General features: G+C 72.1%; 110 protein-coding genes (2 of these 110 cut by a window edge). 53 read left to right on the top strand and 57 right to left on the bottom strand.

What is annotated here, in order from left to right; genetic code table 11:
* Positions 1-42, top strand: partial view of a response regulator gene (locus tag B5D66_RS01310; protein ID WP_235000620.1) — the 3' portion only. 639 nt of this gene lie to the left of the window's left edge; 42 of the gene's 681 nt are visible here — the last part of the coding sequence; the start codon falls outside the window, past its left edge; the stop codon is at positions 40-42.
* Positions 43-48: 6 nt separating this feature from the next.
* Here B5D66_RS01310 and B5D66_RS01305 read toward each other — a convergent pair whose 3' ends face one another.
* On the bottom strand, positions 49-720 hold the full coding sequence (locus B5D66_RS01305) for a TetR/AcrR family transcriptional regulator (RefSeq protein ID WP_078759698.1): 672 nt from the start codon (positions 718-720) through the stop codon (positions 49-51).
* A gap of 139 nt (positions 721-859) precedes the next feature.
* On the opposite strand from B5D66_RS01305, the gene B5D66_RS01300 reads away from it, so the two are divergent.
* Together B5D66_RS01300 and B5D66_RS01295 are read left to right on the top strand one after the other, a co-directional pair.
* Positions 860-1,252 carry a hypothetical protein gene (locus B5D66_RS01300; protein WP_078759697.1) on the top strand — a complete coding sequence of 131 codons (393 nt, stop codon included), beginning with the start codon at positions 860-862 and terminating at the stop codon, positions 1,250-1,252.
* Between the two features lie 121 nt (positions 1,253-1,373).
* Complete coding sequence (locus tag B5D66_RS01295) at positions 1,374-1,745, top strand: GntR family transcriptional regulator (RefSeq protein WP_078759696.1); 372 nt, start codon at positions 1,374-1,376, stop codon at positions 1,743-1,745.
* Between the two features lie 174 nt (positions 1,746-1,919).
* On the opposite strand, the gene B5D66_RS01290 is transcribed toward B5D66_RS01295, so the two are convergent.
* Together B5D66_RS01290 and B5D66_RS01285 are read right to left on the bottom strand one after the other, a co-directional pair.
* Positions 1,920-3,233 carry an RNA polymerase sigma factor gene (locus B5D66_RS01290; RefSeq protein ID WP_078759695.1) on the bottom strand — a complete coding sequence of 438 codons (1,314 nt, stop codon included), beginning with the start codon at positions 3,231-3,233 and terminating at the stop codon, positions 1,920-1,922.
* 359 nt (positions 3,234-3,592) lie between these two features.
* Positions 3,593-4,786, bottom strand: coding sequence for an AMP-binding protein (locus B5D66_RS01285; protein ID WP_078760015.1), 1,194 nt, complete (start codon positions 4,784-4,786; stop codon positions 3,593-3,595).
* Between the two features lie 199 nt (positions 4,787-4,985).
* Here B5D66_RS01285 and menB point away from each other — a divergent pair, with 199 nt between their 5' ends.
* From menB to B5D66_RS01260, 5 genes are all read left to right on the top strand, one after another.
* Positions 4,986-5,825 carry a 1,4-dihydroxy-2-naphthoyl-CoA synthase gene (menB, locus tag B5D66_RS01280; protein ID WP_078759694.1) on the top strand — a complete coding sequence of 280 codons (840 nt, stop codon included), beginning with the start codon at positions 4,986-4,988 and terminating at the stop codon, positions 5,823-5,825.
* Between the two features lie 67 nt (positions 5,826-5,892).
* A complete protein-coding gene (locus B5D66_RS01275; RefSeq protein WP_078760014.1) occupies positions 5,893-6,834 on the top strand; it encodes an o-succinylbenzoate synthase in 942 nt (313 codons plus the stop codon).
* 277 nt (positions 6,835-7,111) lie between these two features.
* Entirely contained in the window at positions 7,112-8,782 is a 1,671-nt protein-coding gene (menD, locus tag B5D66_RS01270) for a 2-succinyl-5-enolpyruvyl-6-hydroxy-3-cyclohexene-1-carboxylic-acid synthase (protein ID WP_200813471.1), read from the top strand.
* 152 nt (positions 8,783-8,934) lie between these two features.
* On the top strand, positions 8,935-9,117 hold the full coding sequence (locus tag B5D66_RS24885) for a hypothetical protein (protein ID WP_144290647.1): 183 nt from the start codon (positions 8,935-8,937) through the stop codon (positions 9,115-9,117).
* Positions 9,118-9,138: 21 nt separating this feature from the next.
* Entirely contained in the window at positions 9,139-9,969 is an 831-nt protein-coding gene (locus B5D66_RS01260) for a cupin domain-containing protein (RefSeq protein WP_078759692.1), read from the top strand.
* Here the strand turns inward: B5D66_RS01260 and B5D66_RS01255 are convergent.
* The 3 genes from B5D66_RS01255 to B5D66_RS01245 form a co-directional block, all read right to left on the bottom strand.
* Positions 9,933-11,519 carry a serine hydrolase domain-containing protein gene (locus B5D66_RS01255; RefSeq protein ID WP_078759691.1) on the bottom strand — a complete coding sequence of 529 codons (1,587 nt, stop codon included), beginning with the start codon at positions 11,517-11,519 and terminating at the stop codon, positions 9,933-9,935. The genes B5D66_RS01260 and B5D66_RS01255 overlap by 37 nt on opposite strands.
* A 15-nt stretch (positions 11,520-11,534) precedes the next feature.
* Positions 11,535-12,053, bottom strand: coding sequence for an ArsR family transcriptional regulator (locus tag B5D66_RS01250; protein ID WP_078759690.1), 519 nt, complete (start codon positions 12,051-12,053; stop codon positions 11,535-11,537).
* A gap of 133 nt (positions 12,054-12,186) precedes the next feature.
* Positions 12,187-13,455, bottom strand: coding sequence for an isochorismate synthase (locus tag B5D66_RS01245; protein WP_078759689.1), 1,269 nt, complete (start codon positions 13,453-13,455; stop codon positions 12,187-12,189).
* 181 nt (positions 13,456-13,636) lie between these two features.
* Here B5D66_RS01245 and B5D66_RS01240 point away from each other — a divergent pair, with 181 nt between their 5' ends.
* Positions 13,637-15,262, top strand: coding sequence for a glycoside hydrolase family 10-like protein (locus B5D66_RS01240; RefSeq protein ID WP_078759688.1), 1,626 nt, complete (start codon positions 13,637-13,639; stop codon positions 15,260-15,262).
* A 142-nt stretch (positions 15,263-15,404) separates the two neighbouring features.
* The gene (locus B5D66_RS01235; RefSeq protein WP_078759687.1) at positions 15,405-15,698 is read left to right on the top strand and encodes a DUF3040 domain-containing protein; all 294 of its coding nucleotides are present in this window, start codon (positions 15,405-15,407) and stop codon (positions 15,696-15,698) included.
* 90 nt (positions 15,699-15,788) lie between these two features.
* On the opposite strand, the gene B5D66_RS01230 is transcribed toward B5D66_RS01235, so the two are convergent.
* The 5 genes from B5D66_RS01230 to B5D66_RS01210 form a co-directional block, all read right to left on the bottom strand.
* The gene (locus tag B5D66_RS01230; RefSeq protein WP_235000617.1) at positions 15,789-16,829 is read right to left on the bottom strand and encodes a pirin family protein; all 1,041 of its coding nucleotides are present in this window, start codon (positions 16,827-16,829) and stop codon (positions 15,789-15,791) included.
* A gap of 72 nt (positions 16,830-16,901) precedes the next feature.
* Positions 16,902-18,524 carry a penicillin-binding transpeptidase domain-containing protein gene (locus tag B5D66_RS01225; RefSeq protein ID WP_394330021.1) on the bottom strand — a complete coding sequence of 541 codons (1,623 nt, stop codon included), beginning with the start codon at positions 18,522-18,524 and terminating at the stop codon, positions 16,902-16,904.
* 498 nt (positions 18,525-19,022) lie between these two features.
* On the bottom strand, positions 19,023-20,375 hold the full coding sequence (locus B5D66_RS01220; RefSeq protein WP_078759685.1) for an FAD-dependent oxidoreductase: 1,353 nt from the start codon (positions 20,373-20,375) through the stop codon (positions 19,023-19,025).
* A 282-nt stretch (positions 20,376-20,657) separates the two neighbouring features.
* Positions 20,658-21,221 (bottom strand): hypothetical protein, encoded by a 564-nt coding sequence (locus tag B5D66_RS01215; protein WP_078759684.1) that lies wholly within the window; start codon positions 21,219-21,221, stop codon positions 20,658-20,660.
* A gap of 192 nt (positions 21,222-21,413) precedes the next feature.
* Positions 21,414-22,112: a lysophospholipid acyltransferase family protein gene (locus B5D66_RS01210; RefSeq protein WP_078759683.1), complete on the bottom strand. Its 699-nt coding sequence runs from the start codon at positions 22,110-22,112 to the stop codon at positions 21,414-21,416.
* A 249-nt stretch (positions 22,113-22,361) separates the two neighbouring features.
* On the opposite strand from B5D66_RS01210, the gene B5D66_RS01205 reads away from it, so the two are divergent.
* A complete protein-coding gene (locus B5D66_RS01205; protein WP_078759682.1) occupies positions 22,362-23,027 on the top strand; it encodes a cyclase family protein in 666 nt (221 codons plus the stop codon).
* A 17-nt stretch (positions 23,028-23,044) separates the two neighbouring features.
* On the opposite strand, the gene B5D66_RS01200 is transcribed toward B5D66_RS01205, so the two are convergent.
* From B5D66_RS01200 to B5D66_RS01185, 4 genes are all read right to left on the bottom strand, one after another.
* Positions 23,045-25,162, bottom strand: a complete 2,118-nt coding sequence (locus B5D66_RS01200) for an FUSC family protein (RefSeq protein WP_394330026.1) — start codon at positions 25,160-25,162, stop codon at positions 23,045-23,047.
* 64 nt (positions 25,163-25,226) lie between these two features.
* A complete protein-coding gene (locus tag B5D66_RS01195; RefSeq protein WP_078759681.1) occupies positions 25,227-26,450 on the bottom strand; it encodes a coiled-coil domain-containing protein in 1,224 nt (407 codons plus the stop codon).
* 45 nt (positions 26,451-26,495) lie between these two features.
* On the bottom strand, positions 26,496-27,176 hold the full coding sequence (locus B5D66_RS01190; protein WP_144290646.1) for a pyridoxamine 5'-phosphate oxidase family protein: 681 nt from the start codon (positions 27,174-27,176) through the stop codon (positions 26,496-26,498).
* A 212-nt stretch (positions 27,177-27,388) separates the two neighbouring features.
* Complete coding sequence (locus B5D66_RS01185; protein WP_078759679.1) at positions 27,389-27,943, bottom strand: GNAT family N-acetyltransferase; 555 nt, start codon at positions 27,941-27,943, stop codon at positions 27,389-27,391.
* Between the two features lie 138 nt (positions 27,944-28,081).
* Between B5D66_RS01185 and B5D66_RS01180 the strand changes: the two genes are divergently transcribed.
* Entirely contained in the window at positions 28,082-28,993 is a 912-nt protein-coding gene (locus tag B5D66_RS01180; RefSeq protein WP_235000615.1) for a ketopantoate reductase family protein, read from the top strand.
* Positions 28,994-28,997: 4 nt separating this feature from the next.
* Here B5D66_RS01180 and B5D66_RS01175 read toward each other — a convergent pair whose 3' ends face one another.
* A complete protein-coding gene (locus B5D66_RS01175; RefSeq protein WP_078759677.1) occupies positions 28,998-29,963 on the bottom strand; it encodes a magnesium transporter CorA family protein in 966 nt (321 codons plus the stop codon).
* Between the two features lie 197 nt (positions 29,964-30,160).
* Between B5D66_RS01175 and B5D66_RS01170 the strand changes: the two genes are divergently transcribed.
* Positions 30,161-31,102: a LysR family transcriptional regulator gene (locus tag B5D66_RS01170; RefSeq protein WP_078759676.1), complete on the top strand. Its 942-nt coding sequence runs from the start codon at positions 30,161-30,163 to the stop codon at positions 31,100-31,102.
* Between the two features lie 9 nt (positions 31,103-31,111).
* Here B5D66_RS01170 and B5D66_RS01165 read toward each other — a convergent pair whose 3' ends face one another.
* The gene (locus tag B5D66_RS01165) at positions 31,112-32,056 is read right to left on the bottom strand and encodes a LysR family transcriptional regulator (protein ID WP_078759675.1); all 945 of its coding nucleotides are present in this window, start codon (positions 32,054-32,056) and stop codon (positions 31,112-31,114) included.
* Between the two features lie 71 nt (positions 32,057-32,127).
* Here B5D66_RS01165 and B5D66_RS01160 point away from each other — a divergent pair, with 71 nt between their 5' ends.
* On the top strand, positions 32,128-33,090 hold the full coding sequence (locus tag B5D66_RS01160) for an EamA family transporter (protein ID WP_394330020.1): 963 nt from the start codon (positions 32,128-32,130) through the stop codon (positions 33,088-33,090).
* 55 nt (positions 33,091-33,145) lie between these two features.
* Here B5D66_RS01160 and B5D66_RS01155 read toward each other — a convergent pair whose 3' ends face one another.
* Both B5D66_RS01155 and B5D66_RS01150 read right to left on the bottom strand, forming a co-directional pair.
* Positions 33,146-33,901: an ABC transporter permease gene (locus tag B5D66_RS01155; protein ID WP_078759674.1), complete on the bottom strand. Its 756-nt coding sequence runs from the start codon at positions 33,899-33,901 to the stop codon at positions 33,146-33,148.
* A 131-nt stretch (positions 33,902-34,032) separates the two neighbouring features.
* Complete coding sequence (locus tag B5D66_RS01150) at positions 34,033-34,260, bottom strand: helix-turn-helix domain-containing protein (protein WP_078759673.1); 228 nt, start codon at positions 34,258-34,260, stop codon at positions 34,033-34,035.
* A gap of 102 nt (positions 34,261-34,362) precedes the next feature.
* Between B5D66_RS01150 and B5D66_RS01145 the strand changes: the two genes are divergently transcribed.
* Together B5D66_RS01145 and B5D66_RS01140 are read left to right on the top strand one after the other, a co-directional pair.
* A complete protein-coding gene (locus B5D66_RS01145; protein WP_078759672.1) occupies positions 34,363-36,165 on the top strand; it encodes a hypothetical protein in 1,803 nt (600 codons plus the stop codon).
* Between the two features lie 121 nt (positions 36,166-36,286).
* The gene (locus B5D66_RS01140; RefSeq protein WP_078759671.1) at positions 36,287-37,528 is read left to right on the top strand and encodes a carboxylate-amine ligase; all 1,242 of its coding nucleotides are present in this window, start codon (positions 36,287-36,289) and stop codon (positions 37,526-37,528) included.
* An 8-nt stretch (positions 37,529-37,536) separates the two neighbouring features.
* Here B5D66_RS01140 and B5D66_RS01135 read toward each other — a convergent pair whose 3' ends face one another.
* The 8 genes from B5D66_RS01135 to B5D66_RS01100 all read right to left on the bottom strand — a co-directional run bounded on the left by B5D66_RS01135 (position 37,537) and on the right by B5D66_RS01100 (position 43,096).
* Positions 37,537-38,757: an alpha-hydroxy acid oxidase gene (locus B5D66_RS01135; RefSeq protein ID WP_078759670.1), complete on the bottom strand. Its 1,221-nt coding sequence runs from the start codon at positions 38,755-38,757 to the stop codon at positions 37,537-37,539.
* An 85-nt stretch (positions 38,758-38,842) separates the two neighbouring features.
* Complete coding sequence (locus tag B5D66_RS01130) at positions 38,843-39,496, bottom strand: alpha-ketoglutarate-dependent dioxygenase AlkB family protein (protein WP_078759669.1); 654 nt, start codon at positions 39,494-39,496, stop codon at positions 38,843-38,845.
* A 55-nt stretch (positions 39,497-39,551) separates the two neighbouring features.
* Positions 39,552-39,977 (bottom strand): OsmC family peroxiredoxin, encoded by a 426-nt coding sequence (locus B5D66_RS01125; protein WP_078759668.1) that lies wholly within the window; start codon positions 39,975-39,977, stop codon positions 39,552-39,554.
* A 133-nt stretch (positions 39,978-40,110) separates the two neighbouring features.
* Positions 40,111-40,641, bottom strand: coding sequence for a DUF1360 domain-containing protein (locus B5D66_RS01120; RefSeq protein WP_078759667.1), 531 nt, complete (start codon positions 40,639-40,641; stop codon positions 40,111-40,113).
* A 59-nt stretch (positions 40,642-40,700) separates the two neighbouring features.
* Complete coding sequence (locus B5D66_RS01115) at positions 40,701-41,036, bottom strand: PRC-barrel domain-containing protein (protein WP_078759666.1); 336 nt, start codon at positions 41,034-41,036, stop codon at positions 40,701-40,703.
* Entirely contained in the window at positions 41,014-41,454 is a 441-nt protein-coding gene (locus B5D66_RS01110) for a hypothetical protein (RefSeq protein WP_235000613.1), read from the bottom strand. Before B5D66_RS01110 ends, B5D66_RS01115 begins: the two co-directional genes overlap by 23 nt.
* A complete protein-coding gene (locus B5D66_RS01105; protein ID WP_078759665.1) occupies positions 41,451-42,680 on the bottom strand; it encodes an NRAMP family divalent metal transporter in 1,230 nt (409 codons plus the stop codon). Before B5D66_RS01105 ends, B5D66_RS01110 begins: the two co-directional genes overlap by 4 nt.
* A complete protein-coding gene (locus tag B5D66_RS01100) occupies positions 42,677-43,096 on the bottom strand; it encodes a hypothetical protein (RefSeq protein ID WP_144290645.1) in 420 nt (139 codons plus the stop codon). Before B5D66_RS01100 ends, B5D66_RS01105 begins: the two co-directional genes overlap by 4 nt.
* Positions 43,097-43,357: 261 nt before the next feature.
* Between B5D66_RS01100 and B5D66_RS01095 the strand changes: the two genes are divergently transcribed.
* The 3 genes from B5D66_RS01095 to B5D66_RS01085 are packed head-to-tail and all read left to right on the top strand — an operon-like array spanning position 43,358 to position 44,905.
* Positions 43,358-43,972 carry a nucleotidyltransferase family protein gene (locus B5D66_RS01095; RefSeq protein ID WP_078759663.1) on the top strand — a complete coding sequence of 205 codons (615 nt, stop codon included), beginning with the start codon at positions 43,358-43,360 and terminating at the stop codon, positions 43,970-43,972.
* Positions 43,929-44,183, top strand: coding sequence for a BON domain-containing protein (locus tag B5D66_RS25850; RefSeq protein WP_078759662.1), 255 nt, complete (start codon positions 43,929-43,931; stop codon positions 44,181-44,183). The genes B5D66_RS01095 and B5D66_RS25850 overlap by 44 nt, the downstream gene beginning before the upstream one ends.
* Entirely contained in the window at positions 44,180-44,905 is a 726-nt protein-coding gene (locus B5D66_RS01085) for a metallophosphoesterase family protein (protein WP_078759661.1), read from the top strand. Before B5D66_RS25850 ends, B5D66_RS01085 begins: the two co-directional genes overlap by 4 nt.
* Before the next feature lie 55 nt (positions 44,906-44,960).
* On the opposite strand, the gene B5D66_RS01080 is transcribed toward B5D66_RS01085, so the two are convergent.
* Positions 44,961-45,347 (bottom strand): DUF3140 domain-containing protein, encoded by a 387-nt coding sequence (locus B5D66_RS01080; protein WP_235000611.1) that lies wholly within the window; start codon positions 45,345-45,347, stop codon positions 44,961-44,963.
* 166 nt (positions 45,348-45,513) lie between these two features.
* Between B5D66_RS01080 and B5D66_RS01075 the strand changes: the two genes are divergently transcribed.
* Positions 45,514-46,011, top strand: a complete 498-nt coding sequence (locus B5D66_RS01075; protein WP_078759659.1) for a hypothetical protein — start codon at positions 45,514-45,516, stop codon at positions 46,009-46,011.
* Here B5D66_RS01075 and B5D66_RS01070 read toward each other — a convergent pair.
* The gene (locus tag B5D66_RS01070; protein ID WP_078759658.1) at positions 46,008-47,015 is read right to left on the bottom strand and encodes an SDR family oxidoreductase; all 1,008 of its coding nucleotides are present in this window, start codon (positions 47,013-47,015) and stop codon (positions 46,008-46,010) included. The two genes, B5D66_RS01075 and B5D66_RS01070, sit on opposite strands and share 4 nt — an antisense overlap.
* Before the next feature lie 183 nt (positions 47,016-47,198).
* On the opposite strand from B5D66_RS01070, the gene B5D66_RS01065 reads away from it, so the two are divergent.
* Entirely contained in the window at positions 47,199-47,606 is a 408-nt protein-coding gene (locus tag B5D66_RS01065) for a four-helix bundle copper-binding protein (RefSeq protein WP_078759657.1), read from the top strand.
* Positions 47,607-47,661: 55 nt separating this feature from the next.
* Positions 47,662-48,078: a ChaB family protein gene (locus tag B5D66_RS01060; RefSeq protein WP_078759656.1), complete on the top strand. Its 417-nt coding sequence runs from the start codon at positions 47,662-47,664 to the stop codon at positions 48,076-48,078.
* Between the two features lie 54 nt (positions 48,079-48,132).
* On the opposite strand, the gene B5D66_RS01055 is transcribed toward B5D66_RS01060, so the two are convergent.
* The 3 genes from B5D66_RS01055 to B5D66_RS01045 form a co-directional block, all read right to left on the bottom strand.
* The gene (locus tag B5D66_RS01055; RefSeq protein WP_078759655.1) at positions 48,133-49,227 is read right to left on the bottom strand and encodes a glycosyltransferase family 9 protein; all 1,095 of its coding nucleotides are present in this window, start codon (positions 49,225-49,227) and stop codon (positions 48,133-48,135) included.
* Positions 49,228-49,334: 107 nt separating this feature from the next.
* Complete coding sequence (locus tag B5D66_RS01050; protein ID WP_078759654.1) at positions 49,335-49,541, bottom strand: DUF2795 domain-containing protein; 207 nt, start codon at positions 49,539-49,541, stop codon at positions 49,335-49,337.
* 50 nt (positions 49,542-49,591) lie between these two features.
* Positions 49,592-49,987 carry a CBS domain-containing protein gene (locus tag B5D66_RS01045; RefSeq protein WP_327307582.1) on the bottom strand — a complete coding sequence of 132 codons (396 nt, stop codon included), beginning with the start codon at positions 49,985-49,987 and terminating at the stop codon, positions 49,592-49,594.
* Positions 49,988-50,207: 220 nt separating this feature from the next.
* On the opposite strand from B5D66_RS01045, the gene B5D66_RS01040 reads away from it, so the two are divergent.
* A complete protein-coding gene (locus B5D66_RS01040; RefSeq protein ID WP_078759652.1) occupies positions 50,208-50,570 on the top strand; it encodes a DUF3040 domain-containing protein in 363 nt (120 codons plus the stop codon).
* 17 nt (positions 50,571-50,587) lie between these two features.
* On the top strand, positions 50,588-52,240 hold the full coding sequence (ctaD, locus tag B5D66_RS01035) for an aa3-type cytochrome oxidase subunit I (protein ID WP_394330025.1): 1,653 nt from the start codon (positions 50,588-50,590) through the stop codon (positions 52,238-52,240).
* A 39-nt stretch (positions 52,241-52,279) separates the two neighbouring features.
* Here ctaD and B5D66_RS01030 read toward each other — a convergent pair whose 3' ends face one another.
* Positions 52,280-53,215, bottom strand: coding sequence for a polysaccharide pyruvyl transferase family protein (locus B5D66_RS01030; RefSeq protein WP_078759650.1), 936 nt, complete (start codon positions 53,213-53,215; stop codon positions 52,280-52,282).
* A gap of 143 nt (positions 53,216-53,358) precedes the next feature.
* Between B5D66_RS01030 and B5D66_RS01025 the strand changes: the two genes are divergently transcribed.
* The 3 genes from B5D66_RS01025 (at position 53,359) to B5D66_RS01015 (ending at position 56,976) form a co-directional block, all read left to right on the top strand.
* Positions 53,359-54,201: a TIGR03084 family metal-binding protein gene (locus B5D66_RS01025; RefSeq protein ID WP_078759649.1), complete on the top strand. Its 843-nt coding sequence runs from the start codon at positions 53,359-53,361 to the stop codon at positions 54,199-54,201.
* Positions 54,191-55,342 (top strand): acyl-CoA dehydrogenase family protein, encoded by a 1,152-nt coding sequence (locus B5D66_RS01020; protein ID WP_078760008.1) that lies wholly within the window; start codon positions 54,191-54,193, stop codon positions 55,340-55,342. Before B5D66_RS01025 ends, B5D66_RS01020 begins: the two co-directional genes overlap by 11 nt.
* Before the next feature lie 146 nt (positions 55,343-55,488).
* On the top strand, positions 55,489-56,976 hold the full coding sequence (locus B5D66_RS01015) for an MFS transporter (protein WP_200813469.1): 1,488 nt from the start codon (positions 55,489-55,491) through the stop codon (positions 56,974-56,976).
* A gap of 122 nt (positions 56,977-57,098) precedes the next feature.
* Here the strand turns inward: B5D66_RS01015 and B5D66_RS01010 are convergent, their stop codons facing one another.
* From B5D66_RS01010 to B5D66_RS00965, 10 genes are all read right to left on the bottom strand, one after another.
* Positions 57,099-57,503: a RidA family protein gene (locus B5D66_RS01010; protein ID WP_144290644.1), complete on the bottom strand. Its 405-nt coding sequence runs from the start codon at positions 57,501-57,503 to the stop codon at positions 57,099-57,101.
* Between the two features lie 110 nt (positions 57,504-57,613).
* Positions 57,614-59,341, bottom strand: a complete 1,728-nt coding sequence (locus tag B5D66_RS01005; RefSeq protein WP_078759648.1) for a dihydroxyacetone kinase family protein — start codon at positions 59,339-59,341, stop codon at positions 57,614-57,616.
* A gap of 69 nt (positions 59,342-59,410) precedes the next feature.
* Complete coding sequence (locus B5D66_RS01000) at positions 59,411-60,280, bottom strand: dihydrodipicolinate synthase family protein (protein ID WP_078759647.1); 870 nt, start codon at positions 60,278-60,280, stop codon at positions 59,411-59,413.
* 47 nt (positions 60,281-60,327) lie between these two features.
* Positions 60,328-61,836 (bottom strand): tripartite tricarboxylate transporter permease, encoded by a 1,509-nt coding sequence (locus B5D66_RS00995; protein ID WP_078759646.1) that lies wholly within the window; start codon positions 61,834-61,836, stop codon positions 60,328-60,330.
* Positions 61,833-62,333 (bottom strand): tripartite tricarboxylate transporter TctB family protein, encoded by a 501-nt coding sequence (locus B5D66_RS00990; RefSeq protein WP_078759645.1) that lies wholly within the window; start codon positions 62,331-62,333, stop codon positions 61,833-61,835. The genes B5D66_RS00995 and B5D66_RS00990 overlap by 4 nt, the downstream gene beginning before the upstream one ends.
* Before the next feature lie 5 nt (positions 62,334-62,338).
* The gene (locus B5D66_RS00985) at positions 62,339-63,316 is read right to left on the bottom strand and encodes a tripartite tricarboxylate transporter substrate binding protein (RefSeq protein WP_078759644.1); all 978 of its coding nucleotides are present in this window, start codon (positions 63,314-63,316) and stop codon (positions 62,339-62,341) included.
* A 101-nt stretch (positions 63,317-63,417) separates the two neighbouring features.
* Positions 63,418-64,083, bottom strand: coding sequence for a GntR family transcriptional regulator (locus B5D66_RS00980; protein ID WP_078759643.1), 666 nt, complete (start codon positions 64,081-64,083; stop codon positions 63,418-63,420).
* A 318-nt stretch (positions 64,084-64,401) separates the two neighbouring features.
* Positions 64,402-65,235 carry a metal-dependent hydrolase gene (locus B5D66_RS00975; protein ID WP_235000598.1) on the bottom strand — a complete coding sequence of 278 codons (834 nt, stop codon included), beginning with the start codon at positions 65,233-65,235 and terminating at the stop codon, positions 64,402-64,404.
* Between the two features lie 646 nt (positions 65,236-65,881).
* The gene (locus B5D66_RS00970) at positions 65,882-66,388 is read right to left on the bottom strand and encodes a hypothetical protein (RefSeq protein ID WP_078759642.1); all 507 of its coding nucleotides are present in this window, start codon (positions 66,386-66,388) and stop codon (positions 65,882-65,884) included.
* A 43-nt stretch (positions 66,389-66,431) separates the two neighbouring features.
* A complete protein-coding gene (locus B5D66_RS00965) occupies positions 66,432-66,998 on the bottom strand; it encodes a hypothetical protein (RefSeq protein WP_078759641.1) in 567 nt (188 codons plus the stop codon).
* A 230-nt stretch (positions 66,999-67,228) separates the two neighbouring features.
* Here B5D66_RS00965 and recD2 point away from each other — a divergent pair, with 230 nt between their 5' ends.
* Positions 67,229-69,457 (top strand): SF1B family DNA helicase RecD2, encoded by a 2,229-nt coding sequence (recD2, locus tag B5D66_RS00960; protein ID WP_078759640.1) that lies wholly within the window; start codon positions 67,229-67,231, stop codon positions 69,455-69,457.
* 147 nt (positions 69,458-69,604) lie between these two features.
* Here the strand turns inward: recD2 and B5D66_RS00955 are convergent, their stop codons facing one another.
* Complete coding sequence (locus tag B5D66_RS00955; protein WP_078759639.1) at positions 69,605-70,465, bottom strand: SAM-dependent methyltransferase; 861 nt, start codon at positions 70,463-70,465, stop codon at positions 69,605-69,607.
* Between the two features lie 279 nt (positions 70,466-70,744).
* Here B5D66_RS00955 and B5D66_RS00950 point away from each other — a divergent pair, with 279 nt between their 5' ends.
* The gene (locus B5D66_RS00950; RefSeq protein WP_159457186.1) at positions 70,745-72,361 is read left to right on the top strand and encodes an FAD-dependent monooxygenase; all 1,617 of its coding nucleotides are present in this window, start codon (positions 70,745-70,747) and stop codon (positions 72,359-72,361) included.
* 50 nt (positions 72,362-72,411) lie between these two features.
* Here B5D66_RS00950 and B5D66_RS00945 read toward each other — a convergent pair whose 3' ends face one another.
* From B5D66_RS00945 to lepB, 3 genes are all read right to left on the bottom strand, one after another.
* Positions 72,412-74,775 (bottom strand): Tex family protein, encoded by a 2,364-nt coding sequence (locus tag B5D66_RS00945; protein WP_078759637.1) that lies wholly within the window; start codon positions 74,773-74,775, stop codon positions 72,412-72,414.
* A gap of 144 nt (positions 74,776-74,919) precedes the next feature.
* Positions 74,920-75,327, bottom strand: a complete 408-nt coding sequence (locus tag B5D66_RS00940; protein ID WP_144290643.1) for a winged helix-turn-helix domain-containing protein — start codon at positions 75,325-75,327, stop codon at positions 74,920-74,922.
* A 179-nt stretch (positions 75,328-75,506) separates the two neighbouring features.
* Positions 75,507-76,241 (bottom strand): signal peptidase I, encoded by a 735-nt coding sequence (lepB, locus tag B5D66_RS00935; protein WP_078759636.1) that lies wholly within the window; start codon positions 76,239-76,241, stop codon positions 75,507-75,509.
* Between the two features lie 114 nt (positions 76,242-76,355).
* Between lepB and B5D66_RS00930 the strand changes: the two genes are divergently transcribed.
* Both B5D66_RS00930 and B5D66_RS00925 read left to right on the top strand, forming a co-directional pair.
* Complete coding sequence (locus tag B5D66_RS00930) at positions 76,356-77,885, top strand: helix-turn-helix domain-containing protein (RefSeq protein ID WP_078759635.1); 1,530 nt, start codon at positions 76,356-76,358, stop codon at positions 77,883-77,885.
* A gap of 121 nt (positions 77,886-78,006) precedes the next feature.
* Positions 78,007-78,219, top strand: a complete 213-nt coding sequence (locus tag B5D66_RS00925; protein WP_159457185.1) for a DUF2795 domain-containing protein — start codon at positions 78,007-78,009, stop codon at positions 78,217-78,219.
* Between the two features lie 141 nt (positions 78,220-78,360).
* Here the strand turns inward: B5D66_RS00925 and B5D66_RS25350 are convergent, their stop codons facing one another.
* The 3 genes from B5D66_RS25350 to B5D66_RS00915 all read right to left on the bottom strand — a co-directional run bounded on the left by B5D66_RS25350 (position 78,361) and on the right by B5D66_RS00915 (position 80,940).
* Entirely contained in the window at positions 78,361-78,519 is a 159-nt protein-coding gene (locus B5D66_RS25350; protein WP_159457184.1) for a hypothetical protein, read from the bottom strand.
* A 50-nt stretch (positions 78,520-78,569) separates the two neighbouring features.
* Complete coding sequence (locus B5D66_RS00920) at positions 78,570-80,288, bottom strand: alpha/beta hydrolase (RefSeq protein ID WP_078759633.1); 1,719 nt, start codon at positions 80,286-80,288, stop codon at positions 78,570-78,572.
* 205 nt (positions 80,289-80,493) lie between these two features.
* Positions 80,494-80,940 (bottom strand): Hsp20/alpha crystallin family protein, encoded by a 447-nt coding sequence (locus tag B5D66_RS00915; RefSeq protein ID WP_327307571.1) that lies wholly within the window; start codon positions 80,938-80,940, stop codon positions 80,494-80,496.
* A gap of 109 nt (positions 80,941-81,049) precedes the next feature.
* Here B5D66_RS00915 and B5D66_RS00910 point away from each other — a divergent pair, with 109 nt between their 5' ends.
* Positions 81,050-81,415 (top strand): MerR family transcriptional regulator, encoded by a 366-nt coding sequence (locus B5D66_RS00910; protein ID WP_235000597.1) that lies wholly within the window; start codon positions 81,050-81,052, stop codon positions 81,413-81,415.
* A 36-nt stretch (positions 81,416-81,451) separates the two neighbouring features.
* Here the strand turns inward: B5D66_RS00910 and B5D66_RS00905 are convergent, their stop codons facing one another.
* Both B5D66_RS00905 and B5D66_RS00900 read right to left on the bottom strand, forming a co-directional pair.
* Positions 81,452-82,375: an ADP-ribosylglycohydrolase family protein gene (locus tag B5D66_RS00905; RefSeq protein WP_078759630.1), complete on the bottom strand. Its 924-nt coding sequence runs from the start codon at positions 82,373-82,375 to the stop codon at positions 81,452-81,454.
* A gap of 129 nt (positions 82,376-82,504) precedes the next feature.
* Complete coding sequence (locus B5D66_RS00900) at positions 82,505-83,797, bottom strand: multidrug effflux MFS transporter (protein ID WP_078759629.1); 1,293 nt, start codon at positions 83,795-83,797, stop codon at positions 82,505-82,507.
* 498 nt (positions 83,798-84,295) lie between these two features.
* Between B5D66_RS00900 and B5D66_RS00895 the strand changes: the two genes are divergently transcribed.
* Complete coding sequence (locus tag B5D66_RS00895) at positions 84,296-85,639, top strand: cytochrome P450 (protein WP_200813468.1); 1,344 nt, start codon at positions 84,296-84,298, stop codon at positions 85,637-85,639.
* Between the two features lie 23 nt (positions 85,640-85,662).
* On the opposite strand, the gene B5D66_RS25610 is transcribed toward B5D66_RS00895, so the two are convergent.
* Positions 85,663-86,034 carry a hypothetical protein gene (locus B5D66_RS25610; RefSeq protein ID WP_200813467.1) on the bottom strand — a complete coding sequence of 124 codons (372 nt, stop codon included), beginning with the start codon at positions 86,032-86,034 and terminating at the stop codon, positions 85,663-85,665.
* A 122-nt stretch (positions 86,035-86,156) separates the two neighbouring features.
* Between B5D66_RS25610 and B5D66_RS00885 the strand changes: the two genes are divergently transcribed.
* From B5D66_RS00885 to B5D66_RS00865, 6 genes are all read left to right on the top strand, one after another.
* Positions 86,157-86,900 (top strand): ZIP family metal transporter, encoded by a 744-nt coding sequence (locus B5D66_RS00885; RefSeq protein WP_235000595.1) that lies wholly within the window; start codon positions 86,157-86,159, stop codon positions 86,898-86,900.
* A gap of 177 nt (positions 86,901-87,077) precedes the next feature.
* A complete protein-coding gene (locus B5D66_RS00880) occupies positions 87,078-88,082 on the top strand; it encodes a sporulation protein (RefSeq protein WP_078759626.1) in 1,005 nt (334 codons plus the stop codon).
* A gap of 133 nt (positions 88,083-88,215) precedes the next feature.
* The gene (locus B5D66_RS00875; RefSeq protein WP_078759625.1) at positions 88,216-90,057 is read left to right on the top strand and encodes a bifunctional metallophosphatase/5'-nucleotidase; all 1,842 of its coding nucleotides are present in this window, start codon (positions 88,216-88,218) and stop codon (positions 90,055-90,057) included.
* 28 nt (positions 90,058-90,085) lie between these two features.
* Entirely contained in the window at positions 90,086-90,274 is a 189-nt protein-coding gene (locus B5D66_RS00870; protein WP_078759619.1) for a hypothetical protein, read from the top strand.
* Between the two features lie 633 nt (positions 90,275-90,907).
* Positions 90,908-91,078 (top strand): hypothetical protein, encoded by a 171-nt coding sequence (locus B5D66_RS25345; RefSeq protein ID WP_159457183.1) that lies wholly within the window; start codon positions 90,908-90,910, stop codon positions 91,076-91,078.
* 122 nt (positions 91,079-91,200) lie between these two features.
* Positions 91,201-91,686, top strand: a complete 486-nt coding sequence (locus B5D66_RS00865) for a YflT domain-containing protein (protein WP_078759616.1) — start codon at positions 91,201-91,203, stop codon at positions 91,684-91,686.
* A gap of 104 nt (positions 91,687-91,790) precedes the next feature.
* Here B5D66_RS00865 and B5D66_RS00860 read toward each other — a convergent pair whose 3' ends face one another.
* Entirely contained in the window at positions 91,791-92,015 is a 225-nt protein-coding gene (locus B5D66_RS00860; RefSeq protein ID WP_078759615.1) for a hypothetical protein, read from the bottom strand.
* A gap of 281 nt (positions 92,016-92,296) precedes the next feature.
* Here B5D66_RS00860 and B5D66_RS00855 point away from each other — a divergent pair, with 281 nt between their 5' ends.
* The 9 genes from B5D66_RS00855 to B5D66_RS00815 are packed head-to-tail and all read left to right on the top strand — an operon-like array spanning position 92,297 to position 102,528.
* The gene (locus B5D66_RS00855) at positions 92,297-93,943 is read left to right on the top strand and encodes a carbamoyltransferase family protein (RefSeq protein WP_078759614.1); all 1,647 of its coding nucleotides are present in this window, start codon (positions 92,297-92,299) and stop codon (positions 93,941-93,943) included.
* A 2-nt stretch (positions 93,944-93,945) separates the two neighbouring features.
* Positions 93,946-95,442, top strand: a complete 1,497-nt coding sequence (locus B5D66_RS00850; RefSeq protein ID WP_078759613.1) for an HAD-IIIA family hydrolase — start codon at positions 93,946-93,948, stop codon at positions 95,440-95,442.
* The gene (locus tag B5D66_RS00845) at positions 95,439-96,500 is read left to right on the top strand and encodes a glycosyltransferase family 9 protein (protein ID WP_078759612.1); all 1,062 of its coding nucleotides are present in this window, start codon (positions 95,439-95,441) and stop codon (positions 96,498-96,500) included. Before B5D66_RS00850 ends, B5D66_RS00845 begins: the two co-directional genes overlap by 4 nt.
* Positions 96,497-97,546, top strand: coding sequence for a glycosyltransferase (locus tag B5D66_RS00840; RefSeq protein WP_078759611.1), 1,050 nt, complete (start codon positions 96,497-96,499; stop codon positions 97,544-97,546). Before B5D66_RS00845 ends, B5D66_RS00840 begins: the two co-directional genes overlap by 4 nt.
* Positions 97,543-98,823 carry a glycosyltransferase gene (locus tag B5D66_RS00835; RefSeq protein ID WP_078759610.1) on the top strand — a complete coding sequence of 427 codons (1,281 nt, stop codon included), beginning with the start codon at positions 97,543-97,545 and terminating at the stop codon, positions 98,821-98,823. The genes B5D66_RS00840 and B5D66_RS00835 overlap by 4 nt, the downstream gene beginning before the upstream one ends.
* Positions 98,824-99,414 (top strand): D-sedoheptulose-7-phosphate isomerase, encoded by a 591-nt coding sequence (locus B5D66_RS00830; RefSeq protein ID WP_078759609.1) that lies wholly within the window; start codon positions 98,824-98,826, stop codon positions 99,412-99,414.
* On the top strand, positions 99,411-100,784 hold the full coding sequence (locus B5D66_RS00825; protein WP_078759608.1) for a PfkB family carbohydrate kinase: 1,374 nt from the start codon (positions 99,411-99,413) through the stop codon (positions 100,782-100,784). Before B5D66_RS00830 ends, B5D66_RS00825 begins: the two co-directional genes overlap by 4 nt.
* A gap of 32 nt (positions 100,785-100,816) precedes the next feature.
* Positions 100,817-101,503 carry an SDR family oxidoreductase gene (locus B5D66_RS00820; RefSeq protein ID WP_078759607.1) on the top strand — a complete coding sequence of 229 codons (687 nt, stop codon included), beginning with the start codon at positions 100,817-100,819 and terminating at the stop codon, positions 101,501-101,503.
* Positions 101,504-101,535: 32 nt separating this feature from the next.
* Positions 101,536-102,528, top strand: coding sequence for a UDP-glucuronic acid decarboxylase family protein (locus tag B5D66_RS00815; protein ID WP_078759606.1), 993 nt, complete (start codon positions 101,536-101,538; stop codon positions 102,526-102,528).
* A gap of 92 nt (positions 102,529-102,620) precedes the next feature.
* On the opposite strand, the gene B5D66_RS00810 is transcribed toward B5D66_RS00815, so the two are convergent.
* Complete coding sequence (locus tag B5D66_RS00810) at positions 102,621-103,460, bottom strand: SigB/SigF/SigG family RNA polymerase sigma factor (RefSeq protein ID WP_078759605.1); 840 nt, start codon at positions 103,458-103,460, stop codon at positions 102,621-102,623.
* Between the two features lie 372 nt (positions 103,461-103,832).
* Between B5D66_RS00810 and B5D66_RS00805 the strand changes: the two genes are divergently transcribed.
* Together B5D66_RS00805 and B5D66_RS00800 are read left to right on the top strand one after the other, a co-directional pair.
* Complete coding sequence (locus B5D66_RS00805; RefSeq protein WP_078759604.1) at positions 103,833-104,723, top strand: glycosyltransferase family 2 protein; 891 nt, start codon at positions 103,833-103,835, stop codon at positions 104,721-104,723.
* Entirely contained in the window at positions 104,720-105,631 is a 912-nt protein-coding gene (locus B5D66_RS00800; protein WP_078759603.1) for a glycosyltransferase family 2 protein, read from the top strand. Before B5D66_RS00805 ends, B5D66_RS00800 begins: the two co-directional genes overlap by 4 nt.
* Before the next feature lie 94 nt (positions 105,632-105,725).
* Here B5D66_RS00800 and B5D66_RS00795 read toward each other — a convergent pair whose 3' ends face one another.
* Positions 105,726-106,631, bottom strand: coding sequence for a manganese catalase (locus tag B5D66_RS00795; RefSeq protein WP_078759602.1), 906 nt, complete (start codon positions 106,629-106,631; stop codon positions 105,726-105,728).
* Between the two features lie 249 nt (positions 106,632-106,880).
* Here B5D66_RS00795 and B5D66_RS00790 point away from each other — a divergent pair, with 249 nt between their 5' ends.
* Positions 106,881-108,068, top strand: a complete 1,188-nt coding sequence (locus tag B5D66_RS00790; protein WP_078759601.1) for a zinc-dependent alcohol dehydrogenase — start codon at positions 106,881-106,883, stop codon at positions 108,066-108,068.
* 37 nt (positions 108,069-108,105) lie between these two features.
* Positions 108,106-109,143, top strand: coding sequence for an SDR family NAD(P)-dependent oxidoreductase (locus tag B5D66_RS00785; protein ID WP_078759600.1), 1,038 nt, complete (start codon positions 108,106-108,108; stop codon positions 109,141-109,143).
* 10 nt (positions 109,144-109,153) lie between these two features.
* Here the strand turns inward: B5D66_RS00785 and B5D66_RS00780 are convergent, their stop codons facing one another.
* Positions 109,154-109,402, bottom strand: coding sequence for a hypothetical protein (locus tag B5D66_RS00780; protein ID WP_078759599.1), 249 nt, complete (start codon positions 109,400-109,402; stop codon positions 109,154-109,156).
* Between the two features lie 368 nt (positions 109,403-109,770).
* Here B5D66_RS00780 and B5D66_RS00775 point away from each other — a divergent pair, with 368 nt between their 5' ends.
* A protein-coding gene (locus tag B5D66_RS00775) for a magnesium and cobalt transport protein CorA (RefSeq protein ID WP_078759598.1) crosses the window boundary here: on the top strand, positions 109,771-110,770 show its 5' portion. Its footprint extends 167 nt past the window's final position; the window shows 1,000 of its 1,167 coding nt (coding positions 1-1,000); it begins with the start codon at positions 109,771-109,773; the stop codon falls past the right edge of the window.

The raw sequence follows: 110,770 nt of genomic DNA, 5'->3' as shown, positions 1-110,770 counted from the left end.
GTCCAGGCGGCGATCCTCGCCCAGGAGCTGGGCGTGGTGTGAGCGGGGTCAGCCGAACCTGAGGCGCAACCCGGCCAGGAGCGCCTCCAGGCCGTCGAGGAACCAGGCGTCGTAGTCGGGGGCGGGGTCGCCCAGTTCGGCCAGGTGCGGGTGGCGGGCGTCCAGCGAGGCGGGAGCGGGGCCGGGACGGCCCTCGGCGCGCACCTGGTGGATGACGGCTCCGGTCACGTAGGCGTCCAGCGCCGCCGCGGCGCGGGCGATCGCGTCCCGGTCCAGCCCCGCCTCCTCGAAGGCCGCGTAGTGGGCCTCCAGGGAGCGCAGTGCCGAGGCGCTGTCGGGCTTGCGGTGGACGATGAGCGGTAGCGCCCCCGAGTGGCGCAGCAGCCGGGCGCGGTACTCCTCGGCCCAGGAGCGCAACCGCTCCTGCCAGGGGCGGTCGTCGCCGGGCTCCTCGTCCCGTGGCGCGGCCTCCTCCTCGGCCGCGCCCGCGGCGGGGGCGTCCCCGTCGACGGGCCGGGTGGTGTCGGTGATGTGCTCGACGATCGCGGCGTAGAGCTGGTCCTTGCCGAGGGGGAAGTGGTGGTAGATGGCCATGGCCTCGACCTGGAGCGCGTCGCCGAGGCGTCGCATGGTCAGGCCGCTCAGTCCCCGGCCGTCGATGATCTTGAGTGCTTCGGTGATGATGCGCCCGGCGCTGAGTCCGGCGTTGTTGCGGCTCACCAGCCCATCTTAAACTTACTTTGTAAAGGCGATGGCGCGGGGACGACCCGCCCCTCCACAGTGATCCGGCTCACCCATAGAGTAGTGCCGGCGGCGCAGCCGCGACCGCCGTAACCACACGGACCTCCCGGGAGGGGACATGAGACTGGGTGGGCGCAAGGTCGGCCCGCAGGCGCGTGAGCGTCACGACGAGGACCGCGCCCTCGCCGGGCGACTGCCCGAACTGCTGGACGCCGCCGCCGAAGCCGAACGCGCGCTACACGACGCGCAGCGGCGCGGTGCCGACGTCGGCGAGCTGCACCGGCTCGGCAGGGCCCTGGACGGGGCGTTGACCGAGGCCATGCGCGCCGCCTACGCGCGGCGCCGCACCCTTATGGGGCCGCGCGCCCTTGACGACCGGATCTACCGACGCCGCGCCATGGCCAGGCCGGCCGTCAAGGAGGCCACCGCGCTCGCCGAGCGTCTGCTGACCTTGCGCGAACGCCACCGCCTGCACGGGATCGAGCGCCTGCCCCGCAGCCCCGTCTCCTGAGCGACCCCGCCCGGGAGGCGGCACGGATGCGCGCACCCGCCTGTTGATGGCAGTATTCCGACAGTAGGCCCACCACGCCCAGGGTGGATGGCGTGATGTCAGGTGAGGAGTACGGGGAGCGATGACGTCGGAGTTCGTCCACATCGACGCCGCGTCGAAGGTCCCTCCCTACGAACAGATCAGAAGCGCCATCGCGCAGGCCGCGGCCAACGGCGAACTGCCCGTCGGGTTCAAGCTGCCGACCGTACGCGCGCTCGCCGAGGAACTGTCGGTCGCGGTCAACACCGCGGCACGCGCCTACCGCGAGCTGGAACAGGCCGGCATCGTCGAGACACGCGGCAGGTCGGGGACCTTCGTCGCGGCCGGCGGAGACCGGCAGCGCACCGAGGCGCTGGCCGCCGCCCGCGCCTACGCCGACGTCATCTCCCGGCTGGGGCTGGACGCCGACGAGGCGCTGCGCATCGTCTCGGCCGCCCTGCGCGGACGCGACTGAGGGACGTCCCGCCGCTGTGGGGCCGTTCGGAGAGGCGTCGCCGCGCCACAGCGCGCCGGCCCCGCCGCCTGCGCCTCGGGGCCCGCGAAAGACGAACGGCCCCGCACCGGCCACCGGTGGGTGGCGGGTACGGGGCCTGGTGCGGCGCGCCGGTGCGGGGGTGCCCCGCGCGGATCAGCTGGCGAAGTCCAGCAGCTGCTGGGCGCGGCTGGGGTGGCGCAGCTTGGACAGCGACTGCTTCTCCAACTGGCGGATGCGCTCACGGGTGAGACCGAGGTGCTTGCCGATCTCGTCCAGGGTGCGCGGACGTCCGTCCATCAGGCCGAAGCGCAGGGACATGATCGTCGCCTCGCGCGGCTCCAGGTCGTCCAGCGCCCGCCGGAGCTGGTCGGCCATCAACTGGCGGTCGACGACCTCGGAGGCCTCGGAGGCGTCGATGTCCTCGATGAGGTCGCCGATGCGGGTCTCGCCGTCCTCGCCGATCGTGGAGTCGAGGCTGATGGGCTGACGGGTGACCCGCAGCAACTCCTCGATCTGGGCGGGTGTCTTGTCCAGCTCGTGTGCCAGCTCCTCGGGGGTGGGCTCACGCCCGAGGGTCTGGTGCATGTCGCGCTCGAGCCGGCTGACCTTGCTGAGCAGCTCCAGCACGTGGACGGGCAGCCGGATGGTGCGCGCGGAGTCGGCGAAGCCACGCTGGATGGCCTGGCGGATCCACCACATGGCGTAGGTGGAGAACTTGTAGCCCTTGGCGTAGTCGAACTTCTCGACCGCGCGGATCAGGCCGAGGTTGCCCTCCTGCACGACGTCGAGCAGCGACATGCCACGGTCGCTGTACTTCTTGGCGACCGAGACGACCAGGCGGAGATTGGCCTCCAACATGTGCGCCTTGGCCCTACGGCCATCCTCGGCGATCCACTCCAGATCCTCGCGCTCGGTGTCGTCGAGGTCGGTGGGCTCGGGGGCGCCGTCGAGCAGGCCGAGCCGGTACTCGGCGTACAGGCCCGCCTCGATCCGCTTGGCGAGGTCGACCTCCTGCTCGGCGGTGAGCAGCTGGCGCCGGCCGATGGCCTTGAGGTAGGTGTGGACGGAGTCGCCCATGGCGGGGGACTGGTCGTCCAGGTCGGCCTCGGGGGCCTCCGAATCGGCGGAGGCGGTCTTGGACCTACGGGTCCTGGAGACGGCCGGTGCGGGCCCGTTGGTGTCGAGGGCCTCCTCGAGCGCCTCGTCGTCGGCGTCGGGGTCCACCGCGTCGGTGGAACGGTCGTCCCCGTTGGCGAGGCGCACGCCGGAGTCGGTGAGTTCGCGCAGGATGGAGCGGCCGTCGGCCGGGCTGATGCCGGCCGAGGAGAACGCGTCACGGAGCTCCGCAAGGGACAGATGCCCCTGGGAGCGCCCCCGCGTGATCAGCTCGTTGAGAGCGGCCGACGCGGCGTTGTCGGCTGCGGTGTCCGCCACCGTGGGAGAAGTGGCCAGGGCAGTGCGCGACATGAGGGCACCTCCCTCCCTTCCAAGACGTCAGGCACGCGGCGGCTTGGGAAGTCCGCCGTCTTGGCGCGCCAATATGTCCAACGTGTCAGAGAGTCAAATGTTCCCGATCTCGATTGGATATCGGATGTAGTGGTGTACATCACGTCGTGAGCGGTTTGGATCAGGGGTGAGGAGCGGGTAAGGGCGGCGGGGTCGCGGGACGGACAACGGGCGGTACACGGACGAGAGGAGACCCGAGGCGGCCGGGCGGCCGCGCTTTCGGGGAACGCGACTGAACAACAGGACGCACGGGGAGGGAGTGGAGTTCCCCGCGGCCGTGAACGGCCACGTCCTCCCTCCCCTGCCCCGTCAGGTCCGGGTCATGCACCCCGAGCCGGGGCGCGCAGCGTCCGCAGATCGGGTTTCCCCGACGCCAGCAGGGGCAACTCCGCGCGCACGTCGAGTTCGCGGGGCGCGGCGTAGGCCGGCAGGAACGAGCGGACCCGGGAACGCACCTCGTCGAGGGTCGGCGGGGCACTGGGATCGGCGGGAACCACGACGACGGTCACCCGTTGCCCCCATTCGGGATCGTCGCGGCCCACGACGACGGCCTCGGAGACCGAGTCGAGACCGCACACGATCTCGGCGACCTCGGAGGGGACGACCTTGTGGCCGCCGGTGTTGATGACGTCGTCCGCGCGGCCGCGCACCCGGAGCCGCCCCTCGTCGTCGAGGACGCCCAGGTCCCCCGTCGTGAAGCGCGGCCGCCCGTCGGGGCCGGGGCGCAGGTGGGCGGCCGACAGGTCCGGACGCAGCCGGTAGCCGCTGAACAGCATCGGCCCGCCCAGCAGGATCCGTCCGTCCTCGGCGACGCGGACGTCCACCCCCTCCAGGGGAACGCCGTCGTAGACGCATCCGCCGCAGGTCTCGCTCATGCCGTAGGTCGTGACCACCCGCCCTCCGGCGGCGCGGGCGGCCTCCAGCAGGGCGGTGTCGGCCGCGGCGCCGCCGAGCAGGATCGTGCCGAACGCCGACAGGTCGGCCCCCGCGGCCAGCAGCCGACGCAGCTGGGTGGGGACCAGGGAGACGTGCGGACGGTGTTCGGCTGCGGCGGCCAGTACGGCGTCGACGTCGAAACGGAGGTGGATCGGCTCGCTCCCGCAGGCCAGCGCCCGCAGGATCACCTGGAGGCCGGAGATGTGCGCGGTGGGCAGCGTGCACAGCCAGACGTCACCGGGGCCCGCGCCGATACGGGCGAGGGAGGACCGCGAGGAGTGGGTCAGCGCGGGAGCGCTCAGCTCCACGCCCTTGGGAGTCCCGGTGGAGCCGGAGGTCGCGATGACCAGGGCGACGTCGTCGCCGATGCCCACGCCCCCGTCCACGGGGGTGACCCCCTCGGGGGTGCGTACCGACGAGGGGCGCATGGCCTCGACCAGGGCGCGTACCCGGGGCGCGGGCGTGTCGGCGGCGATGGGCAGCACGGCGGGACCGTCGCCGGCCAGGGCGCGGGCGAGGAGTTCGGTGAGGTGGCGGCCGTCCAGGCCGACCACCGCCTGCAAGGGTCGTTTCGGCACGTCCACGACGTTATCGCCGCGTCACCTCCGCCGCGACGACGCCCCATCGCCCCTCAGGGCGGGTGCGGGGCCGGGACGTGAGGAGACTAAGGTTGTCCTCTGGAAAGTGAGGCGTTCGGGCAGGCCGACGGGGTGCGTAGCGCCGCCGGGCCCCCGTGCCGCCTCGTGACGCATCGTCGCGTGAGGAGAGTGCGGAGTCGTGAGCAGCGTGATCGACTGGAAGCGGTCGGGGGACTACACCGACATCATCTACGAGACCGCCGAGGGAATCGCCAAGATCACGATCAACCGCCCCGAGCGCCACAACGCCTTCCGCCCGCAGACCCTGTTCGAGCTCCAGGACGCGTTCAACATCGCGCGCGACGACTCCCGGGTCGGTGTCATCATCTTCACCGGGGCCGGGGACCAGGCGTTCTGCTCCGGCGGTGACCAGAAGATCCGCGGTGACGACGGGTACATGGGCGATGACGCGGTGGCCCGGCAGGGCATCGGCCGTCTCAACGTGCTCGACCTGCAGGTCCAGATCCGGCGCCTGCCCAAGCCGGTGATCTGCATGGTCGCCGGCTGGTCGATCGGCGGGGGCAACGTGCTCCAGGTCTGCTGCGACCTGACGATCGCCGCCGACAACGCCAAGTTCGGCCAGACCGGGCCGAAGGTGGGGTCCTTCGACGGCGGGTACGGTTCGTGGCTGCTGGCCCAGACGGTCGGTCTGAAGAAGGCCCGTGAGATCTGGTACCTGTGCCGCCAGTACAGCGCGCAGGAGGCCCTGGAGATGGGCATGGTCAACGCGGTGGTCCCGCTGGAGCGGTTGGAGGAGGAGACCGTCGCCTGGGCCCGTGAGCTGCTGGAGAAGTCCCCGCTGGCGCTGCGCATGCTCAAGGGCGCGATCAACGCGGTCAGCGACGGCGCCGCGGGCATGCAGCAGTTCGCCGGCGACGCGACGATGCTCTACTACATGAGCGAGGAGGCCCAGGAGGGCCGCGACGCGTTCAAGGAGAAGCGGCGTCCCGAGTTCGAGAAGTTCCCGCGCCGCCCCTAGGAGCGCGGAACGGCGGAAGCGACGTGGCGGAAGGAGCGGCGTGGAACGGGAGACGGCGGACGGCGTGGTGACCGGCCGGGTCTTCTCGATCGCGATGCGGACGCGGTTTCGCGGGGTGACCGCCCGCGAGGGTGTTCTGGTGCGCGGAGCGGCCGGATGGGGGGAGTTCTCCCCGTTCGCCGAGTACGGGCCGCGCGAATGCGCCCGTTGGTGGGCGGCCTGCCATGAGGCGGCCGAGGTCGGCTGGCCCGAACCGGTGCGTGACCGGGTCCCGGTCAACGTCACGGTGCCGGCGGTCGGTCCCGAGCAGGCCGCCCGCATCGTCGCCGAGGCGGGCTGCTCCACCGCCAAGGTGAAGATCGCCGAGAAGGGCCAGGGGGACGCCGACGACATCGCCCGCGTCGAGGCGGTCCGCGACGCGCTCGGGCCACGGGGCAAGGTCCGCGTCGACGTCAACGGGGCCTGGCGGGTCGACCACGCCGTCCGGATGATCCGCGAGCTGGACCGTTTCGACCTGGAATACGTCGAACAGCCGTGCGCGACGCTGGAGGAGCTGGCGCTGGTGCGTCGGCGGGTGGACGTGCCGATCGCGGCCGACGAGTCGATCCGCCGGGCCGAGGACCCGTTGAAGGTGCGGGCGGCCGGGGCCGCCGACATCGTGGTGCTCAAGGTGCAGCCGCTGGGCGGGGTGCGCCCGGCGTTGCGCGTCGCCGAGGAGTGCGGTCTGCCCGTGGTGGTCTCCAGCGCGGTGGAGACGTCGGTGGGCCTGGCGGCGGGGGTGGCCTTGGCCGCGGCGTTGCCGGAGCTGCCCTACGCCTGTGGGCTGGCCACGATGCACCTGCTCGCCACGGACGTGTGCGCCGATCCGCTGCTGCCCGTGGACGGCCACCTGCCGGTGCGCCGTCCCGAGGTGGACGAGGCCCGGCTCGCCGCGGTCGAGGTCCCGGCGCGGGCCTGGCTGGAACGGATGGCGGCGGCCCGACGCGAGTGGCGGGCCCGGGCGCTCTGAACTCCCGCGTCGGCCGGCCCGGCGTCACGACGTGAGCGATCGCGCAGCCCCCGCGGGGACGAGGCGGGGACCTGGAAGCGTTGTCCGGTCAAGGGAGTTCACCTCCTCCCGTTCCCCTCGCACGCTCCGAGCGCGGTTACGAACCGGGAGACTGGGAAGGCGGAGCCCTACCCCGAGTGGCCGAAGTCGGCGGGCGGGACCGTCGTGGGGACCGTCCCCGCCCGTGTTTGCCGGACCCGCGATCGCGATCGCGAGCGGACTAGTGAAAGAAGTTGCCGTGAATCCCTCCACCGCCCTGGCGCGTGTCCTCGTCGACGAACTGGCCCGGTGCGGGCTGGCGGAGGCCGTCGTCGCGCCGGGATCGCGCTCCACCCCACTGGCGCTGGCCCTCGTCGCCCATCCGGACATCCGGGTCCACGTGCGCATCGACGAGCGTTCCGCGGCCTTCCTCGCCCTGGGGCTGGCCCGCGTGTCAAGGCGCGCGGTGGCGCTCGTGTGCACCTCGGGCACTGCCGCGGCCAACTTCCACCCGGCCGTGCTGGAGGCCGACCAGAGCGGTGTCCCGCTGCTGGTGCTGACCGCGGACCGGCCGCCGGAACTGCGGGGGACCGGGGCCAACCAGACCGTCGATCAGGTGGCGTTGTACGGCACGGCGGTCCGCTCCTTCACCGAGGTGGGGGTCGCCGACCCGGTGCCGGGGATGAGGGCCTACTGGCGGTCACTGGCCTGCCGGGCCTGGGAGTCGGCGGCCGGGCGCCGGCCGGGACCGGTGCACCTGAACCTCGCCTTCCGTGACCCGTTGGTGCCCGACGCCGAGGAGGGCGGGACGCGGTGGCCGGAGCCGTTGGAGGGCAGGCCCGACGGACGCCCCTGGATCGCGTCGGCGTCGTCGGTCCCGTGTGAGGCCGTCCCGGTGGAACTGCCCCAGGTGGAGCGGGGCGTCATCGTGTGCGGTGACGGCGACTACGACCCGATCCCCTTCCTCGCCCTGGCGGCGGCCACGGGGTGGCCGCTGTTCGCCGAGCCGACCTCCAACGCCCGGCGGACCGGGGCGGTCTCGACCTACCGGCAACTGCTCGCGGCGCCGGGGTTCGTCGCCGGGCACGAGCCGGAGCTCGTGGTCAGCGTGGGACGGCCGGGACTGTCGCGACAGGTCCTGGGGTATCTCAGGCGAGCGCCGCGACACGTGGTGGTGGCCGGCCCCAACGGGTTCGCCGATCCGGTGCGCACCGCCACCGACGTCGTCGAGGCGGTCGCGCCTCCTCCCGGCGCGGACCCCGACACCTCCTGGGCGCGTTCCTGGCGGCGCGCGGAGGAGGCGGCGCGCTCGGCGGTGGACGCGCTGCTGGACGCCGAGGAGACGCTGAGCGAACCGCGGCTGGCCCGGGACCTGGCCGCGCACCTGCCCAACGGCTCGCTGTTGTTCGCCGGTTCGAGCATGCCGATCCGCGACCTGGACGCGACGATGAGCCCTCGCTGCGCGGCGCGCATCGTGGGAAACCGCGGGGTGAGCGGGATCGACGGGACCGTCTCGACCGCGCTCGGGGCGGCGCTGGCCCACCAGCGTGACGGGGGCGGGGGCGGTTACGCGCTGCTGGGGGACCTGGCGCTGCTCCACGACCAGAACGGGCTGGTCATCGGTCCGCAGGAGCCGCGTCCGGACCTGGCGATCGTGGTGGTCAACAACGACGGCGGCGGCATCTTCTCCGGGTTGGAGCAGGCGGGCCACCCCGACTTCGAGCGCGTCTTCGGCACCCCGCACGGGGTGTCCATGGAACATGTCGCCATGGTGGCCGACCTCGCCTACACCCGTCTGGAGTGGGCGACCGACCTGCCCAAGGCCCTGCTGGGCGAGGGGGTGCGCATCATCGAGGTGTGCACCGACCGCGCGGACTCCGCCGCGTTGCGGCGCCGTCTCCAGGAGGAGGTCACCGCCGTCGTCGAGTGACGTCCGGCGCGGGGAGGGGCACCGCCGCCATGCTCCCGTGGGGCGGTCCCCGGGTGGGTTCCACCGGTTTCGCTGACGAGGCGGCCTCCGCCGTCCTACTCTTTCTTCACGTGCAAATGCACGTGCATACGGTCGTGCATGAGGAGGGTGACGTGATCGGTGAGACCGGGCGGAACGGGTGGAGCCGAAGGGGACGCGTCGGCGCCGCGCGCGGCAGGCACGCGCGGCGGGATCGGCGTCGCGGGCGACCGGGGGCACGCGCGGTACTGCGGGTGACGGTGCTCCTGGGCTGGGCGGTCCGGCTGGTCATGGGCTTCTCCGAGCCCGCTCCGTGACGGCCGGGGGATACTGGCGGCATGGGGCGAGTACTGCACATGACGACGCTGCGGGAGTGGCGCGACCGGGACGGGGCGCTGGTGCCGGGGACGTTGCGCACCGAGGGGTTCGCCCACGCCGCGCCGGACGACACCGCGATGCTCGCCGTCGCCAACGCCTTCCACCGTGACGTGTCCGAACCCCAGGTGGTCCTGGCGGTGGACACCGCCCTGGTCGGCGCGCGGGTCCGCTGGGAGGTCCCCGACCCGGCGCCGCCCGGATCGGCGCCGGGCGCCACCCTTCCCCGCATCCACGGACCGATCCCCGAACGGGCCGTCGTGGGGGTCCGGTACGTCCGCCGCGACCCTTGGGGCGGTTACCTCGCCTTCGAAGCGCGGACCGGGACCGCGGAGAGGTTCGACCTGGTGCCCTCCCCCGAAGGGGGCTGGTACCGGCGGACGTGGCAGACCGGGGTCCCGGCGCACCCCACCGACGGGCGGGCGGGACGCGACACCGCCACCGCGATCCTGTTCCTGCTCGGTCCGGGCGAGACCTCGCGCTGGCACCGGCTCCGCTCCGATGAGCTGTGGGTGTTCAACCGCGGCGGCCCTCTGTCACTCGTCCTGGGCGGCAGCGGCGAAAGCCCCGAGGCCTCCGCCGAGATCCTGCTCGGATCCGGTGCCGAGGAGGGACACGGCCTCCAGGCGGCCGTGCCGGCCGGCACCTGGCAGTGCGCCCGCCCCGTGGAGCCTCGCGAGGCGCTGGTGACCTGCGTGGTCTCCCCCGGGTTCGACTTCGCCGACTTCGAGGCCGGTCCCACCGTGCCCCCCATGGATCACAGCAGCCGGGCCAGGGCCGACAACGCCACGTAGTACGGCAGGCTCAGCACCAGCACGGAGATCGCGACGGACAGGGCGCGCGGCCAGCGTCGCCGGCCGCGCAGCGCCGGCAGCGACGCCCACCTGCGGGAGGCCAGCACCACGGCGCCGGCGAGCACGCCCCCGCCCAGCGCCCAGACGAGGACGGGGAGCGCCAGCCAGTCCCCCAGGGCCAGTCCGGCCAACCAGACCACTCCGCCGGTCAGCAGCGCGTCGACCACCCCCGCCCGGTCCAGCCCCCGAGGGGCCGGGCGGCGTTCGCGCACCACGGAGACGAGCGTGAGCAGCGGGGCGCCCAGGACGAGTGACAGGGTGAGCGCCGCGGTCCCGAGGTGTCCGCCGGGGGGAGTCTCGGCGAACTCGGCGAGGTCCAGACCGAGCATCCGCATCCCCAGGTGTTCCACGGGGACACCGACGCTGTTGGCCATGACGACCACGCCCCGCTCGCCATCGTGGGCGACGAAGGAGCGCTGCCCGCCGGTCTGTCCGTTGTGCCACACCACGTCGCGGCCGGAGACGTCCCACAGCTGCCAGGCCAGTCCGGTCCGCGCGGAGCGCTCGGCCGGCCCGGAGGAGTTCCGCAGCGGTTCGGCCGCGCGTCGCAGGGCCGGGCCCAGGGGGGTCTCGTGCCCCATCATCGCCCGCAGGAACAGCGCGAGGTCGCCGGCGGTGCTCCATGTTCCGATGCCGGCCGGCAGGTAGTCGGCGTTGTTCCAGGTGGAGGTGCGCATCCCGGAGCGGGTGTGCGGCAGCGCCGCACCCGAGGGGGGATCGGGATCCCCGGGAACGTTCAGCGTCGTCGAGGTCATGCCCAGCGGACGTAGTACGCGCTCCCGCAGCGCGGTGGGGTAGTCGGTGCCCAGTCGCTCGGCGAGGGCCGCGCCCAGCAGCGCGTAGCCGAGGTTGGAGTAGGCGTACTCCCCGGGCTCCCCGGGCAGGTCGGACAGCGAGGCGACGGCCTGCAGCGGGTCGGGCGCGTCGACATAGGGATCCCCGAGCAGGAATACCTCGGCTCCGGAGCGCACCGTGGCCGGCAGTCCCTGCGGGGCGAGCCGGGGCAGCCCCGAGTGGTGGGTCGCCAGCTCCTCCAGGGTGATCGCGGCGACAGAGGGGTGGGCGAAGCCCACATCGGGCCAGATCTCGCCGATCGTCGTATCGGTCCCGACCTCACCGCTCTCCAGCATCACCGCGAACAGGGCCGCGGTCAGCGGCTTTTGGGTGGAGCCGTTCTCGAACGGGGTGTCGGGGCGCACGGGGGAGCCGGTGCCGGTCGAGCCGAACGCGGCGGAGCGGATCAGCCCGTCCTCGACGACCGCCACCGACAGGCCCGCCACCGGTCCGTCGGGGAGCAGGCCGCGGACCTCGGCGGCCAGCGCGTCGTCTCCGGAGTGCGCCGTCGGGTCGGCGGGGGAGGTGAGGGGCGGAACGGTCCACAGGAGAGCGGAGGCGGCCACGGCGACGACGAGGGCGACGGTGATCGCTCGGGAGGAGAAGCGGTGGAGGAGGGGCGGCCGCCGGTGCGGGGACGAGGGGGTGGTGGGCATGTGTTCTCCGGAGGGCTAGGAGCGGCCTGCGGCGAGGACGACCAGGAGCGGGATGACCCGTTGGGGCGGGACCCGGTACCTGCCCCGCCCGGTGGAGTGCAGCCAGCCGGCCGCGACGAGCTGGCGCAGGTGGTGGTAGAGCTGACCGGTCGTGCCGAGGGTCGGGTCCTCCTTGAGGTCGGCGGAGGCGTACGTGCCGGTGAGGACGAGCTGGAGCAGTCGCAGTCGGACCGGGTGGCCGAGGGCGTCGAGGGCGGGCGCCACCTCGCTCCAGTCGGCCTCGGTGAGCTCCGCCGCTTCGGCGCCCTGCTGCCACTCGTAGACCTCGCCGGTCGGGAGCGGAACCACGCCGGTGAACAGCACCGCGCCCCGTTGCGGGTCGGCGTTGCGTTTGAGCTCCTCCAGCGGGGCGAAGCGGGGGTCCGCGGCGGTGGGGGAGGACGTGTCGCCGGTGGGGGCGGCGCCTTCGAGGCGGGTCACGCGCTCTTCGAGGTCCGCCAGGCGGCTTCGGAGCGGTTCGAGCGGATCGTCCATAGGACGATAATACGTAAGAACGTAGTTGTGTACATAATCGGGTCCGACGATCACAAGGGGCGGACCAGGCGGAAACAACGCAGCGCCCCGCCGTTCGCTCGAACGGCGGGGCGCTGCGCGGACGGGCCGGGGCTCAGTCGTCGGTGAGGGCCTCGCGCATGACGCGGAACTTCGCCTCGGTCTCGGCGACCTCGGCCGTGGGATCGGAACCGGCGACGATGCCACCGCCGGCGAACAGCCGCGCCCGTGATCCCTCGATCTCGGCGCAGCGCAACGCGATGCCCCATTCGCCGTTGCCCTGGGCGTCGATCCAGCCCACGGGGGCCGCGTAGCGGCCGCGGTCCATTCCCTCGAGTTCCCGGATGAGCGGCATCGCGGTCGCGGTGGGGGTTCCGCCCACCGCCGCGGTGGGGTGCAGCGCGGCGACCACGTCGAGCGTCGAGGTTCCGGGTGACAGCGTGGCGCGCGCCGGTGAGGCGAGGTGCTGCACGTTGGCCAGCCGCAGCAGTTCGGGCCGCTCGGGGACGTCGATCGACGAGCACAACGGCGCAAGCGTCGTCCGCAGCGAGTCGATCGCGTAACGGTGCTCCTCCAGGTCCTTGGGGGAGGAGAGCAGCTCGTCGGCGAGCGCCGTGTCCTCCTGGGCGTCCCCGCCGCGCGGACGGGTGCCGGCCAGCACGAGCGAGGAGACGGCGTCGCCCTGGCGCCGGATCAGCAGCTCGGGGGTCGCGCCCACCATGCCGGCGACGGAGAAGGTGTAGCAGTCGGGGTGGTCCCTGCTCAGCCGGCCGAGCAGCGAGCGCACGTCGATGCCGGCCTCGGCGTCGACGTAGAGGTCGCGGGCGAGCACGACCTTGTCCAGATCGCCGGCGCGGATGCGCCGCACGGCGGCGGTGACCGCACGCCCCCACTCGTCCGCGCTCAGCGCCCCCGACGACCAGCGCAGCGGTCCGACCCGACGTGGCGGCGTCACACGGGTGAGGAGTTCCTCGGGGTGGGTGTCGGGTCGGTCGCAGACGGTGGTGAGCCAGGAGCGCCCGTCGCGTCGGCCCACGATGACGCGGGGCAGCACCAGGGTGGAACCGGCCGAGCCCGGGTCGAAGGTGAAGGACCCGAACACGACCGGCCCGGTACCGGGCAGTTCGACCGAGTCGTCGACGACGACCGTCGCCATGAGGTCGTCGAGCCAGCGCGAGGCCGCGGTGAAGCGCTCGGTTCCCTGGCCGCCCTCCTCGGCCGGGAGTCTGAGCCGGGCCGCGCTGCCCCATGCGACGATTCCGTCGCCACCGTGGATCCAGGCGAACGGGCCGTGGGGTGGGAGGTGGGTCAGAAGGTCACGACCGTCGCGTAGCGGAACGGTTCGGACGATCAGCTTCTGCGGCGTTTCAGGTGCGACACTCACGACAATCCAGTCTAGAGCGCACACCTCGGACAGTTCGCGGGGCGCCGGGGGAGGACCGGAGCGCCCAGGAGACGAAGGACACGTGCCGCGCGGATCCCACGTCATCACACCGTGAGCCTCCCACGCCCCTTAGGCTGGCCACCGGTCGCAGTCACGGCAACATTACGGGGGTCGACGTTCGATGGGATGGTTGGGACGATCCGCGCTCGTCTTCGCGACGGTTCCGCTCCTCGCCTCGTGCGCGAGCGTCCCGCCGGGAGCCTCGCCCGCACAGGTCCCCCGGCCGGGCGGCGTGGAGATGTCACCGAGCGGCGGGACGCTCTCCGGGCGGATCCCCGACGGGTGCGAGGTCGATCCGGCCGCTCCCAAGCGGCAGCTGCGCGGAGCCTGGATCGCCACCGTGCGCAACATCGACTGGCCCTCCACGACCGGACTGAGCGCGAAGGAGCAGCAGGACGAGCTGCGCGCCCAGCTCGACCGCGCCCGCGACCTCGGTCTCAACGCGGTCTTCTTCCATGTCCGCCCGACCGCGGACGCGCTCTACGCCTCCGAGAAGGAGCCCTGGGCGCGTTACCTGACCGGACGCCAGGGCGGTGACCCCGGTTACGACCCGTTGGAGTTCGCCACGGCCGAGGCGCACGCGCGGGGCCTGGAACTCCACGCCTGGTTCAACCCCTACCGGGTGGGCTGGAAGGCCCCCGACCTCAAGGGGCTGGTCGCCGACCACCCGGCACGCGAGAACCCCGACTGGCTCATCGAGTACGCCGACCAGGGCTGGTTCGACCCGGGCAACCCCGAGGTCCAGCAGTGGGTGAGCGACGTCGTCCTCGACGTCGTGGAGCGCTACGACGTCGACGGCGTCCACTTCGACGACTACTTCTACCCCTATCCGGTGGACGGTCAGCGGTTCGACGACGACGAGAGCTGGCGCAAGTACGGCGGGGGGTTCGACGACCGCGGCGACTGGCGGCGCGACAACGTCAACACGCTGATCGCCGACATCCACGGCCGGATCCAGCAGACCAAACCCTGGGTCCGGTTCGGGGTGAGCCCCTTCGGCATCTGGCGCAACCGGGCCACCGACCCCACGGGTTCCGACACCGACGGCCTCCAGTCCTACGACGCCCAGCACGCCGACACCCGCGCCTGGATCCAGGCGGGCACGGTCGACTACGTGATCCCCCAGCTCTACTGGTACCGCGGGTTCGAGATCGCCGACTACGAGCGGCTCGTTCCCTGGTGGGCCGGCGAGGTCGCCGGGACCGAGGTCGACCTCTACATCGGCCAGGCCGCCTACAAGGTCGGCGACCAGGGGTGGAAGGGGGAGGAGGCGCTCTCCCGCCAGCTCGACTTCAACACCGGTCACCCCGAGGTCGGCGGGGACGTCTACTTCTCCATGAAGGATCTCAGCGGCCGGGCACGCGGCGCGATCGAACATGTGGCCGCCACGCACTACGCCCACCCGGCCCTGCCCCCGGTGGCGGGAGGGGACTCCCACACGGCCCCGGCGCCGGTCACCGACCTGGCCGCGCGCCGATCGGGCGGGGAGGTGCGGCTCTCCTGGACCGCGCCCGAGGACGCCCGCGCCTTCGCGGTCTACCGGGTGCCGGGGGAGGGCACCGATCTATGCGCGCTGGCCGACGCCACCCACCTGGTCGACGTCATCGGTGTGCAGGAGGGCGCACAGGCCCAGGAGTACACCGACACCGCGCCACTCGAGGGGCAGGCCCGCTACTACGTCACCGCCCTGGACGTCTACCGGAGCGAGAGCCTTCCGGGACTCGGCGCGCCGGTGAACGGAGGGTAACGCAATCCACACCTCCCGGTTAGGCGGCAGAATGCCCGACCGGGGGAATTCCTCGCCGGGACACGGATAGAAATCTGTGTAGGAGGGCAGACCTGAAGCACGTACCGGTGCGGGGGAGCTGCCACAGGTCGAGGAGGGTGCAATGGCTCTGCGAGAGAACGAACGGCGGATCCTCGCCGAGATCGAGCACCGTCTCAGCGAGGACGACCCCGAACTGGCGGGCCGGCTCTCCTCATTCGGCGAGGGCGATCCCTCCTTCTCCACCGCCTTGGCGGGTGGGGGCTGGAGGCCCTGGCTGGTCTGCGGGATCATCGCGGTCACGGTGGTGGGACTGCTCGTGGTGCTGTTCACGCTCACGCCCGGGGCGCCCGCGGACAGCGTCCCCTCCTCTCCGGGGACCACCGAGGTCGTGGCGCCGCGGACAGGGGTCTCCTGACCCCCGTCCCGTCGATCGCCCCCCGCCACCCCGCCCTCCCCTGAGAGACGGCGGGCTTTCGCCCGCGCGGGAGCGGCCCTTCCCCGTTCCTCAGCTCCTCCCGATGGCCCGCCCTCGGGGCCTCAGCCGTGCCGAGGGCAGTACGGGCGCGTCCAGCCGGGACCCGGGGTAACCCTCGACCGAGCCGAAACGCGGACTCTCGCGCATCCACTCCTCGCGGGCCTGGGCGACCTCCTCGTGACTGCGGCCGATGAAGTTCCACCACATGACGAACTCCTCCTCGAACGGCGGCCCGCCGAGCAGGAGCATACGCGCGGCGCGGTCCGAGTCGTTGACCAGTTCCACCGTCGGCACGCCCGGCTCCAGGTAGCCCAGGGCGCTCGGGGGCACCGCCGTGCCCGCCATGGTCACCATCCCGCTGTCGACGAGAAGGCCGTGTTCGAAGTCGCGGTCGAGTTCCAGGCGGACCCGCCCCCGCGGGGCCACGACGATCTCGGCGCCCAGCAACGGGGTGAAGGTCTCCACGGGCGAGGAGCCCCCCGCCAGGGAGCCCAGGAAGACCCGGATGGAGGCGTCGTCGAGGTCGAAGGGGGCCGGCGCGTAGTGCCGGAAGGCGCGCGGGGCGTCGCGTCGCTCCTCGGGAAGCACGATCCACAACTGCACGCCGTGCAGGACGGTGGTGCGCGAGGTCGACACCTCCGAGTGGCAGATACCGTGCCCGCCGGTCATCAGGTTCAGTTCCCCTGGACGGACCAGCGCGTGGATCCCCAGACTGTCACGGTGCTCGATCTCACCGCTGAACAGCCAGCTCGCCGTCTGTAGGCCGGTGTGGGGGTGGGGGGCGACGTCCATGCCCCCGGTGCGGGCGACGTCGTCGGGGCCGTAGTGGTCGGCGAAGCACCAGGCGCCGATCGAGGGGCGGGCGCGCTGCGGAAGGGTACGCCGTACGGTCATCGCCCGCAGGCCGCCGAGAGGAACATCGCGCGCGGTCAAGACCTCGACCGGGGCGGGGGACGGGGCGCCGTCCGCCGGGTGCGCCGCGCCGTGGCAGCGCAGCAGGGAGGGGGCCGGCTCGGTGTTACTCATGGGGCTGATGACCTCTCGGAACGCGATGGTCCGCTCGTCGGCCATCGTGCCGCGATGATAACGGAGCCCCGAACCCGTCTCCGCGCCGTCGTGGTGACGGCGCGGAGACGGATGGGATCACAGCGCGCCGAGGAAGTCCGCGCCGATCGGCGCGGCCACCGAACCGCCACCGCCGCCGCCCTCGACGACGACGGCGAAGGCGAGGTCGCCCTCGTAACCGACGAACCAGGCGTGGGTCTCCAGCTCCTCACCCTCTTCGGCGGTGCCGAACTCCGCGGACCCGGTCTTGCCGTACACCTCGCCGGTGAACCCGGCGTCCTCGGCGGTGCCCTCGGTGATGACCGCGCGCATCATCGTGCGCAGCGCCTCGGCGTTGCCGATCGGGTGCGGCTCGGGCCGGTCGGGGATCGCGGGGTCGGTGACGAGGACCGGCGAACGCCAGGAACCGTCGGCGACCGCGGCCGGGACCGTGGCCATGTGCAGGGGAGAGGTCAGGATCTGCCCCTGACCGATGCTGGAGGCCGCCAGCAGGGTGGTGCTGTCGGGCGTCGGGAAGGAGGGCGTCAAGCTGGGGATGCCGATGGACATCTCAGAGTTCATCCCGAACTCCTCGGCCGCGGCGGTGAGGGACTGGGCGTCCAGGCGCTCGGCGACCTCCTGGACCAGCGCGGTGTTGCAGGAGGTGGCGAACGCCTCGGTCACGCTCTGCGTCCCGTACTCGGCGTCCCCGGCGTTCTTGAACGGCCAGCCGCCCACCTCGGCCGTCTTGGGGCACTCCATCGTGTCCGTGCTGCTCAGCCCGGAGTCGAGCAGCGCCTCATAGGAGATGATCTTGAAGGCCGAACCCGGGGGGTACTGTCCCTCGATGGCACGGTTGTAGCCGCCGGGAACGTTGGCCGCGGCCAGGATCTCCCCGGTGGAGGGACGTACGGCGACCAGCGCGGTGGGTTTGTCCTGGTCGATGATGGCCTGGGCGGCGGCGCTCTGGACGGCGGGATCGATGCTGGTGGTCACGTCCTGCCCGTCCTCGCCGCCGAGGGAGGCCAGGACGGTCTCTTCGCCCCCGTCGCTGTCGTCCTGTCCGATCTCGGCGACCTTGATGGTCGTGGTCGCCTTGCCCGCCAGGCGCTCCTCGTAGGACTGCTGGATGCCGCCCTTGCCCGTGGGGTCGCCCTCGGCGTAGGCGGGGCCGAGCTCCTCCAGGTCCTCGGCCGTGGCGGTGCCCACCTCACCGGTGAGCATCTTGATCGATCCCGACGCCTGGTCGGTGTCCAGGCGGGTGCCGTCGGCGGCGAGGATGTGGCCGCGCTCCCCCCACTCGTTGGTGCGGACCAGGGTCTGGTCGTCACCGAGGTCGGGGTGGATGACCGCGGGGGAGAAGTCGACCTTCCAGTCGCCGTCGACGTACACCAGGGGGATCTCGCCCTCGTAGCTCCACTCGCCCGCGTTGCGCAGGGTGAGGTGGGCGGTGAAGGGGAGCGTGGCGGTGTCGTCCCCCTCGGTCAGCGTTCCCGCCTCCACGGAGATCTGCTCTATACCGAGGTTCTCGCTGACCCTGGTGTAGGACTCCTCGACGTCCGCGCCGGTGGCCAGGGCCGCCATGGCGGCGTAGTCGCCGGAGTTCCACGCCTCGACGTAGGGGGTCGCGGTCTCCTCGGGTTTGGGGAGAGTGAGCACGTACCAGGAGACACCGCCGCCCACGAGAGCCAGCACGACCAGTCCGCAGACCAGTCCGATCACCAGACCCTTACGGGAACGGCGGGGCTTCTCGGTGGGGGTGTGCGGGGGCTGGGGAGCCGGGGGAGCAGCCTCTGGAGGGGGTGGTGGTGCGGGTGGGCCCTCTCCCGGCTGCGGAGTCCATCGTTCGTCCACGCCTGAGCGTCCTTCCCTCGTCCGACAAAGACAACGCCCCGCGTCTCCCATGATGAGGCGCGGGGCGTGGAAGTCATGTGGCCGGTGCGGCGGTCGCCTCTCGGCGCGGGGCACAACGCGGCTCCTGTGGACCATCCGGCCGCCCGCCGGGGCGGGCGCCGGACGCGGTATTCCGCGAAGGCTATAGGTGAGGCCCGGGGGACACTTTCTACCACACCGACCACCAGTGACTCTAACCCATGGGTGCGGTGCGATGTTCCGTCCAGACCGACAAAATCGGCGGTTAGGTGGCTCACAGCCGGATGAGCAGGGGCGACGCGGCGAGGGTCCCGCAAATCGGCGGAAGCCCTCGCCGGCCGGGGCGGGTCAGCCCTCCTCGCCGCGGCAGATGCGGGTCATCTCCTCCCGGGAGAGGACCTTGACGCGCTTGCGGCCCTGCGGCTCGCCCAGGGACTCCTCGTGGGCCTCCAGGCGCTGCCAGCCCTCCCAGGTGGTGTAGGGGACTCCGCGCTCTTCCAGCAGGCGCAGGAACGCCTCGGGCTCGGGCTCGGAGGCGGCGGGGAAGGAGGCGCGGTCGGCCACCAGGTTGGTGACGGTCTCCAACGCGTCACCCTTGGTGTGGCCGATCAGGCCGACGGGGCCGCGCTTGATCCACCCGGTCGCGTAGACCCCGGGGATGGGGGCGTTGTCCAGGTCGAGTACGCGCCCACCGTCGTTGGGGATGATCCCCCGTTCCTCGTCGAAGGGGAGGTCGGCGACGGGGGAGCCGAGGTAGCCGATGGCCCGGTAGACGGCCTGGACCTCGTGGTCGACGAACTCGCCCGTGCCGCGGACGTTGCCGTCACCGGTCAGCTCCATGCGCTCGGTGCGCAGCCCGGTGACACGGTCACTGCCGAGGACTTCGACGGGGCGGTGCAGGAAGTGCAGGTGCAGTCGGCGCGGTTCGCCCTTGGGGTCGCGTATCGCCCAGTTCTGGAGGACCTTGACGTTGGTCTTGATCTGGTTGGACTCCTCGATGGCGGCGAGGCTGCCCTCGTCCAGCTCGAAGTCCTCGGGGTAGACGATCACCTCGACGCCGGGCTGGCGGTCGAGCTCGCGCAGCTCCATCGGGGTGAACTTCGCCTGGGCGATGCCGCGGCGGGCGAACACGTGCACGTCGGTGACCTGCTTGGCCAGCAGCCCCTGGTGCACGTTGTCGGTGATGTCGGTCTCGAGCAGGTCGTCGGCGTGCTTGGCGAGGATCCGCGCGACGTCGACGGCGACGTTTCCGGCGCCGATGACGGCGACGCTGCTGCCCTCGACCTTCCAGGTGTCGGCCACGTCGGGGTGGCTGTCGTACCAGAAGACGAAGTCGGCGGCGCCGTGGCTGCCCGGAAGGTCGATGCCGGGGATGTCCAAGGGGCGGTCGCGGTCGGAGCCGGTGGCGAAGATGACCGCGTCGTAGTGACGACGCAGGTCCTCCAGCTTGAGGTCGACGCCGTAGTTCACGTTGCCGAGGAAACGGATCTCGGGCTTGTCGAGGACCTTGTGCAGGGCGGCCTGGATCTGCTTGATCCGGGGGTGGTCGGGGGCGACGCCGTAGCGCACCAGCCCGTAGGGGGAGGGCAGCTTGTCCAGGATGTCGATGCTGAGGGGCGTTCCGCTGCCGGTCAGGGTGTCGTCCTTGGTCAGCAGATCCGCAGCGTAGATACCCGCGGGGCCCGACCCCACGATTCCCACTCGCAGTGGACGCGTCATTGAATCTCCATCCTTCGCGTCTACTCGGGCGGCACGGTCGGAGCGCGACGTGCCGCGCACCAGGTGACCCGGACGCACATGGGTCAGGCTAGGCTAACCTAATCTACAGGACGAGGGTTATGCCTACTAAACCAACCCCAAAAATAGACAACCCCGTCTTTCAACGGGCGTCCGGGGCGCGGCTTCCCCGGTGCCGAGGATTCGCGCACGTCAGCGCCGGGGGAACGGCCGTCATTCGATGGCAACACGCGAAAGAGTGGATTCTCAGCCCGAAACCGCTGTGGGGTACCTCACCCCGTGTTCGACGGAGGAAGGCGCCTCAACGGCGGGCCACAGCCGGACCAGGAACTCCTCCTGGCCGCGCAGCCCGTCCTCCGCGAGCCGGAACTCGGCGCACTGCGGGTCCCGGTAGAGACGGAGCAGCCGATCATAGCGTTCGGCCACGGCGTGCCGGCGCCGGGCCCGGATGTCGGCGTGATAGCGCCTGCTGCCCCCCGAGAGCCAGGCGCCCAGCGCCCGCCCCGAGACGTCGCAGCCCACCCCGACGTATCCGCGCAGGAACACCGTCGTGGCGGCGGCCTCCTCCCAGTGCCCCTCGTCCGCCCCCGGATCCCCGGGTACGGGAGCGCCGTCCCACTCCTCCAGCGTGACGGTGACCTCGACCCTGCCCTGGAGCGTGCTGAGTTCCAGGTGGTCGGAGTCGTGGACGAGCAGGGCTCCCGGCAGGCGGGGAGCGACGCCGGCGCGTGGGCGCGGACCCGGTCCATGCAGACGGAGGACGCCGTCCTCGGGAAAGACCGGAAAACACACCCGGCTCAGCCGTTTCACCGCTCCTGACCTCCACACGCGAGCAGTCCACTACTGACGTCGGACCGCTGGAGGCGGCCCCGTCAGGGAGGACCGGATTGTGAGGGGACCGGTCTTGGGAAGATTTTAGACCGGGTCGTCACCCTGCGTGGGCAGGAACACCGAAACAGTGGGCACAAGGACGCCACGTGCTTCCGGCGGAACGAGCGCGCCTCAGGCCGCGCGATCGTGTCCCCGGCCCAGTTCGGCCTTTACCGAGGAGGCGAACCGGGGAACCTGCTCCTGGCCGGACAGGCGCTGGATGGCCGCCATGATCGCGTCGGTGGCCTCGCGCCGGGCGCGTGCCCGTTCGGCGCCTCCGGCCCAGGGGGACAGGTCGACCGCCGGGCCGAACCGCACGCCGATGTGGTGGAAAGAGGGGACCTTGCGCCCGGCCGGGAGGATGCGCGAGGTGCCGTCCAGGGCCGCCGGCACCACCGGGGCCCCCGACTTCAGCGCGAGCCAGGCCAATCCGGTCTGGCCGCGGTAGAGCCGTCCGTCCGGTGAGCGGGTCCCCTCGGGGAAGATGCCGAACGCCCGGCTTTCGGCGAGTACCGCCAGGCTGGTCTCCATCGCCTCCTGGGAACTCTGACCCGGACGGCGGTCGACCGACACCTGTCCGATCGCCCGCAAGGCCCGGGTGAAGGTCCGCTGCGCGATGTTGCCCTCGGCGAACAGCTCCTGCTTGGCGATGAAGATGAGCGGGCGCGGTACGACCACGCCGAGGAACAACGGATCGATGTTGGACAGGTGGTTGGCGGCGATGATGACGGGACCGTGCGCGGGAACGTGGTGCAGGCCCTCCACCCGCGGCCGCCACAGCGCCCGCGTCACGGGTGCGATGACCGACTTGGCGACCCCGTACAACGACACCGTGGAACCTCTCCTCGATAGAACCCGCCGGCACCTGCCGGCCGACACCGCCGACTCTAGCGGCGCCGCATAACACCAGGACGCGCCCGACGATACCGATGCCGCAACAGCGCGCCCGGAAGGGAGCGGCGCGCTAGAGTTGGTCTAGACCTTTCCGGGGAGAGGACGGCTCCACCGAGGTCGCCCGCACGCGGCGGGTCCCGCCACGGGGCCGTCGGAACGCGAGAGCTGGAGACGAGGCGGAAAACAGTGACGCAGCTGATCGACGTGAGCCACCAGATCGTTGCCGACATGATCACCTATCCGGGCCTGCCCGGACCGGTCATCGAGGACCACCTGTCCTTTGACGACTCCCGGCACGACTACGCCCCGGGGACGGAGTTCCGGATCGGGCGTATCTCCATGGTCGCCAACACCGGGACCTATCTCGACACCCCGGCCCACCGCTACCGTGACGGTTCGGACCTGGCCGACCTCGACCTGGAGAAGGTCGCCGATCTCGACGGGGTCGTGGTCGACGCCGCCGACCGCGCCATCGGCCCCGAGACGTTCGAGGGTGTGGCCGTGGAGGGGCGGGCCGTGCTGATCCGCACGGGCTGGGACCGCCACTGGCGCACCGAGCGCTATGGCGCGCCCGAGCACCCCCACCTCACCGAACAGGGGGCCAAGGCATTGGTCGAGGCCGGAGCCGCGCTGGTGGGCATCGACTCGGTCAACATCGACGACACCTCATCCGAGAGCAAGGGGGCGCGACCGGCCCACTCGACGCTGCTCGCCGCGGGGATCCCCGTCGTGGAGCACCTGTGCGTGCTCGACCGGCTGCCCTCCGCGGGCTTCCGGTTCTTCGCCGTCCCGGTGAAGGTCCGTGGGATGGGGACCTTCCCCGTCCGCGCCTTCGCGATCGTCGGGGACTGAACCCCGGCCGCGCCGCCTCACAGGTCGGCGTCGGCCTCCTCCCGGGCGCGGTGCGACTCGCGCCGCGCCCGGCGCTCCCGCAGCAGCGACTCCGCGCGGTCCTCTTCGGCCACCGCCGTGCGCATCGACGACGACAGGGCGCGCAGCTCCATGTTGATCCGCGGATAGTCCACCAGCCGGGGCAGCGCCCCCAGCCGGGGCGCCCGGCGCTCCCGCATCGCCGCGCTCAGCTCCCGGAAGGCCAGGTCGAGGCGTTGGATGGTGATCTGCGACGCGGGTGGCGGGTTGTCCAGCGCCAGCGCGGCCAGCGCCAGGTAGCCGGTGCGCTGCGTGGCCACCACGACCGGCCACAGCGGCTGGGTCGTCTTGGCCCGCGGCACGTCGCCGACGGCGCTGTCGTAGACGCCGCGCAGGCTCAACAGGTCGGCGCGCAGGTCGCGGCGGAGCCGGTAGCGGCGTTCCGGGCTGATCTCGACATCGGGGTCGAGCACCTCGGTGACGACCGTGCGCGCGTCGTCGAGCACGTCCACGATCGTCTGGGGCAGCCGCGAGGCCGCCGCCTTGCGCCACAGCAACAGCGCGCCGAGCATGCCCGCCACCGAGCCCACGATCGTGTCCATGACCCGCGACTGGGCGAGTTCGTCCAGCGGGTAGGGGGCGGCGGTGTGGGCGAGCAGCAGCGCCATGGGGGTCATGAGGATGCTGGCGTAGAAGAAGTTGCGGCCCACCACGAGCTGGGTCAGCCCCTGGAACACCGCCGCCAGCACGATCACGGCGGGAAGGGGCGGGTGGAGGTAGAGCAGCCCCACACCGATGAACACGCCGATCACCGTGCCCAGCGCCCGTTGCGTGGAGCGGTTGACGGTCAGGACCACGTTGCCGCCCTGCAACACGGCCGTGGTGGTGATGGAGATCCAGTAGAAGCGGTCGAAGCCCAGCAGGATGCCGACCAGGCCCGCGGCGGTCACCGTGATGCCCATGCGCAGCGCGGTGGGCCGGATCAGAGACTCCCGGCTCAGCCCGAAACGCAGCGAGTCCAGCATCGGTGGATAGCGGGTGTCGTACAGTTCTGTCCCGCGTCCCTCGATCTCGTGCTCGCTCTTGCGCGCGGTCTGGGCGGCCCGGGCCAGGCTCCCGTACAGCCGTGACTCCAGCGAGCGGGGCCGCAGTCCCCGCCGCACCTCGTCCAGCTCCTCCGGAGCGGGGCACAGTTCCGGTCTGCCCACGGCCTGGGCCAGACGGTCCGCGAACTCGGCGACCTTGTCGGGCAGCGGCTCGGTGCGCGCCATCGACACGTCGGTGGCGGCCAGGTGGATGTCGGAGACCCAGCGCAGCAGAGCCCGCAGCCGGGCGGCCGTCGGGGTGTCGCGGTAGCCGCGCGTCTGGGCGAGCAGCACCAGCCGCCAGGCGGTGGACACGGCCAGGGAGGCGTCGTGTTGGACGTGGTCCAGGCGCGGTGTGCCGATGGCCCGCAGCAGGGCGGCGAGCTGCCGGAAGGCGTCGGCGACGGCCCGGTGCTCCGGATGCCGGCCGCGGAAGGGGGCTCCCGCCATCGACACGACCCAGCCGATGGCGGCGCCGATCGCGGCCACGCCCGTGTGCAGCGGCACCGTGGCGAACCCGCCCGGCGCGATGGTGGAGATGGCGCAGACCAGGGCGAAGAAGAGGGCGCCGGGCTTGTCGACGCGCAACGCCTGGCAGATCCACGTGGCGGTGCCCGCCACGAGCCCGATCACCACCGCGGCGCTCCACGGGCTCACCGAGGCGAGCGAGCCCAGCGCCACGCTGGTCACGAAGCCCAGACCGACAAGCGCCAGGGCGATCGCGCGATGCACGTAGGGGGTCTTCTTCTCGTACAGCACCGTCATGGACCCCAGCGCCGCCAGGGCGCCGACCTGCGGGCCGAACAGATAGGCGGACAGCGCGAACGACGACCCCATCGCGATGGTGGCCTTGGCCGCGGTGGTCCAGGCCCAGCCCCCCGAGGCGAGTCCGAACAGCGCCTTGACGTCGACCCGTTGCCGTGGGCGTTCGCCCACCTTCGGCCGGATCCGCGCCGGTGGCCGCCATTCGGCCTCGGCCGGATCGGGTCCGTCACCGCTGCTGCTCGCCCCCTGATCGCGCACAGCCCCAATGTTAGGAGGAGACGATCATCGGGAGGACGGCGGGAGGCGTCCGGAGGCGAGGGAGGGGACCGGCCTACTCGGGAGCCGCCGGAGGCGGCGCCGCGGCGGCCGCCGCGCGCAGCCGCTTGAGCTCGGCCAGCGCGTCGTCCAACTGGGCCTCGGCCCGTTCGGCGCGGCGGATGGCCTGGGCGCGGGCGTCCTCGACCGCGGCCAGCCGCTGGGCGGCGGCCTCCTTGACCTCGGCGAGGGTCGCGGCGGCCGACCTGGAGCGTTCCTCGGCCTCGCCGCGGAGACGGTCGCCCTCCTCCTGCGCGGCGCGGCGGACCCGTTCCAGGTCGGCGGAGAGCCGATCGCGCTCGGCTCGTAGTCCGGCCGCCGCGGCTTCGGCGCGCTCGGCCGCGAACTCGGCCCGGTCGGCCCGGCGGGACGCCTCGTCGCGGGCGCGCGTCTCCTCTGCCAGGCGTTCCTCCAGACGCCCCTGTTCGGCCGCGGCCTCGGCTTTGATCTGCGCGAGCTCGTCGGTGGCGCGTTTCCGCTCCTCGGCCAGCCGTCGGGTCGCCTCCTCCTCGGCGGCCTGGATCCGCCGGGCGGCCTCACGCGCGGTGGTATCGCGTTCGGCGAGCGCGTCGTCGCGTTCCCGACGTGCCCGCTCCGCGGCGGCCAGCGCCGTGTCGCGTTCCGCCACCGCGGTGTCGCGGGTCGAGAGGGCCTCATCCGCCATGCGCTCGGCCGACCCCGCGGCGGAGATCGCGGAGGAGGCCGACTCCTCGGCGGCGCGGCGGGCCTGCTCGGCCGCGCGGCGCAGGTTCTCGGCCTCCAGGCGGGCCGCGTCCGCCTCGGCGATGCGGCGGGCCGCGTCCACCCGGGCCGCCTCCACCTGGGCTTCGGCGTTGGCCGGATCGCTCATCTCCGCGAAGGTCCGGGCCGCGGCGGTCAGGGTGGCGGCGAGCTGTTCGGACTGCACGGCGAAGCGGACCAGCAGTTCGTCGGCGCGCAGCCGCGCGGTGGTCACCGGGGTGGAGTCACCGGAGGGACGGGCGGTGGTCACCGGGCCCTGGGGGGTGTCACGGCTCGTGGAGGGGGCGTGGTCAGCCCTCTCTTCGTCGTCGTGTCGGCTCGCCTGCTCCTCTTGGGCGGCCTGGGCCTCCTGCTGGAGCCGCTGGCGCTCCCGCCAGGCACGCCAACGTGTGTGCTCGGGCAGGTCGCAGTACTCCGGCGGACGGCCGGGAGCCGATCCGCGTGGGACCGGACGGTCACAGCCGGGAAAGTTGCAGGTGTTCGCATCGGAGCCAGCCACGCCGATGAGGGTAGCGCTCCCCACGGGGGACCGGGGCGGTCTCCGTCACCGGGGGCGTTGCCCGCCGTCCTCGACGAAACGCCGTAGGTGGTCGGGCAGGGGAGTGCCGTGGGGGAGGGCGGGGTCGGGGACCGCGGAGCCGATGGCGCGCCACACGGGGACGACGCCGGCCCAGTGCGGCAGGTCGGCGTCGGCGGGGTCGTCGTTCACGCCGCCCTCGCGGATCTTGGCGGACACCGTGTCGAGGTCGAGCCGTAGTACGGCGGTCGCGGCACGCTCCTTGGCGTTGGGCGGCCGGCAGCCGGCGGAGCGGCCGGGGACGGTCTGGTCGAGCAGCGCGTCGAAGGCGATCTGGAGCTCCTCCGGGTCGGTGACCCGGTGGGCGGTCCCGTGGGCGACCACGGAGCGGTAGTTCAGGGAGTGGTGCATCGCCGAGCGCGCCAGCACGATCCCTTGGACGGTGGTGACGGTGACGCACACCTCCAGTCCGCGTCCCGCGGCCCGCAGGGGGCGGCTTCCCGTGGACCCGTGCAGGTAGAGGCGTTCCCCCACGCGGGCGTAGAGCGTGGGAAGGACGACCGGCCGGCCGTCGGCGACGAAGCCCAGGTGGCAGACGAAGTCGGAGTCCAGGATGGCGTGCACGGTCGCGCGGTCGTGACGGGCACGGTCGGGCCGCCGGGTGGGGATGGTGCGCGGGGCGTCTGGCGTGGACGAGCTGGCGAACATGATCCTCATTCGTAATAGTGCAAAGAAAGCTATGTACTGTCATGTTATAGAGAGGGCGGGGCATATGGAAGTGGGGACGGGGCTTCTCCCCGCGGCGGGTTTTCCGGGGTGAAACGCCGCGTCCGTGCCGGGTAGAGGCCGCCGGCGCATGAAAAGGGCCCGGCCGGGAGCATCCTCCCGGCCGGGCCTACGCCGTGCGGCGGTCTCGCGCCTCAGTCGTGTGGACCGGCGCCGATCCTGGAGACCAGTGTGGTCACGAACGGCCGGAAGCCCTCACGCTCGTAGAAGCGGATCGCGTCGGAGTTCGTCGTGATCGCGGCCAGCTCCATGTCGTGCACGCCCATCGCGCCGAGCTGCCGCCGGATCTCCTCCAGCAACCCCGACCCCACGCCGGTCCCCCGCGCCTCGGGGAGCACGGACAGCGTCTGCACGACCGCGACCCGCTCACCGCGTTCCCAGGAGCCCTTCCGGTCCTCGCGCAGCGTCACCATCGCGTAGCCGACCTCCTCGCCGTCGCGCTCGGCCAGCACCGCTAGGGTGTCGGGATCGGCGAGCCAGTCGAGGTAGCGGCTCCGGCGTCGCCGCCAGGACTCGTCCGCGTCGACGGAGGTGATGAGGTCTTCCAGGTGCGGGGCGATCTCCGTGTGGTGGGCGTGCAGCGCCCGCCACAGGCCGGACAGTACCTCGATCTCGTCGGGTCCCAGATAGCGGAAGCGCAGCGTTCCCGAGACGCCCCCACGAGGCTTGGTCGCCAGCGAAGTTTCCATCTTTTTCTCACCCGTTTCACCCGCGTCAGCACGACTCTGCCCGCCTCTGATCTTCGTTGAGGTGGGCTGAGCTGTAGTGCGAGCCTATGCGGGGAGTAGGGGTGGCGTGGCTGGATGCAGAGGAAAGGAAGCGATCTCGTGACGGTTATCGAAAATTCTCAACATTTTGCTGTTCTGGGCCCGGGAGGTGTCGGCGGTCTGCTCGCCGGTCTTCTCGCTCACGCCGGCCATCGGGTCACGGTCGTCGCCCAGGAACAGACCGCCTCCCGGCTCGCCTCGGCCGGCCTGCGGGTGCGCTCCCGGCTCTTCGGCGACTTCACCACCCCGATCCGAGCGGTCCCCGTCCTGGAGGAACGCCCTGACGTCCTGGTCGTGGCCCCCAAGGCCACGGCGTTGGACGCGGCATTGGATCGGGTCCCGGCCACCTTGGTGCACGACGCCCTGGTCGTCCCCCTGCTCAATGGGATCGAACACGTCACGTCGCTGCGCGCCCGTTGGAGCGCGGCCCATGTCGTCGCCGCGAGCATCCGGGTGGAGTCGACCCGGGTCGCTCCTGGGGAGATCAGCCAGACCAGCCCGTTCGCGGCGATGGAACTGGCCCGTTCCGGTGTGCCCGCCGCGCGGGTGGAGGGGCTGGCCGCCCTGCTGGCGGACCTGGGCCTCGACGTCGGGATCGGCGACGACGAGGGCGTGACACTGTGGTCGAAGTTCCACTTCCTGCTGCCCACCGCGCTGGTCTGCACCCATGCCGGACAGCCGATCGGCGAGGTGCGGGGGGCGCGCCGTAGCGACCTGGCCGCTGTGGCCCGCGAGGTCGCCGCCGTCGCCGAGCGCCACGGGATCCGGTTGGACACCGACGGTGTCCTGGGGATGATGGACGCGGTTCCGGCCGCGACCAAGCCGTCGATGTTGCGTGACCGGGAGGCCGGACGGCCGATGGAGCTCGACGCGCTGGGCGGGGCGTTGCTGCGTGCCGCTCGACAGGTCGGCGTGGAGACGCCGGTGACCGCCCGCATCGTGGCGGAGCTGGAACGGGTCGGCCCCGCCTGACCGGTCACAGCCAGTCGCGGCGCCGGAAGGAGACGTAGACGAGGAGCGCGGAGACGACGAGCACGGCGTTGGCGAGGTAGGCCCCCCACAGGGCGAACTGGCCCGGCAGCGCCACGTTCATCCCGTACCAGCTCGTGACGGCGGTGGGCACCGCGATGACGGCGGCCCACCCCGTCAGCTTCTTCATGGTCACGTTGAGCTGCTTTTGCTGCAGGTTCAGATCGGCGCTGAGCAGCGAGGCCAGCATCTCCCGCAACGCCTCCATGAGATCGCTGGTGGCGTCGAGCTGGAGCGTCACCTCGCGGTAGTGCCGTTCCATGTCGCGCACGGCGGCGGGCGCGGACGAGGAGGACAGCCCCACCAGCGCCCGCTGGATCGGCAGCATCGCCCTGCGCAGCAGGGTCAGCCGTTTGCGCAGTTCGTAGCTGCGCTGCTGGACCAGGGTGCTGCGCGGCCGGTCCCGCTCGAACAGCAGTTCCTCGACGTCGTCGATCCGCTCGTCGATGTCCAGCGCCATCTCGTGGTAGCCGGCGGCGGTGTTCTCCAGCAGCGTGTGCAGCAGCGCGGCCGCGCCGTAGCGCGACAGCAGGGGGGAATCCGCCGCGTCGGTGAGGAACGGACGCGGGTCCGCGTGGTCGTCGTCCCACAGGGTGAGCAGGACATCGCCGAACAGGAGCAGGGACAGCCGGGCGAAGGAGGTCCCGTCCTCGCGGGGGACGAGCAGGTGACCGGTGAGCGCGGTGTCGGGGCCGTGCCGCCAAAGGCGCATGCGACGCCCCGGGGAGAGGAGGTCGTGGACCGCCTCGTCGGGCAGGCCCAGGCGCCGGGCGAGGGGAACGAGCCCTTCCGTCTCGCCGGGCCCCAACCCGATCCACAGCACCGAGCCGTCCGCCACAGGCGCGGTCAGGTCGGCGACCGAGGGAGCCTCCACTGTCTTGGCGCCCCTGTGGAACAGCAGTGTGCTCGGCATGAGACCACCTTAAGGAGAACCGTCCCTCGTCCTTTGGCCGCGCGCCGCGGGGTGTGTCGTGGGTGTGACGAGGTTCCCGGTTCGCCACTGTTCGGTGCTTGCGGCTTCCGCAACGTGCAACGGATCACCATCAGCATCACCGTTTCGTTGCCTTTAGCCGTGCTAACGAGTGTGCCGACTCGCCTAGATTGTGTTCCATGATCGATGTGCGGCGGCTGCAGTTGTTGCAGGCGCTTGACAAGCACCACACCGTGGCGGCCACGGCCGAAGCGCTCAACGTGACCCCGTCCGCGGTCTCCCAGCAACTGGCGGCACTGGCCAAGGACACGGGGGTGGCGCTCGTCGAGCGTAAAGGGCGGCGGTTCCTGCTCACGGGGGCGGCCCGGGTCCTCCTCGACCACGCTCGGGTCATCTTCGCCGAGATGGAACGCGCGGAGGCCGACCTCGCCCAGTACGCCGACGGCACGCTCGGCGTCGTCCGTGTGGGCTCCTTCGCCACCGGGATCTCCGATCTGATCGCGCCGGCCGTGGCCGGGCTGCGGCGCACCCACCCCGGCTGGCGGTTCGAGATCGTGCAGGCCGAGCCCGAGGAGAGCACCGAGATGCTGCTCACCGGAGCCCTCGATCTCGCGGTCACGATGTCCTCGGTGCACCTGCCGGCCAGTGGGACCCCTGATTTCCGGATGGACCCGATCATGGTGGAACCGTTCGACGCGGTGCTGCCCTATGACCACCCGTTGGCGGTCTCCCCCGAACTGGACCTGGCCCGTGACCTCGTCGACGCCGACTGGATCATGTCGGCGCCGGGGACCGCCTGGTACGACTGTGTCGCCGCGGCGTGCAACCAGGTGGGCTTCCAGCCGCGCGTGGTCCACACGGTCGACGAGTTCAGCGCGGTGTTCGCGCTCGTCAGCGCGGGGCTGGGGGTCGCCCTGATGCCCCGTCTGGCCTGGACCGGACTGTCCATGCCCCATGTGGTGGTCCGCTCGGTGCGCAACGGGCCGCGCCGTCACATCTTCTGCGTCAGCAGGGCCGGGGGCAATCCCGAGCCGCTGCTCACCGCGATGCGGCAGGCGGCGAGCAAGGTGCCGGTGCCCTCGGCGTCTCCGCTGATGGTGGCCTCCTCCTCCGCGTTCTAAGGGGAGTGGCTAGGCGTCCAAGACGTCGGGGCTCTCGCCGCTGTCGTCGTCGAGGACCTCGCGCGCCACGCTGCGCAGGTAGTGCCCGACGGTCCGGATCGGTCGCCAGGCCCAGCCTCCGGTCCGGCCGACCAGATAGGCGCGCCGTACCCCGCCGATCTCGCCCAGCGGGGTGTGCACGACGCCTCGCCGACGTGGCGCGGCGGCGAGTTTGGGCAGCACCCCCACCCCCCGCCCGGCCGCGACGAGGGAGGTGACCACGTCGAGGTTGTCGATGCGGTGTCGGATGCGTGGCGAGAACCCGGCCGCGGCGCACATGCGCTGGACGAGTTCGTCCTCGTCGCTGCCACGGGAGTTGGAGATCCACGACGCCTCGGCCAGGTCGCGGAGCCGTTCGCGGGTCATGGGCCGGTTTCCGCCGGGGATCCCCGACGGCTGGGCCAGTAAGAGCGGCTCCGAACCGATCCGGTGCAGCCGGAGGGTGTCGGGGAAGCGTCGTGGGACCAGGCTGTACTCGTAGACCAGGGCGAGGTCGGCGTCGCCGCTTTGGAGCAGTGCCAGCGCCTCGTCGGGCTCGTGCTCGATGAGGCGTACGTCGATGCCCGGGTGATCCTCGCGTAGCCGCTGGAGCGCGGGCAGCACGATGGGCGTGGCGACGCTGATGAACGTGACGAGGTTGACGGGTCCCGTGGGCTCTCCCTCGCCGGCCATCTCCGCGCGCGCCGCCTCCACCCTGGCGAGGATGCCCACCGCGTGTTCGACCAGGCGGTGCCCGGCCGGGGTCAGTCGTACCCGGCGGCCGTCGGGCACCAGCAGCCTGACGCCCACCTCCTTCTCCAGCACCGCGAAGTGTTTGGAGACCGCGGAGGTGCCCATGCCGGTGACCTCGGAGACCGCCGCCATCGTGCCCAGACGGTCCAGTTCGACGAGTAGTCGTAGGCGCGTCAGGTCCATCCACCAAAACTACACGGTTCATACGCCATTGGTCCGTGGACAGCAACAAACGTGATCGGTCCAATGGTCGGGTGACCACTTCTTTCTCTCCCCTGTTTCGGCATGCCCTGAACCGGGTACCCGCGCCGCTTCTGGTGCTGGGCGGCATGTTCTTGCTGCACACCGGCAGTGCCTTCGCGGTCAGGCTGTTCGATCTGGCCGGTTCCACCGGCATCACCTGGCTCCGCCTGACCTGGGCCGCGCTCATCCTGCTCGCCCTGAGCGGTCGCTCTCTGGTCACCGCCGTGCGCGCAGCGTCACGGCGAGAGCTGCTGGCCGTGGTGATGTTGGGCACAGTCAGTGCCGGGATGATGACCTTCTACTCCGAGGCGACCGCCCGCATCGACCTGGGGACGGCGACGTCACTGGAGTTCCTCGGACCGTTGGTCGTCGCGGTCCTGGCCATGCGACGGCGCCGCGAACTGGTCTGGATCCTCGCCGCCGTGGCCGGCGTGGTCTGCATGACCCGCCCCTGGGACACCCAGGTCGACCTGACCGGGGTCGCCTTCGGACTGGCCGGCGCGGCCTGCGTCGCGCTCTACATCGTGCTGACCCAGCGTGTCGGGGGCAGCTTCGGCGCGGTGCACGGCCTGGCGCTGGCCCTGACGGTCTCGGCCGTGCTGACCGCCCCGCTCGGCCTTCCCGCCGTCGCGGCCAATCCCAGCCCGCACCTGCTGGTGACCACCCTCGGCATCGCCCTGCTGTTCCCGCTCGTGCCGTTCCTGCTGGAGATGATCGCCCTCCAACGGATGAGTCGGACCGCCTACAGCACCTTCATCAGCCTGGAGCCCGCGGTCAGCCTGGTCATGGGCCTCGTCGTCATCGCCCAGATGCCGGTCGCGGTGCAGATGGTCGGGATGGTGCTGGTCGTCGTGGCCGGCGTCGGCGCGGCGCGCCAGGAGGGAAAGGCGCCCGTACTCAGGACGGCCGGCCCGGACCGGGCCGGCGAGGAGGCGGACGGGCCGGCCCGCGTCGCCGCGACGCACAGCCACTGACGGCCTTGCCTTCCGCCGTGGGGACGGGGGCCGCGGCACGGGAACCCGTCCCCGGTCACCGGCGAGCTGACAGCACCCCGCGCGCCACCAGCTCGACGCACACGACGATCGCCAGTGACTCCACCGCCAGCAGGCCGATGAGCACGAAGAGCTGAACCGCTCCGGCGGCCAGGGGACTGGCCCCGCCCAGCAGCATCCCCACGAACGCGCCGGGCAAGGTGACCAGCCCCACCGTGCGGGTCTGGTCCAGCGCGGGCAGTAGCGCGCCGGCCGCCGCGGGGCGGCAGATCTCCAACGTCGCGTCCCGAGGCGAGAGTCCCAGGGACAGGGCGGCCTCGACCTCGCCGCGGCGTTGCTGCAGCTCCTCCACTGCGCGCCGGCCGGCCAGGGCCGTGGCCGTCAACGCGCCGCCGATGAGGATGCCCGACACCGGGATCAGCACCATGCCGTCCAAGGGGACCAGCCCGGTGGCGAGGAGGAGGCCGATCACCGGGAAGGCCGCCCCGATCGGCAGCACCGCCCAGAGGGCCGACCAACCCGTGGTGATGCGCCGGCCCGCTGTGGCCGTGGCCACCACGACCATCATGGCGACGAACGCGAGCGTCAGCGGGGACGAATCGACCACGGCCACGATCACCAGGGCGACCACACCGAGTTGCACGAGCGCTCGCACACTCGCGGTCAGCACCGCCCGGGCGTGCCCGAGCCGGCCGAGCGCGGAGACGGCGATCGCGGCCAGCGCCAGCGCCGCGATGACGGCGCCGAGCCGGGGGCCGACGGGCAGGAGGGGCGAGGTCGCGGCGGAGGACATGGAACAGCAGCGTATCGGCGGTGGGAGGGCTCCTTCCGCCGAGAGGGAGGGCCGAAGGGCGCCGATGTGATCATGGTGACATTGAGCGGTGGAAGCGCGCTCGGCGGACGCCGGGGCGGAACGGCCGGGGGTCAGGCCTCCTTGCGGCGCCCGCCGTACTTCTTGTGCACCGCCTGCTTGGTGACTCCCAGCGCCTCGGCGATCTCCGCCCAGGTGGCGCCCTGGAGACGGGCCCGGCGGACGTGCACGGCCTCCAGCCGTTCGACCTCCCGGCGCAGCTCCGTCGTGGCGCGCAGGGCCGCCAACGGCACGTCGCCTCGCGCGGACCGGGCCAGCGCGCTGATCTGATCATCCTCCATGTCCGGCAATCTACGCCTTCGCGGTCCTGGCGGTGTCACGCCCGTGAACGTCCGTGGTCCGTCCGGCGCTGTCCCCGCGATCCATTAGTGTCAGGCGCAATTATGGGCGCCAAAAGTGATCTGGAACTGCTCCGGGCCTATGAGCCGGTGTTGATGTACACCAAAGGGGAGCTGTTCTTTCCAACCGACATCGAGAAGTACCTCCGCTGTTGCAGCCTGTGGCTGGACCTGCCCGATGGTGGGGAACAGGAAGTGGTTCCCGCCGGGGAGCTGACCGCCGAACGGCTGGCTCAGGCGGAGCAGGAGTGGCCCGGCCACGACCAGCACCTGCGTTTCGTGCAGGAGTCGTCGTTGCGGGCCGAGGCACGGCGGTTCCGGCGGACCGCCCGGCCGGTGATCCCCCGTAGCGGTCGCCTCGCCGCGGTGGGGGTGCTCGGTCGCGTCGTCGACGTGTTGATGAAGCTCTCGCTGCTCATCCGCGGGGCGGTGCCGGGGGGCGTCGCGGCCGCCGCGGCGACGCGCTACCGCGACCGGCTCGACGACGGCGGGTCCACCTACTACGGCAGAGTGGTGCGCGAGGGCGGCTACATCGCCCTCCAGTACTGGTTCTTCTACGCGATGAACGACTGGCGCTCCACCTACGGCGGCGTCAACGACCACGAGGCCGACTGGGAGAAGGTCACGGTCTACCTGGTCGAGACCCCCGACGGCGGGACCCGGCCGGTCTGGGTGGGGGCCTCCTCCCACGAGTACACCGGCGACGACCTGCGGCGCAGGTGGGACGATCCCGAGCTGCACCGCGACGGTGACCACCCGATCATCTACGTGGGGGCGGGGTCGCACTCCCACCAGATGCTGCCCGGCGACTACCTCATCCAGGTGGACCCCGCGGTGCTGCGCGGAGTGGTGCGGGCGTGGCGGCGTCTGACGCAGCGGTTGTTCCCCAGCAGCAGAGCGCTCGCGCGCCACGGCATCGGTGTCCCCTTCGTCGACTACGCGCGCGGTGACGGGGTGCGGGTGGGGCCCGGCGGGGAACGGGCCTGGAACCCGGTCCTCGTCGACGACAGCACACCGTGGCTACGGGGTTTCCGTGGCCTGTGGGGGCGTGACACCCGCGACTGGTTCGACGGTGAGCGGGCGCCGAGCGGGCCTCGCTACGAGCGTGACGGGACCGTGCGCAAGTCCTGGGCCGACCCGCTCAACTGGGTGGGTCTGCACAAGGTCGCCCCGGACGAGTCGGCCGCCCGTGGGGCGCTGCTGGCGCATCTCAGTGATCTGGATTCCCGCATCGAGCAGGCCGACGCCGAGATCGTGCGCCGCCGTGACGAGCTGCGGCGGCTCGCCTCGGCCGAGATCGTGCTCAAGCGGCGCGCGCACGCCCAGGCCAGGGCGCGCGAGTACGGCGAGCGGATCGCCCAGGCCGAACGGGAACTGGCCGAGCTGCGCCGGGAACAGGCGCTGGCCATCGACGAGCGCGACGTCCACCGCGCCGCCCTGGAACGGGGCGAGTCCCTGGTGCGCGGCCCCCAGGCGCACCTGCGCTCGCCGCACCTGCCCTACAGTTCGGGAGAGCAGCGTCCGACGCGGTTCCTGCACGTGTGGGCCGCTTTGAGCACGCCGCTGCTCATCATCGCCCTGGGGCTCATGCTGCTGTTGCTGCGTGGTCCCTTCGCGTGGCCGATCGCGGTGGGCGTGGTACTGGTGTTCGCGGCGTTCGACGCGTTCGCGCGGCGCAAGCTGACGACGTTCCTCACGGGTCTGGCCGTCTTCCTCGTCGTGGTCGGGGTGATCGCGGGGATCGTCGTGGCCTTCACCCTGAACTGGCGGATCACGATCGTGGTCCCGCTCGCGGCGGTGGTCGTGGTCCTGCTCGTGGTCAATATCCGTGATCTGATCCGCAGGTAGGACACCGATCCGTTTTGTGATGGGACGGCCGTTCCTGGCCGGGACTGTCGAGAGGCAACAGGTACGCACCGTTATGGGGTATCTACTCTCTCGATACCCGCCGACCTGTGGGAGCCTTCGCATGGATGAGCTCGGCCGCACAAGTCACGACTACCGATCCCCGACACCGGACGCCTCCCCCTTGCCCGTCATCCCTCCCGAGGCCACCGCGGCCCCGCTGGCCGCGCCGGCGCCGCGTGAGGAGGCGTGGCCGGGGCCGCCCACCTTCGGGGTGGAGGAGGAGTTCTTCGTCGTCGACGCGCAGAGCCGCCAGGTCAGCCCGCGGGCGGCCACGGTGCTGTCCGGAGCACGTGAGGTCTCCGCCGACCTGTGCGCCGAGATCACCAGGTTCCAGGTCGAATCGGCCGGCCCGGTGTGCCACACCGCGGGCCAGCTCCACACGGCGCTCGTCGAATCCCGACGGTCGTTGACCGACTCCGCGGCGGCGCGCGGGCTGGCGGTCACGGCGACGGGGACGGTGGTCCTCGGAGAGGTGGCGTCCGCGCCCCTCACCGATGGGGCGCGCTACCGGGCGATCGCCTCGCGCTTCGGGGCGCTGCGCGAGGCCCACGTGGTGTGCGGCTGTCACGTTCACGTGGCGGTCGCCGACCGGTTGACCGCGGTCAGCGTGGTCAACCACCTGCGGCCCTGGCTGCCGATCCTGCTCGCGCTCACCGCCAACTCCCCCTTCCAGCGCGGTCGCGACACCGGATACGCCAGCTGGCGCTCGATCCTGTGGGGGCGCCTGCCGTCGGCCGGCCCGCCGCCGTGGTTCGATTCGGTCGCCGACCACGAGCGGATGGTCACCGAGATGCTGCGGTCCGGGGCGATCCTGGACCGGCGGATGGTCTACTGGGACGTCCGCCCCTCCGAGCACCTGCCGACGTTGGAGATCCGGGTGGCCGACGTCGCCGCGACGGTGGAGGAGGCCGTGCTCTTCGCCGTTTTGGTGCGCGGCCTGACCTCGGTGGCGCTGCGGCACGTGGCCGAGGGGCGTCCCGCGCCCCGGATCCCCGACAGGGTGCTGCGGCTGGCCATGTGGAGATCGGCGCGCGACGGCCTGGAGGGAGCGGCGCTCGACCCCTTCACGGTCGAACCGGTGCCGGCCCGCCGCCAAGTCGACCGCCTGGTCGAGGCGGCCATGCCGGGACTACGGGCGGCGGGGGAGACCGACCTGGTGGACCACCTGCTGGGGCGGGTCCTGGAGGTCGGCTCCGGGGCGCACCGTCAGCGCGCCGCCCACGCGCGACGCGGCCGGCTGTCCGACGTGGTCGATCTCCTCGTGCGTCAGACCCGCCACGGGCTGGAGGCGGTGGAGAAGTGACCGCGCGTTCAGTCCGTCGGCCGTGAGGACACCAGTTCACCGCCGTGCCGCCGCAGCTCCTCGACCGACGTGACCCCGAGAAGCTGCATGGTGCGGCGCAGCTGTCCCTCCAGCAGCGCGATCAGCCGTGCCACGCCGAGGTCTCCGGCCGCGGCCAGGGCGTACAGGTAGGGGCGGCCGATGAGCGCGGCGTCGGCGCCCAGGGCGATGGCCAGGGCGACGTCGGAGCCGTGGCGCACCCCCGAGTCCACCAGGACGGTGAACGCCGGCCCCACCGCGGCGCGGACCCCGGGCAGCGCGTCCAACGGGGTGACCGTCCGGTCGAGTTGGCGCCCGCCGTGGTTGGACAGCACCACCCCGGCCAGCCCCATGTCACGGGCGCGCAGCGCGTCGTCGCTGCGCAACACCCCCTTGAGGAGCACCGGTCCGGGCCAGCGGGCGGCGATCGGCGCGATGTCCTCCCAGGTGACCGAGGGGTCGAATTGGCGGGCGGCGAAGGCCATCGCCGATTCCGTGCCGCGCAGGAGGTGCGGGGGAACGTTGGCGAAGGTGATGGGCTCGGAGGCGAGGAAGGGCAGCCACCAGCCGGGCCGGCGGGCAAGGTCCACCAGGGTGGCCGGTCCCATGGTCGGCGGAATCGTGAAACCGCTGCGCAGGTCCCGTTCCCGCATGCCGGTCACGGGGGTGTCCACGGTGATCACGAGGACCCGGTAGCCGGCTTCGGCGGCGCGGTCCACCAGGTCGGTGGTCAGCCCGCGGTCCCGCCAGATGTAGAGCTGGAACCACAGGTCGGCGTCCTCGTGGGCGGCGAGGTCCTCCACGCAGACGGTGCCCATCGTGGAAAGGGCGTAGGGCACGTCCGCGGCGGCGGCCGCGCGCGCCACGGCGTGCTCGCCCTCGTGGTGGAACATCCGGGTGAATCCGGTGGGCGCCAGCCCCAGCGGCATCCGCGCGGGGGCGCCCAGCAGGGTCGTCGAGGTGGAGACGCGGGACACGTCGCGCAGCACGCGCGGGAGCAGTTCGTGCCGTTCGAACGCCGCGCTGTTGGCGGCCATGCCGCTTTCACGGTCGGCGCCGCCGTCGATGTAGTCGAACACGGCCCGGGGCAGCCGGCGTCGCGCGAGGGCGCGGAAGTCCGTCACGTTGTGGCAGGAGCGCGCGTTGCGCCGCCGGGCATCGGGTTCGGGCCGACGTAGCCTGATCAGCGGTCCCAGATCCGACAGCCGCATGCGGTGCGCCCCGTTTCCTCATTCGGCGATGTGTCCGACCACAGCGTAGTGAGACGCGGGGACGCCGCCGGGGCCGGGGCCCGGGTCACGCCAGGCCGGAGGCGCGGATCGTGATGTTGAGGCGGCCCGAGGCGAGTCCGCAGGCGGGGTCGGCGCTGCCCGGCAGGATCCGGGGAACCCCGTGGTAGGCGCGCCGGGCCGGCCCGCCGAACACGAAGACGTCCCCGCTGCGCAACTCGACGTCGCGGTAGGGGCGGGTGCGCGTCTCGGTGTTGCCGAAGCGGAAGACGCACGTGTCGCCCAGGCTGATCGACACCACGGGGAGGTCCGCGCGCTCTTCGGCGTCGCGATGCATCCCCATGCGGGCGGTGGGGTCGTAGAAGTTGACCAGTGCCACGTCGTAGGGCGGCGCCCCGGCGGGCGGGGGAGCCCCGAAGGCCGCGGTGACGGCTTCGCGGGCCAGGTCGCCCAGAACGGCCGGGAACGGAGGTACGGGCGTCCCCTCGGGCAGGGTGCGCGTGTAGCGGTAGGGCTCCCAGTACCAGCCGAGCGAGAGCATGCGGACGCTCATCCTCCCGCCGCGCGGCATCCGGTGCCGACGCATCCCCCCGGGGAGGCGCGCCCAGGTCCGGCAGCGCTCGACGAGGTCGCGTTGTCGGTCCAGGTCCAGCCGGCCGGGCAGGTGGATCGCCCCGGGCGCGACGGTGACCGGGCCCGGTGGGAACAGGGAATCGGTCATGTCCCCCATGCTCCTCCACGGAAGGACGGCGGGGACGGTTCGGGGCGGCCGACGCTCATTCCAGGACGGCCTCCAGCGTGATCGTCGTCTGGGCCAGGGCCTGGCTCACCGGACAGTGTGTCCGCGCGAGCTCGGCCGCCGCGGCGAACTCCTCCGCCGAGATTCCCGGGACCGACGCGCGCACGACCAGCCGGATGCCGGTGATGCCGACACCCGGCTGGAAGGCGACCTCGGCGCCGGCGTCGATGGCGCGCGGGGGTGTGCCGGCCCGCGTCAGAGCGTTGCTCAGTGCCATGGAGAAACACGCCGAATGGGCGGCGGCGAGGAGCTCCTCCGGACTGGTCGCCCCGTTGGACCGCGTCGCACGGGCCTGCCAGCTCACGTGCCCGTCCGGCAGTCCTGAGGACAGGAAGGACACGCTGCCGTGGCCTTCGGCGAGGCTTCCCTCCCAAAGGGTGCGCGCGGACCGGACGACGGGCATGGGGCCGCTCCTTCACGGGTCGAGGACGGGGCGCCTGAGCGCTACTCCCGTCCTTCCCCCTGGGAAACGGCTCTACCGTCCGGTTCCTCCGGGCCGGATTCCGAACCCGACCTGATGCGGTCGGGGAGCCGGCTCACCCCTCCTCGTCCCCATCGCCCTGCGCGCGCTGCTGCAACCAGGCGTAGCCGAGCTGGAGCCAGTCGGCGACCCCGACCGCGGTCATCGTCGCCGCGGCGAGCCGGGTGAACCGGGGGTTGAGGACCAGTCCGGCGACGTGGGCCGTGGCGACCCACTGCGCCATGCAGAACGGGCAGGTGACGAGTTCGCCGATCGCGTGACGGGGGCCGCTGCCGCGGACCTCCTCGTGGAGTTCCGCGGGACCGGAGGCGCCCTGGAAGCGGGTGAAGGGTGCGCGCAGCGGGCTGGTGACGGGGTCCTTGGCGATCAGCCGGGACAGCTTGTGAGTGGAGATCGAGACGAGGAACAGGTCCCAGGGCGACAGGCCCTCGGGCGGTCGTTTCCCGGCCAGCCGTGTCACGGCGGCGATCGCGCCCACACTCGCGCCGTAGGCGAGCAGGGTGACGAGGTAGGAACCGGTGGGCCGGTCGGCGTCGCCGGAGTAGGCGCGTTCCTCGGCTTTGGCGGTCTTGCTGATCTGATTCATGGGTCTTCGGCTCCCTCTTTCGGTGGGCGTGTCCAAAGGGCGGCGTGCCGCCCTGGCCGTCAGCGGGGCTCGGCCCGCCAGGCGGGGGTGAGGTCGGCTGATGCGACCGAGGCGCGGATCACCTCCTCCCCGATGTCGGCGACGTCCTCCCAGGGCAGATAGCGTTCGTGCCGCCGGAGCCAGGCGAGCAGGCCGTGGAGCGGGGTGGGCGGGGCCAGCGTCGCGCCGTAGCCGAACCGTCCCGCCAGCGCGCTGCGCCCGACGACGAATCCGGCCATCTCGTAGCCGCCGTCGTCGCGCCGCCTGACAACGATGTCGTGGACGGCCCCTACCCGTTCTCCCGAGCGGTCCACGACCTCGCGGCCCAGCAGGCTACTGGCCGTCACTGTCGGCATGACCGCCTCCGGGGATGCGTTCGATGAGGTGTGTGCGCAGCCAGTCCTCCACCACGCGCGTCTGCGGCGGCGCGGGGCGGGTGAGCCGGGTGGCCGGGGTGAACGTGTGGACCTGGTCGGGCGGGATCCGGACGGGCAGGTCCCCGCTGGGGCGTAGCCGCCCCAGCAGCGTCCGCCAGGTCCGCCCCAACCGGCCCGACAGGCGTGGGCCGAGTGCTCCGGTGTCGGTGAGCAGCGCGCTCAGCACCGGACGTCGTCCCTCCTCCCAGGACAGTTCGACGTCGTCGACCTTGCCCACGGCAACGCCGTCGACGTCCAGGATCTGGCGGTCCAGGACGGCGAAGCCCAGGCGCATGACCCGGGGAAGACCGGGGCCGGCACCGTGGCCCGTGTCGTCTCCGCCGCGCCCCGTGTTCATTGCCCCGCCTTCGTCCAGAGCATCAACGGCAGGGTCGCGGCCGCCACCAGCAGCACCAGGAACAGGTAGACCGTCGCCACGATGTTGGTGAACCGCGAGTTCACCCGGTCGCCGAGGTAGCCGCGGTCGTTGGCCACGATGAAGATCGGCAGATAGGTCAACGGCAGGGCCGCCGCCGACAGCACGATGGCGTACTCGGTGACCTTGACGGGATCCAGGGTGGTGAGGACGATCGCGGTGCCCGCCAGGACGGTCGCCAGGAGCAGCGTGTGGAAGCGCGCCGCCTGGACCGGCCGGACCGACTTCCCCCATGACCAGCCGAAGTACTGGGCCACGCCGTACCCGGTGGCCAGGCCGGCCTCCAGCGCCGCGCCGAACGTGCAGGCGAAGAAGCCCACGATCGCGATGACCAGCCCGACCTTTCCGAGTGACACGACCACGGGCAGCGTGGCCTGGCTCAGGTGGTCCACCTGGATGCCGGCCGGATGCAGCAGCACGGCGGCCCCCGCCATCAGCGACAGCGCCAGCAACCCGCCCAGCGGAAAGCCGAAGAAGACGTTGAGGCGCTGGAGGGTCAGGTCGCGCGCGCTCCAGCGTTCCTCCACCCCGCCGGAGGAGAAGAACACCACCGCGTAGGGGCTCATCGCGGCGCCGAACACGGCGATCGCGTAGTACCACCAGGTGGGCCAGTCCTCGCCGGAGGGAGGAGCCGGGCTCAGCGCGTCGTGCCAGAGGGCGCCCCAGTCGGGGCCGAGCCGCCACAGCGCGACGGCGAACACGACCATCGCCAGGCCCAGGAGACCGTAGGTCCGTTCCATCCGTTCGAAGGGCAGCCGCCAGATCACCGCCCACACCAGGAACCCGACGACCGGGACCCACAGCAGGTAGTGCACGCTGCTCGCCAGTTCCAGGGCCAGCGCGACACCGCCGATCTCGGCCGCGAACACCAGCAGGGTGATGGCGGAGGAGGCGAGGAGGTTGGCGAGTCCGGCCCGCGCGCCCAGGCGTTCGCGTACCAGGTCGAACACGGGGCGGCCGCTGACCGCGGTGACGCGCCCGGCCATCTCGCTGAACAGGCACACCCCGATCACGCCGACCGGGATCACCCAGGCCAGTGACATCCCGAAGCGGGCTCCGACCAGGGAGTTGGCGACGATGTCACCGATGTCGAGGAATCCGCCGATGGCGGTGAGGAACCCCAGGGTGAACGAGGTCAGCCTGTTCACCGGGTGCCCTCCACCACGCGGTCGAGCCGGTCCCCGGTCAGGAGCAGCGCCGCGCGGGCCCGCGCGACCGCGTCCATGTCGCCCCGGCGCACCCCGATCCGCAGGTGGGCGAGCCCGTGGGTGGTGTGTTCAGCCAGGGCGTCCACCCGTGCGCGCAGGGGGTCTGACACGGGGGTCGGCGGTTGCAGGGTGGCGAAGGAGGAGCGGACGGCCAGGGCGTCGTCCTCGACGTCCCCCACCGAGGTCTCCAGGTAGGGGGTGAAGGCGTCCCCCTTCCGCGCGATGTCGGCGAGGGCCACCCCGGTGCGCGCCGCCGAGAGCAGGTGGAGCGCGCTCTGGTTCGCCTTCTCCCGGTAGCCGGCGTCGGTGCGGACGGGGCCGGCGCATCCCGCTACGAGGAGCAGCGAAAGGGCCACGACGGCCGACGATGTGCGCCGCATCCGTCCCCCCGGTCGCTCGCGTCCGATCCCGCTCCCCGTGCCGGGCCCACCTACCGCCGGGCCCGGGTGCTAAACGTCGGGTCCACGCCCACCGCCGGCGCTGGGGGATCACCGCGGAGGCGGGGCGGTGCGTCCGCGGGTTTGGACGGAGGGCGGGGAGGTAGCGGATGGACACCTGCGGAGAGAGACCGTGCGGCCCCTCCCCGGTCAGGGGCCGGCGAGGCACGAGGGGATGGGATGAGAGACGGCTCCGATATGACGAGTCTGCTGACCACGCTGAAGCGGGTGGCGACCGCGTTGAAGGCGGAGGAGGTTCCCTTCGCCCTCAGCGGCAGCTTCGCCGCCTATGCGCGTGGCGCCGCGGGGTCCACCCACGACGTCGACTTCGTGGTGTTGCCGCAGGACGTGGAACGGGCCCTGGACGTGTTGACGAAGGCCGGTCTGCGCCCCGCCGAGGCGGTGGAGGACTGGCTGGCCAAGGCGTACGACGGGGACAACCTCGTCGACCTGATCCATCGGCCCGCCGACGAGCCGATCACCACGGAGATGCTGGACCGCGCGACCCCGCTGAAGGTCGGTTCGGTGCTCGTCCCGGTGTTGGACGCCACCGACCTGCTGGTCATGCTGCTGCGGTCCTTCACCGAGCACGAGTGCGACTTCGCCGGGCCGCTGGCCATGGCGCGTTCCCTGCGCGAGCAGGCCGACTGGGGGCGGGTGTTCCGTGAGAGCGCCCACTCGCCCTACGCCTATGCGTTCTTGACGCTGCTGCTGCGTCTCGGCGTGATCGAACACGAGGAAGGAGACGAGCGTGTCTGCTCAAGAGCCCCAGTACCTGGCCACCCATCTGCGTGAGGCGTTGGCCGCGGATCCGCGGACCGCGGAGATGGGGGTCCGGGTACGTGTCCACGGCGATGACGTCTACCTCAGCGGGGAGGTGGCGTGCGCCGAGCGTCGGGAGAGGATCCTCCAGGTCGCCAGGGAACTGGTACCCGACCGCCGCGTCCATGACGAGCTGTCGATCGCCCACGTCGGGGGCAGGCCGGAGGAGGAACGACTGTCATGATCAGAATCGCCGCGGTGGGGGATGTCCATCTCGACGAGGAGATGAGCGGTCAGTACCGGGCACAGCTGGGCACGCTGGCCGACGACGCCGACGTGCTGCTGCTCGCCGGGGACCTGACCAAACACGGCACGGCCTCGGAGGGACGCGTCGTGGCGGAGGAGTTCCGCGACGTCGGCGTTCCGGTGATCGCCGTCCTCGGCAACCACGACTACCACTCCGACGAGGCGGACAAGATCACCGAGCTGATGCGCGCGGAGGGCATCACCGTCCTTGAGGGTGAGGGGGTGACCCTGGACTGCCCCGGCGGGCGTCTGGGGGTCGCCGGGACCAAGGGGTTCGGCGGGGGGTTCGCCGGTAAGGCGGCCCCCGAGTTCGGGGAGCCGGAACTCAAGGAGTTCGTGCGTCACGGCCGTGACCTGGCGGCCAGGTACGCCACGGCGCTGACCGGGCTGGACGCCGACGTCAGGGTCGGTCTCACCCACTACTCGCCGGTCAAGGACACCCTGGCGGGGGAACCGCCCGAGATCTACCTCATGCTCGGCAGCTACCTGTTGGCGGAGGCGCTGGACGACGCGGGTGCCGCTCTGGGGATCCACGGCCACGCCCATGCCGGTGTCGAGTGCGGCATGACCCCGGGCGGGGTTCGCGTCCGCAACGTGGCGTTGCCGGTACTGCGGCGTACCTATGGTCTCTACAGCCTGGAGGTTCCGGGGGAGGACTGAGGCCGCCGTGGCCCGGCTCCAGGGCCGGGCCACGGCGTGTGTCCGGTGGGGTGGCTCAGATGTCCTCCCGCCCCTCCCCGCCTATCTCCTCCTCGGTCTCCGACGCCCCTGGCCGTAGGGGGTCGTGGCCGAGGCGCATCAGGGCGTGGCGCCACCCCTCGTCCTGTGGTCGGGGCCGCTCCAGCAGGTCGCGGGCTTCGTTGACGACCTCGCGCATCGTCGCCAGATCCTCGGCGGTCAGGTCCACCTTGCGCTTGGACAGCACGTGGACCACCCCGCGGCCCAGTTGGAACATGTCCAGGTCGGGGTCGGGGACGAAGGCCTGCTCACCGGAGGCGTCGGTCAGCAACCAGGCGCGCAGTTCCTCTCCGGTCATGTTGACGATTCGGTGGAACTCCTGCCACAGCCGCTCCGACGCCGGATCCAGATGCTCCTGGTTCACACCGACCTCCTCGTTCGACGTTCGAGTCCGCGGACCCCTACCTGGAATCCAGCACCTCCAAACCGTCGGCCACGCGAGTCCGGGGCGCCCGGGTTTGGTCCGTGATGCCGGTGGTAGCGGTCGTCCGGGGCGCGGGAGGCCCGCGCCCGGGAGAGAAGGAGGACGCATGCGACCCGTCAGGTCGGTTCTTGAGGGCGCGGTGGCCGGGGCCGTCGCCACGGGCGCGATGAGCTCGGTCATGTACGGTGCCCGCCGTTTCGGCCTCATGGGGCGGCAACCTCCCACGCTCATCGTGCGCAGGTTCCTGCCCGGGGGTGGCACGCACCGCCCCCGCCCCGGGGAGGGCGGCCTGGCCGTGGCCGCGCACCTGGGATTCGGGGCGGCGACCGGCGGCCTCTTCGGGCTGCTGACCGGCCGTCGCCGGCCCACGGTCCTCACCGGCGTCGGCTACGCCATGGCGGTGTGGGGGGCCAGTTACGAGGGCTGGGTGCCGGCCATGGGCATCCAGCCACCCGCGCATCGCGACGCCCCCCACCGGGTGGGGACGATGGCGGCCGCCCACGTCGTCTTCGGGGCGACCCTGGCCACCGCGCTGCGCCGGATGCGAAGCGACGAGGGGAAGCGCTCCGCGCCGGGCGAGGCCCGGACGGAGCGGGGCTCCTAGCGGCGTAGCAGCCGGGCCAGGCCGGCCCCGGCGACCGCTGCCACGCCCGCTGCCGCCGCGCCCAGCGCGCCGCGATGCCGCGACGCCCAGGCCTGGGGGCTGCGGGATCGCGCGCGATCGTCGAACGAGCCGTGTGCGCCGTGATCTCCGCCCCCCGGCCCGTCCACCGGTTCCCACAGGTTCGCCGGCTGGTCCGGATCGCGGGGCTCGCCGGTCTGCTGCGAGGAGTAGCCGGTTCGGGCCAGGTAACGGTCCAGCAGCCCCGGAGCCAGCCTGTTGCCCAGGATCGTGCCGACGGTCGAGTAGCCCACCCAGTACTCGCGGCGGCCCGGGTGGTCGGCGGCGTGGACGACGGCGCGCGCGGCGACCTCCGGTTGGTAGATCGGCGGCACCGGCTGGGCGCGCTCGGGCAGCCGGGACAGCACCCAGTCGAACTGGGGCGTGTTCACCGCGGGCATGTGCACCATGGTCGTCTGCACGCCGGAACGGTCGTGCAGCAGTTCGCACCGCAGCGACTCGTGGAAGCCCTGGATGGCGTGCTTGGCGGCGCAGTAGGCCCCTTGGAGGGGGATGCCGCGCTTGGCGAGGGAGGACCCCACCTGCACGATCGTGCCTCGGTCGCGTGGCAGCATCCGGTCCAGCGCGGCCTTGGTCCCGTAGACGTAGCCGAGGTAGGTCACCTCGGTGACCCGCCGGAACTCCTCCGGCCGGATCTGCGCGATCGGCGCGAACACCGACGTGAAGGCGTTGTTGACCCACACGTCGATGGGGCCGAGATCCTCCTCCACCCGGGCGGCGGCCCGGTCCACGGCCTCGTGGTCGGACACGTCGACCTGGAGCGGCAACGCCGCCCCGCCGGCCGCGCGCACGTCGGCCGCGGCCCCCTCCAACCCCTTCTCGCCCCTGGACAGCAACGCGACGTGGTCACCACGCGAGGCGAAGGCGCGGGCGACCGCCCGTCCGATACCGCCTCCGGCTCCGGTCACCACAACCACCCGTGGCATGCGCAATGTCCTCCTCGCTCGTCGGTCACCACGGCCCCGCCGTTTGGCCGGGCCGCATGGTCGACTACCCGGTCCGGGCGTTCCCACGCCCGGACCGGGGCCGCGACGGGCGGCGTTTACCGCGATGGTTTCGCGGTAGCCCGAGTGGTACGAGGTTCCGCGCCGCGAGTCGAAGGGGGAGCCATGGCCTCTCGGACCCAACGGTTCCTGCGCGCCCACCCCCGTGACGCCGCCGGCGACATCGACGCGCTGGCCGAGTGCGTGGAACGGTTGGCGGAGTGCGCGCGCGCCTGTACCGCCTGCGCGGACGCCTGCCTGGGCGAGATCGACGTCCGTGACGTGGTCACCGCCATCCGGCGCGCGCTGGATTGCGCCGATGTCTGCGCCATGGCCGAACGTGTGCTGACCCGCCGCACCGAGGCCGATCCGGAGGTGGATCGATCGGTGCTGGAGGCGTGCCTGTTGTCGTGCAAGGTCTGCGCGCTCGAGTGCGCGCGCCACGCCGACTCCCAGGAGCACTGCCGCCTGTGCGCCGAGGCGTGTCAGGCCGGTGCGGAGGCGTGCCGCAGGCTGCTCGCGACGTTGCCGTGAACCCCTGCCGGGCCTTCGGGTCCGGCCCGACCGAGCGGAGAGGAAGGTGACCTGGATGCCGGCCCGTGAGGAGCTTCCCGCGACGCTGCGGCGCTCGCCGCAGAAGGCACAGGAGACCTGGTCCAAGGCCCACGACTCCGCCGTGGACAGCTACGGCGAGGGCGAACGTGCCCATCGCGTCGCCTACGCGGCGCTCAAGCACGAGTTCGAGAAGGTCGGCGACCACTGGGAGCCCAAGGGGCGCAAGGGGCCCTCGGACGCCCAGGCGGCCAATCCCCGCGCACCCAAGGGGCGGGGGAGCGACCGCGAGACCGCGGGAGGCGTCGACGCCAACGCGAGCAAGAAGCACCTGTATGAGCGGGCTCGGCAGCTCGACGTCGAGGGCCGCTCCAAGATGAGCAAGCAGGAGCTGGTGGGCGCCCTTCGCAAGGCCAACGACAGGGCCACCCGCCAGGCCCGGGACAAGGGCTGAGCGGTCACGCGCCGCCGGGGGCGGACCTCCTCGCGTGGGGTCCGCCCCGCTCTCTCAGCGACCTCCCCGGAGGACCCGCGCGTTTTCGTCGTGTACGGCGTCACGTCGGCGCGGGACCCGCGGGACGGCGGGAGAGGCGAGCCGGTCCAGCAGTTCCTCCGCCGCGGTGAGCACATCGCCCGTGGTGATGCGCAGCAGACCCGGGTCCGGTCGGGCCCCCCACGGGTCGCCGCTGCGTCCAGCCCATAGGCAGACGTGGATCAACCCGTCGACGCGCGGACCCCACAGGGCCGGCGATACCGGTCCGAACAGCAGGACCGAGGGGGTGGCATACCCCGTCGCCAGGTGGGCGACGCCGGTGTCGCCGCAGATCAGCAGGGACGCCTCGGCGATCAGGGCGGCGAGGTCGAACAACTCGGTGCGACCGGCGTACACGGAGGACGGGTCCAGGCCGGCCACGCGGGCGATCCGCAGCGCGATCGGCCGCTCCTCGGCCGAACCGGTGATGACGACGTCGTGTCCGGCCGCGGTGAGCCTGCGCACCACCTCGGCGAAGCGCAACTCCGGCCACCTGCGGGCCGGAAAGGCCGCTCCGGGGTGGACGACGATCACCCCCGGACGGCGGCTTCCCACCGGAGGGGGCGGTAGCCGCAGGTCATCGGGGTCGGCGTCGACCCCATAGGAGCGCAGCAGTCGGCACCACACGTCGACATCGTGGAGGCCGGGCCGCCACTGCACCCCGTCCTGCCCCGGCAGGTCGGGGTGGGCGTGGGTCCACAGTCCGTGTGGCCGCAGCGCGCGCAGCGCGGCGGTGCTCTGCGGGCCGCGGCCGTGCAGGTTCACCGCGAGGGTCGGGGGGAACGCGCGTGGCCACGGCGGGGTCATCAGGCGCGGGGTCGGGACGATTCCGGCCCGTATCCCCGCCAGTTCCAGCAGGCGGGTGTGCCCCGCCGGGGCGGCCAGGTGCAGCCGGTGCCCCGGATGCGCCTTGGCCAGCGCGCGCATGGCGGGTACGGAGGTGAGGAAATCCCCCAGGCCGAGCGCGCGCAGGACCAGGATCGTCGGTTCCTCGGAACGGGAGGTCGGCTCCGCGGCGGGAGCCGGGCGGGGCGCGCGGGGCGTGCCATCGGGAAAGCGGGGTCCTCGCATGGGGGCCAGCTATCCCCGGCCCCCGGTTTCAAACCGGGCGCGCCCGGGCACGGCGGCGGGCGTGGAACGGAGGGTTCCACGCCCGCCGCCTTCGCCCGTATCGCGCCTCAGCCCTTGCCGCGCGCCGCCTCGGCGACCGCCTTGCTGACCTCGTCGGGACCCCCGTAGCGCTGATCGGGGATCCTGCCGAGGACGTCCAGGACGTGCTGGTCGGCCTTGTGCCGCTTCGCGTGCTCCTGGAGGTCCTTCTTGGCCGCCGGATAGTCGATGCCGGACAGCGCCTTTTGGACGGTGATGAACTCTGCCTGTGCCATGATCCGATCCCCCTCGTCCGCTTCTGGCGCGCGGACGCTCGTCCAACCGGTCAGGTGTTGGGGCGCTTGGCGCTGATGTCGGCCAGCGCGGAGCCGGGGTCCACCTCGATCGCGAGGTCGCCGATCGACACCATCCCGGTGACGCGGTCGTTCTCGACAACGGGGATGCGGCGCACCCCGCGCTCGCGCATGAGGCGGGCCGCCTCCTGCAGGTCGTCGTCCGGGCTGATCACGGTCAGTTCGGAACTGCACACGCTGTCCACGTGCTCGTTGTCGACGTCCCTGCCCTCGGCGACCGCGCGCACGACGATGTCGCGGTCGGTGACCACGCCGAGCAGGCGATCGTCCTCGGCCACGACGACGTCACCGATGTTCTCGTCGCGCATGAGCGCGGCGGCGTCATGGATCGACATCTGAGGCGGAACGGTGTGAACGTTGCGTGCCATCACTTCACGGACCTTGCCGGCCATGATCTCTCCCCTGGGTCGCCGTTGCCGCGGGCCGGATGACCCGGGCCATGCCGGACGACTACCACCGGCCCCCGCGTCGAAACGCCTTCGCCGGGGACACGCCGCGGGAAAAGCCGTCACTTCGGGTTACCGAAAGGAGACCATGGGTAGCGGCGTGCCCTTGTCACCACATCGATGAACAGCGAAAGGCCGGGCCATGGCCCTGTCGCGATCCGACCACCAGCGCCTCCGCGAGATCGAGAGACGGATCTCGGCGGAGGACCCCGAGTTCGTCCGCCGCTTCGTCGGCGAGGCCGTCGGCACGCCCGCCTACGAGCCCGTTCCCAAGGGGGCCGTCGCGTTGATCTGCGCGATGGTCGCCTTCGCCGCGCTGGTCCTCATCCTCTTCACCGCCTATGCCGGGCGGGAGCCGGCGCCGCCGGGACCGGGCCCGCAGGCTCCGGGCGAGCCGGCCTCCCGCTTCGAGCAGGCCCACCCGACCGCCCCGGCGGAGCGCGTCCCCGACGAGACGGGCGCGGCGGCGCACCACCCTGCCGACCTCACCGAGGAGAGTTCGTGACCCGTACCGACAACCCCATACCGGAGACCTCTCCCGCGGCTCCGGTCACCCGCGGGAAAGGCGCCCTGATCGTCTCGTGGATCACCTCGACCGATCACAAGATCATCGGCTACATGTACATCGCCACGGCGTTCGGCTTCTTCGTCGCCGGTGGCATCATGGCGCTGCTGATCCGCGCCGAACTGCTCTACCCGGGCCTGCAGGTGGTCACCAACCAGGTCTACAACGAGCTGTTCACGATGCACGGCACGATCATGATGTTCCTGTTCGCGACGCCGCTGTTCACCGGGTTCGCCAACGTGATCATGCCGTTGCAGATCGGGGCGCCCGACGTGGCCTTCCCCCGGCTCAACATGTTCAGCTACTGGCTGTTCCTGTTCGGCGGGCTCATCACCGTGTTCGGTTTCCTCACGCCCGGCGGCGCGGCGGCCTTCGGCTGGTTCGCCTACACGCCCCTGTCGGACGAGGTGCGCTCACCGGGCGTCGGCGGTGACCTGTGGATCATGGGGCTGTTGGTGTCGGGGCTGGGCACGATCCTGGGCTCGGTCAACTTCATGGCGACCATCGCGTGCATGCGCGCCCCGGGGATGACGATGTTCCGCCTGCCCATCTTCACGTGGAACACCCTGTTCACCGGCATCCTGGTCCTCGTGGCGTTCCCGGTGCTCACCGCGGCGCTGGCGGGACTGGCCGCCGACCGCATCGTCGGCGCCCATGTCTACGGCGCCGAGCACGGCGGCGCCATCCTGTGGCAGCACCTGTTCTGGTTCTTCGGCCACCCCGAGGTCTACATTCTGGCGCTGCCGTTCTTCGGGATCATCACCGAGGTCATCCCGGTGTTCAGCCGCAAGCCCCTGTTCGGCTACAAGGGCATGGTCGGCGCGACGATGGCCATCACCGGTCTGTCCGTCACGGTGTGGGCGCACCACATGTTCGCCACCGGCGCGGTGCTGCTGCCGTTCTTCTCCTTCCTGTCCTTCCTCATCGCGGTTCCGACCGGTGTGAAGTTCTTCAACTGGGTGGGCACGATGTGGCGGGGCCAGCTCACCTTCGAGTCGCCGATGCTGTTCTCCATCGGTTTCCTGGTCACCTTCCTCCTCGGGGGGCTGACCGGTGTGCTGCTGGCCTCCCCGCCGATCGACTTCCACGTCACCGACTCCTACTTCGTGGTGGCCCACTTCCACTACGTCGTGTTCGGCACCGTGGTCTTCGCGATGTTCGCCGGCTTCTACTTCTGGTGGCCCAAGTTCACCGGCAAGATGCTCAACGAGAAGCTGGCGAAGTGGCACTTTTGGGTGCTGTTCCTCGGCTTCCACGGCACCTTCGGCGTCCAGCACTGGCTGGGCGCGGAGGGGATGCCCCGCCGCTACGCCGACTACCTGCCCTCTGACGGCTTCACCACCCTCAATCTGATCTCCAGCGTCAGCGCCTTCGTCCTGGGCGCCTCCACGCTGTTCTTCTTCGCCAACGTCTGGATCACCGCGCGCAGGGCCGTCCCGGTCGAGGCCGACGATCCGTGGGGGTATGGCAACTCGCTGGAGTGGGCCACCTCGTGCCCGCCCCCACGCCACAACTTCACCTCGCTCCCGCGCATCAGGACCGAGCGTCCAGCGTTCGACCTGCACCATCCCTACGTGGCCGCCTCCGAGGCGACGAGCGGGCACAAGTAGTTCCTCGACACGGACGATCCCGGCCGGCCCCGAAACGGTTCACCGCGTTTCGGGGCCGGAGCGCGTTGCGGCGGGTGCCGGATCCGCGTTCCCGTCCAACAGGTCGAGCAGTCCCGCGGCCAACGGCGCCTGCTCGGGCGGGGCCGGTGCGAGGGCCTGGGCGGCGGTCCGGGCGTCGGGGGACAGGCACCACTCCCACGTCCGTTCGAGCAGGTCCACCGGGAGCGTCCCCGTGTCCGTCACGACCACCGGCCATCCCCACGCGCGGGCCTGGGCGGCCACCTTCGCTCCGCCGAGCACCGGGTCGACGGCCAGGGCGGGGACGCCGTTGCGCAACGCCAGCACCAGCCCGTGCAACCGGGTGGTCACCACCACGTCCACGCGCCGCACCAGCGCGTCGAACTGGGCGGGGGTGGCGCAGTGCCGCCACTCCTCCCAGGCCAGCCGGGTGTCCAGCGGCAACCGCGCGCAGTCCCGGCGCGCCAACCACCCGGTCAGCCGCCCATGGATCGCCTCGTGCGCCCCCCGCCTCCCGTACTCGGGCTGACGAGGGGCGACGACGACACCGACCACGGGGCCGCCGTCCTCGACGGGCGCGGAGTGGGCGAGGTCGGCGCGGGGGGCGCGGCCGGGGGCGTCGCGCGCGATCAGGTGGTGGAAGCCTCGAACGGCCGGGTCGTGCGGATCGATCACGGACACTCCCACGGCGACGCGGCGGCAGCGGGCGTAGCGCTCGTGCAGCCGGCGAACCTGGTCCCCGTGCGCGGGCCCGCACACGAACAACAGGTGGCTGTAGTGGTGGGGGTCGGCGTCCTCCAGGGTGGTCGCGCCGGGGCGGAAGGCCGGGCTCCAGGCGATGTCGTGGGCGATCCCGGCCCCGGTCAGGGCCGCCGCGACGGTCCGGGCGCTGCCCACGTCCCCGGCCGTCGCCTCTCCGTCCAAAAAACTGAACCATCCCGTCACCAGTACGCGCATGGCCGCCTCCCTACCCGGAGGAGAGGGAGGGAAGCGGGAGGCGCGGACCGGCCGACAAAAACAATCGCGCGTGCTTGTTTTTGTCCGGGAGCGGTGCGAGGCTGGGCCCGACGCGGCCCACCGCCGCCCCGGGAGGTGTACCGATGATCGACCCCGCCGGCCTGGCCCAGGACCTGCACGCCGAGGGCGCGGCCCTGGACCGGCTCGTCGCGCCACTGGAACCACGCCGATGGGCGACGCCCACCCCCGCCCCCGGCTGGACGATCGCCCACCAGATCGCCCATCTCGCCTGGACCGACCGCCTCGCCCTGCTCGCGGCCACCCGGCCGGCGGACTTCGCGGCCGAGTTCGCCAAGGCCCTCGAATTCGACCGCTACGTCGACGACGGGGCCGAGGCCGGGGCCGAGGAGGAGCCGGCAGCGCTGCTCGACCGCTGGCGGAGGGGACGCCACGCGCTGCTCGACGTCTTGACCGGGATACCCCAGGGGACCAAGCTGCCCTGGTTCGGGCCGCCCATGAGCGCACCGTCGATGATGACCGGGCGCCTGATGGAGACCTGGGCCCACGGGCTGGACGTCGCCGACGCGTTGGGGATCGCCACGGAACCGACGGAACGGCTGCGCCACGTCGCCCACATCGGAGTGCGCGCCCGCGACCACGCCTTCGCCACCAACGGGCTGCCGGCGCCCCCCGCCCCCTTCCGCGTCGAACTGGACGCTCCGCCGTCCCCGGAAGGGACGGCGCGCACCTGGAGCTGGGGGCCCGAGGACGCCGACCAATGGGTCAGGGGGCCGGCGCTGGACTTCTGCCTCCTCGTCACCCGACGCCGCCACCGCGACGACCTCGCCCTGCGCGCCCACGGTCGGGAGGCCGACCGCTGGCTGGACATCGCCCAGGCGTTCGCCGGACCCCCCGGACCCGGGCGCGCCCCGACAGGAACGCCACCCACGGCCTCGCCCGGTCCGGGGGGCCGTGATGACGGCTGACCCCCTCGCCACCCCCGAACGCGACCTCCTGCGCCAGTCGGTCCGCCGCTTCATGGAGACCGAGGTACTGCCCCACCTCGACGCCTGGGAGCGGGACGGCGAACTGCCTCGCCGGCTGCACCGGGCCGCCGGATCGGCGGGTTTGCTGGGGGCCGCCTTCCCGGTCGAGGTCGGCGGAGGCGGCGGGAACCTCATGGACTCCCTCACCGTCGTCGAGGAGATGCACTACGCGGGGGGATCCGGTGGACTGGTCGCCTCCCTGCTCACGTGCGGGATCGCCGTCCCCCATCTCGCCGCCGCGGGCGATCCGGGACAGATCGACAGGTGGGTCCGGCCCACCCTCGCCGGAGAACTGATCGGGGCGCTGGCCATCACCGAGCCCGACGGCGGCTCCGACGTCGCCGGCCTGCGCACGAGCGCGGTCCGTGACGGCGACGTCTACGTCGTCAACGGGGCCAAGACCTTCATCACCTCCGGCTGCCGGGCCGACTTCGTCACCACCGCGGTGCGCACCGGAGGCGCGGGGGCGCACGGTGTCTCACTCCTCGTCGTCGAACGAGGCACACCGGGGTTCACGGTCTCCCGCCGGCTGGAGAAGATGGGCTGGCACTGTTCCGACACCGCGGAGCTGGCGTTCACCGACTGCCGGGTTCCGGTGGCCAACCTGGTCGGCGCCGAGAACTCCGGGTTCGCCCAGATCGCCCGGCACTTCCTCGCCGAGCGGCTGACACTGGCCGTCCAGGCCTACGCCACGGCGCAACGGGCCCTCGACCTCACCGTCGCCTGGTGCCGGACGCGCACCACGTTCGGCCGTCCACTCATCTCCCGGCAACAGGTCCAGCACACGCTGACCGAGATGGCCCGCCGCATCGACGTCGCGCGCTGCTACGTCCGCGACGTCGTGCGACGCCACCTCGCGGGCGAGGACGTCGTCACGGCCACCTGCTTCGCCAAGAACACCGCCGTCGAGGCCGGGGCGTGGGTGGTGGACCGGGCGGTACAGCTCCACGGCGGTCTCGGCTACATGCGCGAGGCGGAGATCGAACGGCACTACAGGGACGTGCGGATCCTCGGTATCGGCGGTGGAACGGACGAGATCATGACCGGCCTGGCCGCTCGCCGGCTCGGCTACACCGGTTGAGCCGGCGCCATCCCGAGAGCATCGGGGTGGCGCCGCGCCCGGGACGGACCGGTGACCTAGCGTGATCACTCGGGGTGGTCCGCCACTGCGACGCCCCGACCCGAGAACCCGCCCCTCGCGGGTGTGGACGATCCGCTGGAGCAGGCGTGGGCACGATCACCTGGGGAAGCGCGCGGGCGCGCTGGGTACTGCTGGCGACCGTCGTGGGATCGGGCATGGGATTCCTGGACGGAAGCGTCGTGGGGGTGGCGCTGCCGGCCATCGGGCGCGACCTGGACGCCTCCATGGCGGGCCTGCAATGGGTGCTCAACGGATACACCCTCACCCTCGCCGCGCTGATCCTGATCAGCGGCTCGCTGGGCGACCGTGTCGGGCGGCGCAGGGTCTTCCTCATCGGCACGGTGGGGTTCGCGCTGGCCTCGGTCCTGTGCGCGCTCGCACCCACCATCGAGACGCTGATCGCCGCGCGGGTCGCGCAGGGTGTCGGCGCCGCCCTGCTGACCCCGAACAGCCTGGCCCTGTTGGAGGCGGAGTTCACCGAGGACGACTCGGGCCGGGCCATCGGCGCCTGGTCGGGCCTGACCGGGGTCGCCAACGCCGCGGGCCCGTTCCTCGGCGGCTGGCTGGTGGACATCGGCGACTGGCGTCTGATCTTCCTCATCAACGTCCCGCTGGCGGCCCTGGTGGTGGCGGTCGGGTTGCGCCATCTCCCCGAATCGCGCCCCGAGGAGGGCGGGGGACGGAGGCTCGACTGGACCGGGGCCACGCTCACCGTCGTGTCCCTGGGGGCGCTGACCTACGCCCTCACCGTGGCGGGGGAGGTGGGCGTCTCCTCGTGGCGCTTCCTCGTCCCCGCGGGAACCGGCGTCCTCGTCGTCCTGCTGTTCGCCCGATCGCTGCGGCGCAGCCGTCATCCCCTGATCCCGCCCCGCTTGTTCGCCGACCGCGTCTTCGTCGCGGCCAACCTGGTGACGCTGGGGGTGTACGCGGCGCTGGGCGTGACGTTCTTCCTGCTGGTGATCCAGCTCCAACAGGTCCTGGGCTACAGCGCCGTGCAGGCCGGTGTCGCCACCCTGCCGATCACGCTGCTCATGCTGCTGCTGTCGGCGCGTTCGGGCGACCTGGCCCGCCGGATCGGCCCACGCGCGCAGATGACGGCCGGGCCACTGGTCATGGCGCTCGGCCTGCTCCTGATGGGACGTATCGGGCCGGGATCCGGCTACGTGACGGAGGTGCTGCCCGCGGTCGTGTTGTTGGGGCTGGGCCTGGCCGCCACGGTGGCACCCTTGACGGCGACCGCGCTCGGCGCGGCCGGTCCCGCCGACGCGGGCGTCGCCTCGGGGGTCAACAACGCGGTGTCGCGGGCGGCGCAGCTCGCCTCGGTGGCCGCGGTGCCGGCGCTGGTGGGGGTGGCGGGCGACGCCTATCTCGATCCGGCCCGGTTCGACGCGGGGTTCTCCAGCGCGATGCTGGTGGCCGCGGCGCTGGCCGCGTCGGCGGGGCTGGTCGCCCTCCTGCTGATCCGGCGTCCGCGGGGCGAGGCGGAGGAGGGCCCCTCTCCCTACGCCTGTGGCCTGGACGCGGCCCCGTTGCGTCGCGCGCCGTGCCAAGACCCTGGGCGGGACGCCGGCTGACCGACGGGCCGCCCGGGCCTCCGCCGGGCCGCGGCGACCGGGACCGCGCCCCCGGCGGCCACGTGGAAGACCTCGGGTGGCGGTGTCGAGCGGCGCCTGCCCCTCCCGCCACAACGGGACGGTCAACCGAGGACCGCGATGGCCTCGACCTCGACCAGCTGGTCGTCGTAACCGAGGGCGGCGACGCCCAGCAGCGTGCTCGGCGCGTCGTGTTCGCCGAAATGCCTCTTGACCACGTTCCAGGCCGCGACGAGGTCCTCCTGCCGTGAGGAGGCGACATAGACCGTCGACTTGACCACGTCGCCGAGCGAGGCCCCGGCCTCGTGCAGCACCACGGCCAGATTGTGCATCACCTGTTCGGCCTGGCCCGCGACATCGCCGACGGCGACCGTGCGCCCCTCCTCGTCCAAGGGGCAGGCGCCCGCGGTGAAGATGCTCCTCGCGGGGGCGTCGGTCACGGCGGCGTAGGCGTAGTCGACCTGGTCGGTGAGTCCGGTGGGGCGGAGGAGAGCGATATGTCTGGGCACGCCCCGACCCTAGAGGACGGGGTGGCGGCGGTCATCCTGTTTTTTCCTCGCCCCTGAGGGCCTCCCCGCGGACGGGGAAGGGGAGACCCTCGTCGAGGCGAACGGAGTCGTCAGCCCAGGTGCGCGCGCAGGGTCTCCACGAACCGCAGCACCGCGACCGAGCCGGGGTCGCGTTCACCGGCGCTTCGATCGCCGACCCAGGCCGCGCGGCCGCGTGCCGAGGTCAACCCCGCGGTCTCCTCGACCGCGCGGGCCGCGGCGGAGACGACGGCATCGGCCACCTCCAGGGGAGACGCGCCCTCCGCCGCCTCCGTCAGCGTCTGACGGACCGGCTCCAGCACGTCCAGGAAGGTCTTGTCGCCCAACCGGGCGCCCCCACGCTCCTGGACCCGGCGGGCGAGCGTCGCCACGATCCGCGCCACCCCGGCCGGCGAGGCGTCGGCCGTCTCGTCGGCCTCGGCCGCGGCGGCGAGCAGGCCCGACCCGACCAACGCGGCGAAGGTCGAGGGGTTGGCCGAGGCGAAGGCGGTGCCGGCGGCGCGCAGGGCGTCACCGGGGTGGACGTCCTCGGGCAGGGCCAGCAGCGCCTCGCGCGCGGCGGCGGCACCCGAGGACACGGTGATGCCCAGGTCGCCGTCGCCGAGCCGGGCGTCGAGGGCGCGCAGCTCCTCGGCGTGGCCGGGAAGGTCGGCCAGCACGGCGGGAAGCACCGCGCGCAGGCGGCTGGGCCGCCCGGTGCGGCGCGGCCCGTCCTTCTGTCCGGAGGAGGAACGCGTAACGGGGGCCGTGCCCTGCCGCGGCGCGTCACGGTCCGGCCGAGAGGGCGCGGCGGCCCCCTGGGAGAAGAACGGCGAGGCGGCGGGGGCGTCCACCAGCCCGGCGAGCTCGTCGTCGAGCAGGAGGACCGACAGGGAGGCCCCCGCCATCTCCAGGCTGGTGGCGAACTCCCCGATGTAGGTGCGGTGGATGCGCACACCTCGCTCGGTGAGCACCTGGTGCGCCCGACGGTAGATCAGGTAGAGCTCCTCCAGGGGGGTCGCCCCCAGGCCGTTGACCAGGACCGCGACCCGGTCGCCCGTCGAGGGGCGGAGCTCGCCCAGGATCTCGGTGAGGAAACGGTCGGTGATCTCGTCGGCGGTCTCCAGCGGGCCCCGGTGACTGCCGGGTTCCCCGTGGATGCCGATGCCCACCTCCATCTCACCCTCGTCCAGGGTGAAGGTGGGCTCTCCCGCGGCCGGCAGGATCGTGGGGGACAGGCCGACGCCCATGGTCCTGGTCCGGTCGACGGTGCGCTGCGCGATCTCCCGCACCCCCTCCAGGGGGTCACCACGGCGTGCCGCGGCCCCGGCCGTCTTGTAGGCGAAGAACAGTCCGGCCACGCCGCGCCGGGTGTCCTCCTTGCCCGGCGGAGCCGACAAGACGTCGTCGGTGCCCAGCACGGTCGCCGTCCGGATGCCGTCGGCGGCCACGATGTCGGCGGCCAGGTCGAAGTTGTAGATGTCGCCGCCGTAGTTGCCGTACAGGTACAGCACGCCGGCGCCGCCGTCGCAGGCCCGGGTGGCCGCCGCGATCTGCTCGGCCGAGGGCGAGGAGAACACGTTGCCCACGGCGACCCCGTGGGCGAGGCCCTCGCCCACGTAGCCGAGGAACAGGGGGAGGTGGCCCGATCCGCCGCCGGTGACGATGCCCACCTCGCCCGGTACGGGGGCGTCGGCGCGCACCAGGGCGCGCCGGTCCTCGGAGGCGGCACGCAACCGGTCGGGGTGGGCCAGCAACAGGGACTCGGTCAGCTCGTCCACGAAGTCGGCCGGCCGGTTGATGATCTTCTTCAGCGCCACGTCGGTCGCTCGCTTTCTGGTCGCTGTCGGGGGAGCGCCGCCGGGGGGCGTGCCCCCGGCGGCCGTCGGTCAGCCCAGGGCTTCGGCGGTCTCGCGAAGGACACGCAGGTCCTCGGCGGTGACCGGCGCGCAGGAGACCCGGGCCGGGCCGGCCGGCAGTCCCCGGACCTCCAGGCCGGCCTTGAGGTGGGCGATGCTTCCGGCCTTCACCGCCGACACCGCCCGCTCCACACCGGCCTGCGCCGCCCGCGCGGCCTCGGCGTCACCACTGCGCAACGCGTCGCGCAGCGCGGTGAACGGCTCGGGGAAGACCGAGGAGACCCCGGAGACGATGCCCGCTCCCCCCGAACGCACCAGCTCGCCGAAGGAGACGTCGTTTCCGGAGATGACGACGAAGTCGCGCGGTGCCGCGGCCAGGTACGCCGCCACCGCCGCGTCGTCCTCGCCGCTGATCTTGGCGCCGCGCACACCGACCTCCGCGAGACGGCCCAGTGTCTCCGGGGGCATCGGGGTGGTGGTGCGCGCCTGGAACAGGTAGGCGAAGACCTCGGCGTCACCGGCGGCCGCGACCAGACGCTCGTAGTAGCGCAGCACCGCCTCCTCCGGTGCGGGCAGGAAGAACGGGGTGATCGCGGCCAGGCGCGCGGCCCCCGCCTCGACGGCGCGTCGGGCCAGCCGTTCGGCCTGGAGGGAGGCTGCCGCGCCCACGTGGGCGTAGGTGCCCTCGGGGCCGAAGACCTCCAGGGCCGCGGCGATGACGTCGAGACGCTCGTCGTCGTCGAGCGCGGTGAACTCGCCGGTGGTACCGGCGGCGAAGACCGCGTCGGCCCCTCGGTCACGGATCGCCCGGAGGAGTGTTTCCAGGCCGTCACGGTCCAGTCGCTCGTCGGGAGTGAAAGGCGTCGGGACGGCGGTGATGACCTGCGCGTGGAGGGACATGACCTTCTTTCTCGGTAGGGGAGTGGGGCGAGCGGGCGACGGCCGGGTCACCGGCCCTCGCCCGCGGAGGCGGTGGCGCGGGAGGCCCGACGCCGCTTCAGGCCGGCGCGTACCGGCGGGACGACGAGAGCCAGGATGCTGACCGCGAGGATGGTCATCGCGATGGGGCTGGAGACGATGTTGCCGACACCGCCGATCTCCAGGGCGCGCCGCAGGTTCCCCTCGGCCAGCTCGCCCAGCAGCAGGCCGAGGACGACAGGACCGGCGGGAACGCCGAACCGGCGCAGGAACAGGCCGACCAGGCCGAACACGAGCATCACCACGACGTCGAACACGTTGTTGCCGACGGCGTAGGTGCCCACCATGCAGAACACCAGGATGACCGCCCACAGGAAGTGCGGTGGCAGCTCCAGGAGCTTGGCCACGCCGCGCATCCGCAGCAGGCTGATCCCCAACGTGAGCACCGTCGCCACGAGCATGATGCCGGCGATGCTGTAGACCAGGGCCGGCTGTTCGGCGAACAGGGAGGGACCGGGCTGGATCCCCCAGACCACCATGGAGCCGATCATGACGGCCATCACCGAGTCACCCGGGATGCCGAGCGCCAGCGTGGTGGTCACCGAGCCGCCGAGGGTGGCGTTGGAGGAGGTGTCGGCGGCGGTGATCCCCTCCAGGGAGCCCGAGCCGAACTCCTCGGGACGCTTCGACACCCGCCGCGCCTGGTCCCAGCCCAGGATGCCGGCGATGTCGCCGCCGGTGGCCGGGACGATCCCCACGGCCCCGCCGACGCCGCTTCCCACGGCCAGGGGACGCAGCATCCTCCGCCAGTCGCCGCGGGTGGGGAACCAGCGACCGAACTGGGTGACCGGCTTCACGGCCGAAGCCCGGTGGGTGAGGATCTGGTCGAGGACCTCGGCGATGCCGAACAGGCCGATGATGGCGGCGATGAACGGGATGCCCTCCGACAGTTCCGGGACGCCGAAGGTGAACCGGGCGGCACCGGTGATCGGGTCGCGTCCGATGGCGCCCAGCAGCAGGCCGAGGACGCCGGCCATCAGGCCCTTGACGATGCGACCTCCCGACACCCCGATCATCATGGTCAGACCGAACACGACCAGGGCGAACATCTCCGCCGGTCCGAACCGCAGGGCCAGCTGCGACAACGGGATCGCCGCCACCATCAGCAAGACGATGCCGACCAGGGTTCCCCACGCCGAGGCGAACGCCGACGCGGTCATCGCCAGCCCCGCCTTCCCCTGCCTGGCCATCGCGTAGCCGTCGAAGGTCGTGGCGATCGAGGCGGGCGTCCCCGGGGTGTTGATCAGGATCGCGGGGATGCGGTCACCGAAGTTGGCGGAGACGTAGATGGTCAGCAGGACGGCCAGGCCCGGGATCGGGTCGAGCGCGAGGGTGAAGCCACTGGCCAGGGCGACGGCCATGGTGGCGGTGACACCGGGAAAGGCGCCGACGAGCATGCCCAGCAGGGCGCCCCCGGCGATGCACAGCGCGACGGTTGGGTCCAGCAGCGCGCCGAACCCCTCGACCAACGGACTCATAGCGGGACTCTCAGAAGGACGCCGAACAGCAGGTACAACACCATCGTGGTGACCACGGGGAACAGGAGGAGGGCCTTCCAGCCGCGGCCTCCCGCGATGTAGGTGAGCGCGACGAACAGCACCGTCGTGGAGACCCGGAAGTCGACGAAGTACCAGAGCACGCCGTAGCCGACGATCGCCGACAGGATCGCGACCAGGCGTATCGCCCCGGCGCGGGTGGCGGGCTCGGGCGCCTCGTCGGTACCGCCCGTGACCCAGGACAGGACGGCGTGGACCACGCCCAACCCGATCAGCAGGAACGCCAGCGCGTCAGGCCACCAGCGCGGGCTGAAACGGACCGAGGCGGCCCCGTCGGGGATCTGGGTGCTCAGGGCCAGGGTGGTGACGCCGAGGGCGACGCCCGCCAGGGCCGGGACCAGTTCGCGCCACCGGGACGACGTCCGCGCCGCCTCCTGCGCGGACGTCACCTCGGAAGTGGGGGCAGGGGAGGTGGACATGGGGCTCAGGACCCGTCCGTGAGCAGCTTGTCGAAGCGGGCCGTCTCCGACTCCACGAACGCGGCGTACTCGTCCGCGGGCACGTTGACGGGGAGGTTGCCGGAGTCGGTGATGACCGTGGTGAACTCCTCCGACGCCGCGGCGGTGGCGAAGGCGTCGCGCAGCGTGGTCGCGACCTCCTCGGGCAGTCCGGTGGGCGCCCCGATGCCGCCCCAGCCGCCGATGACGACGTCGACGCCCTCTTCGCCGGCCGTCGGCACGTCGGCCAGCGACTCCGAGCGCTCCTCGGCGAGGACCGCGAGCACGCGCAGCCGCCCGTCCTGGTGGGCGGGCGCCGTCTCGGAGATGCCGGCGACGACCGCGTCGACCTGGCCGCCGACGGCCGCCGTGACGGCGGGGGCGCCTCCGTCGAAGGGAACCGGCTGGAACTCGGCTCCTCCGGTCTGGCCCAGCTCGCGGGTGGCCGCCTCCCAGATGGAACCGGCACCGGAGTTGGCCACGGTGACCTCTCCGGGCTTCTTCTCCGCGGCCTCGAGCAGGTCCTCAAGGGTCTTGTAGGGACTGTCGGAGGGGACGGCGATCGTCGCCGGCACCGACACCATCTGACCGATCAGGTCGTAGTCCGCCGGATCGACGTCGTAGCCCTGGAAGCCGAGCATGACGGTCTCCACCGGCAGGTAGCCGATGGTGTAACCGTCGGCGGGCTGACCGGCCAGGTGCTGCAGGCCGACGGACCCGGCACCGCCGGTGCGGTTCTCGACGACGATCGTCTGTCCCAGCGTCTCCTCCATCTCGGAGGCGAGGGTGCGGGCGGCGAGGTCGGAGGCGCCACCGGCCTGGTAGGGGACGACGAGGGTGATGTCCCCGTTGGGGTAGTCGGCGGGGTCCTCGGCCGCTCCGCCACGGTTGGCACAGCCGGCGGCTGCGGCCAGGGCGACGAGCGCCAGCGCGCCTCCCGCGATCCGGGTGCTGGTGGTGCGCATGTGCTTCCTTTCGGGGTGGGTGGAGCATGGCGGGGCGCAGGACGGGTGCGCCCCGCCTTGGGGATGGGAGGTGGGAGGGGCGGTGTGTCACCGCCCCTGGACTACTCCTGTTCCTGGGAGTAGGGCGCGCGCAGCCGGAGCCGCGCGTTGTCCAGGTGGGAGTGCAGTTCGGCGAACACCTCGTCGGGGTCGGCGGCGCCGATCAGGCCGGCGAGGACTTCGTGGGCCGCCACGGAGGGGCCGAGGTCCTCGTAGCGCTCGTTGGAGGCCAGCAGCAGCATCTCGATCGTGGGGCGGTACTGCGCCCAGACGTCGCCCAGCCGGCGGTGTTCGGCGACGCTGTAGAAGACCGAGTGGAACTGCAGGTCGGCGGCGGTGTAGGCGTCGGTGTCGTGGTCCTCGGCGGCGCGCCGCATGGAGCGCAGCGTCGTGTCGAGCTCGGCGGCGAGTGCCGGGCGGTTCCTGCGCATCGCGATCTCCAGGGCGAGGCGCTCCATCGACTCGCGCAGCGAGAACAGCTCGTCGATGTCCTGCACGCTCAGGCCGACCACGGTGGCGCTGCGCCGGTTGGTGTCCAGCAGTCCCTCGGCGGTGAGCATCTTGATCGCGTCGCGGATGGGGCCACGGCTGAGGTTGAACTGCTCGGCGAGGTGGCCCTCGACCAGTGTGGTGCCGGGGGCGTAGCGCCCGGTGATGATCATGCGCCGGAGCTCGTGCGCGACCTGCTCGCCCAGGGCCCGCTGCTTGATGGGCAGGATCTCCGACATTGCACCCTTTCGGTTAACTGTTAACGGTTAACAGATTGAACCACGGTGTGATCCATGTCAATGCCAGGGGGGTGGGGGGAGGCGGGAGGGAGAGCGGGAACGCCTGCGGGACAGGAGGAGCGTGAAGATGAAAAAAGTTCAGGTCAGGGCGCCGGAGGCGTCCCCGAAGGCGTCCGGCCGGGGAACAGGGCGTGCCGGGAGTGCCGTGGGCGACACGGAGGGAAAAGACCTCCCACGGCTTCACATTAAGTGACACGAACGGCGAAGGCGCTGGTGGGGCACCTGATCAGGTGCCCCACCAGCGCCTCGGGGATCGGATCAGAGGACGGCCAGGCCCAGCAACGGCGTGCCCGCCAGGCAGACGACCCGGATGACGACCTCCTGCCAGGAGCCCGTCGAGAACCGCAGGGAACGCGGCGCGCCGACCATCCGCCAGCGCTGCCCTTTGACCGCCACGGGCCAGGCCAGTGGGACGGCGCTGCGGGTGAGCGCGTCGCCGAGCACGTGCACGATCATCCCCAGGGCCAGCGCGGCCCCCACCGGCGCGCCGGCGAGGTGGCTTCCCGCGTTGAAGAGCAGGGCCGTCAGCAGCGCGGCACCGATCGACACCGACGCCCACTCCACCAGCCGGTAACGGGTCGCCGGCCGCAACATCCCCCCACCCCGGCGTCTCGGCCCGAAGAGTCCCAACCACGAGGTCACCGCGGTGCGCGCCGGCCCCGCGGGCAGACAACGCCCCAGGCCGCGCAGCGCCAGTGACAGCGTGAACCACACGACGACGGCGGCGACCTGCCACCACAGCGCGGCGGTCACGCCCACGATCAGGCCCAGTGCGAGCGCGCACGCGGGGGTGTGGAACAGGTAGCGGTGGGTGCCGTCGGAGGAGCGGTCCCATCGGGTGCGCGTCGCCAGATAGACCTGTGCCGACAGCGCCCGGACCCCGGTGGACAGCCACCGGGTGAACGGCCCCTGGGAGCGCGTCGCGGTCGAATCGGGATGGTCCAGATCGGGCACGAGCGCCGCCCCCGCGCCGACCAGGGCACCGCCGACGAGTGTCCACCCGTCGGGTGAGGCGCCGCCCAGCGCGGTGACCGCGGCGCTGGCCGCCAACCCGGCGAACGCGCCGGTCGCGGCATGGCTGGCCCCCATCATGCGACGCCCCTCTCGACGGCAGGTCCGCCGGCGCGCGAGAGAGGCGACCGGTAGGGGAGAACGGGGGCGGGGACGAGCGGCGCGGTTCGGGGGCGGGCTGGCACGGTGGGCGTCTCCTCCTGGGGGTCGGGGAGACCAGTCTCGCGCGAACGGGGCCCGGGGCGCGAGCGGTCCCGGCCCATGGGCCGGAGGCGGCCCCGGGGGAGGCGCATGCCCGGTCGGGGCGCGGTGGGGGAACGCGTCCGTCCGGCCCGCCACCCCGGATCGGTCCGCCGTCTCGACCACCGATCCGGTCTCCCCGCGGTGCGCGGAGGCCGGTGTCCCGGCCCGTTCCGGCACGGGAAGGACCCGGCGCCCACGCGCAAGGGCGAACGGCCCACCTGGTCGCCGCGGAGCCTTCCAGCAGGCATGTCGGTCTCGAGGGGCCGTGCCGGAGGAGGGGAACGGCCGGCCACGCGGGATGTGACGGCTCACCACCACCGCGTCCCCAAAGGCGCGGCCGGCCGGCACGCCCTGCCCGGTGTGGGCGGAACACGGGCCCGCCGGGTCCGGCTCCTTCCACCGGGATCGCCAGGGCCGGCTCAGTCCCCTCGCGCGTCCGGGTGGTCCCGGGAGCGCCGGGACCACCCGGACCGGGCCGGGGCGCTCACCTCCCCGTCAACAGCTGGTCGAGGAAGGTCCGGTAGCGCCGCAGGGCCACCCGCAGCTCCTCGGTCTCGGGCTCCCCGCCGCTGGACCACTGCTCCTCCAAGCGACGCTTGTGCTCGGAGAACTTGGCGGTCAGGCTGTCCATGATCTCCCCGACCAGCCGGTCGGCGTCGTGTACCGCGTCGCGCGGGGAGTCGACGAAGTCGCCCTGCACGTCCCGCCACTGCGAGCGGAAGCGGTCGACCTCCTCCGGGGTGAACAGGCGAGCGCCGGCATCCTCGCCCCCTTCGGGGCGCGCGCCCGCCATCTCCTGCTCCTGCTCCGGATCCTGGGAGCTGCCACTGGGCTCCTGCACGCCCGCCTCGGAGAAGTCCTCCCGGGGCTGGGGTACTCCCGTGGCCACCGGCTCCTCGTTGGTCGGCGCGCCCTGGACGTCCTCGGGGCGTTCGGCCGCGCCCATGGGACCCGGTCCATGTGTCAGATCGCCGTCCCGCTTCATCTTCATCGGGACCACCTTCTCCTTCGATGTGAGGGGCGTCTTGGACGCGTCAGCCGGCCCCTCGGTTCTCGCCGCTCCCCTCGTCGAGCAGGTCGGCGAACAGGGAGCGGTAGCGGACCATCGCCTCGCGCAGCTCCTCGGTCGGCGCGTCACCCCGATCGACGCGCGCACGCACCTCCCTGGCGGCGCGGTAGTCCTGCATGGCCGCGGAGTGTTCCACCGACAGGTCCGCGAGCCTCTGCTCCTCGCCCTCGGTGGGATAGCCGCGTTCGACCATCAGACGGGACACCAGGTCGTCGGCCTCGCGGACCGCCTCGATGGGCGAGTCGACGAACCGTTCCTGTATCGCCGCCCAGCCCCTGGAGTACTCTTCCCGGGCCCGGGGAGTGAGCGGGCGCAGGTCCAGGCGTGAATGGCGTTTCTCACGTCGGGCGAGCTCGCGTTCGGCGTCGCGCCGGCCACCGTGCTCCTCGACCGCTCGGTCGTACTCGGGGCCGAACCTCTCCCTCAGGTGGCTGCGACGCCGCCGTGGGAGGAGCACGGCCACGACGAGGATCACGATGAGCGCGACGATCACCACGGCCACGATCAGGGCGACCAACAGGCCCGTATCCATCCTCGGCCTCCTCCGTCCCGGGGACCACGTCCTTCGTCGTCCCGACAGGCGGGGGTTACACGTCAGGCGTTCCCGGTCCTGAACAGGTAAAACTGCCTTCCCATGTGCGTCATGGTGAAAATCGGGCCAATGCTCCGGAAGGGATCGGGCGGCTCCAAGGGGAGGGGGCTGCCCGCCGTCCCGCCTCGCGGCGTCGCCACGGTGTGGTAGACCGCTACCGGGAGGTAGACGTGACGGGACGCGAACCGTTTCGGTTGTCGGTGCTGGAGGCGGTGCTGGAACGCATCACCTTCGCCAACGAGGAGACCGGCTACACCGTCGCCCGTGTCGATCCCGGGCGCGGCGGCGACCTGGTCACCGTGGTCGGATCGCTGCTGGGCGCCCACCCCGGCGAGTCCCTGCGCCTGGAGGGCCGGTGGGGATCGCACCCCCAGTACGGGAGACAGTTCCAGGTCGAGAACTACACCACGGTCCTGCCCGCCACGGTCCAGGGCGTCCGGCGTTACCTCGGTTCGGGGCTGATCAAGGGGATCGGTCCACGGCTGGCCGAGCGGATCGTCGAACACTTCGGCGTGGCGGCGCTCGACGTCATCGAGAACGAGCCACAGCGTCTCATCGAGGTCCCCAAACTCGGTCCCAAACGGACCGAACTGATCGCGCGCGCCTGGGACGAGCAGAAGGCGATCAAGGAGGTCATGGTCTTCCTCCAGGGGATCGGCGTCTCCACGTCGCTGGCCGTGCGCATCTACAAGAAGTACGGCGACGCCTCGATCGACGTGGTCCGCAACCACCCCTACCGGCTCGCCGCCGACGTGTGGGGGATCGGGTTCAAGACCGCCGACACCATCGCCCGCGCGGTCGGCATCCCCCACGACAGCCCCGAGCGCGTCAAGGCCGGCATCCAGTTCACCCTCTCCGAGTCCACCGGAGACGGTCACTGTTACCTGCCGGAGGAGCGACTCATCGCCGAGGCGGTCAAGATCCTCCAGGTCGACTCCTCCCTGGTGATCGACTGCCTCACCGAACTCGTCGCAGAGGAGGGCGTGGTCCGGGAGAAGGTCCCCGACGCGGAGGGGAACCAGGTCACGGGGGTCTTCCTGGTGCCCTTCCAGCGGGCCGAGACCTCGCTGGCCAACCAGCTCCGCACGCTCCTCGACCATCCGGCCGACCGGCTGTCGGCCTTCGCCGACGTCGACTGGGACGCGGCCCTGGGCTGGCTCAGGCGGCGTACCGGGACCGAGCTGGCCGAGGAGCAGGAACAGGCCGTCCGCCTCGCCCTCACCCGCAAGGTCGCGGTCCTCACCGGAGGACCGGGGTGTGGAAAGTCCTTCACCGTCGCCTCGGTCATCGCCCTCGCGGCGGCGAAGAAGGCGAAGATCATCCTGGCCGCGCCCACCGGACGCGCGGCCAAGCGGCTCACCGAGCTCACCGGCCACGAAGCCTCCACCGTGCACCGGTTGCTGGAGCTCAAGCCCGGTGGCGACGCCTCCTACGACCGGGATCGGCCGCTCGACTGCGACCTGCTCGTGGTGGACGAGGCGTCGATGCTCGATCTGCTGTTGGCCAACAAGCTGGCCAAGGCGGTCCCACCGGGCGCGCACCTGCTGTTGGTGGGCGACGTCGACCAGCTCCCTTCGGTAGGGGCCGGCCAGGTGCTGCGCGACCTTCTCGGCGAGGGCTCCCCGGTGCCCGCGGTGCGGCTCACCCACGTCTTCCGGCAGGCCCAGCAGTCGGGGGTGGTCACCAACGCCCACCGCGTCAACACCGGTCAGCCCATCCGCCTGGAGGGCATGACGGACTTCTTCCTCTTCGCCTGTGACGACACCGACGCCACCGCGGAGCTGACCGTCGACGTGGTCGCCAACCGCATTCCACGCCGCTTCGGCCTCGATCCGCGTCGCGACGTACAGGTGCTGACCCCGATGCACCGGGGCCCGGCCGGCGCGGGGAACCTCAACAGCCTCCTCCAGGGGGCGCTCACCCCGCCTCGGGAGGGAGTGGCCGAGCGCAGGTTCGGCGGGCGGGTCTTCCGTGTCGGCGACAAGGTCACCCAGATCCGCAACAACTACGACAAGGGCGCCAACGGCGTGTTCAACGGGACCCTTGGCGTCATCACCGCGATCGACCTCGAACAACAGGAGCTCACCGTGGTGACCGACGAGGACGAGAAGATCGGTTACGAGTTCGCCGAGCTCGACGAGCTCGCCCACGCCTATGCCGTGACCGTGCACCGCTCTCAGGGCAGTGAGTACCCGGCCGTGGTGATCCCGGTGACCACCAGCGCCTGGATGATGCTCCAGCGCAACCTCCTCTACACCGCCATCACCCGGGCCAAGAAGCTCGTGGTCCTCGTCGGGGCGCGTCGGGCGATCGCCCAGGCGATCCGCAACGCGACGGCCGGGCGCCGCCACACCGCCCTGGCGTACCGGTTGGCCGCTTCGGCGCGCGACGCGGCGTGATGCCGGAGACGCCTCTCGCCGGGCCGTTTCGGGAGGAGCGAGGGGATCGGCCATCGGGTGTCCCGCGCCGGTGAGGTCGCGTGGGAGACGCGGTCAGAGCCCCTGAGGCGGCGACCCGTCCCACCCGTCGATGGCCCGGAGGGGCCGTCAGCGTTTGCGGCCGACCCCCGCGTGCTGCCAGAGCCTGACGTCGGGGTCCGAGGGGCGGGAAGCCGGAGCGACCCCGGGAGCGCGCCAGGTGGAGCAGTCGACGAGCCGCGGTGGCGCGGCTCCGTTGATGCCCGGTGAGAGAATCTCCCACCCGTCGAACGCGCGGGCGGCCTCCTCGGGGGAGCGGACCCGTCCCCAGGGGACGCCGAGGGACAGGAAGCGGTCGGTGAACTCCCGCGCGGCCTTCTCGTCGTCGGAGACGAGGTGGGAGTAGACGAGGTGGGACCCCGAGGGGAGCCGGTCGAAGTAGGCGCGCGCGACCCCGAACGGGTCGGAGTCGTCGGGGACGCAGTGCAGCAGGTTCACCAGCATCAGGCAGACCGGCTGGTCGAGGTCGATGAGACGCCGGGTCTCGGGGGAGTCGAGGACCGCGTCGACGTCGCACAGGTCGGCACCCGTCACGGAGGTGTGGGGGTTGTCCGCCAGCAGGGCGCGGCAGTGCGCCAGGACGATCGGATCGTGGTCGACGTAGACCACGCGGGACGTCGGGGAGAGGCGCTGGGCGATCTGGTGGGTGTTGTCCGCTGTGGGCAGTCCCGCGCCGAGGTCGAGGAACTGGCGGACACCCGTGGTGCGCGCGACATGGTCGACGGCGCGGGACAGATAGGCGCGGTTGGCCTGGGCCAGGAGGGAGGTTCCGGGATTGACCTCCTCAAGTGCCGCCATCCCCCTGCGATCAGACTCGAAATGGTCCTTGCCGCCGAGCATCGCGTCATAAATGCGCGCGACCGAGGGCACCGACAGGTCGATCCTGGGGGGCGGCTGCGCAGGGGGTGGAGCGGATAGGAAGTCGTTCATGGGCCTCTTTTCCAGACCGAGGTGTCCCGGTGGTCCACCATCGTAAATCCCTCGTCAGCGGGTGGTCGTGGTTTGTTCAAGAGTCTTTGGTCCGTTTCTCCTCTCCCTTCCGGGATTCCCCTTCGCCGCGTTCCACGCGCGTGATGAGATGTCCGGGGGCGGCCATTCGCGGCCACGGGGAAACGTGGAAAAGTGAAAGTGAGGATAAAATCGGAATTCTCCGGAAATGGCGGAAAGATGGTTGTCGGACGGATCCGGGCCCGGGGTACTGTCGGATACATGTCCGCGACGCCGCAGTCCGGCGAACCGGTGGATGTGCTCATCGACGGGGCCGGCCCCACCGGTCTGGCGCTCGCCGCCCTTTTGACGGCCTGTGAGGTCAGGCCGCGGATCGTCCAGTGCCGCGGTGCGGCCTTGACGAACCCGCAGACCCTGGCCCTCCACCCGCGGACCCTCGAACTCCTCTCGGGCATCGGGGTCACCGGTCCCCTGCTGGACCGGGGGACCCTGATCCGGCGACTGTGCCTGCACGCCGGTGGCCGCGCCGTCTCCCTCACCCCGTTCGGCACGGGGTCGCCCGGTACCGCCTATCCCTTCCTGCTGTTGTGCTCCCGGGAGCACCTCGAAAGGACGCTCACCGACTACCTGGCGGCCAGGGGGGTCGAGGTCGAACACGACACCGAACTGTTCGACGCCGAGGAGTCGAGGGAGTACGTCACCTGCATGCTGCGCAGGCCCGACCGTCGAACCCGTCGCCTCCGGGTCCGCTACCTCGTGGGCTGTGACGGCCGGCACGATATCGCCGGCGACGCCGCCCACGTCGAGTCGCGTGAGGAGAGGGGACCGTGGCGTTTCCTGGCCGGCGACGTGCGCGTGGCCGACGGGCCGCGAGGCGACGAGATCCACGTCTTCACCGGGGAGGCGGGCCTCCTGCTCCTCCACCCGTTGACAAGGGAACCGGGATGGCGTCTGCTCGTCGTCGGCAGGGACGGCACCGAGGAGCGCCCCGACGGGGCGGCGGAGCTGGGGCGCGGCGCCGACCGGCTCGGCGCGGGAACGGTCCAGGTCACCGAGGTCGAACGGGTGACACGGCCGCGCCCCCGGCACAGGGTCGCGCTCCGCTACCGCCATGGACGGATCCTGCTCGCCGGCGACGCGGCGCACACCCACGACGTGCTGGAGGCGCAGGGCGTCAACGTCGGTGTCGGCGACGCCTGGAACCTCGGCTGGAAGCTCGCGCTCGTGGTGCGCGGGGCGGCCGGCGAGAAGCTGTTGGAGACCTACGAGACCGAACGCCGTCCGGTGGCCGATGCCGTACCGCGCCACATCGACCGCGCGCTGCGGGCGGCCACCTCACCGAGGCTGGCGTCGTTGCTGGCCAGGAGCGGGCTTGCACCGCACCTGGCACCGCTGCTGCCGGCGCTCCAGCAGGGCCGGCGATCGTTGTTCCGGGGGACCGCGGTCGCCTACCACGGTAGCCCGGACGCGGTGGAGGGGGAGCCGCGGCTCCGGGGCGGTCCCCGGGCCGGCGAACGGATGGTCGACGCGGAGGTCATCCGCGACGGGACCCCGGTCCGTCTGCACGAGGCCCTCGCCGCCCCCCGCCACCATCTACTGCTGTGCGGCCGTGTCGAGGAGTGGGGCGCCGCCCGGACGGCGCCCCTGCTGCCCCTGGTCCGGTCCGGTCTGCTCATGGTGCACCGCCTCGCGGCCGAACCCTCCCCGGGGACGCTGTGTGACGCGCGCGGCACGGTGCTCGCCGAACTCGGCGTCGCCCGCGCGGGGCACTACCTGGTCCGCCCGGACGGGCATGTCGCCTACCGCGCCGCTGGCACCGACCTGACGGGGGTCCGCGCCCACCTGGCCGACATGCTTCCGGGGATCGACGAGGGGTGAGCGCGGGCGGGGACCGGGCCGCCGGACGGCGAAGTCCGGCGGCCCGGGGCTCACCGGCCGGCCCCGCCCAGTCCCTTGTCGAGTCCGGCGCGGCGCAGCGCGTCGGCCAGGGCGCCCTGGGGAGCCCGGGAGTCCGCGCGCTCCTGGCGCCGACGGCCCCCGCCGCGGCCGGAGCCGCCCCGATCGCGGCGAGACGCCCCCGAGGCGCCTCGTTGCCCGTCCCGGGGCTCGACCTCGTCGTCCAGGCGCAGGGTGAGGGAGATGCGCTTACGCGCCACATCGACGTCGAGGACCTTGACCCGGACGATGTCGCCCGGTTTCACCACGTCGCGCGGATCCTCGACGAACTTCTTCGACATCGCGGAGACGTGCACCAGGCCATCCTGGTGGACCCCGACGTCGACGAACGCGCCGAAGGCGGCGACGTTGGTGACGACTCCCTCCAGCAGCATGCCCGGTTCGAGGTCGCCGATCTCGTCGACCCCTTCCTTGAAGGTCGCCGTCGTGAACGCCGGACGCGGATCGCGGCCGGGCTTCTCCAGCTCCTTGAGGATGTCGGTGACGGTCGGCAGGCCGAAGGTGTCGTCGACGAAGTCCTCGGGACGCAGGGCGCGCAACCGCGATGTGCTGCCGATCAGGGACCGGATGTCACCGCCGGTCGCCGTGATGATGCGGCGCACCACCGGGTAGGCCTCGGGGTGCACGCTCGAGGCGTCCAGGGGGTCGTCCCCGTCGGGGATGCGCAGGAAGCCCGCGCACTGTTCGAACGCCTTCGGGCCGAGCCGGGGCACCTCCTTGAGGGCGGTGCGGGATCGGAAGGGGCCGTTGGCGTCGCGGTGCACCACGATGTTCTCGGCCAGGCTCGCGCTGATCCCCGACACCCGGGTGAGCAGCGGGGCCGACGCCGTGTTGACGTCGACGCCGACCGCGTTCACGCAGTCTTCGACCACCGCGTCGAGGGATCGTGACAGCTTCACCTCGGACAGGTCGTGCTGGTACTGACCGACCCCGATCGACTTGGGGTCGATCTTCACGAGTTCGGCCAGCGGGTCCTGGAGGCGGCGCGCGATCGAGACCGCCCCGCGCAGCGACACGTCCAGGTCGGGCAGTTCCTGGGAGGCGAACGCCGAGGCCGAGTACACCGAGGCGCCGGCCTCCGAGACCATGACCTTGGTCAGCTTCAGCTCCGGGTGGCGCGAGATCAGCTCGCCGGCGAGCTTGTCGGTCTCGCGCGACGCGGTGCCGTTGCCGATGGCGACGAGGTCGACGCCGTGTTCGCGGCACAGGCGGGACAGCGTGGCGATCGCCTCGTCCCAGCGACGTTGCGGCTGGTGCGGGTAGATCGTCGAGGTGGCGACGACCTTGCCCGTGGCGTCGACCACCGCCACCTTCACCCCGGTGCGGTATCCGGGGTCCAGCCCCATGGTGGGACGGGTGCCGGCGGGCGCGGCGAGCAGGAGGTCGCGCAGGTTCGCGGCGAACACGTTCACCGCCTCCTCCTCGGCGGCCTGCCACAGGCGCATGCGCAGGTCGATGTCGAGACGGACCAGGATGCGGGTCCGCCAGGCCCAGCGCACGGTCTCCACGAGCCAGCGGTCCGCGGGGCGCCCGTGATCGGCGATGCCGAAGGCGTGGGCGATGGCCCGCTCGTAGTCGCCGGGTCCGGTCGTCTCCTCCTCACCGGAGGGTTCCTGGGGTTCCAGGGTGAGGTCGAGGATCTCCTCCTTCTCGCCACGGAACATCGCCAGGATCCGATGCGAGGGAAGCTTCGTGAAGGGCTCGGCGAAGTCGAAGTAGTCGGCGAACTTCGCGCCGGCCTCCTCCTTGCCCTCGCGGACCCGGGCCACGAGGCGGCCACGCGACCACATGCGTTCGCGCAGCGTGCCGATGAGGTCGGCGTCCTCGGCGAATCGTTCGACGAGGATCGCGCGAGCGCCGGCGAGCGCCGCCGCGGTGTCGGCGACGCCCTTCTCGGGGTCGACGAACGCCTCGGCCGTGGCGGTGGGCTCCAGGACGGGGTCGGCGAGCAGCCGATCGGCGAGCGGTTCGAGGCCGGCTTCGCGGGCGATCTGCGCCTTGGTGCGCCGTTTCGGCTTGTAGGGGAGGTAGATGTCCTCCAGGCGCGCCTTGGAGTCGGCGGCCATGATGCGGGCTTCCAGGGCCTCGTCGAGCTTGCCCTGGGACCTGATCGACTCGAGGACGGAACTGCGCCGTTCCTCCAGTTCACGCAGGTAGCGCAACCGCTCTTCCAACGTGCGCAACTGCGCGTCGTCGAGGGCTCCGGTCGCTTCCTTGCGGTAGCGGGCGATGAACGGGACGGTGGCACCGCCGTCGAGGAGGCCGACAGCGGCTTCCACCTGCCGTTCGCGCACACCGAGTTCCTCGGCGATCCGCTGGTGAATAGAGGTCGTCACGATCCTGTTCCGCCTTCTCACGTGGGGTTGCAGGGTGCATTCTGCCGCTGTCCGGCGCGCTTGTCGCGCTACCGGGGCGGTACAGAGGCGGAAAACGGGGCCGATGAGCCCCGGATGTGGCCTGGCCCACGCGGAGAGGAGGGGTCAGGGGCGGTAGGCGTAGCCGACGCGGCGTACCGTGACGATCCGCTCCCCGAAACGGCCGAGCTTGCGGCGTAGCCGGTGAACGTGGACGTCGACGGTGCGGGTGGGGCGGGACGAGCGGGTCGGCCAGACCTGTTCCAGCAGTTCGGAGCGGGTGAAGACGCGCCACGGCTCCTCCACGAGGTGGGCGAGCAGCTCGAATTCCCGATAGCTCAGTTCCACCTGCGCTCCGTCGAGGACGGCGCGGCGGGACACCCGGTCGACCAGCAGGCCCGTGGCGGGGAGCGTGCCGAGGAGGCGTTCCGCGATCACTGCCGTGTGGTGTTCGGCGGGGGCCGGGAGGGGGAGCTGTTCCCGCGAGCCGTGGCTCGGGACGGTGTCGCGTGTGGTGGGGGTGGTGGGTGTCATGGGAGCTCCGTGGGACGGGCGTTTCGGGCGGGGTCCGCTGGGCGCCGCTCCGTCCACGGACCTGGAGGCGTGTCGGCGGACGGAGCGGCCACGTCTCCATGATGCCCATTTTCTCCATTAAGTCTACCTGTTTAGTTGGTCATATGACGGGGGCCACCCCGAGACGGGGAGGCGTGGGGTCAGTCCGCCGACGTGGCGTCGACGATGGGCAGCGAACCGATCCGGTTCAGGGGCCAGTGGATCATGAACGCCCTTCCCGCCACGGCGTCGATCGGGATGGTCCCGTCGCCCCCCGGGTCGGTGGCGTGGCCGCGGGAGTCGTAGGAGATCGCGCGGTGGTCGCCCATGACCCACAGCCGTCCCTCGCCCACGGTCACCGGCCCGAAGGGGGTGTGGGACTCCGGGCTCCCGGGGTACAGGTACGGTTCGTCCAGGGGCTGACCATTGACGAGCAGGCGCCCCTGCGCGTCACAGCATTCGACCGTGTCCCCGGGCAGGGCGATGACGCGCTTGATGTAGTCCTTGCCGCCGGGGGAGATCCCGAAGAACTCGCCCACCCGGGCGAGAGGGCCCGTGGCGGGTTCGGGGGAGGTGACGGCGTCCCAGGAGGTGCTGCCGTCGAACACGATCACCTCGCCGCGCCGGATGTCGCGCACGTGGTAGACGAGCTTGTTGACGAAGACCCGGTCGCCCACCAGCAGGGTGTTCTCCATCGAGCCCGAGGGGACGTAGAACGGCTCCACCACCCAGGTCTTGATGATGAAGGCCAGGACGAGGGCGATCGCGACCAGCAACGGCAGCTCTCGCCAGAAGGACCCCTTCTTCCGTTCGGGTTCGCGCCGGGGAGGGGAGGGGCGGTCCGGCTCGGAGGGGTTGGAGGGAGGGGGCAGGGGGTCGGTGCCGTGGTCGCTCATGAGGGGAATCCTCTCGTCATCGTCATTATCACTGTGTAAAGACTCGCCGAACACGTTTCCGGAGGCGCCGGTGTCGTGCCGCCCTTATCTCATATTTGAGATATGGTGCGAACCATGACAGATGACTACCTCATGCGGATCGGCACTCTCATCCGTAATGCCCGGCAACACCGGGGATGGACCCAGACGCAGCTCGCCGAAGCGCTGGGAACCAGCCAGAGCGCCATCAACCGCATCGAGCGGGGCGGCCAGAACATCAGCCTTGAGATGATCGCGCGCATCGGCGAGGCGCTGGACAGCGAGATCGTCTCCTTGGGGTATGCGGGTCCCATGCACCTGCGGGTGGTCGGTGGCCGCCGTCTCTCCGGCAGCATCAGTGTCAAGACCAGCAAGAACGCCTGCGTCGCGCTGCTGTGCGCCTCGTTGCTGAACGCGGGACGCACGACCCTGCGCAGGGTGGCGCGGATCGAGGAGGTCTACCGCATCCTCGAGGTCCTCAACAGCATCGGCGTGCGCACCCGTTGGGTCAACGACGGCGACGACCTTGAGATCACGCCGCCCGCCCGGCTGGACCTCGGCTCCATGGACACCGAGGCGGCCCGGCGCACCCGCAGCGTCATCATGTTCCTCGGTCCCCTGATGCACCGGGAGGACCGTTTCAAGATCCCCTACGCGGGAGGCTGCGACCTCGGCACCCGCACCGTCGAGCCGCACATGAGCGCGCTGCGGCGGTACGGCCTGGAGATCACCGCCACCGGCGGCTACTACCACGCCGAGGTGGACCGCTCCGTGGTGCCGACCCGTCCGATCGTGCTGACCGAACGCGGCGACACCGTGACGGAGAACGCCCTGCTGGCCGCGGCCCGGCACGACGGCGTCACGGTCATCCGCAACGCCAGCTCCAACTACATGGTCCAGGACCTGTGCTTCTTCCTGGAGCAACTGGGCGTGCGCATCGACGGCATCGGCACGACCACGCTGACCGTCCACGGTGTCCCGGTCATCGACCGCGACGTCGACTACTCGCCCTCTGAGGACCCGGTCGAGGCCATGAGCCTGATCGCCGCGGCGGTGGTCACCTCCTCGGAGTTGACGATCCGCCGGGTACCGATCGAGTTCCTGGAGATCGAGCTGGCCGTGTTGGAGAACATGGGCCTCGACCACGAGCGCGGCGACGAGTACGTCGCGGACAACGGGCGGACCCGCCTGGTGGACCTGACCGTGCGTCCCTCCAAGCTCCGCTCGCCCATCGACAAGATCCACCCGATGCCGTTCCCCGGCCTCAACATCGACAACGTGCCCTTCTTCGCCGCGATCGCGGCCTCCGCGCAGGGGGGCACACTGATCCACGACTGGGTCTATGACAACCGGGCCATCTACCTGACCGAACTCACCCGCCTGGGCGCCGAGGTCAAACTGCTCGACCCGCACCGGGTCCTGGTCGAGGGGCCGACCCGTTGGCGTCCGGCCGAGATGATGTGCCCGCCCGCGCTGCGCCCGGCCGTCGTGGTGCTGCTGGCGATGATGGCGGCGGAGGGGACGTCGGTCCTGCGCAACGTCTACGTGATCAACCGTGGTTACGAGGACCTGGCCGAGCGCCTGAACTCGGTCGGCGCCCGCATCGAGACCTTCCGCGACATCTGAGCGGCGTCGTTTGAACCCTCCGCGGTGGGGCAGCCGCCCAGCCGAGCCGGGTTGGACGCGCCGTGGTGGCGGGTGGACCCACCCGCCACCACGGCGCCGAGGAAGCCGAAAGGGGAACGCCGTGGTCACGGTGCGACACGTCGAGAGCGTCCGTCGGGCGCTGAGGGACCTCAGCTTTCCCGCGGGCAAGGAGGAGATCGTCGCCTGTGCGGAGCGCGAGGGGGTCGACCGTGAGGCGATGAGCGCCCTGCGCGCGATCCCGCCGGCCGACTACTACGGCGCGGACGAGGTGTTGCGCGCGATTCCGACGCCGGGGCCGGCCGGGGAGCGCTGACCCGGCCCCGCCGCCGTCACGGGCCCAGTGGGACGAGGACCGGTCCTGCTGGGCTTTCGCGTGCGAGCCGGCCTGTCCCCCGCCCCGCCGCGTCCTGGCGGCGCCGGGCGCGGGACGGGAGCGCGCTTTTGCCCTCGGGCCTCACCGCGCGAACGGGTCGGGGGGCGAGGTGCCCGCATGGGCGATCGCGCGGACCAGGGCGGTGATCTCGGGTGGTTCGGGCCTCTGCTCGATCAGTTCGGATGTGACGTCGAGCAGTTCCTCGTCGGTCATGCCGGCCCAGTCGTCGTGGTCTGGCATCGGAACTCCCCAGCCTCGGCGTCGGACGTCAAGGGAACTCGCTAACCGCGTCACCGCTCTGCATGCGTATCACCGGGTTCCTTATCGGGGGTGGATCGGCGTGGATGCAACAGGAGGTCGCGCAGGCGTTCGGTGTCGTGGTCGGTCCAGTGCGGGGGGTCGGTGAGCGCGAGCCAGGAGTCGAGCTGCTCGGTCCCATAGGCGTGGCCGTGCCCCTCGGGGACGCGGGTGGACACCGCCATGTCGGCGGTGATCTGCCACCAGGTGATGATGGGACGCCACCTGAGATCTTCGGACACGTCGGGGCCGTGGGGCGGGTCCATCCACTCGGGGCGGGAGAACAGCAGGTCTGTCGACCACAGCACGATGGGGTCCGACGGGTGCTGGAGGTAGACGACGGCGGGCCGTCCGGCCGTGTCCACGGTGCCGTCGCCGGTGAACGCCACCTCCTCGCCGTCCCCGTACACCGGCAGCCAGACCGGGCTGGTCGGATTCCGCCGGGCCACGACCTCCGAGTGCAGCCGGCTGGACTGGGGCGGGCCCACCCACAGCACGCCGTCGGTGCGCGCCATCACCTCGTCGATGTCGTCGAAGGCGGCCTCGCCCCCGAGGACGCCCAGGCTCTCGCCGTAGAGCAGCAGGAGGGGGCGTTCCCCCTCGGGCAGCCGCGTCCAGCGCGCGTGCACCGCCTCGAACAGCGCTGTGGAGGACGCGCGGGCACGGTCGGCGTCGGCGAGGAAGGAGATCCAGCTCGGCAGGTAGGAGTACTGGACGGCGGCGATGGCGGTGTCGCCGTTGTAGAGGTATTCGATCGACGCGGCCGCGTTGGGATCGACCCACCCCGTCCCGGTGGTCGCCGCCACGACCAGCACCGAGCGGCTGAACCCGCCGGTGCGTTCCAGCTCACGCACCACGAGTTCGGCCCGTGTGGCGGGATCCGGTGCCGAGCGCAGGCCGGCGTAGACCCGGATCGGATCGGCCGCGGGCCGACCGCTGAACGAGCTCAGGTGCTCGGCTCGCGGTCCCCTGCTGACGAACTCCCGTCCGTACAGCCCCAGCCCCTCCCAGGTCACCGCGGAGCCGGGGCCGGCGCTGCGCGTCGCCTCCACGGGAGGGCCGCCGTGTTCGGGTTCCTGCTGGTCCACCTGGGAGAAGAGGGCGTCGGAGGCCCCGATGAACAGGTGGAAGACCGGGTACTGGATCGTCCACGCCGTCGCCGTCGCCACGGCGGCGGCCCCCAGCACGGCCGCGGCGAACGGCGGGAACCAGCGGCTCAGCCGCCGGGCGAGGATCCGGGCCGCCAGGCGCAGGAGCCGGCCGGCCACGATCAAGCCGGCGAACAGGGCGCCGCCCACCGACAGGATCAGCAGGTAGTGCGGCGGGCCGGGGCTCTGCATGCCCATGAGCAGGCGGAGTTCGGTCTGCCAGGCCGCGGCGCGCCAGAACATCCACGGGGTCCCGCTGCCCGCGGCCAGCACCAGCAGCCACCACAGGGCGCGCCTTCCCCGCACCGGTGGTCGCCACTCGACCCGGCGGAGCGGCCCGGCGACCGCCAGTGCCCACAGTGCTCGGAAGAGGGCGTAGCCGATGGTGGCCAGGATGCCGCTGAGCAGCGCTTGGTAGAACCAGGGACGCGGGAGCAGGGAAGGGAGGAGGGAGAGCCAGAAGAACAGCAGCGCGCCGCACAGTCCCGCGGGATGGCAGGCCGCCCGGGAGCGCAGGCGGCGCAGGGACTTGCCGAAGTGTGGCGGAGACCGCCGGATGGACATGGTGCGGTCCTGTCGGCCCGTGCCCTCCGGTGGTGACTGGCAGATCCTTCGGTGATCGCCTTCCTTTTCCACGGCGGCAGGCTACCCCGCGCGTCGCTGAGACGGGTATGTCCGACATGGCCGGAAACGGCGGTGGGGGAGTGTCCGAACCCCGGAACCGGGCCAGGGGAGCGTCCGGGGTTCGGACCTTCCGGCCGGCGGGGCCTCAGGCGGTGATGCGCCGGGGCTGCTCTCCGCCCGATGCGATGCTGATCTTGCGGGGCTTGGCCTGTTCGGCGACCGGGATGCGCAGAGTCAGCACGCCATCGGTGTAGGAGGCGTCGATCCCGTCGGCGTCCAGGGTCTCGCCGAGGAAGAGCTGCCGGGAGAAAGAGCCCGTGGGGCGTTCGGTCACCACGGCCTCGCGGTCCCCGCGGAGGAGCTCGGGACGCTCGGCCCGGACGGTCAGTACGTTGCGTTCGACCTCGAGGTCGATGGAGTCGGGGCTGACCCCCGGCAGGTCGAAGTGGATGACGAAGGTGTCGCCGTCACGGTAGGCGTCCATCGGCATCGGCAGGGCCGAGAGATGGCCGGAGTCGCCCAGGAGCCGCTGGGTGAGCCGGTCGAACTCGCGGAACGGGTCGGTGCGCATCAGCATTACTGTCACCTCCATCGTTTCCGAAGATAACCTGATGCGACCTCACGCAGGTTTTATACCGCTCCCCGTAGACGATAAACATCCATACAGAAGAAAGTCGGGAGACGAATCGGAGGGAGGGGCGTTGACCCGAGACGAAGCCCCGGAACCCGGTGGCCGGGAGGGGAACGGCGGAGGGGAGGGCGTTCGGCCGCACCCCGACCGCGCCCTCTACGCCATCTCCGTCGCCGCCGAACTCGCCGGCATCCCCCCGGCGACCCTGCGCGCCTGGGAGGCCAAAGGACTGTTGACACCACGGCGCACCGACGGTGGAACCCGCCGCTACAGCGAGAACGACATCGCGCGCTCACGGCGCATCGCCGAACTCTCCGCCCAAGGCGTCAACTCCAGCGGCATCAGGCAGATCCTGGAGCTCCAGGACGAGAACGCCCGCCTGCGTGGGGCCGCCTCCTCCGCGACCGGTGACGGGCCCGGCGCCGGTCAGGACTGAGCAGGAACCCGCGGCCTCCCGCCCCGTCGGGCGGGGTCAGGCCGTCCCGACACCATCCTCCCCGGCCGTGCTCCAGGAAGGAAGCTCCTCGCAGGCCGCCGGCCACTCCCGTGGCACACCCCGCATCCCGCTGCGCGCCGCCACGACCCCCGCGGCGATCGCGCAGGTGGTGTCCCGGTCCCCCAGGCCGGCGACGGTCGCCCACAGGGCCTCGGTCAGGTCGTCGAGGTGTCCCGCCGCGCTCCACAGCGCGAAGGGGACGGTGTCCTGGGCCGACAGGGCGCTCCCGTTGCCCAGGACCGCCGCGGCGTGGGCGGGGACGGTGTCTGGTGCCAGCCGGGCGGCCTCCTCCAGCCGGCCGCGGACGGTCGAGCGATCCAGGCGTGCGGCGATCCGGGTGAGGAACTCCCGGGGCTGGGGGGCGGCCGCGTCGCGGCCGCGTACCGCCAGCGCGGCGGCGAGGGCCACGGCCACCGCCCCGTTGATCGCCTCGGGGTGGGTGTGGGTGACCACCGCCGAACGGGCGGCCTCCTCGGCCGCGCGGTCGAGGTCGGCGGAGAAGAAGGCCCCCAGGGGTGCCACGCGCATGGCCGCTCCGTTGCCGTGGGATCCCTCCCCGCCGAACTGTGCGCCGGCGAGCTCGCGCCAGTCCGCGCCGGCGGCGACCGCGCGCAGCATCCGTTCCACCGAGGGTCCGTAACCGCGGGAGGGGTCGTGCCGGTGGACGAAGGCGGTCACCAGCGCGTCCTGGTCGATCCGGCCGTGCTCGGCGAGGACCTCCACAACGGACAGGGCCATCTCGGTGTCGTCGGTCCAGCGCCACGGGGCACGGGTGAGAACACGGTCGGCGATGGCCCGTCGAGCCTGTTCCTCGGGGAGGAAGTAGCCTTCGCCGAAGGCGTCGCCAAGCGCCAGTCCGCGGAGGGCGCGAGCCGCGTCGTCGAGCCGTCCGTCCACCATCGGGTCTCCTCCTGCGGCGGGAAACCGGATACGGGTCACCCTATCGGCCTGGTCCGGCTCGGCGGGATGGTCCTGCCGGCCGTCACCGCGCCCCGGCGCGTGCCACCTCGGGCGGGGCCGGCGTGGAGGTCAGGCCGTCGCGTGCGCGTGGGCGCGACCGCGCAGCAGCGCGCACAGGAAGCTCAGCGCCGCCGCCACCGCGGTCGCGAGCATGATCACGATCATGCCGCCCAGGGTCGCGTGGCCACCGCTGATGACCCCGGCGAGGGAGGCGAGCCCGCTGCCGATTCCGAACTGCAGCGCGCCGACCAGCGCGGAGCTCGTACCGGCGAGCGAGGAGGGCTGGCTGGAGATCGCCATCGAGGTCGCGTTGGGGGAGACCAGGCCGGTGAAGAACATCATCGCGAACAGCACGACACTGCTCGTCACCAGCGTCGCGTTGCCGCTGACGTCCAAGAGGGCCAGGAGCACCACGGAGGTGAGGGCCCCCACCAGGCCCGTCGTCAGACGACGGGAGGCGTGCATGCGGCCGATCAGCGCCGCGTTCACCTGGCTGCCCAGGACCATGCCGAGCGTGTTGAGCGCGAAGACCAGGCTGAACTGCTGGGCGGAGGCGCCGAACTGCGACTGCGACACGAAGGAGAAGGTCGAGATGTAGGTGAAGGACATGGCGAAGCTGAGCGCCATGGTCAGGGCCGGGAGCATGAACGCCGGATCGCGCAGCAGCCTGCCGAAGGAGCTGACGGTGACCGAGAGACGCTGTGGCCGGCGCTCGCTCTTGGGCAGGCTCTCCGGCATCCCGAAGAACACCAGGACCAGGCTGACCAGCCCGGCGGTGCCCAGCGCGGCGAAGATGACGTGCCAGGAGCCCAGGAGCAGGAGCTGTCCACCGATGACCGGTCCGATGAGCGGCGCGATTCCGGAGATCAGCACGAGGCGGGAGAAGAACCGGGCCGCGGCGTCGCCGTCGAAGGCGTCGCGCACGACGGCCCGCGAGATCACCGCGCCGGCCGACGCGGCCAGCCCTTGGACGAAACGGATGACGGTGAGGGCCTCCGCGGACGGGGCCACCACGCACAGGAACGAGGTGAGGGTGAAGACCCCGACACCGACCAGCAGCGGGAGACGGCGCCCCCACATGTCGCTCAACGGGCCGATCATCAGCTGGCCGAGGGCCAGGCCGATCATCATCGCGGTGAGAGTCAGGTGGATCTGTGCCTCGGAGGCGCCGAGGTCGGCCGAGATCTGCGGGAAGGCGGGCAGGTAGAGGTCGGTCGCCAGGGAGCTGGTCGCCGACAGCATGCCCAGCACCGCGACGAGCAGGGCCACGAAACGACGTGACCGTGGAGGGTCGGTTGTGGTCTCGGGCGGGGCGGCGGACTCCGGGCGCACGCTGGTCAGGGCCACGGGAGAACTCCTCATGACATGGAGAAGGCAGAAACAGGAGAAAGCGACTGCGAAGAGCAGAGAAGGTGATGGAGAAAAGGGGCGGAAGGTAATGGCACGGTCCGCCCGGCACCACGTCCGTTTCTAACCGATGCGCACCCCGGTCTCATCCGGATGTTCCGCGATTTCAAACGTGTGCTTCGTCACGAGATGGACGGGTGGATGTAAAGCCTTGGCAAGGCGCGGTTTCCGCACCGGAAACGTTCGCCGTTCGCTGAGACCTCGCTCACCAGCGCCCCGGATGTGACGGGGGCGGGGCGCTGTGACCGGGGGGAGGCCCGGGACCGATGTGCCTGCTGCCGGACATCTCATCGCCTGTCCTGTTGACGCTGTTTGTCCTACTCCTTCCGGGGCAGACGTGCCCGGGGCGTCGGTGGCCGGAGGCAAAGCCGCCTCCGACCACCGACGCCCCGATCCCGACGGCCGGGGCCTGTGACGCCCGGCCACGCAGCACCGATGAGGAGTCGCATGCCCGTGTCCAGTCGTACCTCGCTCCCCCAGGCCACGGCCGCGGACAGCATGAGGGTGGCCCTGACCGTGTTGGCGCCCAACGTGGCGCGCGGTGTCATCCTCCGGCGCCGTCCCATGGTCGCCCTCGCCGCCAAGGTCGACGCGGATCGGCACGCCTCCCGGTTGCTGCGCCGGCTGCGGACCCGATACGGGACGGGCCCCCTGTGGATCGACGTCCTCGGGCGACGCGCGCTGCTGCTCCTGGACGCCGAGCACGTGGGCCGGGTCCTCGCCGAGACCCCGCAGCCGTTCACTCCCGCCAACCGTGAGAAGCACGCGGCGCTGGCGCACTTCCAGCCGCACGGGGTCCTGATCTCCCGCGACACCGAACGCGACGAACGCCGTCGCTTCAACGAGACGGTCCTCGAAGCCGACCGTCCGGCCCACCATGAGGCTGCCGCCTTCCTGGCCAAGACCCGGGAGGAGGTCGCGGCGCTGCTGGGGGAGGTCGACGCCACCGGCCGGCTCACCTGGCAGCGGTTCCACCCGGCCTTCTGGCGGGTCGTCCGACGGGTGGTGCTGGGCGACGCCGCCCGCGACGACCACCAGGTGACCGACCTGCTCGACAAGCTGCGCTCCGACGCGAACTGGGCCTATTTCCACCCGGGGCGCGGCCGCCTACGCGAGCGTTTCGCGCGCGGGCTGTCCGCCCATCTGGAACGTGCCGAGGAGGGGAGCCTGGCCGCCCGGCTCGCGGCGACGCCGAGCACGGACGGGACCCGGCCCCAGGGACAGGTCCCCCACTGGTTGTTCGCCTTCGACGCCGCGGCCATCGCCGCCTTCCGGGCGCTGGCCCTCCTGGCCACCCACCCGCGGCAAAGGGGGCTGGTGCGCGCGGAACTCGACGGTCGCGATCCGGCTTCCGTCCCGGACCTGGTGTCGGCGGTCTACCTGCGCGCCTGCGTCCTCGAGTCGGTCCGGCTGTGGCCGACGACGCTCGCCCTGCTGCGCGACAGCACGGCTCCGACCGAGTGGGGAGGCTCCCACGTGCCGCAGGGGACGCCCTTCCTCATCCTCACCTCCTTCTTCCAGAGGGATCCCGCGCTGCCCTACGCCGACGCCTTCACCCCTGAGGTGTGGTTGGACGGACGGGCGGACGCGAATTGGGCCCTCGCCCCGTTCAGCCGTGGCCCAGGCCACTGTCCCGGCCAGAACCTGGTGTTGCTCGTGACGACGGCGCTGCTGGCGGAACTGGTGCGTCAACGGGACTACCAACTGGCCGAGCCGTCCGATCTCGACCCCGGCCGGCCGCTCCCGCACACCCTCGACCACTTCGCGTTGGACTTCCGGGTGACCCCTGCGCGCTGATCTGCGGCCCAAAGCCGCCCGGCTCAGTCCAGGTCGAGGCTGAGCTGGGCCGGATCCACCACCCGGGGCGCGGAGCCGCCGCCCGCGCGCCGGGCCTGCCGGCGCGCCCGGCAGCGTCGGCAGGTGACCTCGGCGCGCGTGGGACGCAGGCGGGTGGGATCCCCACCGTGCACCCCGACATGGCAGGCCGGGGCCGGCATCGTGGCGCCGCCGATCCAGGAGACCTCCTCCACCGCATGTACGACCCGCGAGCCGCCGACGACGGCGTTGTGCCCGCGAAACGCCTCGCTCTGCCGACGGGCCAACGCGGCCAGTACCTCGATGAGCGGTTCTGCGTCGGACGGTGTCTGCGCAGGTCCCTGCCCGGGGAAGGGCAGCGGTTCGAAAGCGGGCATGCTTCCAGCATCCCCCATGGGGGTGACATCCGCGTCCTTCCCGTGGCGCGTCGCCCTGCTCGTGCCCTCGCGTGCGCATGACCAGGGGTTCGCCGGGCAGCGGGACGGGCATGGCCGGAGTCATGGAAGCGGGCGGATGGGGTTTCCTCGCCGGGTTCGCCCTGCTGATCGGAGCGGCCGTCGGGTTCTTCGTGCGGGTGCGCCCCAAGGTCCTGGCGTCGGTGATGGCCTTCGGGGCCGGGGTGCTGCTGTCGGCGGTGTCGTTCGAGCTGGTCGCCGAGGCGCACGAGCGGGCGGGGATCGTTCCGGTCGTGGTCGGCTCGTTGGCCGGCGCGGTCCTCTACACCGCCGGCAACGTGGTGCTGGCTCGCAGGGGCGCGCGGCACCGTAAGCGCTCCGGGGGACGGCAGCCTTCGGAGGAGCAACAGCCGGGGTCGGGCAACGCGATCGCGCTGGGAGCGCTGCTCGACGGGGTTCCGGAGTCTGTCGTGATCGGTACCAGCATGCTGGCCGGCGGTGCGGTGAGCGTGGTGACCGTGGCGGCCGTCTTCATCAGCAACGTTCCCGAAGGGCTGTCCAGCGCCGCGGGTATGCGCCGGGCCGGCCGTGGGCGCGGGTACGTCTTCGGGCTGTGGATGGCGATCGCCGTGGCGAGCGGGATCGCGGCCATGCTGGGGTACGGTCTGCTCGGTTCGGCTCCCGACGAGGTCGTCGCCGGTATCACCGCCTTGGCCGCGGGGGCGATCCTGGCGATGGTCGCCGACACGATGATCCCCGAGGCCTTCGAGGACGCGCACCTGCTGATCGGTCTGATCACCGTCGTCGGCTTCCTGCTCGCCTTCGCCCTGTCCAGTTCGGGGGCCTGAGCCCACGGTCGGGACGGCGCGCGGCGCGGATCGGCCACGAGAAACCCGCGGGAGCCGGAACCGCCTGTGGGGACGGGGCGTTGGAGCCGATGAAAGTTCCGGTGCGCCATCACGTCTGCGGGTGGCGGTGGAGGGACGGGTCGGCCGAAGGGGCCGGTTCCGTCTCGGAAGGGCGAAATGGTCTTCAAGCGCGTTCTCTCCATGTTTGGTGTTGGTGGTCCCACGGTCGACACGGTGTTGGCCAACCCCGAGGTGCGTCCGGGGACGTTCCTCGAAGGACACGTCGAGCTGGCCGGGGGCGAGGTGGACGTCGATATCGAGGAGATCGTCCTCGCCCTGGTGAGCCGTGTCGAACTCGACGGACATGACGCCGAGGTGGGCGCGGAGTTCGCGCGCATCCCGGTCGCCGGCTCCTTCCGGCTCGCGGCGGGGGAGCGCCACTCCATCCCGTTCCGCTTCCCGATCCCCTGGCAGACCCCGCTCACCGAGGCCGGCGGCGGCTCCCTGCCAGGGATGGTCCTGGGCCTGCGTACCGACGTCGTCGTCGACCGCGCCGCCGACAAGGGCGACCTGGACCGGGTGCTCGTCCACCCTCTACCGGTCCAGGACCGCGTCCTTGAGGCCCTGCACCGGCTCGGATTCGTCCTGAAGGGGGCCGACGTCGAGGCCGGGCACCTGGCCGGGACGGCCCAGGAGTTCCCGTTCTTCCAGGAGATCGAGTTCCACCCCTCGCCGCGTTACGCCCACGAGGTCAACGAGGTCGAGGTCAGCTTCGTCGCAGATCCGCACGGCATGGACGTCATCATCGAGTTCGACCGCCGCGGGGGGATGTTCACCGAGGGGCAGGACCTCTACGGGCGGTTCCGGGTCGAGCACGCCGAGGCCGGGTACGACGACTGGACCGCCAAGGTCGACTCCTGGGTGGCCGGGGCGCTGGAGCGCCACCGCGCCCTCTTCGGGGGCCACGGCCACTACGGGTACGAGGGCGGCCATTACGGCTACGAGGGCGGGCACCCCGGCTACCACGGCCACGACGACCACGGCGGCAGCGGACTGGGGACCGCGGCGGCCGTCGGACTGGGCGTGGCCGGCGGTGTGGTGGCCGGAATGGTCGCGGCCGAGGTCGTCGACGAGATCGGTGACTTCTTCGAGGGCGAGGAGGACGAGGGCGACGAGGAGTAACGGCCCACGGCGGGGCGGTCGGTGACCCGACCGCGACCTTTTCCCGCCCGCTCCGTTCTCTCGCGGGCCTAGCATGGACGGTTCCCCGGCGATTCACGGGGAGTGACCGCGTACCTCCGGACAGGAGCCGTCCATGACGAGAACCGCCTCCCAGACCCGCCGCGTCGTGGCCGTGGCCGTGGCGTTGGTGCTCACCGTGGGGGCCGCCCCGCCGGCTGCGGCGGCTTCGGCCGGGCAGCACGCCGACCGGGCTGACTTCACGCTGACGATCCTGCACAACAACGACGGCGAGTCGCAGCTGCTCGGCGCGCCCGCCGATCCCGACTACGGGGGCGTGGCCAGGTTCGCCACCCTGGTGCGCCAACTGCGCGAGACCGAGCGCGATCCGGCCAACGCGGGCGCGGGCGAATCACGTCGGCGCGGCGTGCTCACCCTCTCATCCGGGGACAACTTCCTGGCCGGTCCGCAGTTCGCGGCGAGCCTGGACAAGGGGGTCCCCTTCTACGACTCGCTGGCCGCCGGCCGGATCGACTACGACGCGGTCGCGATCGGCAACCACGAGTTCGATCTCGGTCCCGACATCCTCGCCGACTACGTATCGGGTGTGCCGGGACGACCCCCCTTCCTGTCGGCCAACCTCGACGTGTCGGCCGAGCCGGCCCTGGCCGGACTCGCCGAGCAGGGCGGAATCGCCTCCAGCACGGTCGTGCGCCAGCGCGGCGAGCAGATCGGCGTGGTCGGCGCCACCACGCCGGCGCTGGCGTCGATCTCCAGCCCGCGCGACGTCGTGGTCGACCCCGATGTGCGCGGCGCGATACAGGCCGAGGTCGACGCGCTCACCGCGCGGGGGATCGACAAGATCATCCTCATCTCCCATCTCCAGGGCATCCATGAGGACCGCGCGCTCCTCGCGCGGCTGCGGGACGTGGACGTGGCCATCGCCGGAGGCGGCGACGAGCTGCTGGCCGCGGACGACGATCCCCTCGTCCCGGGGGACACCATCACACGCGACCCTCAGACGGGGGAACCGCTGCGCTACCCGCTGTACGCCGTTGACGCCGAGGGCGTCGACGTTCCCGTGGTGACCACCGCCGGCGACTACAAGTACGTGGGACGTATCGTCGTGGACTTCGACGCCCGAGGGGTCGTCACCTCCGTGGCCGAGCGTTCGGGGCCGGTGCGCGTCTCCGGCGTCGGCGCGGACGCCGTCCGCCCGGACCCGGTGGTGCGGCGCCAGGTGACCCGGCCGGTCGAGGACTACGTCGCCGGGTTGCAGGCCCGGGTCGTGGCCTCCAGTGATGTGGCGCTGGAGGGGAGACGGGATCCGGGCGTGCGCACGCGGGAGACCAACCTCGGCAATCTCCTCGCCGACGCGCTGCTGGACGCGGGGCGGGACCAGGCGGACCGGTACGGGGTCGCGGCGCCGCAGGTGGCCCTGCAAAACAGCGGGGGGATCCGCAACAACGCGCTGATCCCTGCGGGGAGCGTCACCGAGCTGGACACCTACGCCGTCGCGCCCTTCGCCAACTTCGTCGCGGTCGTCCCGGACGTGCCGCGGGCCCAGGTCAAGGAGCTGCTGGAGAACGCGGTCTCCTCCGCGCCCGCCGCGGACGGCAGATTCGCCCAGGTGGCGGGGGTGCGCTTCACCTACGACCCGGCGCGCACCGCACAGCAGGTGGACGACGCGGGCACCGTCGTGCGGGCGGGGGAGCGGGTGCGCGAGGCCACGTTGGACGACGGGACCGTGATCGTCGCCGACGGTCAGGTCGTGGACGGTGCCGGAATCTCGATCGTCACCAACGACTTCTCCGCCCGCGGTGGCGACCAGTACCCGTTCCGGGGCCTGCCCTTCACCTCGGTGGGCATGACCTACCAGCAGGCGCTGCTCGGTTACCTGACGGAGGAACTCGGCGGCCGTGTCACCGCCGCGGACTATCCCGAAGGGGGCGAGGGGCGGATCGTCCGGATCGGATGATCCCCGGCGCGGGGGGTAGGGGGCGGTCATGAGTGAAGCAGACGACCACCCCCTCACCCCCGATCCGCCGCTGCCGCCGGGCGACCCCGGACTCCCCGCGTCGCTGGAGGACTCGGCGCGTCCGGTCGACCGGCCGCAGGGAAAGGTCGAGGGGGAGGACCGCAAGCCTGACGAGGACGAGATCGAGGATTCCGCCACCCCCGAACCGCCGGACTAGGCGGAGGGCCGCCGGGGACGCGGGACCGCCCTCCACGGGCGGCCGTTGGAGGGGCCGCGGCTCCGACGGGCTCGGCCCGGGGACTCCCGGGGCGGGCCGGCGAACCTGGGGCAACCCTTCGGGGCCGCGCTCCGGCCGGCGGCGCCCGCGCGAAGAGGCGCCGACCCCGAAGGCGCGGTTCCGGCCGGGTCCCGTACCGACGCCCCGGCGCATCGTGTCCACATCCGGTCTCCCCGTGAGCCGTGCCGAGGCGTGGCGTCCGCTCCGGCGGGCCGCCGTCGACGCCCCTGTCCACGTGCTTTCCCAGGGGACGGATCCCTCGTTCCCCGCAGGCCCTTATCGATCCCGTGAGGCGGATCGTCCCTCGTGAGCCGGTCGAGGAGCTAGAGAACGTCCCGCCGCGGTTCCCGCGCCCTTTCCGCCGGGGGCCGCGCCGTGCCCCTTCGACGAGTCCGCGAAGGACGGGGAAGGGACCGGTTCCCCTGTCCCTCGCTTCTCTTGGACGCGGCGCGGTCGGCCTGTGCGCGCGCGGCAGACCCCGTTCCCCCTGTCAGAGGAGACCTTTACCCTGGGATGTCGGAAAACGCCGCAGGACGCTGCGGACGACGACCGAACGAACCGGAGGAGCCGCCGGTGAGCGAGGCGACCGAATGGGAGAAGCTCTCCGACGACGAACTGCTCGACCGCGTCCTCGACGAGATCGACCGGGACCCTTCCCCCCAATGGCTGGGACGGGTCTTCGCCGCCATCCGCGCGGCGGGCCCGGCCACTCCACACCGCGGGGGTGCTCAGGAGACCTCGTGACCACGTGTCCCCTTCCGGGGCCGGCCCCCCATGTGACAGCGGGGTCCTCAAGGGTAGGGGCGTCTCCTGACACGGGTGTCCGGGTGCGACCCGGCACGGGGAACGAGGTGAGGAGGAGGCCGATGACGGTACCGGCGCCACAGGAGTCCGGTCCCCTGGGATCGGGCGAGACCGTCGCGAGCTACCACGACTACCTGCACGCCCAGGCCGCGGTGGACCACCTGTCGGATCGGGAGTTCCCGGTGGAGCACACCGCCATCGTGGGCGTGGGCATCCGCCTGGTGGAACAGGTGACCGGCCGGGTGACCAACCTGCGGGCCACGGGAGGCGGTGCCGCCGCGGGGGCGTGGTTCGGGTTGTTGATCGGGCTCTTCCTGGCCCTGTTCACGGCGGGGGTGGGCTCGTGGGCGGTACTCGTCCTCGGCGGTCTGGTGTGGGGCGCCATCGCCGGGGCGATCTTCGGTCTGGTGGGGCATGCGCTCCAGGGGGGAAGGCGGGACTTCTCCTCACTCCGCGGTCTGCGGGCGGACCGCTACGACATCGTCGTCAAGCCGGAGTACGCCGAGCAGGCCCGACGCCTTCTCGACTCCGCGCCCCAGGAACCGTGATCCCGCCCGGAAACGGGGCGCTCTCCGCCCCGCCGGCCTACGCGGGCCCCGTCCTCTGAGCAGAGGGCGGGGCCCGTCTCTACGTCCACCGCGGCCACGCCCCGTCAGCGGGTGCGTTCCAGCGGCGCCGACTCCAGACCGTTCTCGCGGCGCCACTCACCGACACGCCGGAATCCCGCGGCGGCCAGCGTGGCGTCGCGGTCCCCGCCCACGGCCAGGTCTTCGGCGGAGACGGGTTCGTCACTGGACCGCGCGGTCTGCGGGTCGATGTTGACGATGTTGATGTGATCACCGTGGTCGTAGGCGATGTGGGTGGCGGAGACGTCCACGTCGGTTCTCTCCCGAGGATCCAGTGGGACATGACGAGCGGCCGGCCCGGCCGCGTCCGGGCGACTACCCACGCGGGTCGTTCCCAGTCGGGGCGATGCGTTTGCGAGATCATGACCTGCGGAATTTCGTCACTCTACGTGGTCGAATCCGTGTTCGAGAGCCTATTGGTAGGGGTTTTCGAGCCTTCGCTGTTTGAGCGTCGCTTCGTCTGGTAGTTGACCGACGTGCTCAGACCACCGGGCACGCGACAGGCCACGCGATTCCGGAAGGGCGCCGCCCCATGCGATTTCTCGGTGTCAACGCCGTGTTCCACGATCCCGCCGCGGCACTGGTCGTCGACGGCGAGATCGTCGCAGCCGCCGAGGAGGAACGGTTCAGCAGGCGCAAGCACGGCAAGGAGGCGGTCCCCTTCTCGGCGTGGGAACTCCCCGAGCAGGCGATGCGCTGGTGCCTGGAGCAGGCCGGGATACAGCCCGAGGAACTCGACGCGGTGGGGTACTCCTACGATCCCTCCCTGGTCACCGGGTGGATGCAGGGGCACGATCCCGCCTGGGAACGCCTGCGGACCCTCTACGCCGAACGGGCGCCGCGATTCCTCGCCACCGCGCTGCCCGGGCTGGACCCCGCCCGGGTCCGTTTCGTCCCCCACCACGTCGCCCACGCGGCCTCCGCGGGGCTGGCCGCTCCCGGGGGGCGTGACGCGGCCGTGTTCGTCGCCGACGGGCGCGGCGAGACGGCCTCCCACCTGGCGGGCGTCTACCGCGGCGGTCGACTGGAGGTCCTGGCCCGCCAGAGCCTGCCCGATTCCCTCGGCCTGACCTACGAGGACCTGACCCAGCACCTCGGGTTCCGCCGCTCCAGCGACGAGTACAAGGTCATGGCGTTGGCCTCCTACGGGACCCCGCGCTTCGCGGAGGAGATGCGTGACCACATCCGCTACCGGGGGGAGGGGCTGATCGAGGTCCGTCCCATCGACTGGGCCGCGCTGGTCAAGCGGCGGGAGTCCACCGACGAGATCACCGAGGACCACGCCGACCTCGCCGCCAGCGTCCAGCGCAGGTTCGAGGAGGTCCTGCTCGAACTGGTGGGATGGCTGCACGAGCGCACGGGCGCGTCGCTGCTGACCATGGCCGGTGGTGTCGCCCTCAACTGCGTCGCCAACACCCGCATCGCCGCCGAGGGGCCGTTCGAGCAGGTGTGGGTCCAACCTGCGGCGGGAGACGCCGGGACCGCGCTGGGATGCGCGCTGCACTTGGCGGAGGAGGCCGGAGAGCGCCTGGTCCCGATGGGCGGCGCCGACCTGGGGCGTGGTTGGAGCGATGAGGAGATCGCCGCCGAACTGGACCGTGCCGCGATCGCCTATGAGCGTCCGAACGACCTCGCCGGGGAGGTCGCCCTCGCCCTCGCCCGCGACGAGATCGTCGCCTGGTTCCAGGGACGTAGCGAGTACGGCCCCCGCGCCCTGGGGCACCGGTCGCTGCTGGCCAATCCGGCCCACCCGGACAACCTGGAGCGCCTCAACGACGTGAAGGGGCGTGAACAGTTCCGGCCGGTCGCCCCGATGGTGCTCGCCGGACGGGCGTCCGAGATCTTCTCGCGCGGTCCCCTCCCCAGCCCCTACATGCTGTTCGTGCACGACGTCGCACCGCACTGGCGCGACCGTATTCCCGCGGTCGTGCACACCGACGGAACCGCGCGCGTGCAGACCGTCGATCCGGCGGCCGAACCGCTGGTGGCCCGGATGCTGGAGCGGTTCGAGGCGCACACGGGCCTGCCGGTGTGCGTCAACACCAGCCTCAACACCGCCGGACGCCCCATGGTCGACTCCCCCCGCGACGCGCTGGAGTGCTTCGGCTCGGCCCCGGTCGACCTGCTCGCGATCGGGCCGTTCGTCGTACGTCGCCGTGCTGCCCGAGGGCGGCGGTAGGAGTGGCGCGAACCGACTACGCGGTGGTCGTCCCCACCGTCGGACGGCCCGGACTGGAGCGGGTGCTGCGTCCCCTGCTCGACGCGGGCGACGACGGGCCGTTGGAGATTGTCGTCGTCGACGACCGGCTTGAGCCCGCGGACGAACTGCCCGTCGCGGGGCTGGCGGGCGTGCGGGTCCTGCGCTCGGGAGGGCGCGGCCCGGCCGCGGCGCGCAACGTCGGATGGCGGGCCGCCACGGGAGAGTGGATCGCCTTCCTCGACGACGACGTGGCGCCCCCGGCCGACTGGCCGTCGCGTCTCGCCGCCGACCTCGCCGGACTGCCCGCGCACGTGGCCGGCAGCCAGGGACGGATCGTCGTCCCCGAACCGGTCGGCCGCCGGCCCACCGACGCCGAACGAGGCACCCTGGCGCTGTCCGAGGCCCGCTGGATCACCGCCGACATGGCCTACCGCAGATCGGTCCTCGCCGAGGTGGGGGGATTCGACGAGCGTTTCCCCCGCGCCTACCGCGAGGACACCGACCTCGCGCTGCGGGTCATCGACGCCGGCTACGGGCTCGTCCGGGGCGAACGCCGGTGCCCGCACCCGCTTCGGGAGGACGGGCACTGGGGGTCGCTGCGGGCTCAGCGGGGCAACGCCGACAACGCGCTGATGCGCCGGGTGCACGGACCCCGCTGGCGGGAGCGGGTGGGGGAGCGGCCCGGCCGACTGCGCCGCCACGCCCTGACCAGCGCGCTGCTGGCGGGGACGGCGTTCGCCGCGGCGACGGGGCACCGCCGAAGCGCCGCCGCGCTCGGCCTGGCCTGGGGCGCGCTCACCGCCGAGTTCGCGGCGAGGCGGATCGCGGCGGGCCCGCTCAACCCCGCCGAGGTCACCGCCATGGTGGTGACCAGCGCCCTCATCCCGCCGCTGGCCTGTTACCAGCGCGCCGTGGGGGAGGTCCGCCACCGCCGCGCGCTGCCCCGTTCCCCGGGGGCGCCCGCCGCCATCCTGTTCGACCGGGACGGCACGCTCGTCCACGACGTGCCCTACAACGCCGACCCCGCCCTGGTCCGCCCGGTACGGGGGGCGCGGGCCGCGGTGCGGAGGGCCCGCGCGGCGGGCGTGCGGGTGGGGGTGGTCAGCAACCAGTCGGGGGTGGCCCGCGGTCTGATCTCCCCGGAACAGCTGCGACGGGTCAACGCCCGGGTCGAGGCACTGCTCGGCCCCTTCGACGTGTGGCGGGTGTGCGTGCACGGGGACGGCGACGGCTGCGACTGCCGCAAGCCTCGCCCCGGCATGATCGAGTCGGCCGCCGCCGAGCTCGGCGTCGAGCCCGGCGAGTGCGTCGTCATCGGGGACATCGGCGCCGACGTCGAGGCGGCCCGCGCGGCGGGGGCCCGCGGAATCCTGGTCCCCAACGGGCGGACCCGCCCGGCGGAGGTCGCCGCGGCGCCCGAGACCGCCGGGACCCTCGGTGAGGCCGTCGACCGGGCCCTGCGGGGGCCCGCGGGATGACGGCCGGACACGACCACGCGGCGGCCGGCATCCCACCCGCCCGGGGTGAAACGGTGCTCGTCGCCCGACAGGACAACGTCGGCGACGTCCTGCTCGCCGGCCCCGCGATCCGGGCGGTCGCCGAGGAGGCCGGGCGGGTGGTGCTCCTCGCCGGCCCACGCGGCCGGGCCGCCGCGGAGCTGCTGCCCGGAGTGGACCGGGTGATCGAGTGGTGCGCTCCCTGGATCGACCCGCAGCCACCCCCGCTCACCTCCTCCGCGGTGGAGGAGTTGTGCGCGGCCGTACAGGCCGAGGCGCCGCGGGCCGCGCTGATCCTCACCTCCTTCCACCAGTCGCCGCTGCCGCTGGCGCTGTTGCTGCGGCTGGCGGGAGTGCCCTGGATCGGCGCGATCGGCGTGGACTATCCCGGCAGCCTGCTGGACCTCCGGCACCGCCTCCCCGAGGAGGGACCCGAGGCCGAACGGATGCTGTCGTTGGCCGAGGCCGCGGGCTACCGCCTTCCGCCGGGTGACAGCGGAGGACTGGCCGTGCGCCGGCCACTGCCCGATGTGAGCGCCCTGACCGGGCCGCCGGGATACGTCGTCATCCACGGCGGTGCCTCCGTTCCCGCGCGGGCGGTCCCCCACGCGCTCGCCGTCGAGACCGCGGGCAAGCTCGCCGCCGAGGGGTACCGGGTCGTGGTCACCGGCTCCTCCGCCGAACACGACGACTGCGCGGCGATCGCCGGCGCCACCGGGGTGAACCTGGCCGGGCGCACCGACCTCGCCGAACTCGCGGCGGTACTCGACGGGGCCGCGGTCCTCGTCTCGGGCAACACCGGCCCCGCCCACCTGGCCGCGGCGGTCGCCACCCCCGTGGTCTCCCTGTTCGCCCCCGTCGTCCCCGCGCGCAACTGGGCGCCCTACGGCGTGCCCGTGGTGCTGTTGGGGGACCCCCACGCCCCCTGCCGGGGCACCCGGGCCCGGGAGTGTCCGGTTCCCGGCCATCCCTGCCTGTCCTCCGTCACCGCCGCCGACGTCGTGGCGGCCGTTCGTGAACTCAGCAAGGAGAAGGCATGACAACGACCGACCCGGCCCCGTCCGGAGCCGCGCCGAGCGTCGGCCGAGAGCCGAGACGACGCGGGAACCCGCGGCGGACGCTGCGCGTCCTGCTGTGGCACGTGCACGGATCCTGGACGACGTCGTTCGTGCACGGGCGGCACACCTTCCTGCTACCGGTGACCCCCGACCGTGGCCCCGACGGCAGGGGGAGGGCCCGGACCTGGTCGTGGCCCGACAACGCGGTCGAGGTCGAGCCGGAGGCGCTGCGCGACGAGGACGTCGACGTCGTGATCGCGCAGCGTCCGCACGAACTGGAACTCGCGCGGCGCTGGCTGGGGCGGCGCCCCGGACGCGACCTTCCCGCGCTCTACGTCGAGCACAACACCCCCAAGGGGGACGTCCCCCTCACCCGCCACCCGGTGGCCGACCGGGCCGACGTGCCCGTCGTGCACGTCACCCACTTCAACGAGCTGTTCTGGGACTGCGGGCGCGCGCCGACCCTCGTCATCGAACACGGCGTCGTCGACCCCGGATACCGCTACACCGGTGAGCTGCCCCGCGCGGGCGTCGTCATCAACGAGCCGTTGCGGCGCTGGCGGGTCACCGGGACCGACCTGCTGCCCGAACTGTCGCAGGCGGTTCCGCTGGACCTCTTCGGAATGGGGGTCGAGGGGACGGCCGGACGGCTCGGCCTGCCCCCCGAGCGCCTGCGCGGCTTCGAGGACCTGCCTCAGCGTGACATGCACACCGAACTCGCGCGTCGCCGCGTCTACCTGCATCCCATCCGCTGGACGTCGCTGGGGCTCTCGCTGATCGAGGCCATGATGCTCGGCATGCCCGTGGTCGCGCTCGCCTCGACCGAGGCGGTCGAGGCCGTCCCCGAGCAGGCCGGCGTCCTCACCACCCGCCGCGACGTCTTGAGCCGTGCCCTGCGCGACCTCGCCGCGGATCCCGCCCGCGCGGAGGAGACCGGAACCGCGGCCCGCGCCGCGGCCCTGCGCAGATATCCGCTCTCTCGGTTCCTCACCGCGTGGGACCGACTGCTGGAGGAGGTGACCCGATGAAGATCGCCATGGTGTCCGAGCACGCCAGTCCGCTGGCCGCGCTCGGGGGAGCCGATGGCGGCGGGCAGAACGTCCACGTCGCCGAGCTGGCCCGCGTGCTCGGCGCGGACGGCCACGACGTGACGGTCTACACCCGAAGGACGGACCCGCACCAGCCGGAGACGGTGGAGTTCGCGCCGGGCGCCCGGGTACGGCATGTCCCCGCGGGCCCGGCGCGCGAGATCGCCAAGGACGACCTCGTCCACCACATGCCCGAGTTCGCCGCCTGGCTGGCCGCCGAGTGGGCGGGGGAGCGCCCCGACATCGTCCACGCCCACTTCTGGATGAGCGGGACCGCCGCGCTGGAGGCGGCGGAGCGCGTCGACGTTCCCGTGGTGCAGACCTTCCACGCGCTGGGGACGGTCAAGCGCCGTTTCCAGGGGGCGCGCGACACCAGCCCCTCCGGCCGCGTCGAAGCCGAGAAGTCGGTGGCGCGGCGCGTCGACATGGTCATCGCGACCTCCTCGGCCGAGGTACGCGAACTGCGCTCCTGGGGGGTGGCCCCCGTGGCGCTGTCCGTCGTCCCCTGCGGGGTCGACCTGGACCGCTTCACTCCGGAAGGCCCGGCGGCCCCACGGGGCGAACGCCCCAGGCTCCTCAGCCTGGGGCGGCTGGTGGAGCGCAAGGGCGTCGAGACGATCGTGCGGGCGCTGCCCGGCGTGCCCGACGCCGAGCTGGTCATCGCCGGCGGGCCGGCAGAGGACGAGCTGCACACCGACGCCGAGGCCATGCGGCTGCGCGCCATCGCGGAGAAGATCGGCGTCGCCGAACGGGTCCGCTTCATCGGCCGGGTCTCCCGTGAGGACGTGCCGGCCCTGCTGCGTTCCGCCGACGTCTCCGTCAACGTGCCGTGGTACGAGCCGTTCGGCATCGCCCCGGTCGAGGCGATGGCCTGTGGGGTGCCGGTCGTCGCCTCCCGGGTCGGCGGACACCTCGACACGATGATCCACGACGTCACCGGACTGCTGGTACCCCCGCGCGATCCGGCCGTGCTGGCCCGTAGGCTGCGCCGGCTGCTCGCCGACCCGGTCCGCATGGAGAGCTACGGCATCGCCGGAGCCGACCGTGCCGCCGCCCGCTATTCCTGGCCGCTCATCGGGTCCCAGACCCTGGAACGTTACGAGGAGGTCCTGCGCCGCCGGAGCGGGGAGCGGACGGCCGTCGTCGTCCGGCCCCGAACCGAGGACGCCGGCCGTGCCGCGTGCGCGACGCCGGCCATCCCATCGGGAGGTATCTGAATGCACCCGCATCTGACCGAACTGCAGGCCGCACTACGCGAAACCGAGACCGAACGGGTGGAGGAATGGGGGCGGCACCTGGCCGGTGTCCTGGCGGCCGGGGGAAGGCTGCTGGTCTGCGGCAACGGGGGCAGCGCCGCCGAGGCCCAGCACCTGACCGCCGAACTGGTCGGGCGTTTCGAGTCCGACCGTCGCCCACTCGCCGCCATCGCCCTGCACGCCGACACCTCCAGTGTCACCGCGATCGCCAACGACTACGGTTACCGCGACGTGTTCGCCCGCCAGGTCCGGGCCCACGGCCGTCCCGGCGACGTCCTGATGTGCCTGTCCACCAGCGGTGCCAGTGAAAACGTCATCATCGCCGCGATGACCGCCCGCGAGATCGGTCTCACCAGCTGGGCGCTGACGGGGGCGACCCCCAGCACCCTGCCCGCCGTGTGCGACGCGACCGTGCGGGTCGCCTCGACCTCTCCGTCGACGGTGCAGGAGGTCCACCTCGCGCTGATCCACCTGCTGTGCTCGGTGGTCGACTCCGAGATCCACCGCGCCGACGCCGCGACGGGCCAGGGGCGCCAGGAGGTGGGGGCGTGAGCCCCGGCCCGCTCGTCGTCATCGGGGACGCGCTGCTCGACGTCGACCTGCGGGGGAACAGCCGCAGGCGCACGCCCGACGCGGCGGTACCCGTGGTCGAGGACGCCGACGTGCGGCACCGGCCGGGGGGCGCCGCGCTGGCCGCCTGGCTGGCCGCGCGCCAAGGGGTCCCGGTCGTGCTGATCGCCGCGGTCGGCGAGGACGCCGCGGGCGAGCGGCTGGCCGGACTGCTCCACGACACCGTCGCGCTGACCCGGCTGCCCCTGTGCGGGCGGACGCCCGTCAAGACGCGGGTGTTCGACGGGGAGAGGCCGCTGTTGAGGGTCGACGACGGGGACGGTCGCGCCGCTGCGGACGGCCCGGCCGACCGGGTCCTCGCCGCGCTGGAGGAGGCCAGGGCCGTGCTCGTCTCCGACTACGGGCGTGGTGTCGCCGAGCTGCCGGCCGTGCGCGAGAGACTGGCGGCCTGCGCCGCGAACATCCCGATCGTGTGGGACCCCCATCCGGCGGGTCCCCCACCGGTGCCGGGAACCCGCCTGGTCACCCCCAACGCCGCGGAGGCGGGCGTGACGGAGGGGGATTCGGCCGCCGGCCTGGAACGGGCCGCTGAGCTGGCCCGCGGCTGGCAGGCCGACGCCGTGGCCATCACCCTGGGCGGTGACGGCGCGGTGTGGGCCGGTTCCGGCGGAAAGGGCGGATACCTGCCCGCCCCACCGGTCGGCCCGGCCGACGACGTCTGCGGCGCCGGTGACCGGTTCGCCTCCTGCGCGGCCGCCGCCCTGGGCGACGGCGCCGACACCGCAGCGGTCGTCGGCGAGGCGGTCGAGGCCGCGTCCCGCTTCGTCGCGGCCGGCGGCGCCGGCGCGGCCACCACCGTGGGGCCCATGACCGGGGCGCTGCCGATGGGCCTGAGCGAAGGGGCCGTCGAGGTGGCCGAACGGATCCGCCGCGCAGGCGGGCGGGTCATCGCCGCGGGAGGCTGCTTCGACGTCCTGCACGCCGGGCACGTCAGCCTGCTGCGCCGGGCCAGGGCGCTCGGCGACTGCCTGATCGTCTGCATCAACGGAGACGCCGCGATCCGCAGGCTCAAGGGACCGGACCGGCCGCTGACGCCGCTGCACGACCGGATCAGGGTGTTGACCGCGCTCGAGTGCGTCGACGCGGTCGCGGTGTTCGACGACCCCACCCCCAGCGCCCTGCTGGAGCGGCTCCGCCCCGACGTGTGGGTCAAGGGCGGCGACTACGCCATCACCAGCCTGCCCGAGGCGCCGGTGGTCTCCGGTTACGGGGGCGAGGTGGTCCTGCTCCCCCTGCTTCCCGGACGTTCCACGACCGGCCTGGTCACCGCGATGCGCGCCACCGGCCGCTGAAAGAGATCCGACGTTCCACAGGAAGGAAACACGTGCGAGAACTGGGCAACACCCTCATCACCGGCGGGGCCTCGGGGCTGGGCGCCGCCCTGGCCCGCGCCGTGCAGGAGGAGGGAGGCCGACCCCTCGTCCTGGACCTGCGGGAACCGGAGGGCGGCTTCGACTTCGAACGGGCCGATCTCACCGACCGGGCCGCCACGGAGGCCGCGGTGCGCCGTCTCGCCGAGACCGCCGGCGGCCTGGACGCGATCGTCAACGCCGGGGGGACCGACGCCTGCGGGCGGCTGGAGGACGTCCCCGCCGACGACTGGGAGCGCGTCATCCAGGTCAACCTCATCGGCACCGCCTCCGTCGTGCGCGCGGCACTGCCCTATCTGCGCGCGAGCGAGGGCGTGGTCGTCGACGTCGCCTCCACCCTGGGCCTGCGCGCCCTCAGCGACGCCACCGCCTACTGCGCATCGAAGTTCGGCGTGGTCGGCTTCACCCGCGCGCTGGCGGCGGAGACGGCCGGTCAGGTCGGCGTGACGTTGATCGTCCCCGGCGGGATGGACACCGCCTTCTTCGACGGGCGGGCGGAGCAGTACCGGCCTGGTCCCGACGCCAAGCTCAACCCCCCTGAAAACGTCGCGCGGGCCGTGCTGTTCGCGCTGCGGCAACCTCCGGGCTGTGAGGTGCGCGAACTGGTGATCTGCCCGTCGCGCGAGACGTCCTGGCCCTGATCTGACGACAGCGTGGCCGAGGAGGCGAGGAAATGACAGCAGGACAACGACGGCGTGCGGTCGTCACCGGTGGCGCCGGTTTTGTCGGGTCCCACCTGTGCGAGCGGCTGCTGGAACGCGGCGTCGACGTGGTGTGCGTGGACAACTTCGCCACCGGCACGCCCGACAACGTGCGGCACCTGGCCGGACGACCGGGGTTCGAACTGGTCAAGGCCGACGTCACCCACCCTCTCTGGGTGACGGGCCGGGTCGACCTGGTGTTCCACCTGGCCTCCGCCGCCTCACCAGTGGACTACCTGCGGTTGCCGGTGGAGACGCTGGAGGCCGGAAGCCTCGGCACGCGCAACGCGCTGCGCCTGGCCCACGCCCATGACGCCCGGCTGGTGCTGGCCTCCACGAGCGAGGTCTACGGTGATCCGCTGGAATACCCCCAGCGCGAGAGCTACTGGGGCAACGTCAACCCGGTCGGACCGCGCAGTGTCTATGACGAGGCCAAGCGCTACGCCGAGGCGCTGACCATGGCCCACCACCGGGCCCGCGGCGCCGACATCGCGATCGCCCGGATCTTCAACTGCTACGGTCCCCGGATGCGCCCCCACGACGGGCGCGCGGTGCCCACGTTCATCAGCCAGGCGCTGGCCGGCGAGCCGATCACGGTCGCCGGCGACGGCCTGCAGACACGCTCCATCTGCTACGTCGACGACACGGTCCGCGGCCTGGTCGCCCTGGCGGAGAGCGGGGAGACCGGGCCGATCAACATCGGCAGCGGGGAGGAGCTGTCCATGATCCGCCTCGCCGAACTGGTCCGCTCGCTGACCGGATCGGCGTCGGAGATCGTCTTCGTCGGCAGACCGGAGGACGATCCGCGATTCCGTCGCCCCGACACCACCCTGGCGGCCGAGCTGTTGGGATGGCGACCCCTGGTCCCCATGGATGAGGGACTGCGTCGCACGATCGCCTGGTTCCAGCGACGTCGCGCCGAGCACGGGGACCGTGGCGCGGCCTCGGCGGTGTCCGCGGGATGACCGGGTGAGCGCGGACGACACGGCGCCGGTGGACGGGTTCCACCGGCGCCGCGTCGTTGGGATCCCCCACCCGCGTGGGCGGGGAGGTGGTGTCACACGTCGCCGAGCAGCTCGGCGCGCAGTTTGCGCAGCGTCGCGCTGAGCGTGCGCGACACGTGCATCTGGGACAGGCCGACGAGCTCGGCGATCTGGGCCTGGGTCTTGTTGCCGGCGAAGCGCAGCAGCAGGATCCGCCGTTCCCGGGGCGCCAGGGCGGCGAGCGCGGGGCGCAGCGCCGCTCGGTCCACCACGCTCTCCAGGTCCTCGTCGTTCTGTCCGATGGTGTCCCCCAAGGTCTTCTCCTCCTCGTCGGCGCCGTAGGGCACGTCGAGTGACAACGCGCTGTAGGCCGTCGACGCGGCGATGAGCTCGATCGTGTCCTCGACCGACATCTCCAGCATCTTCGCTATTTCCGCGACCGTCGGCGTACGGCCGTTCTCCTGGGTGAAGGTGGCCGTCGCGCGGTTGAGCTCAGACCTCTTCTCCTGGTGTTTGCGGGGAACCCGAATGGCCCATGTGCGGTCGCGGAAATGCCGTTTGACCTCACCGGTCATCATGGGTAGGGCGTAGGAGATGAATTCTTTGCCGTAGTCGGGATTGAAGTCCCGGATGGCCTGCATCAGACCGACCATCGCCACCTGGCGCAGGTCCTCTTCGGATTCCCCGCGATTTCGGTACTGGCGGGCGATCCTCCGTACCACGGGAATGTGCAGTTCGATGAGTCGGTGGCAGATACGCTCCCGTTGTGGGTCGTCACGCCCGACCGTGCGGAGCCGTTCCAGAAGTTCCCGCGTCTGCCGCCGGTATTCCTCGTCGGACGTGCGGTTACGGGGGGAACGGGGTTGTGGGATGCTCGTGTCCGTCTGTTCATGCAGAGTGCTCGATGCGCGCATCGAAATACCTCTCCCAACGCACGGCAGGCGATGTGCCGATCACATCTCGCCTGTGTCCTGAGGAGATCGTGGAATCGCTCGCAGGGTATTCGTGGTATGTCCGGAAACCTCGCGTGTCGTGTGCGCGGGCGCGGGACCTCATTCGGTACGGCGCGATTCTGAGATCTATTTCGGATGTGGCTGACAGGACAGGCCGCTCTGTCGGACCTTTGAACACGACACGTCGAGTCTAGGTAGTCGCGTCGTCACGGTGGAACAGTCGGCGCGCTCCATGGGGACGTTTTTACACGCCATTCGCATGCACCAGGGGATGACGGGTAGCGGAATCCGCGGCCATGACCCGGCCACCCCCGACCCCAAGGAGGCGACGACGTGAGCAACGACGAGGCGCCCGGCACCGATCCGCCTCGGGTGACGGTCGTCGTGGCGACCCGCGACCGCCACGCCGAACTGGCCCGCACACTCGACGAGCTGGCCCGCCTCGATCCCCGCTCCGCGGTGATCGTCGTGGACAACGCCTCCTCGGACGGCACGTCGGCCCTCGTCCGAGGGGAGTACCCCTGGGCGCGTTCGATCCGGGTGCGCGACAACCTCGGCTGCGCGGCGCGCAACATCGGCGTCGAGCTCGCGGAGACTCCCTACGTCGCCTTCAGCGACGACGACTCCTGGTGGGCTCCGGGGGCCCTGGAGCGGGCGGCCGACGTGTTCGACGCCCACCCGAGCCTGGGACTGCTCGCGGCCTCGGTCGTCGTGGGCGAGGAGGAACGGCCCGACCCGATCAACGCGCTGATGGCCGAGAGCCCGCTGCCCCGGCGCGCGGGGACACCCGGGCCGGAGGTACTCGGTTTCCTGGCGTGCGCCGCGGTCGTGCGCCGGTCGGCCTTCCTGGAGGTCGGCGGGTTCAGCCGGCTGCTCTTCTTCTCCGGTGAGGAGGCGCTCCTCGCCCAGGACCTCGCCGCGGCGGGCTGGACGTCGTGCCACGTCGCCGACGTCCGGGCACACCACCATCCCTCGGCCGCCCGGCCGCCGGCCTCCTGGCGTGTCCGCCTGGACCTGCGCAACCGGCTGCTCTCGGCCTGGCTGCGCCGGCCGGTGGAACGCGCGACCCGGGAGACGGCCCGCCTGGCCCACGCCGCGACCACCGACCCCGACGCCCGGGGCGCCCTCGCCGACGCGCTGCGCCGGCTTCCCGGAGCGCTGCGACAGCGACGCCGGCTGCCCGGTCGGGTGGAGCACGCCCTGCGCACGCTGGAGACGACGTGAGCGCGCGGCGCGGGCCGGACCCGCGCGTCGCCGTCGTCGTCATCACCCACAACCGGCGCGACGAGGTGCTCGGCGTGCTGGAGCGGATGACCCGGGTGCCCGAACGCCCGCAGATCGTCGTCGTGGACAACGCCTCGCGGGACGGCACCGCCACGGCGGTGGCCGAACGCCATCCCGAGGTCGAGGTGATCAGGGCCCGCGCCAACCTCGGGGCCGTGGCGCGCAACATCGGGGTCGCCGCGGTGACGGCGCCCTATGTCGCCTTCTGCGACGACGACACCTGGTGGGAGGCGGGCGCCCTGTCCCAGGCCGCCGACCTGTTGGACGCCCACCCCGACGTCGCCTCGCTCACCGGCCGCATCCTGGTCGAACCCGGTTCACGCGAGGACCCGATCACCCCAGAGCTGCGCGACTCGCCCGTGCCCGCCCCCGACAGCCTGCCCGGGCCCGCGCTGCTCAGCATCCTGGCCGGCGCGTCGGTGCTGCGGGTCTCGGCCTTCGACCAGGTCGGCGGCTTCTCTCCGCGCCTGTGGCTGGGCGGGGAAGAGGAGCTCCTGGCCCTCGACCTCGCCCGCGCCGGCTGGTGGATGTGCTGGATCGAGGACCTGGTCGTCCACCACGCGCCCTCACACAGCCGTGACCCGCGCCGACGCCGTCAGCTGGGGATCCGCAACACGCTGTGGACGGCGTGGCTGCGCCGGCCGGCCTCGGGGGCGCTGCGGCGGACCGTGGCGGTGCTGCGCTCCATCCCGCCGGACGCGGCGAGCCTGGCCGCGCTGGCCGAGGCCGCGGCGGGGCTTCCGTGGGTGTTGCGGGAGCGGGCTCCCGTCCCGCCCCGGGTCGAACAGGGGCTACGGCTGCTGGAGGAGCCCCAGCGGACCTCGCGGGCCCGGCGCTACGTCGGCTGACCCAGGCGGCCCACACGACGCGGCCCCGGTATCGGGTGGGGCCCGGGGCCGACACGGGCGCGGTCCCGGGGACGGCCCCGGGACCGCGGACCTCTCAGGAGAAGGTGTCCTTGATCTTGTCGCCCATGGACTTGTTCGGGGCACCCGAGGGACCCTTGGCCGAGCCCTCACCGCCGTGTCCGGCGGCCTTGGTGCCGTAGAGGTGGTCCGGCGGCGGGGGCGCCGAGGCCGGGCCGCCCAGCGGGGCCGGATCGGCCAGGAACTCCAGCTGGTGCACACCGTCGGGCGCGATTCCCTGTGCCCACGGACCGTCCTGGGCCTGCGTGCCGTCGGACAGGTGCCAGTGGGTGCGGGAGTGCTCCTGGTTCTCCTCGTCGAACAGGGCGTTGGGCACGATCGGTCCCTCCAGTCCGTCCTCCTTGAGCTGCTCGATGGCGGCCAGCCACTGGTTCTGGTGGACGGTGTCGCGCGCCAGGTTGAACTTGAGCATCGCCTTGACGCCGGGATCGTCGGTCATGTTGTAGAGCCGGGCCGTCTGCAGCCGGCCCTGGGCCTCCGCCGCGACGTTGGCGTAGAAGTCGGCCATCAGGTTGCCACTGGCCACGATGTACTTGCCGTTCCAGGGGGTGGCGCCGCTGTCGGCGAGGACCGCACCGCCGCCGGAGACGATCGCCTGCTGCGGGTTCATCCCGCCCACGACCGCGCCCACGGCGGGATCCTTCACGGCCTTGGCCATGACGTCGTCGGGAGCGCCCTCCAACAGGCGGGCCACCATCGTCGCGAGCATCTCGACGTGGCCGATCTCCTCGGTCGCGACGTCGAGGATCATGTCCTTGTACTTGCCCTCGACGCGACAGTTCCAGCCCTGGAACAGGTACTGCATGGTGACCGTCATCTCGCCGTAGGCGCCGCCAATGAGCTCCTGGAGTTTCGCGGCGTACAAGGCGTCCGGCTTCTCGGGCTTGGCCTCGAACTGTAGGTGCTTGGTGTGACGGAACATCCTCTGCCTTCCGCTCGTGGATCGGGAGGGCTCGCCCGGCACGGTGACGGGAAACCTCCTTGGTCCTGGGGGCGGCTACCCGGCGTGTCAGCGCACATGCACCCACGGGGAGCAAAAGGCTGCGTTCCATCACGCAAGGGATCGATGGGGCTAAACGGATTTGCGGCGGGTTTACCGGTCGGGATCGAGGCCAGGGGAGTCACGACGGCGTCGCGCGAGCGCGGCGTGACCCGGTGGAGAGGAGGCGGAGTGAAAGCCGTGACCTGGCAGGGCAAGGAGGACGTCCGCGTCACCGACGTGGCCGACCCCGTGATCGAGGAACCCACCGACGCGATCGTGCGCATCACCTCGACCGCGATCTGCGGATCGGACCTGCACCTGTACTCGGTGCTCACGATGTTCATGGAACCCGGTGACATCCTCGGGCACGAACCGATGGGGATCGTCGAGGAGGTCGGCTCCGAGGTGGACGGCCTGCGCCCCGGCGACCGCGTGGTCGTGCCCTTCAACATCTCCTGCGGGCACTGCCACATGTGCCGGATGGCCTACTACGCGCAGTGCGAGACCACCCAGAACCGCGAGCACGGCACCGGCGGATCGCTGTTCGGCTACACCAAGCTCTACGGACACGTCCCCGGCGGCCAGGCCGAGTACCTGCGCGTGCCCCAGGCGCACTTCGGGCCGATCAAGGTTCCCGAAGGGCCGCCGGACGAACGGTTCCTCTACCTGTCCGACGTGCTGCCCACGGCCTGGCAGGCGGTGGACTACGCCGACGTTCCGCCGGGCGGATCGGTGGCCGTCATCGGGCTGGGACCGATCGGACAGATGGCCGCCCGCATCGCCCGCCATCGCGGGGCCGAGCAGGTCTTCGGCCTCGACCTGGTGCCCGAGCGGCTGGAGATGGCCCGCCGGCACGGCGTGACCGCCCTCGACGTGTCCACCGGAGACGCCGCCGAGCGGGTCCGCGAGATGACGGGGGGCCGTGGCCCCGACTCGGTGATCGAGGCCGTCGGCATGGAGGCGCACGGCTCACCGATGGCCAAGGCCGCCCAGACGCTGGCCGGGAAGCTGCCTGACGCGGTCAGTGAGAGGCTCATCGGGCGCGCCGGGGTCGACCGGATGGCCGCCCTCAACCTGGCCTTCGACCTGGTGCGCCGGTGCGGAACGGTCTCCATCAGCGGCGTCTACGGGGGACAGGCCGACCCGATGCCGATGCTCGACCTGTTCGACAAGGGCGTGCAGATCCGCATGGGGCAGGCCCACGTCCGGCGCTGGACCGACGAGATCCTCCCCCTGCTCACCGACACTGGGGACCCGTTGGGTGTCGAGGACCTGACCACCCACGTCCTGCCCCTGGAGGAGGCCCCCCACGCCTACGACATGTTCCAGAAGAAACGGGACGGCGCGGTCAAGGTGGTCTTGCGTCCCGGTGCCTGAGCCACCGCAGCGAAAGAGCCGAGGAGGAACGACGACCATGGGATGGAAACAGACAGCGTTCGTGATGGGGGCCACCGTGGGGATCGGCGCGGCGGCCCTGCGCCTGGCCCGCCGCCCACAGGACCTGAGGGGGCGCACCGCGCTGGTCACCGGCGGGTCCCGTGGGCTCGGCCTGCTCCTCGCGCGTGAACTCGGCGCGCAGGGGTGCCGCGTCCTGATCTGCGCGCGCGCCACCGACGAACTGGACCGCGCCGTCGCCGACCTGCGGGGTCGGGGCGTCGAGGCGCACGCCCTCACCTGTGACCTGCGCGAGAAGGAGGCCGTCGCGCGGCTGACACAGGAGATCGAGACCCGCTTCGGCGGTCTGGACATCCTGGTCAACAACGCCGGGATCATCCAGGTGGCGCCCTTCGAGGCGATGACCCGGGACGACTTCGTCGAGGCGATGGAGTTGATGTTCTGGGCACCGTTGCGGCTGACGCGGGCGGTGCTGCCCATGCTGCGCCGCCGTCGCGGCCACGTCCTCAACATCACCTCCATCGGCGGCAAGCTGAGCATTCCCCACCTGATGCCCTACTCCTGCGCGAAGTTCGCCCAGGTGGCGCTCTCCGAAGGGCTCGACGCCGAACTCGCCGTCGAGGGGGTGCACGTCACCACCGTGGTCCCGGGCCTCATGCGCACCGGTTCGCACCGCCGCGCCCTGTTCGCCGGGGCTCCGGAACGGGAGTACACCTGGTTCTCCCTGCTGGCCGGGCTTCCGGTCGTGTCGATGGACGCCGAGCGTGCCGCCCGCCGCATGGTCCAGGCGATGCGCATCGGCCGTCACCACCTCGTGCTGACCCCGATGGCCCGGGCCGCGGTGCTCCTGCACGGCGCATGGCCGGGGTTCACCCAGTGGTCGTTGCGCACGATGAACAGGGTCCTGCCCACCTCCACCGACGAGGAGGCGCGTAGCGGGCTGGAGGCCGGCGAGCACGCGGGCAGCGTGGTGCGCGGCCTGACGGCCCTCAACGAGGAGGCGGGCCGCCGTTTCAACCAGTTCCCCGCCGACGGCGCGGCCGCGCGGCGCGGATGACCGGGGGAGATCAGCCGGTCGCCGCGCGACGCCTGCGCGCGTTGCGCCGGCGGCCGGCCACGAACAGCGCGGCGAGCAGCATGGTCAACGCCGCGACGGGCGCCGACGCCGCGGGCACCAGCCGAACCGCGGCCAGGCCGGCCAGCGCCGTGATGAGGGCGGCTCCGCTCAACACCGCGACGACTCCGGGGAACACACGCAGCGCCGCTCCCACGACGCGCAGGCTCCAGTGGGGACGGGGACGGTCGTGAGAGGTCATCGTGTCGTCTTCCCTCCGCTGTGCCTTCGCCGGACTCCGGAAGAACCCGACAACCAACAGGGTGCTTCCCGGAGTGACTGCTGTATTACTCTCCGTTGACCATACAGGTGAACGGCCTGGTCGCGAGGAGGGCGGTGAGGCGTGTTCCGGGGACATCGCACACGTCGCGCGGCCGGACGTTACGGCCGCATCGGACCGGCAGGGTAACCTGGGAGACCGTCGAGCGAATCCACGGACCCGGGAGGTGAGGCCGAACATGAGCCAACCTCCGAGTACCAGGTAGATCCCGCACCAGGTCCGGCGCGCCCCGCATCACCCCGTGTCCGCGCGCCCCAGGTTCCGTTCCGACGATCCGCTCGGGAGTCTCCATGCCCCAGCGCCGCATGCGCGCATGGCTGCCCACGCTCCGCACCCCGGCCTCCTCCCGCCGGTCCCACCCCGCCTCGGGACCCGCGCCGGAGTACTCGATGGACCCTCGCGCCGAGGAGACGCCTCGCAGCGCTCCGGTCGAGGACAGCGTCGTCGACGCCGCGATCTACATCGACGGACGTCGCCAGGAGGGCGTGCCCACCGGCATCACCCAGTTGCACCAAAGGGTGCCGCGCCGGCCCGGCGCCATGGCCTGGATCGGCCTGTTCCAGCCCTCCGAGTCCCAGCTGCTCGCCGCGGCCGAGGAGTTCGGCCTGCACGAGTTGGCCGTCGAGGACGCCATCGTCGCCCACCAGCGGCCCAAGCTGGAGCGTTACGGCGACACGCTCTTCGTGGTCCTGCGCGCGGCACGTTACGTCGACGAGGTGGAGGAGGTCCGTTTCGGTGAGATCCACCTGTTCGTCGGCGCCGACTTCGTCCTGACCGTCCGCCACAGCCAGGCCCCCGACCTGAGCGTGGTACGCCGCCGCCTCGAGAACGCCCCCGAACTGCTCGCCCAGGGGCCCGAGGCCGTGCTGTACGCGGTACTCGACGCGGTCGTCGACGGCTACGCGCCGGTCGTCGCCGGACTGCAGAACGATATCGACGAGATCGAGACCCAGGTGTTCGGCCGCGACCCGGGCGTGTCGCGGCGCATCTACGAACTCTCGCGCGAGGTGATCGAGTTCCAGCGGGCCACCCGTCCGCTGCTGTCGATCCTCGAGGGCCTGGAGGCCGGGTTCGAGAAGTACGGCACCGACGAGGAACTCCAGCGCTACCTGCGCGACGTCGCCGACCACGCCACCACCGTCGCCGAGCGCGTCGACGGTTTCCGGCAGATGCTCGGCAACATCCTCACCGTCAACGCCACCCTCGTCAGCCAGGCCCAGAACGAGGAGATGAAGCACCTCACCGAGGCCAGCTACGCCCAGAGCGAGGAGGTCAAGAAGATCTCCTCCT

Origin of the sequence: Marinactinospora thermotolerans DSM 45154, from assembly GCF_900167435.1 — a bacterium.
GTDB lineage: Bacteria > Actinomycetota > Actinomycetes > Streptosporangiales > Streptosporangiaceae > Marinactinospora > Marinactinospora thermotolerans.
The sequence above is the reverse complement of the archived record's forward strand: the minus strand, read 5'-3'. Positions and strand labels throughout refer to the sequence as shown.

What these genes read in the sequence shown, in the direction of transcription:
- B5D66_RS01085 (WP_078759661.1), top strand. Translation starts at nt 44,180, where the DNA reads ATGATCAGAATCGCCGCGGTGGGGGATGTCCATCTCGACGAGGAGATG.
- B5D66_RS00980 (WP_078759643.1), bottom strand. Translation starts at nt 64,083, where the DNA reads ATGTCGGAGATCCTGCCCATCAAGCAGCGGGCCCTGGGCGAGCAGGTC.
- B5D66_RS01130 (WP_078759669.1), bottom strand. Translation starts at nt 39,496, where the DNA reads ATGACCGATTCCCTGTTCCCACCGGGCCCGGTCACCGTCGCGCCCGGG.
- B5D66_RS01165 (WP_078759675.1), bottom strand. Translation starts at nt 32,056, where the DNA reads ATGGACCTGACGCGCCTACGACTACTCGTCGAACTGGACCGTCTGGGC.
- B5D66_RS00905 (WP_078759630.1), bottom strand. Translation starts at nt 82,375, where the DNA reads ATGGTGGACGGACGGCTCGACGACGCGGCTCGCGCCCTCCGCGGACTG.
- B5D66_RS00870 (WP_078759619.1), top strand. Translation starts at nt 90,086, where the DNA reads ATGAGTGAAGCAGACGACCACCCCCTCACCCCCGATCCGCCGCTGCCG.
- B5D66_RS01025 (WP_078759649.1), top strand. Translation starts at nt 53,359, where the DNA reads ATGATCGACCCCGCCGGCCTGGCCCAGGACCTGCACGCCGAGGGCGCG.
- B5D66_RS00780 (WP_078759599.1), bottom strand. Translation starts at nt 109,402, where the DNA reads ATGACCTCTCACGACCGTCCCCGTCCCCACTGGAGCCTGCGCGTCGTG.
- B5D66_RS01065 (WP_078759657.1), top strand. Translation starts at nt 47,199, where the DNA reads ATGGCCTCTCGGACCCAACGGTTCCTGCGCGCCCACCCCCGTGACGCC.
- B5D66_RS01000 (WP_078759647.1), bottom strand. Translation starts at nt 60,280, where the DNA reads ATGTCCCTCCACGCGCAGGTCATCACCGCCGTCCCGACGCCTTTCACT.
- B5D66_RS00830 (WP_078759609.1), top strand. Translation starts at nt 98,824, where the DNA reads ATGCACCCGCATCTGACCGAACTGCAGGCCGCACTACGCGAAACCGAG.
- B5D66_RS01135 (WP_078759670.1), bottom strand. Translation starts at nt 38,757, where the DNA reads ATGCGGCTGTCGGATCTGGGACCGCTGATCAGGCTACGTCGGCCCGAA.
- B5D66_RS00940 (WP_144290643.1), bottom strand. Translation starts at nt 75,327, where the DNA reads ATGACACCCACCACCCCCACCACACGCGACACCGTCCCGAGCCACGGC.
- B5D66_RS00785 (WP_078759600.1), top strand. Translation starts at nt 108,106, where the DNA reads ATGGGATGGAAACAGACAGCGTTCGTGATGGGGGCCACCGTGGGGATC.
- B5D66_RS01125 (WP_078759668.1), bottom strand. Translation starts at nt 39,977, where the DNA reads ATGCCCGTCGTCCGGTCCGCGCGCACCCTTTGGGAGGGAAGCCTCGCC.
- B5D66_RS01050 (WP_078759654.1), bottom strand. Translation starts at nt 49,541, where the DNA reads ATGGCACAGGCAGAGTTCATCACCGTCCAAAAGGCGCTGTCCGGCATC.
- B5D66_RS01110 (WP_235000613.1), bottom strand. Translation starts at nt 41,454, where the DNA reads ATGAACACGGGGCGCGGCGGAGACGACACGGGCCACGGTGCCGGCCCC.
- B5D66_RS01250 (WP_078759690.1), bottom strand. Translation starts at nt 12,053, where the DNA reads ATGGACGATCCGCTCGAACCGCTCCGAAGCCGCCTGGCGGACCTCGAA.
- B5D66_RS01120 (WP_078759667.1), bottom strand. Translation starts at nt 40,641, where the DNA reads ATGAATCAGATCAGCAAGACCGCCAAAGCCGAGGAACGCGCCTACTCC.
- B5D66_RS00975 (WP_235000598.1), bottom strand. Translation starts at nt 65,235, where the DNA reads ATGATGGGGGCCAGCCATGCCGCGACCGGCGCGTTCGCCGGGTTGGCG.
- B5D66_RS00950 (WP_159457186.1), top strand. Translation starts at nt 70,745, where the DNA reads ATGTCCGCGACGCCGCAGTCCGGCGAACCGGTGGATGTGCTCATCGAC.
- B5D66_RS00795 (WP_078759602.1), bottom strand. Translation starts at nt 106,631, where the DNA reads ATGTTCCGTCACACCAAGCACCTACAGTTCGAGGCCAAGCCCGAGAAG.
- B5D66_RS00885 (WP_235000595.1), top strand. Translation starts at nt 86,157, where the DNA reads ATGGAAGCGGGCGGATGGGGTTTCCTCGCCGGGTTCGCCCTGCTGATC.
- B5D66_RS01295 (WP_078759696.1), top strand. Translation starts at nt 1,374, where the DNA reads ATGACGTCGGAGTTCGTCCACATCGACGCCGCGTCGAAGGTCCCTCCC.
- B5D66_RS01235 (WP_078759687.1), top strand. Translation starts at nt 15,405, where the DNA reads ATGGCTCTGCGAGAGAACGAACGGCGGATCCTCGCCGAGATCGAGCAC.
- B5D66_RS01150 (WP_078759673.1), bottom strand. Translation starts at nt 34,260, where the DNA reads ATGGAGGATGATCAGATCAGCGCGCTGGCCCGGTCCGCGCGAGGCGAC.
- B5D66_RS00900 (WP_078759629.1), bottom strand. Translation starts at nt 83,797, where the DNA reads ATGAGGAGTTCTCCCGTGGCCCTGACCAGCGTGCGCCCGGAGTCCGCC.
- B5D66_RS00970 (WP_078759642.1), bottom strand. Translation starts at nt 66,388, where the DNA reads ATGAAGATGAAGCGGGACGGCGATCTGACACATGGACCGGGTCCCATG.
- B5D66_RS00810 (WP_078759605.1), bottom strand. Translation starts at nt 103,460, where the DNA reads ATGCGCGCATCGAGCACTCTGCATGAACAGACGGACACGAGCATCCCA.
- B5D66_RS00930 (WP_078759635.1), top strand. Translation starts at nt 76,356, where the DNA reads ATGACAGATGACTACCTCATGCGGATCGGCACTCTCATCCGTAATGCC.
- B5D66_RS00855 (WP_078759614.1), top strand. Translation starts at nt 92,297, where the DNA reads ATGCGATTTCTCGGTGTCAACGCCGTGTTCCACGATCCCGCCGCGGCA.
- B5D66_RS00985 (WP_078759644.1), bottom strand. Translation starts at nt 63,316, where the DNA reads ATGCGCACCACCAGCACCCGGATCGCGGGAGGCGCGCTGGCGCTCGTC.
- B5D66_RS01240 (WP_078759688.1), top strand. Translation starts at nt 13,637, where the DNA reads ATGGGATGGTTGGGACGATCCGCGCTCGTCTTCGCGACGGTTCCGCTC.
- B5D66_RS01070 (WP_078759658.1), bottom strand. Translation starts at nt 47,015, where the DNA reads ATGCCACGGGTGGTTGTGGTGACCGGAGCCGGAGGCGGTATCGGACGG.
- B5D66_RS00865 (WP_078759616.1), top strand. Translation starts at nt 91,201, where the DNA reads ATGACGGTACCGGCGCCACAGGAGTCCGGTCCCCTGGGATCGGGCGAG.
- B5D66_RS25350 (WP_159457184.1), bottom strand. Translation starts at nt 78,519, where the DNA reads ATGCCAGACCACGACGACTGGGCCGGCATGACCGACGAGGAACTGCTC.
- B5D66_RS00845 (WP_078759612.1), top strand. Translation starts at nt 95,439, where the DNA reads ATGACGGCCGGACACGACCACGCGGCGGCCGGCATCCCACCCGCCCGG.
- B5D66_RS01170 (WP_078759676.1), top strand. Translation starts at nt 30,161, where the DNA reads ATGATCGATGTGCGGCGGCTGCAGTTGTTGCAGGCGCTTGACAAGCAC.
- B5D66_RS01055 (WP_078759655.1), bottom strand. Translation starts at nt 49,227, where the DNA reads ATGCGAGGACCCCGCTTTCCCGATGGCACGCCCCGCGCGCCCCGCCCG.
- B5D66_RS01255 (WP_078759691.1), bottom strand. Translation starts at nt 11,519, where the DNA reads ATGCCCACCACCCCCTCGTCCCCGCACCGGCGGCCGCCCCTCCTCCAC.
- B5D66_RS00835 (WP_078759610.1), top strand. Translation starts at nt 97,543, where the DNA reads ATGAAGATCGCCATGGTGTCCGAGCACGCCAGTCCGCTGGCCGCGCTC.
- B5D66_RS01095 (WP_078759663.1), top strand. Translation starts at nt 43,358, where the DNA reads ATGAGAGACGGCTCCGATATGACGAGTCTGCTGACCACGCTGAAGCGG.
- B5D66_RS25610 (WP_200813467.1), bottom strand. Translation starts at nt 86,034, where the DNA reads ATGCCCGCTTTCGAACCGCTGCCCTTCCCCGGGCAGGGACCTGCGCAG.
- B5D66_RS00920 (WP_078759633.1), bottom strand. Translation starts at nt 80,288, where the DNA reads ATGTCCATCCGGCGGTCTCCGCCACACTTCGGCAAGTCCCTGCGCCGC.
- B5D66_RS01145 (WP_078759672.1), top strand. Translation starts at nt 34,363, where the DNA reads ATGGGCGCCAAAAGTGATCTGGAACTGCTCCGGGCCTATGAGCCGGTG.
- B5D66_RS01185 (WP_078759679.1), bottom strand. Translation starts at nt 27,943, where the DNA reads ATGGAAACTTCGCTGGCGACCAAGCCTCGTGGGGGCGTCTCGGGAACG.
- B5D66_RS00955 (WP_078759639.1), bottom strand. Translation starts at nt 70,465, where the DNA reads ATGAACGACTTCCTATCCGCTCCACCCCCTGCGCAGCCGCCCCCCAGG.
- B5D66_RS01020 (WP_078760008.1), top strand. Translation starts at nt 54,191, where the DNA reads ATGACGGCTGACCCCCTCGCCACCCCCGAACGCGACCTCCTGCGCCAG.
- B5D66_RS00965 (WP_078759641.1), bottom strand. Translation starts at nt 66,998, where the DNA reads ATGGATACGGGCCTGTTGGTCGCCCTGATCGTGGCCGTGGTGATCGTC.
- B5D66_RS00875 (WP_078759625.1), top strand. Translation starts at nt 88,216, where the DNA reads ATGACGAGAACCGCCTCCCAGACCCGCCGCGTCGTGGCCGTGGCCGTG.
- lepB (WP_078759636.1), bottom strand. Translation starts at nt 76,241, where the DNA reads ATGAGCGACCACGGCACCGACCCCCTGCCCCCTCCCTCCAACCCCTCC.
- B5D66_RS00815 (WP_078759606.1), top strand. Translation starts at nt 101,536, where the DNA reads ATGACAGCAGGACAACGACGGCGTGCGGTCGTCACCGGTGGCGCCGGT.
- B5D66_RS01300 (WP_078759697.1), top strand. Translation starts at nt 860, where the DNA reads ATGAGACTGGGTGGGCGCAAGGTCGGCCCGCAGGCGCGTGAGCGTCAC.
- B5D66_RS01230 (WP_235000617.1), bottom strand. Translation starts at nt 16,829, where the DNA reads ATGGCCGACGAGCGGACCATCGCGTTCCGAGAGGTCATCAGCCCCATG.
- B5D66_RS01060 (WP_078759656.1), top strand. Translation starts at nt 47,662, where the DNA reads ATGCCGGCCCGTGAGGAGCTTCCCGCGACGCTGCGGCGCTCGCCGCAG.
- B5D66_RS01030 (WP_078759650.1), bottom strand. Translation starts at nt 53,215, where the DNA reads ATGCGCGTACTGGTGACGGGATGGTTCAGTTTTTTGGACGGAGAGGCG.
- B5D66_RS00990 (WP_078759645.1), bottom strand. Translation starts at nt 62,333, where the DNA reads ATGTCCACCTCCCCTGCCCCCACTTCCGAGGTGACGTCCGCGCAGGAG.
- B5D66_RS01290 (WP_078759695.1), bottom strand. Translation starts at nt 3,233, where the DNA reads ATGTCGCGCACTGCCCTGGCCACTTCTCCCACGGTGGCGGACACCGCA.
- B5D66_RS00880 (WP_078759626.1), top strand. Translation starts at nt 87,078, where the DNA reads ATGGTCTTCAAGCGCGTTCTCTCCATGTTTGGTGTTGGTGGTCCCACG.
- B5D66_RS00995 (WP_078759646.1), bottom strand. Translation starts at nt 61,836, where the DNA reads ATGAGTCCGTTGGTCGAGGGGTTCGGCGCGCTGCTGGACCCAACCGTC.
- B5D66_RS00840 (WP_078759611.1), top strand. Translation starts at nt 96,497, where the DNA reads ATGACAACGACCGACCCGGCCCCGTCCGGAGCCGCGCCGAGCGTCGGC.
- B5D66_RS00915 (WP_327307571.1), bottom strand. Translation starts at nt 80,940, where the DNA reads ATGGAGGTGACAGTAATGCTGATGCGCACCGACCCGTTCCGCGAGTTC.
- B5D66_RS01045 (WP_327307582.1), bottom strand. Translation starts at nt 49,987, where the DNA reads ATGGCACGCAACGTTCACACCGTTCCGCCTCAGATGTCGATCCATGAC.
- B5D66_RS01155 (WP_078759674.1), bottom strand. Translation starts at nt 33,901, where the DNA reads ATGTCCTCCGCCGCGACCTCGCCCCTCCTGCCCGTCGGCCCCCGGCTC.
- B5D66_RS01140 (WP_078759671.1), top strand. Translation starts at nt 36,287, where the DNA reads ATGGATGAGCTCGGCCGCACAAGTCACGACTACCGATCCCCGACACCG.
- B5D66_RS01260 (WP_078759692.1), top strand. Translation starts at nt 9,139, where the DNA reads ATGGGGCGAGTACTGCACATGACGACGCTGCGGGAGTGGCGCGACCGG.
- B5D66_RS01075 (WP_078759659.1), top strand. Translation starts at nt 45,514, where the DNA reads ATGCGACCCGTCAGGTCGGTTCTTGAGGGCGCGGTGGCCGGGGCCGTC.
- B5D66_RS01040 (WP_078759652.1), top strand. Translation starts at nt 50,208, where the DNA reads ATGGCCCTGTCGCGATCCGACCACCAGCGCCTCCGCGAGATCGAGAGA.
- B5D66_RS01115 (WP_078759666.1), bottom strand. Translation starts at nt 41,036, where the DNA reads ATGCCGACAGTGACGGCCAGTAGCCTGCTGGGCCGCGAGGTCGTGGAC.
- B5D66_RS01175 (WP_078759677.1), bottom strand. Translation starts at nt 29,963, where the DNA reads ATGCCGAGCACACTGCTGTTCCACAGGGGCGCCAAGACAGTGGAGGCT.
- B5D66_RS01190 (WP_144290646.1), bottom strand. Translation starts at nt 27,176, where the DNA reads ATGTTCGCCAGCTCGTCCACGCCAGACGCCCCGCGCACCATCCCCACC.